124 protein-coding genes and 1 tRNA gene (2 of these 125 running past the window's edge) are annotated in these 110759 nt (G+C 54.4%); 52 read left to right on the plus strand and 73 right to left on the minus strand.

Features of this window, described 5'->3' with window-relative positions:
- Window positions 1-1193: the 3' portion of an MFS transporter gene (locus GRI39_RS01685; protein WP_246204824.1), read on the plus strand. Its footprint begins 232 nt before the window's first position; the window shows 1193 of its 1425 coding nt (coding positions 233-1425); the start codon falls outside the window, past its left edge; it ends in the stop codon at window positions 1191-1193.
- A gap of 36 nt (window positions 1194-1229) precedes the next feature.
- Here GRI39_RS01685 and GRI39_RS01690 read toward each other — a convergent pair whose 3' ends face one another.
- Genes GRI39_RS01690 through lepB form a run of 4 tightly spaced genes read right to left on the minus strand, consistent with a single transcriptional unit; the run spans window position 1230 to window position 4535 of the window.
- Window positions 1230-2123, minus strand: a complete 894-nt coding sequence (locus tag GRI39_RS01690) for an SGNH/GDSL hydrolase family protein (protein WP_160737957.1) — start codon at window positions 2121-2123, stop codon at window positions 1230-1232.
- On the minus strand, window positions 2120-3025 hold the full coding sequence (era, locus tag GRI39_RS01695; protein ID WP_160737958.1) for a GTPase Era: 906 nt from the start codon (window positions 3023-3025) through the stop codon (window positions 2120-2122). Before era ends, GRI39_RS01690 begins: the two co-directional genes overlap by 4 nt.
- The gene (gene rnc / locus GRI39_RS01700; protein WP_160737959.1) at window positions 3022-3741 is read right to left on the minus strand and encodes a ribonuclease III; all 720 of its coding nucleotides are present in this window, start codon (window positions 3739-3741) and stop codon (window positions 3022-3024) included. The genes era and rnc overlap by 4 nt, the downstream gene beginning before the upstream one ends.
- Window positions 3696-4535 carry a signal peptidase I gene (gene lepB / locus GRI39_RS01705; RefSeq protein WP_160737960.1) on the minus strand — a complete coding sequence of 280 codons (840 nt, stop codon included), beginning with the start codon at window positions 4533-4535 and terminating at the stop codon, window positions 3696-3698. Before lepB ends, rnc begins: the two co-directional genes overlap by 46 nt.
- 211 nt (window positions 4536-4746) lie before the next feature.
- Here lepB and pgi point away from each other — a divergent pair, with 211 nt between their 5' ends.
- Complete coding sequence (gene pgi, locus GRI39_RS01710; protein WP_211371398.1) at window positions 4747-6270, plus strand: glucose-6-phosphate isomerase; 1524 nt, start codon at window positions 4747-4749, stop codon at window positions 6268-6270.
- Window positions 6271-6318: 48 nt separating this feature from the next.
- On the opposite strand, the gene ygiD is transcribed toward pgi, so the two are convergent.
- The 3 genes from ygiD to rlmN all read right to left on the minus strand — a co-directional run bounded on the left by ygiD (window position 6319) and on the right by rlmN (window position 9376).
- Window positions 6319-7170, minus strand: coding sequence for a 4,5-DOPA-extradiol-dioxygenase (ygiD, locus tag GRI39_RS01715; RefSeq protein ID WP_160737962.1), 852 nt, complete (start codon window positions 7168-7170; stop codon window positions 6319-6321).
- Window positions 7171-7311: 141 nt separating this feature from the next.
- On the minus strand, window positions 7312-8025 hold the full coding sequence (locus tag GRI39_RS01720) for a DUF4136 domain-containing protein (RefSeq protein ID WP_160737963.1): 714 nt from the start codon (window positions 8023-8025) through the stop codon (window positions 7312-7314).
- Window positions 8026-8122: 97 nt separating this feature from the next.
- Complete coding sequence (gene rlmN / locus GRI39_RS01725) at window positions 8123-9376, minus strand: dual-specificity RNA methyltransferase RlmN (protein WP_160737964.1); 1254 nt, start codon at window positions 9374-9376, stop codon at window positions 8123-8125.
- A 235-nt stretch (window positions 9377-9611) separates the two neighbouring features.
- Here rlmN and GRI39_RS01730 point away from each other — a divergent pair, with 235 nt between their 5' ends.
- Window positions 9612-10265 (plus strand): outer membrane protein, encoded by a 654-nt coding sequence (locus GRI39_RS01730; RefSeq protein WP_160737965.1) that lies wholly within the window; start codon window positions 9612-9614, stop codon window positions 10263-10265.
- A 60-nt stretch (window positions 10266-10325) separates the two neighbouring features.
- Here the strand turns inward: GRI39_RS01730 and GRI39_RS01735 are convergent, their stop codons facing one another.
- From GRI39_RS01735 to GRI39_RS01745, 3 genes are all read right to left on the minus strand, one after another.
- Complete coding sequence (locus GRI39_RS01735) at window positions 10326-10826, minus strand: invasion associated locus B family protein (RefSeq protein WP_211371399.1); 501 nt, start codon at window positions 10824-10826, stop codon at window positions 10326-10328.
- Window positions 10826-11329 carry a GreA/GreB family elongation factor gene (locus GRI39_RS01740; protein WP_160737967.1) on the minus strand — a complete coding sequence of 168 codons (504 nt, stop codon included), beginning with the start codon at window positions 11327-11329 and terminating at the stop codon, window positions 10826-10828. Before GRI39_RS01740 ends, GRI39_RS01735 begins: the two co-directional genes overlap by 1 nt.
- A gap of 67 nt (window positions 11330-11396) precedes the next feature.
- Window positions 11397-12158 (minus strand): class I SAM-dependent methyltransferase, encoded by a 762-nt coding sequence (locus GRI39_RS01745; protein WP_160737968.1) that lies wholly within the window; start codon window positions 12156-12158, stop codon window positions 11397-11399.
- An 80-nt stretch (window positions 12159-12238) separates the two neighbouring features.
- Between GRI39_RS01745 and GRI39_RS01750 the strand changes: the two genes are divergently transcribed.
- A complete protein-coding gene (locus GRI39_RS01750; protein ID WP_160737969.1) occupies window positions 12239-13009 on the plus strand; it encodes a helix-turn-helix transcriptional regulator in 771 nt (256 codons plus the stop codon).
- A gap of 12 nt (window positions 13010-13021) precedes the next feature.
- Here the strand turns inward: GRI39_RS01750 and GRI39_RS01755 are convergent, their stop codons facing one another.
- Entirely contained in the window at window positions 13022-14962 is a 1941-nt protein-coding gene (locus tag GRI39_RS01755) for a lytic transglycosylase domain-containing protein (RefSeq protein WP_160737970.1), read from the minus strand.
- Window positions 14963-15065: 103 nt separating this feature from the next.
- Between GRI39_RS01755 and dapA the strand changes: the two genes are divergently transcribed.
- Entirely contained in the window at window positions 15066-15947 is an 882-nt protein-coding gene (gene dapA / locus GRI39_RS01760; protein ID WP_160737971.1) for a 4-hydroxy-tetrahydrodipicolinate synthase, read from the plus strand.
- A 77-nt stretch (window positions 15948-16024) separates the two neighbouring features.
- Here dapA and GRI39_RS01765 read toward each other — a convergent pair whose 3' ends face one another.
- Window positions 16025-17992, minus strand: coding sequence for an alpha/beta hydrolase family protein (locus GRI39_RS01765; RefSeq protein ID WP_246204826.1), 1968 nt, complete (start codon window positions 17990-17992; stop codon window positions 16025-16027).
- Between the two features lie 102 nt (window positions 17993-18094).
- The gene (locus GRI39_RS01770; protein WP_246204827.1) at window positions 18095-19819 is read right to left on the minus strand and encodes an alpha/beta hydrolase family protein; all 1725 of its coding nucleotides are present in this window, start codon (window positions 19817-19819) and stop codon (window positions 18095-18097) included.
- A gap of 439 nt (window positions 19820-20258) precedes the next feature.
- Here GRI39_RS01770 and smpB point away from each other — a divergent pair, with 439 nt between their 5' ends.
- The 5 genes from smpB to alaS all read left to right on the plus strand — a co-directional run bounded on the left by smpB (window position 20259) and on the right by alaS (window position 27921).
- A complete protein-coding gene (gene smpB / locus GRI39_RS01775; protein ID WP_160737972.1) occupies window positions 20259-20741 on the plus strand; it encodes an SsrA-binding protein SmpB in 483 nt (160 codons plus the stop codon).
- Window positions 20742-20834: 93 nt separating this feature from the next.
- Entirely contained in the window at window positions 20835-21392 is a 558-nt protein-coding gene (locus GRI39_RS01780; protein ID WP_160737973.1) for a DUF2062 domain-containing protein, read from the plus strand.
- On the plus strand, window positions 21392-23845 hold the full coding sequence (locus GRI39_RS01785) for a hybrid sensor histidine kinase/response regulator (protein WP_160737974.1): 2454 nt from the start codon (window positions 21392-21394) through the stop codon (window positions 23843-23845). The genes GRI39_RS01780 and GRI39_RS01785 overlap by 1 nt, the downstream gene beginning before the upstream one ends.
- 119 nt (window positions 23846-23964) lie before the next feature.
- A complete protein-coding gene (gene recA, locus GRI39_RS01790) occupies window positions 23965-25035 on the plus strand; it encodes a recombinase RecA (RefSeq protein ID WP_160737975.1) in 1071 nt (356 codons plus the stop codon).
- A gap of 225 nt (window positions 25036-25260) precedes the next feature.
- The gene (alaS, locus tag GRI39_RS01795) at window positions 25261-27921 is read left to right on the plus strand and encodes an alanine--tRNA ligase (RefSeq protein ID WP_160737976.1); all 2661 of its coding nucleotides are present in this window, start codon (window positions 25261-25263) and stop codon (window positions 27919-27921) included.
- A gap of 75 nt (window positions 27922-27996) precedes the next feature.
- Here alaS and GRI39_RS01800 read toward each other — a convergent pair whose 3' ends face one another.
- Window positions 27997-29763, minus strand: coding sequence for a cation:proton antiporter domain-containing protein (locus GRI39_RS01800; RefSeq protein WP_160737977.1), 1767 nt, complete (start codon window positions 29761-29763; stop codon window positions 27997-27999).
- 352 nt (window positions 29764-30115) lie between these two features.
- Here GRI39_RS01800 and GRI39_RS01805 point away from each other — a divergent pair, with 352 nt between their 5' ends.
- The gene (locus GRI39_RS01805; protein WP_160737978.1) at window positions 30116-31204 is read left to right on the plus strand and encodes an AI-2E family transporter; all 1089 of its coding nucleotides are present in this window, start codon (window positions 30116-30118) and stop codon (window positions 31202-31204) included.
- An 87-nt stretch (window positions 31205-31291) separates the two neighbouring features.
- Here GRI39_RS01805 and GRI39_RS01810 read toward each other — a convergent pair whose 3' ends face one another.
- Window positions 31292-32515, minus strand: a complete 1224-nt coding sequence (locus GRI39_RS01810; protein ID WP_160737979.1) for an NADP-dependent isocitrate dehydrogenase — start codon at window positions 32513-32515, stop codon at window positions 31292-31294.
- A gap of 240 nt (window positions 32516-32755) precedes the next feature.
- Here GRI39_RS01810 and GRI39_RS01815 point away from each other — a divergent pair, with 240 nt between their 5' ends.
- Window positions 32756-33781, plus strand: a complete 1026-nt coding sequence (locus GRI39_RS01815) for an alpha/beta hydrolase (RefSeq protein ID WP_160737980.1) — start codon at window positions 32756-32758, stop codon at window positions 33779-33781.
- A gap of 69 nt (window positions 33782-33850) precedes the next feature.
- Here GRI39_RS01815 and GRI39_RS01820 read toward each other — a convergent pair whose 3' ends face one another.
- Entirely contained in the window at window positions 33851-34441 is a 591-nt protein-coding gene (locus tag GRI39_RS01820; protein WP_160737981.1) for a DUF2239 family protein, read from the minus strand.
- Window positions 34442-34529: 88 nt separating this feature from the next.
- Here GRI39_RS01820 and GRI39_RS01825 point away from each other — a divergent pair, with 88 nt between their 5' ends.
- The 15 genes from GRI39_RS01825 to GRI39_RS01880 all read left to right on the plus strand — a co-directional run bounded on the left by GRI39_RS01825 (window position 34530) and on the right by GRI39_RS01880 (window position 45771).
- A complete protein-coding gene (locus tag GRI39_RS01825; RefSeq protein ID WP_160737982.1) occupies window positions 34530-34865 on the plus strand; it encodes a GIY-YIG nuclease family protein in 336 nt (111 codons plus the stop codon).
- A 260-nt stretch (window positions 34866-35125) separates the two neighbouring features.
- Window positions 35126-35785: a BCCT family transporter gene (locus tag GRI39_RS14670; RefSeq protein WP_343033271.1), complete on the plus strand. Its 660-nt coding sequence runs from the start codon at window positions 35126-35128 to the stop codon at window positions 35783-35785.
- Complete coding sequence (locus GRI39_RS14735) at window positions 35766-36239, plus strand: BCCT family transporter (RefSeq protein WP_343033272.1); 474 nt, start codon at window positions 35766-35768, stop codon at window positions 36237-36239. The genes GRI39_RS14670 and GRI39_RS14735 overlap by 20 nt, the downstream gene beginning before the upstream one ends.
- 5 nt (window positions 36240-36244) lie before the next feature.
- Window positions 36245-36448 carry a BCCT family transporter gene (locus GRI39_RS14740; protein WP_343033273.1) on the plus strand — a complete coding sequence of 68 codons (204 nt, stop codon included), beginning with the start codon at window positions 36245-36247 and terminating at the stop codon, window positions 36446-36448.
- Window positions 36445-36576, plus strand: a complete 132-nt coding sequence (locus GRI39_RS14680; protein ID WP_281351808.1) for a hypothetical protein — start codon at window positions 36445-36447, stop codon at window positions 36574-36576. Before GRI39_RS14740 ends, GRI39_RS14680 begins: the two co-directional genes overlap by 4 nt.
- Before the next feature lie 95 nt (window positions 36577-36671).
- Window positions 36672-37892: an MFS transporter gene (locus GRI39_RS01835; protein ID WP_160737983.1), complete on the plus strand. Its 1221-nt coding sequence runs from the start codon at window positions 36672-36674 to the stop codon at window positions 37890-37892.
- Between the two features lie 764 nt (window positions 37893-38656).
- Window positions 38657-40312, plus strand: coding sequence for an SNF2-related protein (locus tag GRI39_RS01840; RefSeq protein WP_160737984.1), 1656 nt, complete (start codon window positions 38657-38659; stop codon window positions 40310-40312).
- Window positions 40305-40598 carry a hypothetical protein gene (locus GRI39_RS01845; protein WP_160737985.1) on the plus strand — a complete coding sequence of 98 codons (294 nt, stop codon included), beginning with the start codon at window positions 40305-40307 and terminating at the stop codon, window positions 40596-40598. Before GRI39_RS01840 ends, GRI39_RS01845 begins: the two co-directional genes overlap by 8 nt.
- Window position 40599: 1 nt before the next feature.
- Window positions 40600-41670, plus strand: coding sequence for a DNA cytosine methyltransferase (locus tag GRI39_RS01850; protein ID WP_160737986.1), 1071 nt, complete (start codon window positions 40600-40602; stop codon window positions 41668-41670).
- A 644-nt stretch (window positions 41671-42314) separates the two neighbouring features.
- The gene (locus GRI39_RS01855; protein WP_160737987.1) at window positions 42315-42950 is read left to right on the plus strand and encodes a hypothetical protein; all 636 of its coding nucleotides are present in this window, start codon (window positions 42315-42317) and stop codon (window positions 42948-42950) included.
- Window positions 42951-43078: 128 nt separating this feature from the next.
- Window positions 43079-43279, plus strand: a complete 201-nt coding sequence (locus tag GRI39_RS01860) for a hypothetical protein (RefSeq protein ID WP_160737988.1) — start codon at window positions 43079-43081, stop codon at window positions 43277-43279.
- Entirely contained in the window at window positions 43276-43593 is a 318-nt protein-coding gene (locus GRI39_RS01865) for a hypothetical protein (RefSeq protein ID WP_160737989.1), read from the plus strand. Before GRI39_RS01860 ends, GRI39_RS01865 begins: the two co-directional genes overlap by 4 nt.
- Window positions 43594-43681: 88 nt before the next feature.
- Window positions 43682-44518: a hypothetical protein gene (locus tag GRI39_RS01870; protein ID WP_160737990.1), complete on the plus strand. Its 837-nt coding sequence runs from the start codon at window positions 43682-43684 to the stop codon at window positions 44516-44518.
- The gene (locus GRI39_RS01875) at window positions 44515-45165 is read left to right on the plus strand and encodes an ATP-dependent DNA ligase (RefSeq protein ID WP_160737991.1); all 651 of its coding nucleotides are present in this window, start codon (window positions 44515-44517) and stop codon (window positions 45163-45165) included. The genes GRI39_RS01870 and GRI39_RS01875 overlap by 4 nt, the downstream gene beginning before the upstream one ends.
- A gap of 105 nt (window positions 45166-45270) precedes the next feature.
- Complete coding sequence (locus GRI39_RS01880) at window positions 45271-45771, plus strand: hypothetical protein (RefSeq protein WP_160737992.1); 501 nt, start codon at window positions 45271-45273, stop codon at window positions 45769-45771.
- A 220-nt stretch (window positions 45772-45991) separates the two neighbouring features.
- On the opposite strand, the gene GRI39_RS01885 is transcribed toward GRI39_RS01880, so the two are convergent.
- The 42 genes from GRI39_RS01885 to GRI39_RS02090 form a co-directional block, all read right to left on the minus strand.
- Window positions 45992-46789 (minus strand): hypothetical protein, encoded by a 798-nt coding sequence (locus tag GRI39_RS01885; protein ID WP_160737993.1) that lies wholly within the window; start codon window positions 46787-46789, stop codon window positions 45992-45994.
- A gap of 3 nt (window positions 46790-46792) precedes the next feature.
- The gene (locus GRI39_RS01890) at window positions 46793-47167 is read right to left on the minus strand and encodes a hypothetical protein (RefSeq protein WP_160737994.1); all 375 of its coding nucleotides are present in this window, start codon (window positions 47165-47167) and stop codon (window positions 46793-46795) included.
- A 349-nt stretch (window positions 47168-47516) separates the two neighbouring features.
- Entirely contained in the window at window positions 47517-47870 is a 354-nt protein-coding gene (locus GRI39_RS01895; RefSeq protein WP_160737995.1) for a hypothetical protein, read from the minus strand.
- A 2-nt stretch (window positions 47871-47872) separates the two neighbouring features.
- Window positions 47873-48106, minus strand: a complete 234-nt coding sequence (locus GRI39_RS01900; RefSeq protein WP_160737996.1) for a hypothetical protein — start codon at window positions 48104-48106, stop codon at window positions 47873-47875.
- Window positions 48103-48699 carry a lysozyme gene (locus GRI39_RS01905; protein WP_160738572.1) on the minus strand — a complete coding sequence of 199 codons (597 nt, stop codon included), beginning with the start codon at window positions 48697-48699 and terminating at the stop codon, window positions 48103-48105. The genes GRI39_RS01900 and GRI39_RS01905 overlap by 4 nt, the downstream gene beginning before the upstream one ends.
- Before the next feature lie 89 nt (window positions 48700-48788).
- Window positions 48789-49106 carry a hypothetical protein gene (locus GRI39_RS01910; RefSeq protein WP_160737997.1) on the minus strand — a complete coding sequence of 106 codons (318 nt, stop codon included), beginning with the start codon at window positions 49104-49106 and terminating at the stop codon, window positions 48789-48791.
- The gene (locus tag GRI39_RS01915; RefSeq protein WP_160737998.1) at window positions 49107-49556 is read right to left on the minus strand and encodes a hypothetical protein; all 450 of its coding nucleotides are present in this window, start codon (window positions 49554-49556) and stop codon (window positions 49107-49109) included.
- A gap of 4 nt (window positions 49557-49560) precedes the next feature.
- Window positions 49561-49764, minus strand: coding sequence for a hypothetical protein (locus GRI39_RS01920; protein WP_160737999.1), 204 nt, complete (start codon window positions 49762-49764; stop codon window positions 49561-49563).
- 3 nt (window positions 49765-49767) lie between these two features.
- Window positions 49768-51981, minus strand: coding sequence for a hypothetical protein (locus tag GRI39_RS01925; RefSeq protein WP_160738000.1), 2214 nt, complete (start codon window positions 51979-51981; stop codon window positions 49768-49770).
- Entirely contained in the window at window positions 51981-52388 is a 408-nt protein-coding gene (locus tag GRI39_RS01930) for a hypothetical protein (RefSeq protein WP_160738001.1), read from the minus strand. The genes GRI39_RS01925 and GRI39_RS01930 overlap by 1 nt, the downstream gene beginning before the upstream one ends.
- 2 nt (window positions 52389-52390) lie before the next feature.
- Window positions 52391-52873 (minus strand): hypothetical protein, encoded by a 483-nt coding sequence (locus tag GRI39_RS01935; protein WP_160738002.1) that lies wholly within the window; start codon window positions 52871-52873, stop codon window positions 52391-52393.
- Entirely contained in the window at window positions 52870-54912 is a 2043-nt protein-coding gene (locus GRI39_RS01940; RefSeq protein WP_160738003.1) for a hypothetical protein, read from the minus strand. The genes GRI39_RS01935 and GRI39_RS01940 overlap by 4 nt, the downstream gene beginning before the upstream one ends.
- Window positions 54912-59189: a hypothetical protein gene (locus GRI39_RS01945; protein WP_160738004.1), complete on the minus strand. Its 4278-nt coding sequence runs from the start codon at window positions 59187-59189 to the stop codon at window positions 54912-54914. The genes GRI39_RS01940 and GRI39_RS01945 overlap by 1 nt, the downstream gene beginning before the upstream one ends.
- 2 nt (window positions 59190-59191) lie before the next feature.
- Window positions 59192-59911, minus strand: a complete 720-nt coding sequence (locus GRI39_RS01950) for a hypothetical protein (protein WP_160738005.1) — start codon at window positions 59909-59911, stop codon at window positions 59192-59194.
- A 159-nt stretch (window positions 59912-60070) separates the two neighbouring features.
- Window positions 60071-60844: a hypothetical protein gene (locus GRI39_RS01955; protein ID WP_160738006.1), complete on the minus strand. Its 774-nt coding sequence runs from the start codon at window positions 60842-60844 to the stop codon at window positions 60071-60073.
- Window positions 60845-60878: 34 nt separating this feature from the next.
- Window positions 60879-62078, minus strand: coding sequence for a hypothetical protein (locus GRI39_RS01960; RefSeq protein WP_160738007.1), 1200 nt, complete (start codon window positions 62076-62078; stop codon window positions 60879-60881).
- Between the two features lie 20 nt (window positions 62079-62098).
- Window positions 62099-62428, minus strand: a complete 330-nt coding sequence (locus GRI39_RS01965; RefSeq protein ID WP_160738008.1) for a hypothetical protein — start codon at window positions 62426-62428, stop codon at window positions 62099-62101.
- Between the two features lie 28 nt (window positions 62429-62456).
- Window positions 62457-62924: a hypothetical protein gene (locus GRI39_RS01970; RefSeq protein WP_160738009.1), complete on the minus strand. Its 468-nt coding sequence runs from the start codon at window positions 62922-62924 to the stop codon at window positions 62457-62459.
- Window positions 62917-63252, minus strand: coding sequence for an alanyl-tRNA editing protein (locus tag GRI39_RS01975; RefSeq protein ID WP_160738010.1), 336 nt, complete (start codon window positions 63250-63252; stop codon window positions 62917-62919). Before GRI39_RS01975 ends, GRI39_RS01970 begins: the two co-directional genes overlap by 8 nt.
- The gene (locus GRI39_RS01980) at window positions 63252-63854 is read right to left on the minus strand and encodes a hypothetical protein (RefSeq protein WP_160738011.1); all 603 of its coding nucleotides are present in this window, start codon (window positions 63852-63854) and stop codon (window positions 63252-63254) included. The genes GRI39_RS01975 and GRI39_RS01980 overlap by 1 nt, the downstream gene beginning before the upstream one ends.
- Window positions 63854-64864 (minus strand): major capsid protein, encoded by a 1011-nt coding sequence (locus GRI39_RS01985; RefSeq protein ID WP_160738012.1) that lies wholly within the window; start codon window positions 64862-64864, stop codon window positions 63854-63856. The genes GRI39_RS01980 and GRI39_RS01985 overlap by 1 nt, the downstream gene beginning before the upstream one ends.
- A gap of 35 nt (window positions 64865-64899) precedes the next feature.
- Window positions 64900-65565: a head decoration protein gene (locus tag GRI39_RS01990; RefSeq protein ID WP_160738013.1), complete on the minus strand. Its 666-nt coding sequence runs from the start codon at window positions 65563-65565 to the stop codon at window positions 64900-64902.
- A gap of 36 nt (window positions 65566-65601) precedes the next feature.
- Window positions 65602-66180 carry a hypothetical protein gene (locus GRI39_RS01995; RefSeq protein WP_160738014.1) on the minus strand — a complete coding sequence of 193 codons (579 nt, stop codon included), beginning with the start codon at window positions 66178-66180 and terminating at the stop codon, window positions 65602-65604.
- Between the two features lie 19 nt (window positions 66181-66199).
- Window positions 66200-67117, minus strand: a complete 918-nt coding sequence (locus GRI39_RS02000) for a S49 family peptidase (protein WP_160738015.1) — start codon at window positions 67115-67117, stop codon at window positions 66200-66202.
- On the minus strand, window positions 67114-68766 hold the full coding sequence (locus tag GRI39_RS02005; protein WP_160738016.1) for a phage portal protein: 1653 nt from the start codon (window positions 68764-68766) through the stop codon (window positions 67114-67116). The genes GRI39_RS02000 and GRI39_RS02005 overlap by 4 nt, the downstream gene beginning before the upstream one ends.
- Entirely contained in the window at window positions 68766-69005 is a 240-nt protein-coding gene (gene gpW / locus GRI39_RS02010; RefSeq protein WP_160738017.1) for a gpW family head-tail joining protein, read from the minus strand. The genes GRI39_RS02005 and gpW overlap by 1 nt, the downstream gene beginning before the upstream one ends.
- A gap of 8 nt (window positions 69006-69013) precedes the next feature.
- On the minus strand, window positions 69014-71182 hold the full coding sequence (locus GRI39_RS02015) for a terminase gpA endonuclease subunit (RefSeq protein WP_160738018.1): 2169 nt from the start codon (window positions 71180-71182) through the stop codon (window positions 69014-69016).
- Complete coding sequence (locus GRI39_RS02020; protein WP_160738019.1) at window positions 71163-71819, minus strand: hypothetical protein; 657 nt, start codon at window positions 71817-71819, stop codon at window positions 71163-71165. Before GRI39_RS02020 ends, GRI39_RS02015 begins: the two co-directional genes overlap by 20 nt.
- Window positions 71820-71952: 133 nt before the next feature.
- Window positions 71953-72648, minus strand: coding sequence for a hypothetical protein (locus tag GRI39_RS02025; RefSeq protein ID WP_160738020.1), 696 nt, complete (start codon window positions 72646-72648; stop codon window positions 71953-71955).
- A complete protein-coding gene (locus GRI39_RS02030; RefSeq protein WP_160738021.1) occupies window positions 72648-72869 on the minus strand; it encodes a hypothetical protein in 222 nt (73 codons plus the stop codon). Before GRI39_RS02030 ends, GRI39_RS02025 begins: the two co-directional genes overlap by 1 nt.
- Window positions 72866-73048 (minus strand): hypothetical protein, encoded by a 183-nt coding sequence (locus GRI39_RS02035; RefSeq protein WP_160738022.1) that lies wholly within the window; start codon window positions 73046-73048, stop codon window positions 72866-72868. The genes GRI39_RS02030 and GRI39_RS02035 overlap by 4 nt, the downstream gene beginning before the upstream one ends.
- The gene (locus GRI39_RS02040; protein WP_160738023.1) at window positions 73045-73539 is read right to left on the minus strand and encodes a DNA N-6-adenine-methyltransferase; all 495 of its coding nucleotides are present in this window, start codon (window positions 73537-73539) and stop codon (window positions 73045-73047) included. Before GRI39_RS02040 ends, GRI39_RS02035 begins: the two co-directional genes overlap by 4 nt.
- The gene (locus GRI39_RS02045; protein ID WP_160738024.1) at window positions 73536-74147 is read right to left on the minus strand and encodes a hypothetical protein; all 612 of its coding nucleotides are present in this window, start codon (window positions 74145-74147) and stop codon (window positions 73536-73538) included. Before GRI39_RS02045 ends, GRI39_RS02040 begins: the two co-directional genes overlap by 4 nt.
- Entirely contained in the window at window positions 74140-75078 is a 939-nt protein-coding gene (locus tag GRI39_RS02050; RefSeq protein WP_160738025.1) for a hypothetical protein, read from the minus strand. The genes GRI39_RS02045 and GRI39_RS02050 overlap by 8 nt, the downstream gene beginning before the upstream one ends.
- The gene (locus GRI39_RS02055; protein WP_160738026.1) at window positions 75075-75494 is read right to left on the minus strand and encodes a hypothetical protein; all 420 of its coding nucleotides are present in this window, start codon (window positions 75492-75494) and stop codon (window positions 75075-75077) included. The genes GRI39_RS02050 and GRI39_RS02055 overlap by 4 nt, the downstream gene beginning before the upstream one ends.
- On the minus strand, window positions 75491-75814 hold the full coding sequence (locus tag GRI39_RS02060) for a hypothetical protein (RefSeq protein WP_160738027.1): 324 nt from the start codon (window positions 75812-75814) through the stop codon (window positions 75491-75493). Before GRI39_RS02060 ends, GRI39_RS02055 begins: the two co-directional genes overlap by 4 nt.
- Window positions 75811-76362 (minus strand): hypothetical protein, encoded by a 552-nt coding sequence (locus GRI39_RS02065; RefSeq protein WP_160738028.1) that lies wholly within the window; start codon window positions 76360-76362, stop codon window positions 75811-75813. Before GRI39_RS02065 ends, GRI39_RS02060 begins: the two co-directional genes overlap by 4 nt.
- Window positions 76363-76418: 56 nt before the next feature.
- Window positions 76419-76646, minus strand: coding sequence for an Acb2/Tad1 domain-containing protein (locus GRI39_RS02070; RefSeq protein ID WP_160738029.1), 228 nt, complete (start codon window positions 76644-76646; stop codon window positions 76419-76421).
- Window positions 76646-77395, minus strand: a complete 750-nt coding sequence (locus GRI39_RS02075; RefSeq protein WP_160738030.1) for a hypothetical protein — start codon at window positions 77393-77395, stop codon at window positions 76646-76648. Before GRI39_RS02075 ends, GRI39_RS02070 begins: the two co-directional genes overlap by 1 nt.
- A gap of 141 nt (window positions 77396-77536) precedes the next feature.
- Entirely contained in the window at window positions 77537-77842 is a 306-nt protein-coding gene (locus GRI39_RS02080; RefSeq protein ID WP_160738031.1) for a hypothetical protein, read from the minus strand.
- 31 nt (window positions 77843-77873) lie between these two features.
- Complete coding sequence (locus GRI39_RS02085; RefSeq protein WP_160738032.1) at window positions 77874-78389, minus strand: hypothetical protein; 516 nt, start codon at window positions 78387-78389, stop codon at window positions 77874-77876.
- A complete protein-coding gene (locus tag GRI39_RS02090) occupies window positions 78382-78573 on the minus strand; it encodes a hypothetical protein (protein ID WP_160738033.1) in 192 nt (63 codons plus the stop codon). Before GRI39_RS02090 ends, GRI39_RS02085 begins: the two co-directional genes overlap by 8 nt.
- Window positions 78574-78773: 200 nt before the next feature.
- Between GRI39_RS02090 and GRI39_RS02100 the strand changes: the two genes are divergently transcribed.
- From GRI39_RS02100 to GRI39_RS02180, 17 genes are all read left to right on the plus strand, one after another.
- Entirely contained in the window at window positions 78774-79526 is a 753-nt protein-coding gene (locus GRI39_RS02100) for a LexA family transcriptional regulator (RefSeq protein ID WP_246204828.1), read from the plus strand.
- A gap of 9 nt (window positions 79527-79535) precedes the next feature.
- On the plus strand, window positions 79536-80048 hold the full coding sequence (locus GRI39_RS02105; RefSeq protein ID WP_160738036.1) for a hypothetical protein: 513 nt from the start codon (window positions 79536-79538) through the stop codon (window positions 80046-80048).
- A 128-nt stretch (window positions 80049-80176) separates the two neighbouring features.
- Window positions 80177-80833 carry a hypothetical protein gene (locus GRI39_RS02110; RefSeq protein ID WP_160738037.1) on the plus strand — a complete coding sequence of 219 codons (657 nt, stop codon included), beginning with the start codon at window positions 80177-80179 and terminating at the stop codon, window positions 80831-80833.
- On the plus strand, window positions 80830-81213 hold the full coding sequence (locus tag GRI39_RS02115) for a hypothetical protein (protein ID WP_160738038.1): 384 nt from the start codon (window positions 80830-80832) through the stop codon (window positions 81211-81213). The genes GRI39_RS02110 and GRI39_RS02115 overlap by 4 nt, the downstream gene beginning before the upstream one ends.
- The gene (locus tag GRI39_RS02120; protein WP_160738039.1) at window positions 81213-81368 is read left to right on the plus strand and encodes a hypothetical protein; all 156 of its coding nucleotides are present in this window, start codon (window positions 81213-81215) and stop codon (window positions 81366-81368) included. Before GRI39_RS02115 ends, GRI39_RS02120 begins: the two co-directional genes overlap by 1 nt.
- Complete coding sequence (locus tag GRI39_RS02125; protein ID WP_160738040.1) at window positions 81365-81757, plus strand: hypothetical protein; 393 nt, start codon at window positions 81365-81367, stop codon at window positions 81755-81757. Before GRI39_RS02120 ends, GRI39_RS02125 begins: the two co-directional genes overlap by 4 nt.
- Window positions 81758-81774: 17 nt before the next feature.
- Window positions 81775-82581, plus strand: a complete 807-nt coding sequence (locus GRI39_RS02130) for a hypothetical protein (protein WP_160738041.1) — start codon at window positions 81775-81777, stop codon at window positions 82579-82581.
- An 11-nt stretch (window positions 82582-82592) separates the two neighbouring features.
- On the plus strand, window positions 82593-83168 hold the full coding sequence (locus GRI39_RS02135; RefSeq protein ID WP_160738042.1) for a 3'-5' exonuclease: 576 nt from the start codon (window positions 82593-82595) through the stop codon (window positions 83166-83168).
- Window position 83169: 1 nt separating this feature from the next.
- Window positions 83170-84189, plus strand: coding sequence for a recombinase RecT (locus tag GRI39_RS02140; protein ID WP_211371401.1), 1020 nt, complete (start codon window positions 83170-83172; stop codon window positions 84187-84189).
- Window positions 84186-84440, plus strand: coding sequence for a hypothetical protein (locus GRI39_RS02145; RefSeq protein WP_160738043.1), 255 nt, complete (start codon window positions 84186-84188; stop codon window positions 84438-84440). The genes GRI39_RS02140 and GRI39_RS02145 overlap by 4 nt, the downstream gene beginning before the upstream one ends.
- Window positions 84437-84634, plus strand: a complete 198-nt coding sequence (locus GRI39_RS02150; protein WP_160738044.1) for a hypothetical protein — start codon at window positions 84437-84439, stop codon at window positions 84632-84634. Before GRI39_RS02145 ends, GRI39_RS02150 begins: the two co-directional genes overlap by 4 nt.
- A complete protein-coding gene (locus tag GRI39_RS02155; RefSeq protein ID WP_211371402.1) occupies window positions 84634-85194 on the plus strand; it encodes a zinc-finger-containing protein in 561 nt (186 codons plus the stop codon). Before GRI39_RS02150 ends, GRI39_RS02155 begins: the two co-directional genes overlap by 1 nt.
- Window positions 85191-85568 carry a hypothetical protein gene (locus GRI39_RS02160; RefSeq protein WP_160738045.1) on the plus strand — a complete coding sequence of 126 codons (378 nt, stop codon included), beginning with the start codon at window positions 85191-85193 and terminating at the stop codon, window positions 85566-85568. Before GRI39_RS02155 ends, GRI39_RS02160 begins: the two co-directional genes overlap by 4 nt.
- Window positions 85569-85803: 235 nt before the next feature.
- A complete protein-coding gene (locus GRI39_RS02165; RefSeq protein ID WP_160738046.1) occupies window positions 85804-85944 on the plus strand; it encodes a hypothetical protein in 141 nt (46 codons plus the stop codon).
- A 191-nt stretch (window positions 85945-86135) separates the two neighbouring features.
- Complete coding sequence (locus tag GRI39_RS02170; protein ID WP_160738047.1) at window positions 86136-86483, plus strand: hypothetical protein; 348 nt, start codon at window positions 86136-86138, stop codon at window positions 86481-86483.
- Window positions 86484-86667: 184 nt separating this feature from the next.
- Complete coding sequence (locus GRI39_RS02175; protein ID WP_160738048.1) at window positions 86668-87417, plus strand: DNA methyltransferase; 750 nt, start codon at window positions 86668-86670, stop codon at window positions 87415-87417.
- 387 nt (window positions 87418-87804) lie between these two features.
- Window positions 87805-88818 carry a hypothetical protein gene (locus GRI39_RS02180; RefSeq protein ID WP_211371403.1) on the plus strand — a complete coding sequence of 338 codons (1014 nt, stop codon included), beginning with the start codon at window positions 87805-87807 and terminating at the stop codon, window positions 88816-88818.
- Between the two features lie 47 nt (window positions 88819-88865).
- On the opposite strand, the gene GRI39_RS02185 is transcribed toward GRI39_RS02180, so the two are convergent.
- Both GRI39_RS02185 and GRI39_RS02190 read right to left on the minus strand, forming a co-directional pair.
- Window positions 88866-88940 (minus strand) — tRNA-Val (locus GRI39_RS02185).
- Between the two features lie 68 nt (window positions 88941-89008).
- Window positions 89009-89383: a response regulator gene (locus GRI39_RS02190; RefSeq protein WP_160738049.1), complete on the minus strand. Its 375-nt coding sequence runs from the start codon at window positions 89381-89383 to the stop codon at window positions 89009-89011.
- A gap of 188 nt (window positions 89384-89571) precedes the next feature.
- Here GRI39_RS02190 and GRI39_RS02195 point away from each other — a divergent pair, with 188 nt between their 5' ends.
- Window positions 89572-90486, plus strand: a complete 915-nt coding sequence (locus GRI39_RS02195; RefSeq protein ID WP_160738575.1) for an N-formylglutamate amidohydrolase — start codon at window positions 89572-89574, stop codon at window positions 90484-90486.
- A 270-nt stretch (window positions 90487-90756) separates the two neighbouring features.
- Here the strand turns inward: GRI39_RS02195 and GRI39_RS02200 are convergent, their stop codons facing one another.
- A complete protein-coding gene (locus GRI39_RS02200; protein WP_160738050.1) occupies window positions 90757-91551 on the minus strand; it encodes a SapC family protein in 795 nt (264 codons plus the stop codon).
- A 72-nt stretch (window positions 91552-91623) separates the two neighbouring features.
- Window positions 91624-93063 (minus strand): FAD-binding oxidoreductase, encoded by a 1440-nt coding sequence (locus GRI39_RS02205; protein ID WP_160738051.1) that lies wholly within the window; start codon window positions 93061-93063, stop codon window positions 91624-91626.
- A 187-nt stretch (window positions 93064-93250) separates the two neighbouring features.
- Here GRI39_RS02205 and GRI39_RS02210 point away from each other — a divergent pair, with 187 nt between their 5' ends.
- A complete protein-coding gene (locus GRI39_RS02210) occupies window positions 93251-93853 on the plus strand; it encodes a hypothetical protein (protein ID WP_160738052.1) in 603 nt (200 codons plus the stop codon).
- Window positions 93854-93982: 129 nt separating this feature from the next.
- Window positions 93983-95386 carry a DEAD/DEAH box helicase gene (locus tag GRI39_RS02215; RefSeq protein ID WP_160738576.1) on the plus strand — a complete coding sequence of 468 codons (1404 nt, stop codon included), beginning with the start codon at window positions 93983-93985 and terminating at the stop codon, window positions 95384-95386.
- An 84-nt stretch (window positions 95387-95470) separates the two neighbouring features.
- Here GRI39_RS02215 and GRI39_RS02220 read toward each other — a convergent pair whose 3' ends face one another.
- Window positions 95471-97810, minus strand: a complete 2340-nt coding sequence (locus tag GRI39_RS02220) for an ATP-dependent helicase (RefSeq protein WP_160738053.1) — start codon at window positions 97808-97810, stop codon at window positions 95471-95473.
- 82 nt (window positions 97811-97892) lie between these two features.
- Here GRI39_RS02220 and GRI39_RS02225 point away from each other — a divergent pair, with 82 nt between their 5' ends.
- Together GRI39_RS02225 and GRI39_RS02230 are read left to right on the plus strand one after the other, a co-directional pair.
- Window positions 97893-98240, plus strand: a complete 348-nt coding sequence (locus GRI39_RS02225; protein WP_160738054.1) for a hypothetical protein — start codon at window positions 97893-97895, stop codon at window positions 98238-98240.
- Window positions 98241-98437: 197 nt separating this feature from the next.
- On the plus strand, window positions 98438-99736 hold the full coding sequence (locus tag GRI39_RS02230; RefSeq protein WP_160738055.1) for an MFS transporter: 1299 nt from the start codon (window positions 98438-98440) through the stop codon (window positions 99734-99736).
- On the opposite strand, the gene rsmD is transcribed toward GRI39_RS02230, so the two are convergent.
- Window positions 99708-100259, minus strand: coding sequence for a 16S rRNA (guanine(966)-N(2))-methyltransferase RsmD (rsmD, locus tag GRI39_RS02235; protein ID WP_160738056.1), 552 nt, complete (start codon window positions 100257-100259; stop codon window positions 99708-99710). The two genes, GRI39_RS02230 and rsmD, sit on opposite strands and share 29 nt — an antisense overlap.
- Entirely contained in the window at window positions 100256-101035 is a 780-nt protein-coding gene (locus GRI39_RS02240; RefSeq protein WP_160738577.1) for a pseudouridine synthase, read from the minus strand. Before GRI39_RS02240 ends, rsmD begins: the two co-directional genes overlap by 4 nt.
- 82 nt (window positions 101036-101117) lie before the next feature.
- Here GRI39_RS02240 and GRI39_RS02245 point away from each other — a divergent pair, with 82 nt between their 5' ends.
- The 3 genes from GRI39_RS02245 (at window position 101118) to GRI39_RS02255 (ending at window position 104084) form a co-directional block, all read left to right on the plus strand.
- Window positions 101118-102068 (plus strand): bifunctional helix-turn-helix transcriptional regulator/GNAT family N-acetyltransferase, encoded by a 951-nt coding sequence (locus GRI39_RS02245; RefSeq protein ID WP_160738057.1) that lies wholly within the window; start codon window positions 101118-101120, stop codon window positions 102066-102068.
- Entirely contained in the window at window positions 102065-102625 is a 561-nt protein-coding gene (locus GRI39_RS02250; protein ID WP_160738058.1) for a GNAT family N-acetyltransferase, read from the plus strand. Before GRI39_RS02245 ends, GRI39_RS02250 begins: the two co-directional genes overlap by 4 nt.
- A 127-nt stretch (window positions 102626-102752) precedes the next feature.
- Window positions 102753-104084, plus strand: coding sequence for an AmpG family muropeptide MFS transporter (locus tag GRI39_RS02255; RefSeq protein WP_160738059.1), 1332 nt, complete (start codon window positions 102753-102755; stop codon window positions 104082-104084).
- 51 nt (window positions 104085-104135) lie between these two features.
- Here GRI39_RS02255 and GRI39_RS02260 read toward each other — a convergent pair whose 3' ends face one another.
- From GRI39_RS02260 to purB, 8 genes are all read right to left on the minus strand, one after another.
- Window positions 104136-105434, minus strand: a complete 1299-nt coding sequence (locus GRI39_RS02260) for a folylpolyglutamate synthase/dihydrofolate synthase family protein (RefSeq protein WP_160738060.1) — start codon at window positions 105432-105434, stop codon at window positions 104136-104138.
- Window positions 105435-105452: 18 nt separating this feature from the next.
- Complete coding sequence (accD, locus tag GRI39_RS02265) at window positions 105453-106301, minus strand: acetyl-CoA carboxylase, carboxyltransferase subunit beta (protein WP_160738061.1); 849 nt, start codon at window positions 106299-106301, stop codon at window positions 105453-105455.
- Window positions 106298-107092, minus strand: a complete 795-nt coding sequence (gene trpA, locus GRI39_RS02270; protein ID WP_160738062.1) for a tryptophan synthase subunit alpha — start codon at window positions 107090-107092, stop codon at window positions 106298-106300. The genes accD and trpA overlap by 4 nt, the downstream gene beginning before the upstream one ends.
- The gene (trpB, locus tag GRI39_RS02275; protein WP_160738063.1) at window positions 107089-108321 is read right to left on the minus strand and encodes a tryptophan synthase subunit beta; all 1233 of its coding nucleotides are present in this window, start codon (window positions 108319-108321) and stop codon (window positions 107089-107091) included. Before trpB ends, trpA begins: the two co-directional genes overlap by 4 nt.
- Window positions 108318-108956: a phosphoribosylanthranilate isomerase gene (locus GRI39_RS02280; protein ID WP_160738064.1), complete on the minus strand. Its 639-nt coding sequence runs from the start codon at window positions 108954-108956 to the stop codon at window positions 108318-108320. The genes trpB and GRI39_RS02280 overlap by 4 nt, the downstream gene beginning before the upstream one ends.
- 84 nt (window positions 108957-109040) lie before the next feature.
- On the minus strand, window positions 109041-109715 hold the full coding sequence (pyrF, locus tag GRI39_RS02285) for an orotidine-5'-phosphate decarboxylase (protein ID WP_160738065.1): 675 nt from the start codon (window positions 109713-109715) through the stop codon (window positions 109041-109043).
- On the minus strand, window positions 109712-110110 hold the full coding sequence (locus GRI39_RS02290; RefSeq protein WP_160738066.1) for a LapA family protein: 399 nt from the start codon (window positions 110108-110110) through the stop codon (window positions 109712-109714). The genes pyrF and GRI39_RS02290 overlap by 4 nt, the downstream gene beginning before the upstream one ends.
- 98 nt (window positions 110111-110208) lie before the next feature.
- Window positions 110209-110759, minus strand: the 3' end of a protein-coding gene (gene purB, locus GRI39_RS02295; protein WP_160738067.1) for an adenylosuccinate lyase. The gene runs 760 nt beyond the window's last position; the window shows 551 of its 1311 coding nt (coding positions 761-1311); the start codon falls outside the window, past its right edge — the gene reads right to left on this strand; its stop codon occupies window positions 110209-110211.

A 110759-nucleotide genomic window follows, 5' to 3' on the forward strand; every position in this document is an offset into this window, starting at 1 on the left:
TGGTGCTGGTAATGGTGCTGCTGCCCTTTGCCAGTGTGGGCGATCGGATAGGTCATCGGCGGCTTTACCAGATAGGGCAAGCGCTGTTTCTGGTCACTTCGGGCTTGTGCTTTTTTGCCAGCAACTTGCCCATATTGCTTGTGCTGCGCGCCGGTCAGGCTCTCGGCGCTGGTATGGCGCTGAGTGTCTCGTCCGCGATGTTACGCCAGATTTACCCAGCCAAGAGCCTTGGTAGCGGGCTGGGAATTAATAGCGTTATTGTTGCCTCATCTTCGGCTTTGGCACCGACGCTTGGCGGTTATATTGTGGCCAATATGTCTTGGGAGTGGGTGTTTATGGCTGCTGCTCCCCTAGCTGTCATTTCGCTGATTCTTGGCCGGGCCTTGCCTGATCCGGTGCGCCGCCCGCTCAATCCTGAATGGCTCAGCGGTGTATGGAGCGCGGTAACCATGCTGCTTGTCATTGGCGGGCTGCAAGTGGCCACCCATGGCGCCAGCCATTGGCCGGGCACTGCGCTTTGCTTGCTGGGGGTGGCATCAGCGGTGATGCTCGTGCACCGTGAAAGCAGGCGGAGTAATCCAGTTGTACCCGTGGATTTGATCCGGCAGCCGGTAATCGGTCTTTCGGCACTGGCAGCGGTGACATGCTTTATCTCATCCGGGGCGTTGATGCTGGCGCTGCCTTTCCGGCTGGAACAGACGATGGGCTATAGCCCGGATCAGGTCGGCTTGTTGCTGCTGCCTTTTCCACTTACCATGCTGATTATTGCCCCCTTTGCAGGATGGCTTTCCGACAGGATCGCACCGACAAAACTGGGGGTCACGGGCATGGGTATCGCAATAGTCGCGCTGTTTTTAATGGTCATCATGCCAGCTCAGCCCGGTGCTTTCGGAATAGGTTGGAGATTGAGCCTTGCGGCACTTGGTTTCGGCCTGTTTTTTGCACCCAATTCACGACTTCTGATTGGCCGGGCACCCAAGGATCGGGCAGCAGCGGCTGGCGGTCTCTTATCCACGTCGCGCCTGTTGGGACAAACGATGGCTGCTGTGGTGGTGGGGATTTTGCTGAGTGCCGGAATGGGTGTGGGGTCAACGCCACTCATCATTGCAGCGGTGCTAGCGATTGTGGCGGCTGGTTGCAGCCTGGCACGCTTCCGCAATGCGCGGTTTGCCAGAGCAACTGGGCCTCAATAAAAGGGCGGGAATGCCAGGCAATCCCGCCCTTTAAGATCAACGTTTGAGCCTGCTTGCCAGAGCGTCCGCGATATCTTGCATAGCAAGACGGGTTGGGTGCCACGGAGCGCCTTGGCTATCGTCAAAATCCTGATTCATTCCGTGTGCCCAGGGGGCTGGATCACAAGGGTCATGGTCCTTTGACATCGCACCAGCATCAACAAACATCGCGCCGCTTTCCTTCGCGACCTTGGCGGTGATGGCTGCAAGCCGTTTGCCCATTTGGGTGAGCGGTGCCTGGTCTTCCGGCAAGATGGGCGCGGCTGCGCAACTCTTGGATGGAACAACACTCACATAATCCACAAAGACGAGTTTAGCCTTCGGAGCTTTCTGATGAACTGTGTTCGCAATGGCCAACATGCTCTTTTCGAGAGCGGCATATTGCTCTTCGGAAGCAAGGGGCTTGCGTGGGGCACATTTCGAAGTGTCGCCATCTCCCAATGCACCAGCACGGCAACTTGCCGCAAACAATTCGCCCACGAAGTTAATGTCGTTACCGCCTACCGTGACAGTGACTAGCCGCGTGCCTGCCGTCACCGCATCAAGCTGTGCAGGCAGCTCCTTCCATGGATGCAGCAGGTCTTTCGTCTGTGCCCCGCCGCAACTTGCATCGACCAGTTTAAGGTTAAGCTTTTGTGCCAGAAGTGTGGCGTAATTGGCCTGGGTGCGGCCACAGCGTTTAGGGGATCCGGGCTGAGCCGGGCCAAGATTTGGTCCGGCTGCATAGGAGCTTCCAAGCGCAACATAGCGGTCGCCAGCGTGGAGCGCGCTATCGGGTGAGGTCGTGGAAGGATGGATACAGCCCGTAACCATTAACCCACCCGCAAGAGCCAGGAATGGTGCCTTTAAGTCCCATTTCTTTTGTGAGCCTGCTTTGGTGTGCATCGTCATTTCACCCAATCAAGACCCATTTCTTCGTAAATCTCACGGCTGTCGATCCAGTTTTCTTCAACTTTTACATGGAGGAACAGATGCACCTTTACACCCAGAAGTTCACTCAATTCGGCGCGGGCTGCTTCCCCGATCGCCTTGATCTTCTGGCCACCTTTGCCAAGGACAATGGGGCGCTGCGTTTCGCGTGTGACGATGATCTGTTGATGGATTTCGACCGAGCCATCTTTGCGCTGGATATATTTTTCCGGACGTACGGCGCTGTCATAAGGCAGTTCTTCGTGAAGCTGACGGTAAAGTTGCTCACGGGTAATTTCTGTCGCCAGTGACCGTTCGCTGGCATTGGACACCTGATCTTCCGGGTAATGCCAGGGGCTTTCCGGCATTAGTGAAGCCAGATGCGCTTTAAGCTCATCAACGCCATCACCGGTTTCTGCCGAGATAAAGAATACCTCGGCAAAATCGACCTTGCCGGTCAGTTCCTGCACCAGCTCAAGAAGAGGCTCCTTCTTGCTGATGTCGGTCTTGTTGAGGATCAGAATTTTGCGCTCAGGCCTGGTTTTGAGAGCCTCCAGCAGTGGTTCCAGCTCGTGACGGCGCTTCTTCACGCTATCGACCATCAGCGCAATGGCATCCGCCTCCTGCGCGCCTTCCCATGCGGCGTTGACCATCGCGCGATCAAGCCGGTTTTTCGGAGCGAAAATACCGGGCGTATCGGCAAGAATGATCTGTGTTTCATTGTGCAGCGCAATGCCCAGCATCCGTGCGCGCGTGGTTTGCGCTTTCGCACTGGTGATGGCGACTTTCTGGCCGACCAGACGGTTCACCAGTGTGGATTTGCCCGCATTCGGCGCACCGATAATGGCAACGACGCCGCAGTGCGGGGTGGGGGTATCACTCAAGAAAACTTCTCCATAAATTTGCGTGCAGCAGCCGTTTCAGCTTCCTGCTTGCTGTTCGCTTCGGCATCGACTGTGCCGACGTTTTTCACGGAAACGCGCACAGTGAACCGGGCAGCATGATCTGGTCCGGAACGGTCAATCAGTTCATATTCGGGCGGCTTACGGCGATTGCCGGCCGCCCATTCCTGCAGTGCAGATTTAGGGTGCTTCTGGCGACCCGCATATCCGGAAACCTCTTTGCTCCACAATTCGCGAACCATATTGCGGCTGGGGTCAAAGCCACGCGATACGAAGCTTGCGCCCAGCAGTGCCTCCATCACATCACCGAGAATATTGGCACTATCTGCCCCGCCATCATCACGGGCCTGTTTGCCCAGTCGAACATGGACAGGAAGGCCGATCTCTCGGGCAATTTTGGCGCACATTTCACGGCTGACCAAAGCGTTGAGGCGTTGGGAAAGCTTACCTTCTGCATCATCATTGCGTTCATAGAGCCATTCGGCAATGGAAAGGCCTAAAACACGGTCTCCAAGGAATTCAAGCCGTTCATAATTACGCTTCTCCCCGGTGCTGCCGTGGGTAAGTGCTTCCAACCAAAGGCCCTCCTGACCTTCAGGTTCAACCCCTAGGCCGCGTAAAAAATCGGCGCTTTCATTCAATTGCACCTTACTCAAAATCCGTGTCCTATTCTGTTCCAGCGCGTTGCGGTGAACCATGTCCAGGGCTTGATCCATTCAGCAGAGCCGTCAGTGGACCAGATGGTGATGGTGGCACGGCCAATCAGATTGGCCTGTGGGACCAGCCCCACGCCGCCGCCAGGAACGGCCGGGAAGCGGCTATCCATCGAATTGTCGCGATTATCACCCATCAGGAACAGTTTGCCTTCAGGCACGATAACAGGTTGCGTATCATCTTGTGGATAGAGCCCAAAGTCGAGCGTATTGAAGCTGACGCCATTGGGCAGCGTTTCACGGAATTGCGGATATTGGCAAACAAGTGAACCGTCATCCTTACGAACCGTGAAGCGCGCTTCCTTGCAAGATGTATTGACGCTCACCGGAATTTCGAAATCCTCGATCCGCTTGCGCTGAACGGGCTGGCCATTGATGTTCACCACGCCGCCAATCACCTGAATCTGATCGCCGGGCAGGCCGATAACCCGCTTGATGTAATCTTCCTGATCAAGAGGGGGGGCCTTGAAAATTACCACATCACCGCGTTCCGGTTGGCTTGCGAATATCCGTCCGGGGATCAGCGGGGCAGAGAAAGGCAGGGAATATTTGCTGTAGCCATAAGGCCATTTTGCAGCGAGCAGATAGTCACCTGTTTCCAGCCTCGGCAGCATGGATTCACTGGGAATCGAAAAAGGTGAAAAGATAAAACTACGGAAGATCAGCACGAATAAAACGAGTTTTATAACGAAGACGAGAAAGCTACCTTCCTCTTTCTTCGGCTTTTCCCGTGTTTCAGGGGTATTGGTTCCGGCATCGCCGGGGACGGTATCATTCATGGTCGCGGTCCATGTTGGTCAGCTTGGCTGGCGTCAAGCCTGTTGGAAGCCTGCACCATAGGCAGCAAAAACGCTGTTGCCCATGCGCTGTAACCGGTTTTTTGGTCATTTTGATGGAGTCTTTACCGCTAATCGCCATCGAGACGTAACTTGCCGGTTCCAAAATGCTGCATGAGCGATTAGCCGTATCCCATCAGCTTAATATTGGAGAATGCCTGTGAGCGAAGCCCGCGAAGCCGCCTGGAAGTCCCTCGGTCTGCATGAAGACACGACTTTGGAGGCTTTGTTTGCTGCCGACCCGGATCGTCTCGGCAAGATGTCCGCCCGTTTGGAACTGGGCGAAGGAGGCATTTTGTTCGATTGGTCCAAGACTCACTTGACCGATGCACTGATCGCAGATTTCCAAGAGCTCGCTGAAGCGAGCGGTTTTGACGAAATGCGCCGCAAGCTGTTTGCTGGTGAAGTCGTTAACCCAACAGAAAACCGCGCAGCAGAACATTCGGCTTTGCGCGGTGTCGGCAAGGAAAGCAGCGTTGAAGAAGCTGCGGCGCTGCTTGAACGGATGCGGTTGCTGGTGGAAGCAATCCATGAAGGCGCGTTAGGTGAAGTCAAACACCTGATCCACATTGGCATTGGTGGTTCGGCGCTTGGCCCAGCCTTGGCAGTGGATGCGCTCAACCGCGATCTGGCGCTGGTGGACGTGCACGTGGTGTCCAACATTGATGGTTGCGCTCTGGAACAGGCCTTTGCTGCCTGCGATCCTGCAACCACGCTGATTGCGGTTGCATCCAAGACCTTCACCACCATCGAAACTATGACCAATGCGGATAGCGCCCTGAAGTGGCTGGCTGAAAATGGTGTGGACGACCCCTCTGGCCGGGTGATCGCGCTGACAGCAAACCCTGAGGCGGCAGTGAAATGGGGCGTTGATGAAACACGCATTCTGCCTTTTGCTGAAAGCGTAGGCGGCCGGTATTCGCTGTGGTCCTCTATTGGTTTCCCTGTGGCATTGGGGATCGGCTGGGAAGATTTTTCTGCCATGCTGGCCGGCGCTGCCGCCGTCGACGAACATTTCCGCGATGCTGCCATGGCGGACAATCTGCCCCTGCGCGCAGCCTTTGCAGATCTGTATTATTCCAGATTGCGCGGTTGTGAGACACGGGCGGTGTTTGCTTATGATGAACGTCTCGCGCTGTTCCCGGACTATCTCCAGCAGCTCGAAATGGAATCAAACGGCAAGAGCGTGACGGCTGAAGGTAAGCCGGTCAAAGGTCCCACTGCTCCGATCACATGGGGTGGGGTTGGCACCGATGCACAGCACGCGGTGTTCCAGCTTCTCCATCAGGGTACGCGTCTGGTCCCGATCGACTTTATCGCCAGTATCGCACCCGGTGATGCGTTGGACCCGGCTCATCACCGCATCTTGCTGATGAACTGCTTTGCGCAAGGCGCAGCTCTCATGGCAGGTAGTGCGAATGACGATCTGGCTCGTGCCTATCCGGGGAATCGCCCATCAACGACAATCCTGTGCGATGATTTTGATGCCGCTGCGCTTGGTGCGTTGATCGCGTTCCATGAACACCGCACTTTTGCCAATGCAGTCTTGATGGGCATTAACCCGTTTGATCAGTTCGGTGTTGAACTGGGCAAGTCCATGGCCAAAAAGATCGAAAAGGGTGGAGAAAGCTTCGATGCCAGTACGGAAGCACTGCTGAAGCTTGCCGGATTGAACTGATATATTAAGCGCCGCCTTGGCCCAATGCGCAAGGCGGCGCTTTTGGATTTAACAGGCCAGTTCCATTGCCTCTTCCAGAGAGCCTGCCTGGGCGGCCTGTTCCAGAATTTGTGCTAAGGCCGGATCTGTCCCGAGGCCGAAAGTGGTCATGGAAATTGCGCCATACATGCAGCCGTCAATCAGACAGTCGAGAGGTTCGTTCTCCGCTGCGGCCAACCCAGCGATATAGAGCAATGGAATAAAGTGATCGGGCGTAGGAACCGCGATGTCAAAATCGGGGTGATCCAGTAGTTTGAGCATCTGGCCTGGATCTTTTGCTGCCTGATCAATGGTGGCTTGTTCAAACCGTTTGGCCCAATCCTCCCCATGATTGGCCATGCGGCGGTTCATCAGGCTGAGGTTATGCACGACATTGCCGGTGGCCAGAATAAGCACACCCTCATCACGCAAGGCAGCAAGTTTGGCGCCGAGTTCAACATGATATTCAAGCGGCTTCACCCCGTTGAGAGAGAGCTGCGCCACTGGAACATCCGCTTCCGGATACATATGGGCCAGCACCGACCATGTGCCATGGTCGAGACCCCATTGATCCTGATCCGCACCTGCCCAGAAGGGAGCGGCCAGCTCTACAACACGGCGTGCGAGGTCCGGCGCACCGGGTGCTGGATATTGGAAGGTGCTGAGCCTTTCAGGAAATCCGTAAAAATCATGGATGGTTCGTGGGTGCTCCATGGCCGTAACGGCTGACGTCCCGAAATACCAATGAGCGGAAATGGCCAGAATAGCCTTCGGGCGCGGTAATGCCTTGCCCAGAGCGCGCCAGCATCGCGTATAAGAGATATTGTCGAAAGTGTTCGTCGGGCTACCGTGTCCGATGAACAGGGCGGGCATACGGGTCATGGCAATCTACCTCTGGCCAACGCGCGATCATTCCAGTGCGCGCATAATCACAAGAGGCAATAGATATGATCGCACAAGGCTTTGAGAAAGGTCTATCCTGCACGTAAGCGCCACGGAGCAAGGATTTGCGCGCTGTACTGTTTACTTCTCAACCACTTCATCATCCGGGCCGACCGGAAATTGCGAGAATAAAGCCGTTGCCAACCGGGTTGCGATGGCTTGTTCGGAATAATCATCATCCCCTTCACGGGTGTAGATTGTAGCGCGGCCTTCCCACAGGACATCTCCGCTTTTGGCATCCAGGATGCGGGCCATCAGGCGGGTTGAGAGCAAGGCTGTGCGTGGCTTGCTGAGGTCCACATTCACCGCCATGCCCATGAAAGAGCCATGATTGGAAACTCCAACAGTCGTTTCCCCACTGACAGGATTGCGCTTTTGTTCCGCAGGTTCTGCAACCGCGCGATCGACCTGTACTTCAGCGATCTGCCCCTGATTGGTCTCTTGGCGCATCGTATCATAGCCAAGGTTCACCATCTGGTTTTCAACCGCAGCGGCATAAGTGGAGGTGCTGCGAGAATCGTTGAACCCATCCACAGATGCATTCACCGTAATGTGACCATGCTGAAGCTGGTCCACTGCGTCTTTGCTGACGAAGCGGGACACTTCCACATGGCCTTCACGATAGGGGCTGCTGGTACCTTGTGTCCGATCAGGCCAATTACTTCGCATCGGGCTATCCCATGCAGAACGGCCCCACATACCGCCGCCCCATGGCCCATATTGTGCGATGGCCGGAGTCGGCGCGAGCGCAACAGCGAGAAGGGCAAAAGCTATGGGACGGAATTTCAAACGCATGCTGGCTCACTTCAAATGATTATAGCCCCGACTTGCCCAAGGCTAGGCGGGGCGTTCTTTCCGCAGGATGAATGGCAGATGCGTGATATGCAGGCGATCAGCCTACAAGCATTTCATTTTCCGCCGCCGCCGCCGCTTCACGATCACGCTGCGCGCGGCTTTTCTTTTCCGCCGTTGTTTTGAGCTGGCCGCAAGCCGCATCAATGTCACGGCCTCTGGGTGTGCGGACAGGGGCACTGATCCCTGCTTCAAAAACGATGTTGGAAAAGCTGCGGATACGATCAGGTTCAGAACATTCATATGTCGCACCCGGCCATGGGTTGAACGGAATAAGGTTCACCTTGGCAGGAAGGTCATACTTTTTGAGCAGGCGGACAAGTTCATGCGCATCGGCATCGCTGTCGTTCTTGTCTTTGAGCATCACATACTCAAAAGTGATACGGCGCGAATTGGAAGCGCGCGGATAGGCTGCGCAGGCTTCAAGCAATTCTTCAATGCCATATTTCTTGTTGAGTGGAACAATCTCGTCACGCACTTCCTTGCGTACTGCATGAAGGCTGACCGCCAGATTGACGCCGATTTCTGCGCCACAGCGTTCCATTGCGGGAATAACGCCACTGGTGGACAGGGTGATCCGGCGGCGAGACAGGCCAAGGCCTTCGCCATCCATCACCAACTTCATTGCATCACGGACATTATCGAAGTTATAGAGCGGTTCGCCCATACCCATCAGCACAATATTGGTGAGCAAGCGGCCATCCGCCCGGTATTCGGCTTCGTCCTCTTCCTCAGCAATATCCATCCGGCCTTTGGGCCATTCGCCCAGAGCATCCCGCGCGAGCATCACCTGGCCAACGATTTCACCCGGTGTCAGATTGCGCACCAGGCGCATGGTTCCCGTGTGGCAGAAGGTGCAGTTCAGCGTGCAGCCGACCTGACTGGAAATACACAGCGTTCCACGATCTGCATCGGGGATGAAAACCATTTCATAATCATGCCCATCCGGCGTTCGTAGCAACCACTTGCGGGTTCCGTCAGTCGAATGTTGGGCTTCGACAATATCTGGCCGCCCGACAATGAAACGTTCTTCCATCCAAGGGCGCATGGTTTTGGCAATGTCAGTCATTGCGGAAAATTCAGTCACGCCGCGATGATAGAGCCAGTGATACACTTGTTTGGCTCGCAGTTTGGCCTGTCTGGTATCGAGCCCGGCCGCCGCAAAGATTTCCATGATCCGTTTTTTGGGCAAACCGAGCAGGTCCACGCGTCCATCAGGACGTGGTGTTATGTCACGTGCGACGGGAACCGGGTCCACTTGCCCCGGTATGCTCATTAAAGATGTGTCGGCCATGGACACTATATACGGGCACTTGTGAAGGATTGAAAGCGTGGCTGTACAGCGGTTCCCACGGTCGTTCCTGAATGTGACCACGGTTTGACGTTCGTATCAAACGGTTGAGCGTAATAGTGTTGCGCGAAAGCATCACAAATTTCGTTGTGTTATATTAATGAAACTCAATTGTGCGCGACACATTCTCCTCCCTGAACGACACATCGTCGTCACAACAAGGAAATGGAGTATCGTTATGAAAAAGGGTTTTGCACTTCTCGGCGTGGTTACGCTTGCGGCCCTGTCCACCCCAGTGATGGCTCAGACAGCGCAGGAAAACTTCAGTGGTCCGCGCGTCGAAGGTCTTCTGGGCTGGGATGAGTCCAAGCCAGGTAGTTCAGTCGATGGCGATTCTGACGCCTCGATCGACGGCCTCGCATATGGTGGCGGCATTGGTTACGACTATGCAACGCCAAGCGGTTTCGTGATTGGTGTTGAAGGTGAAATCACCGGTTCAACTGCTGACAACAAGGGCGATACGTATAACAACGACATCTTCGGGCTTGGCAGCGTTGAAACGGGCCGTGACCTCTATGCCGGTATCCGTGCAGGTTACGCCGTAACGCCGAACACGCTGGTTTATGCGAAGGGTGGTTACACCAACGCTCGCTACAACCTCGTTGGCACTGATGGCACCAATGATTTCAACGACCATCTTGATCTTGATGGCTGGCGCGTAGGTGCCGGTGTTGAACAGGCACTGTCACCAAACACTTTCGCCAAGGTCGAATATCGTTATTCGAACTACGAAAAGGGTGAATTTGACGCCAATGATCTGCCAGAAAGCAACCGCTTTGATGTCGATTCCGATCGTCATCAGGTTATGGTTGGCTTCGGTTATCGCTTCTAAGCGATTGACCTGATTTCAATTGCAAAGGCCGGGGGGAAACCTCCGGCCTTTTCTTTTGTCTCAGCGGATTTTGGCACAGGCTAAGGTCGCAGCGTCCATCGCACTGGCAGCGCCTTCCAGCCGGTAGCGGTCGGTGAAGCTTTTCTTATCGCTTCCTATTGCCCTGACCGACATTCCCTCGGCAGAGCGCATGGCGGATATAATCGCCGCATCCATGGCCTTGTCTCGTGCCCAGGCATTGTTCCCACTTCCCATCAGGCTGAACCTACGCTTCCCAATAGAAAGGGTGATGGCAGAGCCAGTTGCCAGTTCACGAGACAGCCGCAGGTATAATTGGCCGTGTACTTGTTTCTTCGGCCATGTTCCCACGCTTGCGGAACCTAGAGGCGCATCGGGCTTGCCGCGCGGTTTTTCGCTGATCGCGATGGCATAACAGCGCGGAATGCTGGGATCTTTGAAGCTTCCCCAATGATCATACACGCCAAGGCTGTCTCTTGCTGCAAGTGCAGAACCGGGCAGGGCGCACGCGAGCACCAGCGATATAGCAACGCAGCGCCGCATCAGTCTGCGTGTATGCTGCGGGTTTCGGGATAAGAAATGGCGATGACTTCCCATTCTTTTTCGCCGCCAGGCAGCCTTACCTTACGTAAGTCACCAAGAGCGGCCCCGCGCAGGGCACGGGCAATAGGTGCGCTCCAGCCGACTTTACCCGCGCTCGCGTCCTGTTCATCATCGCCCACCAAAGTGAGAACGCGCTCTTCATCATCTTCATCTGCGATGGTGACAGTTGCGCCAAACCACGCACGGGATTTGTCGGCTTGGTCTGCCGGGTTGATAATTCTTGCAGCCTTCATCCGGCGCGCGAGCCAGCCTAGCTCCCGATCAATCTCGCGCATTCTTTTGCGCCCATAGAGATAGTCGCCATTTTCCGAACGGTCCCCATTGCCTGCCGCCCAACTGACGATTTCGACAATCTCAGGGCGTTCCTTGCTGAGCAAGTGGTCGTAACGGGCCTTCAATGCGGCAAGGCCTTCAGGGGTGATGGGGTTGGAAGCAGGTTTCATTGCTGCCCTCGCTAGCCGATTGCTCCGACTGATGCGAGAGGTGAGGAATACCTGCCCCCATAATGGCTCAAGCAGCTTCGATCATAGCCACATCGACGGTGAAGGAGCCATTGTCTTCAATCTCCAATGCAGTCACCACGTCTTCGCTGCATGATTGTTGAACGGTGCGAATTGCCGCTATCTGAGCGGCAGGGGTTTGCATACGCGCGGTCCAACTGGTGAAGTCCATCCGCAACCGTATCACATCGCAACTGCGGATATGAAAACCGGCGCGGTCGAGCATCGAAGTCCATTCGCGCAGAGCATAGTCGCGGACATGAGACGGATCGCGCAACAGTTCCAACGTTTGGAGATGTGTATCGGCAGCAGCGGACCCTTGTGGCGCGATCACGTCGATGAACAGGGCTGGCGAGCCTTTTGCCAATACCCGCCTTGCTTCACACAGGCCAGCTTGCGCATTTTGCCAATGATGGGTGGAAAAGCGACAGGTGAGAAAGTTAAAATGCGCATCAGGGAATGGCAAATCTTCTGCAGCGGCAATTTGTGTTTCCAGATTTTCAATACCGCGTCTTGCCGCTTCGCATGAGACAGCCTCCAGCATGTCTGGCAAGAGGTCGCTTGCTGTTACGGTCTTTGCATAAGCGGCTGCGGTATAGGCTGTGTGGCCACCACCTGTGCCCATATCAAGCGCGCGGGCAGGGGCTGTCTCCTGAGCGCGTTTGGCTACCCATTCCAGATCTTTGCCGCTCGCATGGACAGTGCTTGCGACATAAGCTTGTGCCGTGCTGCCAAACTGCCGATTGACCAATTGCTCATATTTTTCACTCATCAAATGTTCCTTTCGAAACCACTCTTGCGATAATAATTTCCTGTTACCAGAGATATAATTATCCTAGTATAAGCGCTGATATGATGACGGAAGATCAGCGCAAATTACTTGGCAGTTTTGTTCGTGCCCGGCGGGAGAGTGTGGCCGTGGATCGGCCGGGGCGGCGCAGGACACCGGGCTTGCGACGCGAAGAATTGGCAGATCGTGCCAATATCAGCGCGACATGGGTGACCTGGATCGAACAGGGGCGTGACGTTCGTCCGTCCGCACATACGCTCGATCATCTGGCACAAGGCCTGTGCCTGAGCCGGGCAGAACGACAATATCTCTTCTCTCTGGCGGGGCGAGAAGACCCGGCGGACCCCTTCGCTATATTGCCGCAAGATGCGTCTGCATCGATAGATGCGCTGGTGGATTGCCTGCCATGGCCAGCATATGGGCTTAACCCCATCTGGAATGTCACTTGCGCCAATGGCTATGCGAGAGAGCTGTTCACAGGATTGTTTGATGAAACGGAAGCGCCCAATCTTTTGCGCTACTTCTTCACCCATCCATCTGCGCGTATTCTACTGCCGGACTGGGATCAGCGGGCCTTGCGGATTTTGGCGGAGTTCCGCCGTGATTACGGTAGAACAGTTTCTGACCCGAGAACCCAAAGTGTGGTTGATTGGCTCAAAGCCAATAGCGAAACCTTTGCTGCAGGATGGGAGAAACAGGCAGTGTCTGAGCGTGAAGGCGGACGGCGCAGCTTCAACCACGCAGCAAAGGGCTTGCTTCATTATACGCAGCACACACTGGCCAATCCTGAACGGCCCGACTTTAAACTGGTGACCCTCCAGCCCGAAGGCTGAAGGGTCAATTCATTATTTCAGAAAATCGCTGAGCTTGCGAGGTTGCCCATAAGTGGCCTTATCAGGATAAATCGCTTCATAGACTACGGCATTTTCCAGCACACGCTGTACATAATTTTTGGTCTCGAAAATCGGGATCTCTTCAATCCAGCGGACCCAATCGACAGAAGGTGTGCGTGGGTCGCCATTGGCGCGGAGCCATTTATTCACATTTCCGGGGCCGGCATTATAAGCCGCCACAGCAAGCGGGTAGGACCCGTTGTAATAGTTGAGCATTCGCTGGAAATACCCGTTGCCAAGGCGGATATTGTAGCTTGGGTCATCAATCAAAGACGCTGACATATATTGGATGCCGGTTTTGCCCGCTTGTTCGCGTGCGGTACCGGGCATCAATTGCATCAATCCGCGCGCGCCTGCATGGCTGATGGCATTATCGGCAAACTGGCTCTCCTGTCTGGCAATGGCATGAACCATAGTCCAATCCGTGCCGGGAGGTGTGTTAAGCGTCGGAAAGGCCAGACGGGTAAAGCCCTTCAAGCCATCTGCTCCAGCGGCTTCACCCACATTCACTGCAAGATCGCGGCGGCCAATTTGCTGCGCGAGCTGTGCGACAAGAAGATGCTCATCTTCCGTATGCGCTTGTGATGCAATTTCACGATAGAAGCGAATGCCGGTGCTCCATGGCGCATCACGGGCTACTTCAGCTACCGCCTGTGTTAAAGGCTGAGCATAAAAAGCCGCCCGCTCCGCACTGGTTGGCTGAGTGGTAGGCATGTCACTGAAATCAGGGACTTTGCGGCCGAGAGCTTCAAGCGCCATCAAGCCATAAAAGCGATCCGGATAGTCAGCGGCCATTTCGAAATAGCCGCGCGCTTCTCCTGTTTTGCCAGCACGCTGTTCAGCAAGGCCCGCCCAAAAGAAGCCCTTGGAACGGGTCTGGGGTGTTTGTGCTGCTGCGCCATAGCGAAAGAACAGCGGTGCAGCGGCGACGGCATCACCCAATTCCCAAAGCGCTTTAGTTCCACCCAGCCACATTAGGCTGGTGTAATCGTCACGTAATTTATACCCCCGTGTGCTGACGTCGGCACCGGCTGCAAAGGCGTCGTCCACCGAAGCCGCGATACGCTGAGCACTGCGCGCATCGGCGATCCGCGCGACATTGAGCAGTTCTTCAACCCAAGCCGTTTGATCAAATGGGATGGAAGAAAGCTGGGGGCGATTGGCCAGCATGGAAACTGCATCCGAAGGGCGCCCCTCCAGCCGCAATTCACGCGAACGGTTAAACAGGTATCCCGGATCGCTCAATGCGCCAGGTGCATTAGTGGCCCCGTCACCGCCTTGCAAAATAGAGAGGCGTGCGGTGAAGAGCGCGCGTTTTTCTGGTGGGGCAAAGGCTATTTGCCGTTCGGCAGCCTCCCGGTCACGTTGCCACAATAAGGCATCGAGCCGTGCCTCTTGATCGGCTGGCGTGAATTGCCGGCCAAACATAGCGTAAATGCTTGCCTCCGCTGTCTCGTCCATGCCGCCGCCGCGCCATGCCTCACGCGCCATAGCAAACGCATCGTTCGGACGCTGACCGGACAGTGCCAGAGCATATTGGGCTTTCGCCTCATTGGTCACTGGCGGATAGCGATCAAAAAATGCCACGAGTCTGGCGGGGTCAACGAATTCGGAACCCAGCCGGCCTTCGGCATATTTCTGCAATGTACCAGCATCGGGAAATCCCGGGTAGGTAATCAAAAAATTCGCATAATCATCGAATGACAGGCGGCTATTTGATTTCAATTGCTGCCAGCGATCAACCGCCTGAGCCATCCGGCCAGGCTCGCGAGCGACCAGGTTTTGCCGAGCATTATCCCACCGATCTGCGTCTTGCGCAGCAGCTGGTGCAGAGGCGCTGACGGTTGAAGCGAGGAGGGCGGCAAGAAGAGATGTACGGACCATGCTGGACATTATGGCCTTAGGTTCCTTATCAGGCGCTGAACGGAATATCCGTGGAATTCATGCAAACGGTATGAGTTCTTGTTTTTATGACTGAATTACGGGAGCGGCGCAAATGTTCTCAGGTTCCATTCCGGCCCTGGCGACTCCTTTTCGCGATGGAGCGTTTGATGAAAACGCATTCCGTTGCCTTGTGGATTGGCAGATCGAAAACGGATCTAAAGCTTTGGTGCCTTGTGGCACGACCGGGGAGGCGTCCACGCTTTCCAATGCAGAGCACCATCGGGTCATTGAAGTATGTGTTGAGCAGGCTGCAGGCCGTGTGCCAGTGATCGCAGGTTGTGGCAGTAACGACACGATGAACGCGCTGCTCCATATGACCTTCTCCAAAAAATGCGGAGCCAGCGCCGCCCTGGTGGTTGCGCCATATTACAACAAACCGAGCCAGGCTGGGATCAAAGCCCATTTTTCCTATCTTGCTGAACATATCGATCTGCCGATCATTCTTTATAACGTGCCTGGCCGGACGGTGACCGATATTTCTCCTGAAACCGTGTGCGAACTGGCCAAGACCTATCCAGACCGGATCATCGGGATCAAGGATGCCAGCGGTGACCTGTCTCGCGTAGTCGATCACCGGATGGGAATTTCAAAGGATTTCTGTCAGCTTTCAGGTGATGATGAACTGGCGCTTCCGGCCAATTCAGCAGGTGCTGTGGGATGTATTTCCGTGACGGCCAATGTTGCCCCTAAGCTGTGTGCTGAATTCCAACAGGCATGTGTGGATAATGACATCGTGCGTGCGCGGGAACTCAACGATCTGCTTTACCCGCTGCATTACGCCATGTTTGAAGATGCCAGCCCCGGCCCTGTGAAATATGCGCTCAGCCGGGTGCATGATTGGTTTACTGATGAAGTCCGTCTGCCGCTGGTGCCATGCAATGAAGAGGCGCGCAAAGCCGTCGATTCCGCATTAGAGCGTGCAGGTCTTATCTAAGGTCTTGATATTGTAAAAAGGGGAGTGAGGCCATTGCTGCTTCGCTCCCCTTTTGGCTCCTGATGAATTGTTGGCGTTCAGTTAGGAGGGTTGTTTTTCTTCACAAAAGCGATTGCGTCTGTGAGCATTTGCTTGCGCGTTTCAGCACGAGAGAGCCAGTGATCTTCGCCTTTCAGCTCGATAAATTCATAAGGCTTATGAGCATCTTTCAGCGCATCGGCCATTTTAGAGCTTTGCACATAAGGAACAACCGTATCATCGCGCCCGTGCATCAGCAGGATAGGGGCGTCAGCGTTTTGTGCAAAACGCCTTGGTGAAATGTCGCGATAAGCGTCTTTGGGGCCAAGGGAACGTTGCAAATTATTCCTCAGCACTTTGCTGTTGCCGCTTTCCTTGTAATCGGTCTGATACATCAGTTCGACGTCCGACACCGGCGCAACCGCGACAGCGCATTGGTAAAACCCTTTCTGCATGGTCACGCCAGCAAGCGCAGCATATCCGCCATAACTTGCACCCATTATGCAAACCCGCTCTGGGTCAATAATGCCCTTTTCAGCGAGCGCTTGAAGACCGTCTGAAATGTCAGACTGCATTTTCCGGCCCCACTGACCATCACCGGCGCGAATAAATGCCAGATCGCGATTGGTTGAGCCCCTGAAATTCGGCTGAAATACGGCATAGCCTTGTGCTGCCAAAGCCTGTGCCCACCAATCAAAACTCTCATCATCATGGGCGCGTGGGCCGCCATGAGGCAGCATTATAGCAGGAAGGTTTTTCGCCTCACGGTTGACCGGCAGGGTCAGAATGCCGTCAAGGTCGAGCCCATCAGACGCTTTGTAGGCAAACACTTCAATTTTACCGACGGCTTCATCAGGGATTGCTGGGCGTTCAAGAGCGATCTGCTCCGCGCGAAGCTGTTGTGTATCAACGAAGAACCACGATCCGCTATCATGGTTGCCGCTCGTTCGAACAAGAACATATTGAAAGTCGGGTGTCCAATCGACCAATCGCATCTTGCGTGATTTGAAGGCTTTGAAGATCTTGGCGACAACCTTCTGGTGATCGGCATCGAAGAAAACCGGCTCAACACCGCCTGTTTCACGCAAATATCCGGTCAGGCGACCATTTTCCGGATCAGTGTAGATCCGTTCAATATCTTCATTTGCAAACACTTCATGGGTTTCACCATTACCGGACAGTGGCAGTTCATACCACGACACACGTTCATCATCATTATCGAAGGCGGAGTAAATGACGGTATCGCCTTTGTTACCAAGCGTAACAAGTGAGACGGTGCCATGCGGATCAACACCTTCGGCAATGACAGTGCGTGCGGCATTCTTGATTTGCCATTTGCCATCGCTTTTGTTGATCTCCAGCTCGGCCGCGATTTTGCCGTCTGTTCCGATCAGCCAGTCATTGTATTTATCGGCTGAACTGGGCGCATCGACCCGCTTCGAATGATTGTCAGCAAGGTCAATTTCGTAAAGGCCCTGCTTGCCGCCAACAAATACATACCCTTGTGCGCTATGATCGGACTGCATTTCTATGCCGCCGTAATAGGCCTTCCACTTTCCATCGATCTTGCGAACGCCATAGTTGCCAAAAACAGCATTCGCGACATTGCGTTTATCCTGGAAAACTGACTGGATTTTCTTTTTGTTGTTCGTGTCGATCAGTAGGGCGCTGTAGAGTTCAAACTGATCGACATTGTAATTCATATTCAGCTTTTGAGTCTGGCTGGCTTCAACCAAAAGCGTGTTTTCATTGGCCCATTGCAACCGACGAATCTTAACATTCTCGACCGGTACAGAAGAGATGTAATGCAATTCATTATCCATGGTGAAGATTTGCCGCTGACCGTTCCACGTGCCGAGCGCTGCCAATTTGTCGCCATCAGGTGATAGAGCAATGTCTTCAATTGCAGGTAATTCACCATAAGCCTCAATTGGGGGAGGGCTTTGGTTGTCATTGCCTTGCGCAGTTGCCGCGAACGGCATTGCAAGTATGAGGCAAGCATACCCTGCAAAAAAAAGATTCTTCATGAATTTTCCCGAATAAAATTCAGCGCGATCAAATGATATAGTGGAGCGAGTTAAGAAATTTGTATTGATTGAGTCAAGTGATTTACGAACTACAATCATATTTCAATTAGCGGGATTATATTTTTCTACAAATGCAATGGCTTCTTTGAGCATTTGGTTGCGTGTCTCGGCACGGGATAGCCAGTGATCTTCGCTCTTTAGTTCAACCAATTTATAGGGCTTGCCCGCATTCTTCAGCGCATCCGCCATTCGTTTAGAGTGTTCAAATGGCACTACGGTGTCATCTAGACCGTGTATCAACAGCACCGGGGCGTCAGCTTTAGATGCCTGTTCTTCGGGAGAGTAGGTTTTCAAGCTTTCGCGCGGGCCTAATTCCTCAAGCAGTCTTTTCTGCGTGAGTTTTGAGCGCCCGGACATTTCAATGTAGCCGGTACGATAGAGCGTGTCCAAATTGCTGACGCCGCCTACTGAGACGGCGCATTTATATTTGCCTTGCTCGATCGTGACGCCTGCCAGAGCAGCATATCCGCCATAGCTTGCACCCATGATGCAGGCGCGGTCAGGATTGACGATGCCTTGTTTGACAAGCTCGGCTACGCCGTCAGAAATATCGGTCTGCATCTTCCGGCCCCATTCCCCGTAGCCAGCGCGCATGAACGTGACATCCTGATCGGTCGAACCCCGAAAGTTTGGCTGAAATACGGCGTAACCTCTTGATGCGAAAGCTTGTGCCCACCAGTCAAACACAGCGGAATCGTGCGAATGTGGCCCTCCATGTGGCAGTACCACCAAGGGAAGATTCTTGGCGTCGCGCGCTGGTGGAAGCGTAAGAATGCCATCCATTTCAAGCCCGTCTGCCGCCGTATAATCGACGGTGCGAATTTCCCCGATCATGTCAGCCGGGAGGTCGGGGCGCTCAGAGCCAAGCTTCAAAAGTCCGCTTGTCGGAATCTCGACAATATACCAGTCCCCGGCTACACCTTCGCCGCTGCGCCGGACAATGACTTTGCTAACATCGTCTGACCAATCGACCATGTTTGTTCCGCCGCTCCCGAAGGAGCCCCAGATCTTCTGGGCGGCCATCTGATCTTCTTTGGCGAAAAAAACGGGTAATCCGCTTTCTCGATAATAACCGTCCATCAATCCGGTCATTGAGTTATATGATATTGCAGTGGCGTTTTTACCTTCCAAAATCTCTTTAGGTTCACCGCCAGTCAGTGCAACTTCATAGAAATGCCGCGCACCGCCTTCTTCATCACTTGTGCTGTATATTGCTGTCGTTCCGTCTGTTCCCAGCGATATAAGGCTAATCCTGCCGTCCGGCTTTTGTCCTTTGGCGATCGTGTTTCCCTTGGAGTTTTCTATTCTCCAGGAACCATCACGATCATAAAAATCGAGTTGAGCAGCGATTTCTCCATCTGGGCCAACAACCCAGTCACGATAAGCGCCTTCACTGGCGGGGTATGAGGCTATCTTGGGTTCGTTACGCTCAAGGTCCACTGCCATAAGGGCGGGGCGACCATGGTCAAATTTGTAGGTGCCACTGCCTTCCTGTTTGAACAGGATACCGCCGTAGTAACCGGTCCATTTTCCATCAACTTTGCGGACGCCATAAGATCCGAAAGTCGCATTTGCTATACCGCGTTTGTTGAGAAAAATAGTTTCAGGCTTCTTTTTACTATCTACCGATACAATCATCACTCGGTAGACTTCAATCAAATCGCCAGTGAAGCCAAAGGGTAACTCTTCAGTCTGGCTGTAACTTAGCAACAGCAGCTCATCGCCTGCCCAGGCAATGCTACGTAACTTTGTGTCGCCTGCTGCCATGGACATGATGGGTTGCATGGCTGAATCGAAAATGACGATTTGCCTTTTGTCCCCTTCCGTCAAAATTAAAGCGACATGTTCGCCACTTGGTGAAATTGCCGCATCATCGAATGTGGGCAAATTGCCGTAAATTTCGAGCGGTGGAGCATCTGTCGCTAAAACGGGCGCAGTAAACGCCATCAAAGTTGCGCCGCAAAGCGCTGCCACAGATTTAACAAATACAGCCAAAATAACCCCCCGGTTTTAATAGTCATTTATTTGTGCATTTAATGCCCCCTTCGAGCAAGAGGTTTTGGTCATAGGTACAAGTAAAATCAGAAGGCCGATCTTTGGAGGGGTGAGGGCAGTCTGAGAGTGCGATATTCTTTTGCAGTTTACCCGTAGATTCTCGCTTAACGCCTTTCGCTTTTGGTGTGCACACACTACATGCTGCACAATTATGGCACGTCCCAAACCCACCACTTTCGACAAGCACAAGATCGTCGCCGAGAATCGGCGTGCGCGATTTGATTATTTTATCGAGGAAACTTTCGAGGCTGGCATTGCCCTGACAGGGACTGAGGTGAAAAGCTTGCGCTTTGGCCAAGGCTCAATCGCAGAAAGTTATGCCGAGGTAAAAGGCGGGCAAGCTTGGCTGGTCAATTCCAATGTTCCGGAATTCAGCCATGGCAATCGCTTCAACCATGAGCCTAAGCGTCCCCGCAAGTTGCTGCTCCATGAGCGTGAAATCAATCGGATGCACGGTGCAGTAGAGCGTAAAGGTATGACTTTGGTACCGCTCTCGGTCTATTTTAATGCCAAGGGTCGGGCCAAGGTCGAACTGGCGCTTGCTAAGGGTAAACAGGCCCATGACAAGCGCTCTACGATCAAGGATCGTGACTGGCAGCGCGACAAGGCAAGGATCATGCGCGAAAAAGGATAAAAATCGCGCTTGGTTGCTGCATTTAAACGAACCATTCAGCCGGTTCATGGCAGGACCCTTCCGCCAGTTCCGCTTTGGTGTATTGAGAGGTTTATGAAACGTCGCCTCAACCGTTGGGCACGCAGCCAGATGCCAACGCGCGAACAGCTTGCTCGCAACCGTTACGCGCGTCATTTGGCACATCGTGCTGAATTATGGCGCCTGACCCGGCGCTCGGTCCCGCGCGGCGTTGCGATTGGTTTGTTTGTGGGCATTTTTGCTCTCATACCCGGTGTTCAGATGGTGGGGGCAGCATTGATGTGTGTGCCCTTCCGGGGCAACATTCCGCTGTCGGCTGGCATGACGTTTCTTTCCAATCCTGCAACAACGCCGTTGATCGTTGCGGCAGCGCTCTATATCGGAAGTGCTCTTGGCTTTCATTCTGACCTCTCCTCATTCCGCGCCTTGATGAGTGAAGGGGCCACTCTGGGGCAGTGGACCCACTGGCTGTTGTCTGACGCGGCGCCTGCTTTGGTGACGGGGCTCTTTGTGATTTCCCTGGTGGCAGCGGTGATTGGCTATTTCATCGCCATCTTCGTGTGGCGCGGCATTGTGATGCGTCGGCGCCAGCGGCGGCTCGGCGAAAATGCGGCCATCAGCGCAGCGGAATAATGAGCATCCTTGCCGATAGTGGTCAGCCCCGCATGACCGACGCCGTTATTGTAATTCTGGCGGTTTTAGTAAGTGTCATACTCGTCTTTATTGTGACCGATAGCACCTTGGTTACGGTGACTTTCACAGGTGGTTTAGCCGTCCTGGGTGTGGGAGGTGCCGCTATTCTGCGCCGCATATCACCGCAAAAACATGCTGCGGCTGAGCTTATAGATTGGTCTGTGACGCTTGAAGCCATGCAGCAGGATGATCGCGCCGTTGTGATTACCGACCGTTGCGGGCGCATGGTTTGCGCGAATGCGCTTTATGAAAGCTGGTTTGGGTCAAACTATACTCCTCCATACCTTCCCATCGCTGACGAACGTCAGGAAGAGTTGGCGCGGCTTGCCCGTATCGCATGGCGCGATGGAGCTGATGGCGGTCTCGTGATTTCTGCTGATAAGGGGGAGTGGCAGGTAGAAGCTCAGCGCGCTGGCCGTGGGGATGAATATCTCGTTTGGCGCTTCGTTTCGACCGCTAAAGATGATCCGGTGGCGGTCATTTCCGCTCGATTGAACGATTCTTTTGGCGAGATGATGTCTTACGCCGGAATAGAACTGGCAGTCGTAGATACAGAGGGTTTCATTCAGGCGGTTAGCCCGGGATTCGCGAGGCGGGCTTGTGGTGGCAATGCCGCAAGTCTGATTGGGAGGGATTTCGTCTCCTTGCTGCGGACTGATGAGCGTGACCGAATCTATTATAGCCGGGAGGGGCGTGAGGGCAGCCCGCAAACATTGGTGCAGGTGCCCCTCTTTGACCCTGCCGATTCGTCTGTTGATCCGGTTAAAGCTCCTTCTTTGATGCTCATGCTGGATTCCGGTGTTGGGCTTGGCGGTTGGGGCGGCGGAAATACTGGACAGGCCCCTCAGTTGGAGTCTTTGCTGGAGCATCTGCCTCTTGGTCTTGCACTGACAGATCGGGATGGACATTTTCTGTTCGCCAATCCTGCCTTCCACCGGGCGGCAGGAATCGAAAAAATGGACTTGCCGCTTTACCCTTCAGATCTCGTGATTCAGGAAGATAAAGCTGCCATTTCGGATGCTGTGCGTCGCTATGGTCAAGGGGTTGTGAATAGTGGCGACATGGCTATTCGCCTGCGATCACAACCGGATGAGCCTGTTTCACTGCGCTTGGCTGGTATTCGCGGATTGGGCGAACCTGCTGTCCTTCTCAGCCTGGCAGATACGACCGTTGAAAACCGTCTGCGCCGTCAGGTCGCTCAGGCCACCAAAATGCAGGCGGTGGGGCAACTGGCAGGTGGGGTGGCTCATGATTTCAATAATGTGCTTACCGCTATTATTGGATATTGCGACCTGATGTTGCTGCGCCATATTCCGGGCGATAGTGACTATGATGATATCCAGCAGATCAAGGCCAATTCTAACCGTGCAGCGTCGCTGACGAGGCAACTTCTCGCCTTTTCCCGGCAGCAGACATTGCAGCCAGAAGTGCTACAATTGCCCGATGTGATTTCGGAAGTGTCGCAATTACTGAAGCGTTTGCTAGGGGCCAAGATTACTCTTGAAACCCACCACGATCGTGATCTTGGTCCAGTTCGTGCCGACCCTCGACAGCTTGAACAGGTGATTATCAATCTGGCGGTTAATGCGCGTGATGCCATCCAGTCGCGTGACGGGGGAAGCGAGCACGGAACTGGGACTCTGAGTTTTTCCACCCGGTGTGTGAGCGCTGCCGATATCCGGCGAATGCGAAGCGATATTATTCCAATTGGTGATTATACCGTTCTGATTGCTGAGGATACGGGCGGCGGAATTCCAGCAGAATATCTACCGAAAATCTTTGAGCCCTTTTTTACCACAAAGGAATTGGGAAAAGGCACAGGGCTCGGACTGTCGACCGTTTACGGGATCGTTAAGCAGTCGGGTGGTTTCATCTTTGTAGATAATTTTACTTCAAAAGATGGCCGTTCCCAAGGCGCACGCTTTTCAATCTACTTGCCGGTTTATCGTGGTGAGAGTGGTGGAGAAGTGCTTGCTTCAGGACCAGAGGTAGAACCCACGTCAAGCTGGTCGGGGGGTGGACGCATTCTTCTTGTCGAAGATGAAGATATGGTCCGAGCTGTGGCAGAACGTTCTTTGACCAGGCAGGGCTATACCGTTGTCTCAGCTGAAGATGGCGACCAAGGGTTGGAGCTTGTCAGATCAGACGGTCCATTTGATCTCGTTGTCAGCGACGTGGTGATGCCAACAATGGATGGGCCGGCCATGGCACGTGAAATCCGCAAGATTGCCTCGGATTTACCGGTGCTGTTCATGTCCGGATATGCTGAGGAACAACTCCGTCGCGAAATCAAAATTGATGGTATGTATTTCATCCCCAAACCTTTTTCGGTCAAGCAAATAGCCGCTAAAGTGACTCAGATACTGCGCTCATCGCACAATCAGGCCGATTGATTTCTGTTCTGACATGGGACAGGTATGTTCCACTCTTGTTCTTTTAGAACAAAGCAGGTACACAGGTTTCCAGTTGATGAATCGGGGGTCCCCCCTAGGAAACCGGTGGAGGTCATGTCATGGCTGCTAATCTTAAAGTGGTTGAAGCTAAGGAAAGCAAAGTGGATCGTCAGAAAGCGCTCGACGCCGCACTTGCCCAGATCGACAGGGCCTTCGGTAAAGGTTCTGCAATGAAATTGGGCAGTCGCGAAGCCATGCAGGTCGAATCGGTTTCATCCGGTTCACTTGGGTTAGACATCGCGCTTGGCATAGGCGGACTTCCGCGCGGCCGGATCATCGAGATTTATGGCCCGGAAAGTTCCGGCAAGACCACGCTTGCTCTCCATGCCATCGCGGAAGCTCAGAAAATCGGTGGTACGGCTGCGTTTGTAGATGCGGAGCATGCGCTTGATCCGGTCTATGCCAAGGCTCTTGGTGTTAATATTGATGATCTCATTGTCTCTCAGCCTGATACTGGTGAGCAGGCGTTGGAAATCACCGACACACTGGTGCGCTCTAACGCTGTTGATGTTCTTGTGGTTGATTCTGTAGCTGCTCTGGTGCCGCGCGCTGAAATTGAAGGCGAAATGGGTGATAGCCATGTTGGCCTGCAGGCCCGCTTGATGAGCCAGGCGTTGCGCAAGCTTACAGGGTCCATCAACCGTTCGCGTTGTATGGTAATTTTCATCAATCAGGTCCGAATGAAAATCGGCGTGATGTATGGTAATCCCGAAACCACAACAGGCGGTAACGCACTGAAATTCTACGCTTCAGTTCGTTTGGATATCCGTCGTACTGGCCAGATCAAGGATCGGGACGAAATCGTCGGTAATGCTACCCGCGTGAAGGTGGTGAAGAACAAAGTCGCGCCGCCTTTCAAGCAGGTTGAATTCGACATCATGTATGGCGAAGGGATTTCCAAAATCGGGGAAATTCTCGATCTCGGTGTGAAAGCTGGCTTAGTGGAAAAATCAGGTAGCTGGTTTTCTTATGATTCGATTCGGATTGGGCAGGGTCGTGAAAATGCCAAGACCTATCTAAAGGAACATCCAGAGCTTCGCGACCAGTTGGAAAAAGCTATTCGCAGCAAGACGGATAAGGTTGCTGAAGAAATGATGACTGGCCCTGAACCTGCTGGTGATAATGAATGATTGATGGGGCGGGGCAAATTTGCCCCGCTTTTTCTTTTACAGTGTCTGGTTGTACTCAAGCTTTGAATGGGGTCAGCTACGCTTCAGTGATTATTGGCGTTAAAGTCTGACTGAGTGGCACTTTGGCAAGGAATTATGCGCTTACACGGCCTGATCGCAACAATTGCTCAGAGAAAGCAGTCAAATCCGCTTGTCCTGCGGCATTTCAAGCCCTAATTCCGCCCCATGTATTCGACAAATGACATCCGCAGCACCTTTCTCAACTATTTTGCCGATCGCGGCCATGAGAAAGTGCCCTCCGCGCCGCTGGTTCCATATAACGATCCATCTTTGATGTTCGTGAATGCGGGCATGGTTCCGTTCAAGAATGTCTTTACCGGACTTGAAACGCCACCAGCGCCACGTGCCACATCTTCGCAGAAGTGTGTTCGCGCGGGCGGGAAGCATAATGATCTCGACAATGTCGGCTACACAGCGCGCCACCTGACTTTTTTTGAAATGCTCGGCAATTTCAGCTTTGGCGATTATTTTAAAGAGCAGGCAATTACGCAGGCATGGGAGGTTGTCACCAAAGAGTTCGCCCTCGACCCCAAACGCTTGCTGGTGACTGTGTATCATACGGATGATGAGGCTTTCGATCTCTGGCGCAAAATAGCTGGTCTGCCTGAAGAGCGGATCATTCGTATTGCTACAAAGGATAATTTCTGGGCAATGGGCTCCGATGGTCCTTGTGGCCCATGTTCTGAAATCTTCTGGGATTATGGCCCAGATGTGGCTGGTGGCCCTCCTGGTTCACCGGATGAAGACGGTGACCGGTTTGTTGAGATCTGGAATCTTGTTTTCATGCAGCATTTGCAGGCGAATGATGAGATCGTTAGCAATCTGCCGCATCCAAGCATTGATACGGGGATGGGGCTGGAACGTATCGCGTCTGTATTGCAGGGCCGGCAAAACGTATTTGAAACAGATACTTTTCGCCACCTGATTGCAGCCAGCGAAGATTTGACATCGACCAAGGCGCAGGGTGAGCAGCGTGCCAGCCATCAGGTTATCGCTGATCATTTGCGTTCAACCAGCTTCCTGATTTCTGATGGTGTTTTGCCTTCCAATGAGGGACGTGGCTATGTTCTGCGCCGCATCATGCGCCGCGCTATGCGGCATGCGCACCTTCTTGGAGCGAAAGAACCCTTGATGCACCGTTTGGTGCCAGCGTTGATTACCGAAATGGGGCAGGCCTATCCCGACCTCACCCGCGCGCAGCCGCTGATCGAAGAAGTGCTGGAACGTGAGGAATCACGCTTCCGCCAGACCTTGGAAAAAGGCCTGCGTTTGCTTGATGAGGCAACGCAGGATATGCAAGAAGGTCAGTCACTTTCAGGTGAAACCGCTTTCAAGCTCTATGACACTTTCGGATTTCCATATGATCTGACCGTCGATGCGTTGCGCGCTCGTGGTTTAGGTGTGGAACGGGAAGGCTTTGATACGGCTATGGCGCAGCAGAAGGCCGCTGCACGTGCCGCCTGGAAGGGGTCCGGCGCTGCCGCTGATAGTGAAGTCTGGTTCGATATTGTCGATCGTGAAGATGCTACCGAATTCACTGGCTATTCTGCAACGTCTGGCGATGGCCATGTGGTGGCGCTTATCGTTGATGGCAAGGAAGTCGATAGTGCTGAAGTTGGCCAGGAAGTGACTTTGCTGACCAATCAAACCCCTTTCTATGGCGAAAGTGGTGGCCAGATGGGCGATACTGGCGTCGTCACTGGCAATAATGGCCTGCATATTCGAATCACCGACACGGCCAAACCGCTTGGCCGGTTGCATGCGCATAATGGTGTGATTGAAGCAGGAAGCATCGCCAAGGGGGATACGGTTCACCTCGAAGTGGATCAGGACCGCCGAGATCGCATCCGTGCTAATCATTCGGCAACGCATCTTGTTCATGCTGCTCTGCGCAATCGTTTGGGTGGGCATGTAACGCAGAAGGGGTCTTTGGTTGCTGAAGACCGTTTGCGGTTCGACTTCTCGCACCCCAAAGCTCTGACAGCGGAAGATATTGCTGCAATCGAAGCGGATGTGAACGCTGAGATCCGTCATAATGACCAGGTCACAACACGGCTGATGAGTCCGGATGACGCGATAGAAGCCGGAGCAATGGCACTATTCGGCGAAAAATATGGAGAAGAAGTGCGTGTCCTCTCCATGGGGCGTGGCAATTGGAATGGTTCGGGTAAGAGTTATTCCGTCGAATTGTGTGGTGGCATTCATGTGCATGCGACAGGCGATATCGGCGTGTTTCGTATTATATCGGACAGTGCTGTGTCATCGGGTGTCCGCCGGATTGAGGCATTGACCGGTGAAGCTGCACGCCAATGGCTTGTTCAGCGTGAAGATGCGTTGAAAGCGGTAGCTGGCGTTCTGAAGTCCACGCCTGAAGAAGCAGAAGCGCGTGTGAGTGCGTTGATGGATGAGCGTAAGCGTCTCGAGCGTGAGTTAGCTGAAGCTAAAAAGCAGCTCGCACTGGGTGGCGGTGGAGCTTCTGCTGCTAAGGCAGATGAAGAAGTGGGCGGTGTTAAGTTTTCAGGCCAGGTTTTAGATGGACTGAATCCGAAAGAGCTTCGCGGTCTGCTGGATGATGCGAAGAAGCGCATGGGTTCAGGCATCGCCGCCATCGTTGCTGTCAATGAAGGCCGGGCCGCTTTCGCAGCGGCTGTCACCGATGATTTGACAGATCGGTTTGACGCAGTGGCCCTGGTGCGTACTGGCGTTGAAGCGCTGGGTGGCAAAGGCGGTGGCGGTAGGCCCGATATGGCGCAAGGTGGTGGGCCGGATGGCACTAAGGCGGCGGAGGCTTTGGCGGCTGTTAAAGAGCAGATCGCAGCGACCTGATTGGTCACTCAAAATCTGAATAAAAGCCCGGCTGTAACGCCGGGCTTTTTATTTCACGGCTTAATTCTTGAAAATTCAGGCATTTTCTGCGGAACTTGTTCGCAGCTTGGGAATGTAATCTAGCTCGCCGCCTTCCTTGATGCTTTTACGGAATTCATCGCGTTTTTCGTGGATCGAAGCAATGACTGGACCAACGGCCACACCCAGATCCACCAGTACGGCTTCGGATAGCTGTAGAGACGCCTCAAGCGTTTCAGGAACGGCATGGGTTGCGCCATTGCGATACAGCTCACTCGCGTGGGTACCATCCCTGGCACGGGCTATGATGGGAAGCTCAGGGTAATTACTGCGGAGCTTGCGTGTCAGCTGCTGTGCCAGAACAGGCTCATCCATCGTCAGAATAACTGCGGGTGCGACGTCGATCTCAAGTTTACTCAAAACGTCCACGCGAGCAGCGTTACCGAACACTGCATTATAGCCCTGTCTTTTGGCTTGCCCGACTGTGTCTGAATCGAAGTCTATGGCGACATATGGCTTGTCATGTTTGGTGAGCATGTCGGCTACCAATCTGCCGACACGGCCGAAGCCGATGATGATCACGCCCTGGCCATCTCGTGTTTCGCTGAAACTGGAAAGGTCTGGGGCCGGTTCAACCCGCTTTGCCATCAGTCTCCCGAGCAAAGCCAGAAGGGGTGTGATTGTGAGGCCAATGGCAGTGACAATTTGCCAGAACTGCGCTGTCCCAGGCTGGATGAGCATAGCCTGTGTTGCGGCAGTCAGCACAATCAGCGTAGTCTCTGAAGGGCTTGACATCAAAATGCCGGTTTCTGTCGCCGTACCGCGCCGTGCCCCCATCAAACGAAGAAGAACACCCGTGACAACCGCTTTCAGTGTGAGGACAGAGACAACGGCAATCGCGATAGGGGCGAGGTTGTTCCAAATCATCGCAAGATCGATGCCCATCCCCACGGTGAGGAGGAAAACACCCAGCGCCAGACCTTTGAAGGGCTCCATAATCCCTTCCACTTCAGTGTGATATTCGGTTTCAGCAATGAGTAATCCCGCGATCAAAGCGCCAACGATGGGGGATAGGCCGACAGCAGCTGTAACTAGGCTGGCCCCGATCACCACAAGCAGTGAAGCGGCGAGAAAAACTTCCGGGCTCTTCGTGCGAGCGGCTTGTGCGAAGAGATGGGGCAGGGCGAAACGGCCGATTACCATCATAGCGCCGAGCACAACAATGCCCATCCAGAGGGTGTCCATCAGCCCCTCCATCCCACCGGAATCGGCAAAGGGCGCTAATGCACCCAACAGGAAAATGATCGGGACAATGGCGATATCTTCGAACAACAACATGGAAAGTGCTGCGCGGCCGACTGGATTGTTCGTTCCCGACATGGGTAAAACCAGTGCCGTTGAGGACAAGGCGAGGGCCAAGCCTAAACCAAGTGCGCCGGTCCAATATTGGCCCAGCATACACAGTGCTGCAGTGATCAGCATGGATATGAAGACAAGTTCGAGTGCTCCCAGTCCAAATACGAGCTTGCGCATGGCCCACAGCCGATTGAACGACAGCTCTAACCCGATAGTGAACAGCAGCAGAATGATGCCAAATTCTGCGAAAGGACCGAGGGCTTCAGGATCGCTGATCGTCACGTGGACGAGCATGGGATAGTCTAGAACCATTCTGCCGAGCCCATATGGGCCGACCAGCAAACCCACCAGGATGAAACCGATAATAGGAGTAATGCGAAAGCGAGCGAACAGCGGAATAACTATCCCCGCGGCGCCGAGAATAACGAGCGCATCTGAGAGGACTGAGGAATTGAGATCGCCGTGCATGAACTTCCTTGTTCGGTTGCCGATAGATGTTTTCGAGCAGATTGGCATCGCAGCCAACTTTGTGGCTACACATCTGAATGGGTTACAAAATGTCCGTCGATCCGGTGCGAGGCAAGCCTTCTTTGCATATTTCGCAACATTTGTTCACGAATTTAAACGCATAGCATTTTTAAAGCCTAATCGTCTCTGTCCAAACGGGCTGATGTGCTGAAGAAGGGTGATATTTTCCTATACAGAAATTTCGCAGTCATCTGATGATGGATGATTAGGATAATTTGCCACTTTACTGCGCTCGAAGATGTGCCAGACAGGGCGCCATTACGTTACTGGCGGTGGGTTAAGCGGGGAAAATATGACAGAAAGCACACAAGTGCCATCAGGGCAGAGTTGGACGATGGGGCGTGTCGCTGCCGCAGGTGTTATGCTGCTGGCGATACTAGGGGTGGCGCTGATCATGATCGATCTGACCCGCTTTTTGATGCTGATCTTTGCCGCAACTGTTCTGGCGGTAATTTTCGATGCGCTTACTGATAAAATCAGCAAATGGACGCGTTTACCGCGCGGAATAAGCTTGCTGTTGGCGGTTGTCCTGTTGATCGCAATATTTAGCGGCGCTTTCATCCTGTTTGGATCGCAAATGGTGAGCCAGTTTGACACCATTAAAGACAGCCTTCCAGGCGCCCTGAACGCTGTCGAATCTATGCTGGACAAGTTTGGCCTAGGTGAAAGCGCTCGAGATATTGTTTCGCAAGGTAGCAGTGATCTATCCGGCCTGATGTCGGCCGCAGGCGGTTATCTTTTGGCTGCTGGCAACGGCTTAGCGGATTTTGTGATGGTTTTTGTCGCTGCGATTTTTATCGCCAGTGATCCCTCCGTCTACCGCAGAGGCCTCGTTTTGCTGGTGCCACAAAGGGCGGAGAAAGTGACACAAGAGGTACTAAACGATGCTTCAACAGGCCTTAGAGGCTGGATGCTCGGCCAATTCTGCTCCTCCATTCTGGTAGGCGTTTTGACATGGGCTGGCCTTGCATTGTTGGGTGTTCCGGCTGCGGGTGGCTTAGGTCTGATTGCTGGCTTGCTGGATGTCATTCCAATGGTGGGGCCGATTATCGCAGGTGTTCCTGCCGTGCTGCTGGCCTTCACTGTTTCTCCGATGACAGCGCTTTGGACGGTTGTGCTGTTTCTTGGTGTTCAGCAACTTCAGGGGAACTTCCTGCAACCGATGATTCAGAAACATGCGGTCAATGTTCCACCTGCAGTGTTGCTATTTGCTGTGCTGGGGGCAGGGATGCTGTTTGGCTCTCTCGGCGTGCTGCTGGCAGCGCCGTTGACGATTGTGATTTTCGTCGTGATCCAGCGGGTTTATGTGCGGACTTTGCTGGGGAAGGACATTTCCATCGCCGCTGACAAAAAGGAAGGTGGGGCCAGCACATCGGATTGAGTGCGCTTCATTCCGGCTGAGCCATAAAAAACGGGCCTTGCGACAAAGTCACAAGGCCCGTTCTCTATTCCAAATGGACGGTTCAGCTTATGCCCAGTTTGCCATTTCAGCTTCGAGGCCGTCGACGATGGCTTCAAAGAACTGTTCTGTAGTCATCCAGTTCTGATCTGGTCCGATAAGCAGCGCGAGATCCTTGGTCATCTTACCGCTTTCAACGCAGTTAATGCAGACCTTTTCAAGCGTTTCAGCAAAACGGACCACATCAGGTGTTTCGTCAAACAGTCCGCGATACTTAAGACCGCGCGTCCATGCGAAGATCGATGCGATCGGGTTGGTGCTGGTGGCCTTGCCCTGCTGATGCTGGCGATAATGGCGCGTAACCGTGCCATGTGCCGCTTCTGCTTCAACCGTTTTGCCGTCTGGTGACATCAGAACCGAAGTCATCAGGCCGAGTGAGCCGAAGCCCTGCGCCACGATGTCTGACTGCACGTCGCCATCGTAGTTCTTGCAGGCCCAGACGAACTTGCCGCTCCACTTGAGGGCTGATGCGACCATGTCGTCGATCAGGCGGTGTTCGTACCAGATCTTCTTTTCTTCAAACTTCTGCTTGAAGCCTTCGCTTTCGAAGACTTCTTCGAACAGATCCTTGAAACGGCCGTCATAGGCCTTGATGATCGTGTTCTTGGTGGACAGGTAAACCGGCCAGCCGCGATCAAGGCCATAGTTGAAGGATGCGCGTGCAAAATCGCGAATCGAATCGTCGAGGTTGTACATCGACATGGCGACGCCAGCGCTTGGGAACTGGAACACTTCGCGGTCGATGACTTCGCCATCATCACCTTCGAACACCAGACGCAGCTTGCCGGGGCCGGGAACGAGGAAATCGGTGGCGCGATACTGATCACCAAAAGCGTGACGGCCGACCACGATAGGGTCTGTCCAGCCGGGAACCAGACGGGGCACATTGTCGATCACGATCGGTTCGCGGAACACCACACCGCCAAGGATGTTGCGGATCGTGCCGTTGGGCGAACGATACATGTGCTTGAGGCTGAATTCCTCAACGCGGGCTTCATCAGGAGTGATGGTCGCGCATTTTACGCCAACACCATGTTCCTTGATCGCATTAGCGGCATCAACGGTGATCTGGTCATCCGTTTCGTCACGCTTCTGGATCGAAAGATCGAAATATTTCAGATCAACATCAAGATAGGGGAGGATCAACCGTTCACGGATCCATTCCCAGATGATCCTTGTCATCTCATCGCCATCGATTTCAACGATGGGGTTAGTGACCTTAATCTTATCCATATGCGGATTCCTGTCTGCCGTGGTTTTTAAGATTTTCCGCGCTCTTACGGTTGCAGGCGATGGAGCGCAAGGGAAGGACAGGCAACAAAAAAGCCACCGCCTGAAATGATGGTTTGGTCAATTGCTTCACGAGGTAATTTAACCAATGGTAGGTGAAGGAAAAGCTGGACTTCCGAACCCGGCAATCCCTCTCATGACGGCTTGGGTCATTAAAACAAACTAAACTAGGAGGAATTGCTCATGATACGGTGCCTGGCCCTTTTCCCCTCGCTCCTGCTCTCACTAGGCATTGCTGGTGCGGCTTACGGCCAGTCAGGGGAGGGCCCATCCGCAAGGACCGTGGTTCCGAAGGTGGAACAGGAGGGCGTCTGGCAACCGACAGATGGTGGCACCCAGATTCCTCTCTGGCCTGCGGATGTTTCCCTGAAGAAACCGGATAGTGGCGATCATCCCGAATTTACCGGCAATGGCTCTCCGCTTGTTGCGGGGCGCAAATGGCATTGGGCAACATATATCACCCGGCCGACCATGACGATCTATCGTCCGAAAGGTCACAATACCGGTGCCGCGATGCTAGTAATCCCTGGCGGCGGATTCTACGCAGTGGCGACCGATCTTGAAGGAACTGAGATTTGCGATTGGGTGATCCGCCAGGGGATGACCTGCGCCATGCTGAAATACCGAACGCCGCAAGTCTGGCCGCGTGAAAATGGAAAGCAGGAGCGTCCGGAAGTCCTGCTGGGGTTGGAGGATGCTCAGCGCGCTATCAGCCTGTTACGGGAAAGAGCATCTACCTATGGCATCGATCCGCATAAGGTCGGCGTGATCGGATTTTCGGCTGGCGCCTATCTCGTCATTAACATGAGCAACACGATCGAGCGCACCTATCCGCTGACCGATGCGGCTGACCAGCAATCCCCGCGCCCGGACTTCGCCATCGTCGCCTACACTGCGCGCATTTTGGATAACAGTAAGGGCAAGAACAATCTCGAACTACAGCCTTGGGTGAAGATCAGCCCTGAGGCGCCGCCCACACTTATCATCCACGCGATGAACGATCCGGTCGACGATATTCGACAGCCGATGGCCTACGCTCTCGCTCTGAACGATGCAGGCGTGCCGGTTGACATGCGCCTTTACGCCAAAGGTGGTCACGCTTTTGGAATGCGACCGACGGCCGATCCGATCACGAAAGAATGGCCGGGAGAGGTCAAGCAGTGGATGCAGAATATCGGCATTCTATCACCACCACATCACAGCAAGTGATGATAAGCCCGCAGAGTGGCGCGTTACTCGGTGAGTGACCCAAAGCATTATTGGTGGACTTCGCCTTCCTCAGTCGTCAGAATCTGGGCGAGCAAGATATAGAGCATAATGTCGCACGTCTTGTGGCCATGACTGCGTAGCCTCTTCCATGGCCGCAAGATCATCTGCAAAAAGCGCGCGCGTTGCTGCCTCGAAGCCGGGATAGTCACCCGCCAGCGCCGCCATGAAGCGATAGGCCCGTTCATGCGCCAGGCGTATTGCGGTGCAACCCTCATCTCCCTTGCGAGCCTGATCGACCAGACGCCGTAGTGCTTGCGAGGCACCGCCGGGTTGTTGCGCCAGCCATTCCCAATGGCGCGGTAGCAGCGTGACCTCGCGTCCGATCACCCCAAGCTTGGGCCGGCCACGTTTGCGTTCCTCAGGTTGAGCGCCCTGATAATCGGCCAGTCTGGCAATGATTTGCGCGGTCGTCCCACGCAGGTCGATGTCAATCTGCTCGCCTGTCTCATCGTAGAAGATCAGGATTGCGTCTGAGGCAGCTTTAGCCTGTGCATGTACAGCCAAGGCGACATCGGCCAGATCGCCTTCTGCCAGCTTTTGCCCGCCCAGAAAGGCGGTGCAGGCAGCCGAGAGGGGATGCTTTGATGAATCTTTAATCATTTAACCCAGATGATTTGATTTAGAATGTGAGTCAATATACCCGGATAATATAATGCGAATCGCCCTATACCGACCATGGAGACACGAGATGAAACACAGCGACCGGCGCGAAGCCTTGGCTGCTTACAAGGAACGCAAGGTGCAGGCCGGTATCTACGCGGTGTGTTGCGCCACCACCGGTGAACGATGGTTTGGAAAGGCTCCCGATCTGGCCACGATACAGAACCGATTGTGGTTTACGCTGCGTCAGGGAAGCAATCCTCACCGTAGTTTGCAGGAGGCGTGGGCCAAGCATGGGGCGGATGTCTTCAGCTTTGAAGTCGTCGAACGCTTTGAGGAGAAGGACCTGAAATTGGGACGCGAGAGGATTCTGAAACGCCAGCTTGATCACTGGGTAGAGTCCTCCGGCGGCAGAGCCATTTGAAGGTGATCACTGGCGCGCTGCTTTGAGCCAGATGTTGTAAACTTGGCGGATTTCCGAGCTGTATGATCGAAAAGCGAGCATCAGCGCCAACCTTGCTATCTAACTCGTGTCCGTTATGAAGCCCCTTCATCCATCATTGAGATCATTCCACAGCCATTCGCCGAAAGATAGGCTTTTCCTCTCATGTCGTCCGGACTGAATGCGCCGATTGCTATGGCCGACAGCGGGTTCTACGATGGTTTCAGTCGGAAGGTCGGCAGGTGGCAATCCCTGCAAAGATCATCGTCACTCTGTTGATCATATGGGCGATTTTCTTTCCTGTGAATGCGGCAGAAACGCTCGCTGAGGTGAACCGTTCGATCATCCGTGAATTCGCAGGCTGGTATATCTATCTCGTCGCAGCAATCATGGCGACGTGTCTTGCTCTTGCTATCTTCCCGATGACCGGAAGGCTGAAAATCGGACTTGAGGATGACGAGCCCGAGTTTTCGAGAGTTTCATGGTTTTCCATGCTGTTCGGTGCCGGTATCGGGGTTGGTATGCTCACTTACGCGGTGGGCGAGCCAATGGCACATTTCTCTAATAATCCGGCGATCATCGAAGGCCATGTCGCGGCGCGTTCGGCCGATGCAGTGCCTTCTGCATATCTCTACGCGTTTCTGCATTGGGGCATCGCCGCATGGGCGACCTATGCGCTCGTTGGCCTGGCGATCGGTTACGTTGCATATCGCCGCAGTCTGCCACTGACGATCCGTTTGGCGCTGGCGCCGATTTTCGGCAAGGCGATGTCAGGTTTTGCAGGTCATGTTGTGGAGGTGGTCCCTGTGGTCGCAACGCTTTTGGGCATCGCGGTAACGATGGGCCTCGGGGTCGAACAGTTCATCGCAGGGGCTGCGCGGCTTGGGCTTCAAGCTGGCTGACGGCACCTCGTCCGTTTTTGCCATCGTCATCTCACTGGTTTTGCTCGTTGGGGCATCCACACTCAGTGCGCTTTCCGGAGTAGGCAAGGGTATCAAGTGGCTGTCGAATATCAATCTTGCGCTCTCTTTCGGGCTGTTGGCCCTGTTCCTTTTTGCAGGTTCTGGCCTTTTCGGTCTCGACCTGCTCGTCCGAGGTATTGGTAATTATGTCGTCGAAGTCATTCCGGCGACACTCGTGCATTTCAGGACAGATGGCAGCGCGATGGGAGAAGCATTGTCGCATTGGCAGCTCAACTGGACCATCTTCTACTGGGCATGGTGGATCGCCTTCGCTCCCTTTGTGGGGATGTTCGTCGCCTGCATTTCGCGCGGACGTACGATCCGCGAATATGTGCTGGGCGTGATTATCGTGCCCTCGCTACCCTTTCAGTTATGTTCGGGCCTCTTAGTATGATGGTGGTGACCGGATTCGTGGTTATCCTGCTGATGACCTATCTCATCACTTCGGCTGATAGCGCGATTCTTATCGTCAATACGATTAACGGAGCGGGAGAGACCGACGGGCGCAGACGTCGGCATATCATCTTCTGGGGCGTGGCGCTGGCACTGATCGTGGGGAGTATGCTCATCCTTGGCGGCATGATGCTATTCGGGTCACAATGATCATCGGTGCGTTGCCATTCTCTTTCGTGACTGCGCTGATGCTGGTATCGATCGTCAAAGCAGTGGTGTTCGATCTTATCCGTATGCACCACGGTGTTGCCTCAACCTTGGACGCTATAGATCCGTAGCCTGTCGCATATGGCCGGTCGCAGATGATGGGCGGCGAACGCCGTCACATCGATCGGGACTGTCGGATAGCGTGTGTTGCTGCTAAGCGCGCGGCATGTTCGCCTCGCTTATTTCCGTCCGAACGCTTCTCGTCGCGATTTTTGTCATCATGGCGGGCAGCGGGTTCCTATCGACCTTGATATCGGTCAGGCTTGAGGCTGAGGGGACGAATGCGTTCGTGATCGGCCTTGTTGCAGCGGCCTATTTCGCCGGACTTACCATCGGATCGGTGCGGGTGCCGCAGCTGATCGCGAGGGTCGGACATATCCGTTCCTTCGCCGCCTTTGTCTCACTATATTCGGCGAGCAGCCTTGCCTATTCGATCACCATGAGTGCTCCGATCTGGGGTGTCCTGCGATTGATCGACGGTTTTATGATGGCTGGCGTTTTCGTATGTCTGGAAAGCTGGCTTAATCGATTGGCGAGTGCGAAGACCCGCAGTTCGATCCTCGCTGCCTATATGATCGCGCTTTATGGTGGGCAGGCGTTGGGGCAGTTCCTGCTGAATCTTGGTGCGCAGCGGCCTAGCCTGCCCTTCGTGATCGCTGCTATTCTACTGTCGCTGTCCGTTGTGCCGGTGGTGCTGACCAGGATTGATCAGCCGCAACTGGAACATGTTGCTCCGTTTTCGCTCAGACGTCTGTATGCGGCCTCACCACTCGGGGTGATTGGCGTGCTAACCACCGGTGCGATACTCGGCGCTTTTTATGCGCTGGGGGCCGTCTTTATCCAGCGTCTCGGGATGGGATTGTCAGAAGTAGCCTTCTTCACGTCCTGCGTGATTGGGGGAGGGGTCGTACTCCAATGGCCGCTGGGCCTCCTTTCCGACCGCTTCGATCGGCGGACGGTCATCATTGGCTGTATGGCCATCGTGCTTGCAGTGAGCATCTTGCTTGCTCTCTTTGCGGAACCGGACACGCGGTTGTTTGCGCTCGGTGCGCTGTTCGGTGGGTTTGCTTTCGCGCTTTACCCATTATGTGTTGCTCACTCGAACGATCACCTGACCGAAGAGCAACGCGTTGGTGCCAGCAGTGGCCTCGTTCTCACCTATTCAGCTGGTGCGGTGGCCGGCCCGATGATCGGTTCAGCCGGGATGCAAATGCTCGGTGCTTCAGGTTTGTTCGCAACCATTTCTGTTTTTGCCCTGATCGGCACAATTTTCGGATTATGGCGGGCGATCGTTGGCAAGCCAGTCAACGCAGAGGACCAGGGGGCATTCCAGTCTCTGCCCAGAACCACGCCCATGGTGGCAGTGTTGGAAGCAGAAGAAAAATAGGCGGTTGGTAAGACACGGCTATTCTTGCGCCTCAGAAAGCTTGCTGAGCGGCAGGGGAGTCTGGTCAGATCTTCGACATCAATTGCGCTTTGGATTGCACCAAACCCGGTGAGACGGGCCATGGCGGCATCATTTTGCCAGAACGGCTCCGAAGTGCGCGCAGAGATTAATCCGCCGATACAATCATGGTGAATTTACGGTGCGCAAAGAAAAGCCCGCGATCACCGCGGGCTGTCATAAAATATCGAATGGTGGGCGTAGGAAGAGTTGAACTTCCGACCCCTGCGATGTCAACACACAGCTTACGGACAAAAAGCGCAGAAACTCGACGTTCTGGATTCGTGATGCGCGGAACAGCGAGGGAACAAGCGCGCAATCGAATCGGGATTCACCGGAGCAACACCGGAGGGTTTTGTCATGCTTGATGCTGCAAAACTTGCGGGGCTCATCAGGCGAGGCCGGTATCGGCAAGGGAATGAGTTCCAGATCCACGACGATCTTGAGGCGCATCTTACGCAACACTCGGTCCCATTTGAGCGAGAGGTGCGCCTTAGTGACCGAAACAGAATTGATTTCCTGTGTGGCGATGTTGGCATTGAGTGCAAGGCCCGCGCGAAACGCCGCGAATTGTTCCGACAGTTAGAGCGGTATGCCCAGGAAGATCAAATATCTGCCCTAATTCTTTTGACAGGAACGGCAACGGGGCTTCCGCCTGAAATAAATGGTAAGCCCGTCTATCTCGTGTCGCTCGGCAGGACTTCGCTATGAACGGACGCCTCGCATTCGAAACCGGGCGCCCCGGACGATGGGTAGTTGCGGATCTACAGCCTCACGTAGCTATCATGTTCAAGCGTCTATTTCCTCGCGTCGAGCAGGCTAAAACCGAACTGACACTGGTTGATAACGATGAGATACGAGCTGACCTTGAATGGTTTACCTCTCGCTATCCACTCAAAACTGAACACGCAGGCCTTCTAGCTGAAGGGCGCGAAAGAATAGAACGCCAGCGAGCCGACCGAGAGCGCATCCTGCTCCCTGATTGGGAGCCAACTGATCTTATTGGCTTTCGCTCCGGCATGAAGCCTTACAGATACCAGGCGCAGGCTGCGCAGATTGCGGTCAATAATGGCGGCCTGCTGCTGGGCGATGATGTTGGTTTGGGTAAAACCATCACAACGTTTGCCACTGCTGTATTCGGCGCACCGCTCCCTATGGCCATCGTTGTTCAGCCCCATTTGGCCGATCAGTGGAAGAAGAGAGCTGAAGAATTTACCCACATGCGCGTTCACATTATAAATGGCAGAGCGCCCTACAATCTCCCTGAGGCCGATCTCTACATCTTCCGTTATTCCAATATCGCCGGATGGGTTGATGTGTTCGCACAGGGCGTATTCAAAAGCGTTGTCTGGGATGAAATCCAAGAGTTGCGGCATGGGGCGGCAACAGCAAAGGGAGCGGCGTCTCTTACGCTGCGCGACAACGCCCGCTTCCGCCTCGGCTTGACTGCCACTCCTATCTACAATTTCGGTGATGAAATGCACGCTGTGGCCGATTTCATCAGGCCGGGACTGCTTGGAGATATATACGAATTTCGTAGGGAATGGTGCTCTTGGGGTAAGGCAGTCAAAGACCCCGATGCGCTGGGTGCCTATTTACGATCTACCGGATATTTCCTGCGCCGCCGCGAAGATGACAAGGCGGTTGATGCAGCGCTGCCCCCGCCGAACGTCTTAGACTATCCCGTTGCGTTCGATCAGCAAGACGTCGAGCGTGAGGAAGAGATTATAAAATCTCTCGCCATGACCGTGCTAAAGGGAGCCTTCACAGAAGCGGGAGCAGCAGCAAGGCAGCTTGACCTCCGAATGCGCCAACTGACCGGCATTGGTAAGGCCCGCTCGGTTGCGGCCTACGTCAAGATGTTATTGCGTGACAGCGAGCGAGTGCTGCTGACCGGGTGGCATCGTGAAGTCTATTCAATCTGGCAGAAAGCCTTGTCAGAGTTCAATCCAGTCTTGTTCACTGGCACTGAAAGCACCGCAGGCAAAAAGCGCAGTATGGACGCCTTCACGAATGGCGATTCTCGGGTGATGATGATTTCGCTGCGCTCCGGGGCGGGGCTTGATGGTCTCCAACATCATTGCAACGATATAGTGTTTGGCGAGCTGGATTGGTCGCCACAGGTGCATCACCAGCTTATCGGTCGCCTGCGCAGGCCGGGCCAGAAGCGGCAAGTAAATGCTTATTACCTCCATGCAGACGGCGGTAGCGATCCAGTGCTTATGGAAATGTTGGGAATGAAGGCCGATCAATCGCGCGGTATTAATGATCCCGGCATGGCGATGGTCGCCCGGCACTCTGATGATAGCCGGATAAAGAAGCTAGCTGAGTATATTATGAAAGGAGAGGTCGCACATGCTTGACCGCAATTGGCAAACCGCACCCGCAACCGATCTGGAAGCTGCAATAGCTGAGTTCAAAACCACATTGCCGGGATGGTGGTTCTCAGTGTGTGAGTGCCAAGTGTCGTGTGACGCATCATGCGCCCCGACAAGCGAGAGCGATCACATTAAGCTGATACCTTTCGATGACCGGTTCGATAGTGGCTTTCACATTGATTTTGCGCAGCCGGCGACATTGGCTGAGGTCTTACGCGAGGTAATGCGGCAAGGGGTTGCTGCGGTGGCCGCGTGTGGGGGTGGGGAATGACATGGCTATACGTACCCGGAATATCCTCTCCTGCTGCGCAGGCGTCGGAGGACTCGAACTCGGAATTATCCTCGCCCTCCGCCACCGGGGAGAGGATGGGCGCGGTGTATGTTACTTGGAGGGGGAAGCCGCAGCCGCCGCAAGCCTGGTCGCGTCGATGGAAGCAGGGTGGTTTCATCCGGCTCCTGTCTGGTCTGACATGCGATCCTTTAACGCTCGACCGTGGCGTGGCCTCGTTCATATCCTCGCTTCGGGAGACCCCTGCCAGGACAACAGCGTTGCCGGAAAGCGAGCCGGAGCAGGTGGAGAGCGGTTCCTTGCTTCCGAAGTTACCCGCCTTGCCGAAGAGTGCCGGCCTGATCTTATCTTCAGAGAGAACGTGCCGGGGAACGCCCACGAACAGCTTGCCGCCATCACTCCACCACTGGAAGGGATGGGCTACCGCGTTGCGGCAGGAATATTCAGCTCGGCCGGAACTGGCAACACCATGCGGCGCGAGCGACTGTTCATCATGGCCCAGCGCGCGGACCTCGGACACGAATGGGCCGGGGCAACACGGGGAAGGAGGGCTGGACCTCAGGACAGCGGCTGCGGAATGGATGGCTCCGCAGGTGCCGAACGGTGGTCGATCAACGACACATGCGGAAAAGATAGGAAACACCCTCTATCACAAGGGCAAGAAGGTCCAAATGGCTCTGGAAGAGCAACCGCGGAAATGGGCTGGACCCTGCGCGATGAACCACAAGGGCAGCAGCGAGGGCAGCATTATCCGGCAGGACGGGAAGTCAAGGGCGGATCTTCTGCACTATCAGGCAGAACAACTATTCAACCCGCCGTCATCCCGGGACCAACCGATAGCCGGTGGATCGATGTCCTCGACCGTTTCCCCGAACTCCAACCAGCCCTCAGTGAAGAGGAAGCTCAATCCCATCTTCGTCGAGGCATTGATGCGGTGGCCCACCGGATTGAGCGGCTTCGAGCGACCGGCAATGGCGTGGACCCTGTGGCTGCAGCGACAGCTTTCCTTTCTCTCAGCGCTCTACTCGACGCCGATGCAAGAGAGACAGCTTGATATGTTTGGAGAGAAATGATGCGAGAGATACTAAAAACCGCAATGGATTTAGGAATGAATATCCTGCCGCCGAGCCAATTTGACACTTTACGGGCTCCACCGGTTCTCAGGGAAGTCGATAGAGACGGCCCAGTTGTCAAAGGTGAGATAGATGAGGTCTTGGTGCTCCCGCATCCGCGATTGGCGTGGGATCGGGCACGTATTGAGCTGCATCGAGATCGAAGTAGTGGACTATGGATGTGGTCAGCATCTTATATGACTTCAGATGAAGGGCACGCTTATAAGGTTGGTCCGAAATGGGGCAAGTTTGCAGAGAGCCGAGTAAGCAGGGAATGGGATCAGGCAAGACGCAAACGAAGTAAATCAAAATGACGCATTAGCCCGGCAGCAGCAGCGAGCCGGGCTTTTTTGCATCTCAAGAAGACACAATCTAAACTTCAATCTGAACCAATAAGTAAAACCTGTGTCAGAGGAAGAAAAAGGGGTCCCTATGCGCTTAACCTTTTCTTCGACGATGCCTAGGACCCGCGTTTTTCGTGCTTTTTTATTTCATTTTCTCTTGCAATCGAGCGAACAAATCATATTATCAGCGCATCGGACGACGCCCGAACCGATCAAGCTAAGGGCATTGGAGGAAGATAACCATGCAAGACTACATGATTCAAAATAGCGGCCGAACAGACGCGGATGAGCTAGTATATAATGTAAAGGCTCTTGCTGAGGACATCGCTAAAGCGATGACTGCGGCTCATGTATGCGTTGCACCATTTTACGATGAGCCGGATGCTCAGCTATCGGATCCTTATTGCATTAAAATGCGCGGCGAGTGGGAAGTTAGCGTGCGTGTCAAATCGCTTGCTGCTGATCAGTCTGTTCAAGTGATGATTTATTCTCACTACGAACGAGCGAGAGAGCTTTTTTTGTGCTCACCGGCGACCGCAATGCCTGCGTTCACTTGCTCGATTGAATTAGGGCCTGAGGCTATCGCAGCTTATCTTGACGCGCATTTTTTAGCGGAAGCGGAGAAGATTGTCGCACTGATAGACGAGCAGTTAGCGATAGAGGCCACAGAAGTACGCAGTTTTAAAGACCTCATCAATGACATTAAAGATTCTTATCCTCGCGTTAAATTTGATGAGGCTAAGATTAGTGAACCGTGGGTTCCTGTGAGCTGCGGCTCATCGAGTGGCCGGCTGAAGAGAGATGGGACGCTCTATATTGATCGCATGTCTCTAGACAGCAAGGCAGCTAAGGCCTTTTTCGCGCTGACTGCCAATTAAAAACACTACCACTAACAGGAGTTTACTAATGCCATATGTTTCAGAAAGCACCTACAGCGAAGTCATCGAATCCCGGTAATACAGTCATCTAATTATTTTCTGCAAACACATCAAAAAGGACCTGGAAAATGCTTAAAGTATCTAAAGAAACCTTTGAAAACATTATCGCAACTGCAACCGGTATCGAAAGCGATCCAACTGAAGAACGCGATTTAGAATACAGCTACGACATATTCAATTCTAATGAAGATGGCAGGCAATTAGCCTTCATATCTTACAAAGATGGAGAAGTTGCAGGCTACTACATTGATGAAAGTCTAGCGCAATGAGCCGCCTTAGTTTGAAATTGTTCCACAATTCAGGCGCAGGCGCCGACCGCAGGGCTGGAGTTGCATGGGCCTTTTTTGGCCCAAGCTTGAAGCCGCTCGGGCCTCGAATTGAAGGCGACCCGCTCGATCTGGCGCTGAAGCAAACACAGCTTGGGCAGGAGGTCAGCTTATTCATTTATAAAACTGACGCTTCGTTCAAACAGTCTCAAGCATATCGTGACGGCCTGTCACGCAAAGAACATAGCGCTCTTGTTAGAAGGGTCGCAAAAACCCTCCGAAAAAATGGAAGAATTGTAAAGCTCGACCGTGTTTAAAATTTAAGCCGAAACGGGGCGCTTGCCCCGTCGCGCGGATCACGCCCGACCCGCGCCTGAGAATGGCAGGGCATTAAGGAATAGCGACATGATTCAGCAAGACATTCAGGCAGCAGACATTCCAGCGCAAGACAGTGTGATGGCGGAAGCGGCTGAAATTGAACCTGCTCCAGCAGAGCTAGAAAACGACACGCCAGAGACCGCCACGCAGCAGGAATCGGCAACGGATCGCATGGTTAAGGTACTGGCAAGGCTGGACGCGCTTGAAAGCCAGCTAGCCACCCTATCGAGGGAATCGAGTCCCACCCCTACCAGTGAAGCCGAGCGGCGCGAAAAGGCACCACCTGAACGCGCCAGGCAAATGCGGATAATCAAGCGCTATCTGGCAATTCGCAAAGAGCGTGAGCGACTAAAATGCATTGCAGATGCACATCGGGAAATGCGCAATGCCGTGCAAGGCGAACTGCGAGCCACAAGTGAGAAGCTGCAACGCATGACAGAGAAGCGGGCAAGAGCCGTTTTAAATGCGCGGCGCTATAGCTGGAAACTCAGAACACAAGCGCTTTACTCGGAAATCAATTTCGCGCGGTCTGATGACAAGCGCCGCAATAGCGCCATGCGTGCCCGGCGCATGATCGATGCGGCGAGGCAAGACGCCAAAGGCAAGGCTCAGGCACTACAGGTTTCAAGAGATGAATTAAATCGCCTAAAACGCAACTTGAAAGATCCGTCTCAGCCTGAACGTGCAAGCGATGTAGCCAGGTTAATCAAAGAGCGAGATCAGGCGCGCAATGCGAATGCTGCACTGGAAGCACGATGCGACAGGCTGCAGGCCACGGTAAATCAAGGCTCCGATATTATCGAAAGTATGGGAACGCGCCTCGCAAATGCCGAAGCTGCAGTGCGTAGGCTGGCAGCATCATGAACTCCCTGTGCCAACTCGCAGCCGATTGGCGGGGCGATTGCCCCCCTGCCGGTATCCTTGCGGAAGAGAAAATAGACGGGTGGAGAGCGCTCTATTTGCGCGACCATACAGGCACGGCGCGGCTCTATACGCGCAATGGCCACCGCATCGAAGGCACCGGCCACATTCTCCACCAGCTTGCAGAAATGGAACGAGCTGCGGGTGAACTGATGGTTTTCGATGGCGAATTTCAGATCGATGGCGCCTTATCGGCAACAAAAAAATGGTGCGAAAGCGGCTGGAAGGCGGGGGGCGAGGCTGGCCAATTCTTCGGCTTTGACTGCCTAACGCTATCCGAATGGCGGTCCGGGGGCACGGATCGCAGCGCCATAGACCGAAAGGCCATCCTGAAGGACCTCGCAGAGACGGCGCAAAGCGATGCTTGGGAATGGCGCCCCGGAAGCCGAGGCAGGGACGATTTACTACCCCCGGTAGTCATCCTGCCTGACCTATGGTGCTTCGACGCTGGCGACGTGCTGACAGAGGCGCGGCGCGTGTGGGCGCAGGGCGGGGAAGGGCTCATGCTCAAGGACGCCGAGGCGGGCTATCAGCGCGCCCGTGTCAAAGCATGGCAGAAAGTGAAGCAAGGAGGCCCATGGAGCCGCTGACCCCTACCAGTGAAGCCGAGCGAAGACCCTACCTGCGACATCAGCGCCCCTATCAGGGGAATCGAGTTCTGACCCTACCTGACACACCAAACAGAGAGTGAAACAATGACAGAGAAAAAAACAGAGAAGCCGACGCAAAGAGAGCGTGTGGATGCCGTGATAGACCGCATCAACGCGCTCGCCCACGAACATGCTGCAATCAATTTCAGCGCGGCAATGCGTGGCCTGGTCAAAATGGAGAAGAGCCTGGCCAAGTCTATCAGGGCCGCAAAAGTGAATGATAGCTTCGATATTGTGCAGCAGCGCGGTCCAAGGCTGAAATTCAACGGGCGGCTCATCGCTGAAGTTGAGCATGAAACCGGAACTTCTGGCGTCCACTATTTGCATCTTGAGATATTCGAGACGAACGCCGGGGCGCTCATAGCGGTCAGCACGTTCTTTCGAGAATTTGACACGGAAGACCGTAGCGTTAGCGCGCTCGTCGTTCATCCAATGGATGACGTGCAAGCAATGCACTTCGCGGTCATGGAGCACTTTCGCTGGTCGCACTATGCGCGGAAGATGGCCGGCAAACTCGGCTGGGATCTATCGCTTGAGGTGGAGTAGCTACCCCTACCCCGGTTTAGAGGTGTGCAGCCCGGCACCCTACCGGTGAAGTCTGGTCGCTATCTATCAGATTGAAACAATTGCACGCAGCAATAAAAAAGGCCGGCCCAGGCGCTAACCCGGACCGGCCCAAAAGTTTCGCTGACAGGGGTGACGCACATGCCCATACGTCACCCCCGCCTTAGCCGCCCGAGAGAGGAAAGGCGGCTAAGCTCTCAATTCAAATCACAGATTGCAGGCTAAATTCCTGAAGAAACACACCCGGCTTGCGTATGCCGCGCGCAAAGCCGGGCTTTTGCAGGTTGCCGAGGAAGGTTTTCGCTTGCCGGTAGGCGTGTGGTTCAGGGTCAAAGCAAAGATAGACAAATTCACTTGTGGCCACGCGCTGCAACATCGGCATAAACCGTTCAAACACTTCCGTTTCGCTCTGCCAACCCAATGCGAAGTCAATAGTGCGCAGATTGATGCCAGGTTGGCTATCGACCACACCATTGACCGTAATCTTGGAATCGCCAGTAGCTTTCACGCCATATTCGAAGTTGTAATTGTAAAAGCGCGAAGGCTCGATCTTCTCACCCAGGATCAAGGCAGCAGCTTCAAATTGGCCAACGTGATCGCTTATGTCGAGACGGTAATATGTCGCGGTCTGGACGGCCTCCAATTCGAGATGCGAGTGATACAAACCATCGGTGCTGGTGATAGCCGGAGAGATGAAGTCTACTATTCCGCTGTCAAATGCCGCCTCATCACCATCAACTTCTTCTAGCGACGATCCCAGCCGAAGGCGCATTTTCGTTTCTGGCAGGGCGTTTGCCGCCACTATGGAGCAAAAATTAATGCGCGAGGGAGATGATAATTGCCCTCGCACCCATATGTCGGCGTTGTCTAACGTTTTCCACGTCATGCCGATGGCGTCAAAATAGCCGAGGTTGGCCGCTGAATGGCCAGTGAGGGCATTGCCCGTAGACATTGCGCTCAAAGCTGATGGAACCACAAAGAAGGGCTTGCGAACTGCCATACCTTACCCCCAGACGATAAAAGTGGCTTGTTGAGTTTCAAAATCGAAACCGATTTCAGCGGCCAGCATGTCACGATCCGCAGATCGCCCTTCATCCACATAGCGGGCGAGTGGTGCATTATCCGCAGGCCCAGCCAAGCTTATTGCTTCTGACAACCCTCGAACATCTGCCTTGAAGCGCCTGCGTTCTGGTGAAAGTAGCGCGAGGCGCTGCTCAGCCATGGCCTGTGCATCGGCTGGATTGTCAAAAAATGTCTCTATCGGGTCGGCGCTCTCCCTTGCGACGGTGCCGTGTCGGCTCTTGACCTCAGCGTTGGTTGCAGTTGACCGGCGCCATTCTTCGAGAATGAAGCCAATCCGGGCTGGCGTTGCAGGCATGAGGGATTCCTTTTTTCTTTAAGGCCCGCTATGAAATGCGCGCTGCGGGCGGCGCTGAAAGTGGAAGCGCTCTCAATGTGTCTGACGGCAATGCTTAGGCAACCGTGAAGGTTGGGCGAGACCCCTGCTAGCCCAGTTTACCTGGGGCGAAAGACGCGAAGTCTGAAATGACGGGCCACATTGTAACTTCGCCGGAGTAACGACCGGCCCCGCAGCAATCATTTATTGAGACGCCGACGCTTTCTCGCATTGCGCGTAATAGACCGCATTATGTGCAAAGACTTCCATGACGGTCGCAAGCGTGTCGAATTTATTACCGGGATCGTCCTCGACCGAGGGAGGCGCAACATTAACGCTGATCGGTTTCGCGTTCAGGCAAAAATCGCTGACAGTTTTCGGACGATCCTCGATTGGCCCGCAGGCACTGGTCATAAATAGCACTGCCAGCACCGCGCTGGCCTTCACGCTCGATATTGTTACGAACCGCATCACCTTCCTCCACACGTTTCATGGTTTCGCGCAAATCTCCTTCGCGCTGTTCACTCGCCCCAGCTTGTTTTGATGTATCGACCACATCATCAAGGGCGTTATCGACGACACTGACAGCCACGAACGCGCAAGCAACCAACGCGGCAATGACGGCTATCCATATCCAGTTTTTCAGGCCCAAGAGGCCCTTGGCTGCGGAAAATGCACCAATCATGATTATTCTTCCTCATCATTCCGATGGTGGTCGCGTTCCTTCGCTGTGAAATAGAACGCCATGGCCAAGCCAATCAGGCCTTGAACAACGATGGCTTGGGAGATTGTTTTGAACAGATCACTTTCAGCCAGATCAGGCTTGAAAAAGATCATTAAAAGAATTTCCTGTGAGAGCAGGAACACGCCCCCGCCAGCGACTGCTCGGGCGCGCAAGCGGTCAAAATTGAAGCCCTTCATGATCCAGCCTCATACAATTCGCGCTCTGCAGCGCGGCGGCGCACAAGGCCGTTCATCACACGCCCGCCCGCATTGACCCAGCGCCCGAACTCTTTGGCCGCCCCGGCATAGTCACCCGCAATGTGCTTCTTGGTGAGTGTGGCCGAAGCGATGGCCCCCGTATTATAATGGAAGCTCACCAGCGCATCGAACTGCGCTTGCGTGGTGGCCGCATTGCCGATTGCGGCCGATACTTCATCAGCATATTTAACTAGGTCAGATGTCAGCCGTTCATCGCACTGCTCTTTGGTCCATACGGTGCCGGGGCCGATTCCCTTTCCCGTTGCACCCCAGCCAATTGTCCATGGATCGCCACCCGTTCCGGGGTCGGGATATGCCTCAAAACGGCCATCTGGCCGCTTCTTTGCGCACCCTTCAAATTGCTGAATAAGGCCGATTCCTTTCGGTCCGATCTTGCGCGCTTGCTCAGGGCGGACAACGCCAAAGGCATCCAGCAGATTATCCAGTGCCAGCACATTGCCCTCATCGTTGAACAATCCGGGCCGTGCAGCAGATCGCACGGCATCGAATATATTTTTCCGTGGGTCGGTCATTGTCTCACCTTTCATGCACGCAAGCGCCTCGCCCGGAACCAGGTTGGTAGCCGGCGAGTGCATGCTGATTTTTTAGAATGGTTGCTTTTTTACTTCGCCAGCAGGCGTTCAAGCCACGCCCTGAAGTTGAAACTATCGACTGCCTTCAGCATACCTTCCGCAAAGGATATCCCGAGAAGGCCCAACAACGCGCCAACAGCCCCCACATATTCCACGTCAACGCCGAGCCACGCCATAGCCGGGAATGTGCCGTAGAAGCCGCAAGTTACGCAGGCGAAGAGCAGCCATAGAGATTTCAGAAATGATGAGGCGGGTCGTAAAAGCAAACGGACCATGCCCCCACATAGAGAAGCCCCGGCTAGTTTCGCGTGAACCAGCCACGCAGGGTCGAAATTATGCTGGTCCATTTACCCGCCCCAATCACGGAAAAAATGAGCAGGGCGAATCCTGCGGATGAAACGAGAGATGCTATTGCCCAGCCCATCCATCCACCCCCTTACGATCAGGCATTGAATTATAAATATGGCATTCAAAAAGCCCGCATATAAATTCCAGTCGAAGCTCCCACCAGAAACCGACTGGACCCAATGTGCAGGCATACAGAACAGAGAAAGCATACCTACGCACCTTGCATCCATTCGCGACGGATCGTGGGTAGCAATTCTCAAAGCTACCCCGGCGATGATTAGGTCAATGATCGCTAGCAATGCTACAATTGAACTCATCCGCAAATGAGAAAGGCTGGCGAAAAATACCGCCAGCCATCCTATCACGAGAATAGACCGAAGCCTTTTCCCTCGCCCGGATTTAGCAATAAGAGCCGCCATCAAGCCTGTTATGAGAATCCCCATATCCATTGGCTTACTCCGGGTTGGGAGGCTCATTCTTAGGCGCAGCGGCGCGCATAATTACATCAGAAAAACCAAGCTCTTTGCCGTGTTCCGCTGCGGCTGCAGAAAGAGCTTCATGGTGCGCTTTGATTGCGGCCTCAATGCCCAGCAAAGTCTTGTAAATACGCTCAGCATGTTCTGACTTTTCCATTTTTCGTCCTTTGTTCAGCTTCACTTATCATTGAGTGAATTGATCAATCACCCCATCGCCGGTAGTGTAATTGCTCGAAGCACCCTCAAAAATGCAGTCCATATGATAGATGCGACCACCATCATCGGCACGCATCCAATAATGGCTTGCGTCAGCCACAACTGTGACACCGACAAGGTAAATCTCACAAATTTCGCCAGCTTCATCGCGGCCAGCACGTACTGCGGCACCGCCAGCTTCACCATTGGCGTCAATTTCAATGCGCCCGCCAAAAACAATGCACTTTGTGTTTCCAACGTTGCGCAAGGTAGAACCGTTGATCACCGGCCCAAAGTCTGGGCCAACGACTATCGCGGAAATGGTTTTATCATGCAGCGTAAATGCATTGTTCGAAGTGCTGCCCGCAGAACCAATTTTGCGTGTTTTAGGGCGAATGGCGAGCGTATACATCTGATGTGTAGCGGGCGGATCGACATGATCGTTCTCCGCATCCTGCAGCGACCCGACATGCTCATCATCGATTGAGATATTCAGACCAGCAAGGTTCCGAATGCGCCTGGTCGATTTCTCGCTGCCGATCATCGCGGGGTAGCCGAGTTTAGTGCGGGAGGTCGCCAAATTCGCCACGCCACCAGCGTTAAAATGCAGCGTTCCGGGTAGCCCGCCTTGCAACTCAAGGTCTTCAAGATAGCCGTTTACGGTCGCACCAGAATTGTCGATTGAAGACTCGAAGTTCTTGACGGCGAGAAACACACGAGTATTCGCATTGGTCACAGGCGCACCATCTGCACGCCGCGCGTAAAGATCAGAACCAACCTGCGCGAAGCCATCCACCGCGCCTGCAGTATCGAGCGCGTCCGCATCTGCATATTTGGTGAGGTCAGGAAAGACACCGTCGCTGTCTGCATCCGTGAGGTTGATGACGCGGGCAACCGATGATCGAGCTACCTTATAACAATTGGTGTAGGTCGCATCTGTTGTTGCAGGCCAGCTAAGATCATCATGCGTGCCGATTACTGGACGGCTCTCACCTAGGCCGATGATTGCAAAATCCTGCGTAGGCTGGTTCGCCGCCGTGTCATGCAAAAACCCAAAAGCCCGTGTCAGAGTTTGGCCAGATTTGACGTAGACGCGGAAGCCCGAACCTGTGAGGTTGCCAGCTTTGAAAGCTTCACTGATTTTGCGTTTGGCGTTGGAAAAGTCACCTTCCTCCGCGTAGCCGGAGCGCGCATCGTTCCCATCGACAATATCCACATGGATACCCTGCCCGGACCACACAGAAGGATCGACTACGGATCTTGCCAGGGCATCCTCTCCCCGCACTTTCCATTCACCATTGAGCTTATAAACTTGTGTTTCGTATGCCCATGCCAACGCGGTTGGCAGGTCAAACGCGATGTTGCTATACAACAAGTCAATCAGTTCGGCATTGATGCCAAGCGCATCGTACTCATCCAGTCTAGCCAGCGCAGACTGCACATCAACGCTGTTGGCCGCGACGGCGCGCGGGGAAACAGCCGGCGCCTTGTAGTAAGGATTCGGCCCATTACGCAAAGCCATATGGGAAAACGTCATTTGCGCATCTGTCTCTATGCGCAGTTCCGGGCGGATTTCCACCACGCCTTCCGGCCAGGGCACGTCTTCGGCCACGACCACAACCGTTGGCTCAGTAATTTCAGCTTCGGGAATGTAGCGTGAATACCGCGGACGAGACATACTGGTGTCATCATTTCCATCCGTGGTCCACCCGGTAACAATCGCACCTTCAGCGTCATAGCCGATCCACCGCCACCGGATCGCGCCGACTGCTGTAGCTGGCTTGGAAGCGATCATGATTGAATGAGAAAATTTGCCACTGGGAAAGTTGGCCACGCTGAAGCGGTCTATCGGACTAATGGAGATTGCCGAAAGGCTGGCGGGCGTCTGGTATCGCAACGCCCCCTGATCCGTCACTACTTCGAGATAAGACGAGGACCATGTTATCTGATCCCCTTCACTGCGATATTCCAGCGTTGGGTCAGGATAAATGTTGGCGTTATAGTCGGCAGAAGCAGCTTCTGCGTTATCGCGCGCGGTGGCGGCCTCATCGGAAAACGCGCTGGCTAATCCGGCCAGCCGCTTAGCTTCAGCGGCATAGAGCAATGCGTTTGTCTCGCTCTCGCCTTGATAGACTACCAACTGGCCTTCTCCATTCATCACAGCAGAAACGCTCTGACTTCCGTTTTCGACTACTTCGGCCATTACTGTGTTACTCCCGTTTTAATGGTTAGGGTGCCTTCGGCCACGGTGCGCTTGACTTCAGAAACAGGCGTCACGTGCATGTCGTAATAAAGGACAAGATCTGTGGTGCCTGAATAGCTCAGGCCTTCGATTGTCGCTTCCGTCATGAAGGGGGCGAGAATTGTACCTCCCACCTGCTCGCGTGATTGTGGGTGAATTATTTCCGGGTAATACATTCGGTAAATACCCTCATCCCCCCAATCGGCTTCGGTCAGGGTTGCAACTGCAGATGAGCTTAGATCAGTCTTTAGCTGCATCTTGATCGCGGCATCAGCCCAGTTGTAGCCAATGAAGACGAAACTGGCTTGGGACATATCGCCGCCCCACGGCACATACCGGCCGAGCGTAAAATTTCTAACAATAGCCATCATCATTCCTTCGGGAATTGAGCCTTTACGGCCATCACACGGGCTTGCATTTCTTCCAGAGCCTCCCCGCCCTTCCACAGTGCATCCAACTGGTCACCTATGGATGGATAGGCATTCTTGCGCTGACCGGCATAATCACGCACCTCAACCACAAAGTTGCCATGGCAACTGCCGCGAATATCCACCGGCACAGAGCCGATCTGATCAGTTGGGATCACCAAAATCCCACGCTGCCGGACACCTGCCACAATTGCGATTGCGCCAGCGGGCAGAGTGATGGGGTCAATTGACGCCCCCAACTCAACGACTTGAGGAATATCGAGCGTGCAAGGCTCAGGAGACTGCACAGCCTCTCCATCCCACCAAATTGCATTTGGTTTCGTGCCATCGGGCACTTCAGCTTTTGCGCCGCCAATCGGTTGCCTTTGAGGTGTATGGGAAACCGACACGCACAAGCCGTCTTTATCGAATATAGCAACGCTCATCTCTTCGCTCCAAAAACGACAATTTGAGGATTCCTGATTGTGAAAGCACGCGCTGAGCTTTGCAGCGGCATGGCAAAACTTAGCACTCGCATTCGAACGCGAATTTGTTGCACACCAGAAACGGTTTCACCTGCGAGCAAAGGTATCTTGCACAGCGTATTGCCATCTGTAGAAAGAACCCCGCCTCGCGTTGTGGCCGCCTGCACAAAGCCGCTCCCTGTATCAATATCGAGGAACATCTGGCCCCCGATGTCGATCTGTGTGCCGCCATCCATTTCAGCAAAAATCAGAATGTAGGCACTGCCATAGGTGGCATCGCCTATCGTGATTAAGCTGGTTTCCATAATTGTGGTGGTTGCACCAGCAGCCACATAAGTATCACTGCCCGCCGTAGTGCTGGGAGCACTAATCGCGCCGCCGACCACTGATGACGTGTCAACTTTCCCGTCTTCAACATCACCATTGTTTTTCAGCCCGTCATAGACGCGCTTATCGATGTTGATCGAATAGGGTGTTTGCCAAACATATTGCGTGGCCCCGGCCTGCTTTAAGCCATAGCACGCCCATACCGGCGTACTGCCAGCAGGTAGATCGCCAACATCATCATACCATCCCGAAGGTATACCGCTGCTATCAGCAGGCCGGGAGGGCTGCGACGAAGATTTGCGATAGATGACATTGCTTGTATCACCTGTGACGACACCGCCAATTTGTTCCCAATATGTCGCGTCCGGCGGCTCATTGCCCGTACTTGGTGTTTCCGCAATATACAGGAACCGGCGACCATCAGGCAGGGTGACAATCTCACCTTCCCTATATTGAGTGGTCGGGTTGAAGTCGCCTCTGTCAACGATAGGGCTATTGAAGGCTATTTCATCCGAACTCTGGACACGCCAACAGCGGGCGGCTCCCATGATAATCTTCCAATACGGTGCGCTCACCGTCATTTCATCGGGCCTGCCAATGACTTGAGGTAAGCTCCTGCCCTGCGCATCAAGCGTAATGCTCGGGTCGCCATCCATCGTAATCACGCGGGCAAACAATTGGCCGGTTAAGGATATCCCGGCCTGCACATTGCAGGGCAGGGCAAGGCGGCGCACCAGATCAACGAAACTGGTTTGTTCGTTCAATGCCAGATTGATGGGGTAGGGTGCAGCAGTGTTGATCCCGCTGAGTGCGCTACTCTCGATCCGGTCGCGGGGAACTCCGGCAATATCGGCAATTGCAGCGATAGCATCACCGGTCAATCGGGGCGTTACGCCATCAACCGCATGGCCTTTCACGTCCCCGGTTATAAGCCCGGCCGCAGGAGCCCCCAGCCGCACAAGCCCTTCCGCAAGACACGTGGCAAACTGGCCCTTGGGCACATCAGCATTCACCAGTGAAATGTAATCAGGATAGTCAGCCACCGCAGAACCGAAGCTTGAACCTCGCTCGAAAAGCTCGCTGACCTCTTCAATCGCTCCATAGCCGTGGAATTGATAAACATAGTCCGTCGAATTGATCAGCACCGGCACCACATTGCGCACATGGCCTATAATGAGCGGCTTAAGTTGCCCTTTTAGATCCGCGCCACCTTCCGCCTCTGATGTGCCCGCATAAGTCTTATTCAGAACATCAGCGTCAAACGGCTCACTATCCGCCTCACAGGCGAAGGTGATCACATCACCTTCGCGGCTATACGTCTTCACTCGGCCTATGAAATGCGCGCCCCATGGCCATGCCTGGGACAGCCTGCCAGCGAATATTTCCACTTTCGCACCCGCCCAGCGATAGCGATCTGCTACTGTGTAGACCTTGCGCAACTGGTTCATATTCAGTGGCAGGCTGGCGCCACTCACCTGCACAGCATTGGAAAAATCGCCATCGAACAGCTTTATGGCCGTGCTTGGCCCTTTCGTGAGTGCAGGAACCCATTGAGCCCCGCCAAGGCCCGTACAGCGGCGATCATTAGCCTGTGCGGCATGGATCAGCACGCGGGCGCCAGTCACCGGGTCCAGAGGCGTAATCCGGACAAGCGTCAAAATTGGTTCCTGCATCAGAAATTGCTCACCTGGGCAGCGGTGTAGACCTGCCGGCTATTGCCCGATTTCAAAAGGCTGATCATCGTGCCCATGTTCGTGTTCAGGGCATCCAACTTGCTGTTGCTATCAGCAATCGCATCCACAACCGCCTGATTGTCGTTCACCGCAATGAAGTCTGACGATGTTGGATCATCTTGATTGGCAATAGAACTTGAGATTTGGCTTTGGGTCGCGCTCAATGCCGATTTTGTCAGGCTCGTGACTTCATTCAACGTATCGAAATAGCCTTGCTGAGAGCCATAAAGCTCACGCTCAATGCTGAGCAGTGTTTGGGCTGCCTCTGAAAAATCATCATAGGCGGTAGTGTCGCCAGCTCGTACCCTTGCGGCTAGCGCGTCATATTCAGCCCTCGCCAACTGCTCTCGCTCGCGCAATGGCAGAGCGCTATTGCCCACAGTCAGCGTGTCATAGAGGCTTTGCAGCGACCCCGTGATTTGGTCTGTAGCCTGCTGAATGGCATCGCTACGCTCGATCTGGTAGAGCTTTTCAAGGTCTGCCCACTCTGATGCGCTGGCATTCGCTTCCTCGAATATACTGCGCAGCTCGTCAAATTCATCGTTTACGCTGGCTATTGCTGCACCCACAGGATCTTCATATTGCCGCAGGCGATCAAATACGTCTTCAAACTGGCGCGCTTTCTCAACCGCATCATCCAGATTGTCGGTAGCCTTCAGCAAATTCAGCGTGCTTTGCCTCAGTCCGGTCAGGCCGCCATCCTCGATGGCATTCTTGATCGCAAAGGCAATCGCCTCTTCCTGCGTGTCAAAGTCGTAAAGCCCATATTTGGCTTCATTTTCCGCAGCGCTGCCGGAATATCCGCCAACCTTGTCGCTGCCTGTGGTGTTGACGCGGAAGCGGTCTTTATAAGTGCCGATGGTGACGCTGAAATTACCGACTTCGCCGCCTAGCTCATCGATGACGTTCTGCAAGCCTTCAAGCACACTGGTTCCAAGTGTGCTCGCGCCTTCACGCCTGCCGCTGTTGCTACCGGAAAGGCTGACTGAATCGCTGCCGGTCAAAACAGCAGAGCCATATTTGCTGCTGCCAAAGATGCTGCTGATCAACCCGCCTGCGATGGACCCGATAATGTCACCCCCAGGGATCGGGATAAAGGAACCAATTGCGCCGCCAATCTGCGCCCCTGTACCGCTCATCTTGATACCGAGGGCGTTGGAAAGGCCGGAAATGAGGCTCCCGGTCTGTGTTCCGGAGAGTGCTTTGCTGAAGGTTTTTGAAAGCGCTTCAGACATCTCGGTGCCAATCGTTTCGGCACCGAAATCTTCGACTAAACCGCCAAGCCCGCCAAGCACAGCACCAGGCACACCGCCTGTGACATATCCGCGCGCCGCACCAGACAAAGTGCCCTGAAGCAGCGAGAAGAATTTAACCCCGAAAAGATCATTCAAGTGGGTAATGACAGGATCGGTAAGACCTTTGGCCAACAGCCTTGCGTATTCGTCTGGCGTCAGGTTCAAGGCGGTGCCGCGCATCGCTTCCTTGTTCGCTTGAACGACGATATCGCCATAGGCAGAATAATCGGTGTTATCGTTTGCCGCATCCGTCACGGCCATATAACCGGTGCCGAATGCGTCATTGAATGTGTTGCTCGCGGACGTGGAAGGAACACTTCCGGCATAAGCAGCACCAAGGCGATTCATACCCTTGCTTGCCATGTCTGCGAAGTCACCAAAGACATTCCCGGCACGCTTGGCCTCATTGCCAAGAAAATCGATATTATCGCTAACCCCGGCGCGGCCTTTTACGAGATCATCCATCTGGCGCAGCGCATCGCCAAAGATGGATTCCACCGTGATGCGCGCTTGCAGATCCTTAAAAACCTGCTTGAAATTGGCGCTCTTGCCAGAAAACAAGTTTTCCAGCTCACTGCGCACCTGCCGGGTGGCCCCAAGGTAATCGTTAATTTGATCACCGATGATGCGTTGCGCTTCAACCTGATCATATTGATACCTTACGATATCAAGAATATCCTGCTTTTCCTGAGCACGCAGCGGACCAAATTGCCGTTCGATATTCCAGATCGTTTGAAGAGTCTGCGCTTCAGCCTCACGCCCTGAAAGTGTCAAACTTTGTAGCCTGATATTCCGCTCAGTTTCTTCATTGAAATCAGCCATGTAACGTTCAAGGCCAAGTGTCGGGATAATAGCCTTAAGCTCTTCCGCTTCTTCGATCATATCCTTGAACCCGGCAGGTTTACGCCTCGCCAGATCAGAAATGATATCGTCAAGTTCGCGTGTCGCGCGGTTGGCTTTGGCTACTTCGGGCGGGATATCGATAAACCGATCACGGATATTGGCGATCTTTTTTGCTGCATCTTCGCCAAACTCTGCAAGGCGCTCATATTCCTTGGTTCTGTCTTTCTCTTTTTTCTTTAGGGCGTCGAGGGATGCAGCCTCTTGTTTATTTAGCTCCGTTAAGCGCTTTGTCAGATCTTCACCGATCAAACTATCCATTGCGCGCTGACGCAACACTTCGAACCCTGTTTTTATTCTGGCAGAAGCGTCAGAGTTAATGCGCGCTATTTCAACCGAAATTTCTTTCGAGGCATTTATTGCCGCATCGCCAAGACTCTCAATTTGCGCCTGCTGCCGCGCAAGCTCACCTTCATTTATGCTCGCCAGAGCCGATAAGCCGCCACGCGCACCTGTCCCGCCCGCATTGTCGCCGGTAGACCGCGCTGCTTGCTCAAGGTTATCTTCAATCCGTGCCTTGATTATTTCACGGATTGAAACAGCTTCACGGTAATTTTCTGCGATTTGCCTGGCTTGGGCTTCCAGAGACAAGAGCGTAACTTCACGAGACTTTTCTTGCTCCCGGTTATATTCGCGCAGCGCCTTTGTAACCTCTTCATACGATGAAGTCTGATCGTTCAAGACTTCTGTCAGATTGCGTTGCGCGCGCGCTGACTTGTCCGCCTCATCGCCTGAAGCAATCAGATCATAGATAAAAGGCCCCAATACTGCTGTGGCAGCAAATATAGCTGCACCCCAAGGGCCTGAAAGGAAGGTGGCAAACTGCCCTATGCGCGATTTGGTTTTATCAGCGCTATCAGCAAGCCCAGATAATGCAAAAGCTGCCTGAGGTGCCTGTTGAGCAAAGATCAGGAATGCGTTTGTGCCAAGCTGCGCCTGCACCGTGACATCCTGCATTTGCTGGCCAAGCTGAATAAAGGCGGTGCGCTCGGCACGAATGGAATTGATTACATTACCGCGAGCTGTAGTCCCCTTCAGCATCACTGCATTAGAAGCAGTGGTTGCCTGATTAGCAGCAGTAGCGGCCTGAGCGGACTCCCGCAGACTATTCCGAGCCAATTGCTGAGCTTGAGCATATTCCCGCGCAGAAATCGCACCGGCATTCATAAGGTCATCAGCGCGTGACATCTCATTGTCAAAACGCTGCTGCGCCAAATACATGGGATCGAGCTGAGCACGCAAAGCGGCTGCAGAATTTGCCAACGCTTCCTCGGCCTGCCTCGCCTTCTCTTGTGCGACAAACATCTCCTCAAAAGCGCGAGCGCTTTCACGAGCTGATTTTGTTTGGGCATCAATGCCAAGTGCAGTGTTAAAAAAGTTTTGGGCCGCTGCTGAACTGCGCGCATCCTGAGCCTGAAAAAGCAGATCGAAAGCTTGAGCGCTTTCACGAGCCGATTTTATATTACGTTCAAGGCCGGCACCGGTTTCACGCTGAATAGCAGCAAGCATAGCAGAGCCATTGGCACTTGCCGCTTCAGCCTGCGCCAAGCGAAGATATTCCCCCTGCAGCGAACTGACTGCCGAACGGGTCTGATTAAGCGCAGCCTGCACTTGAGCAGCCGCTGCTACGTGGGAACGCGCACTCGCCGCAGCCCGCTCTTCTTCTTTGGCCAAAGCTTGAGTGGCCGCTACAGCATTTCGGGCTTCGCGGCTATAATCACCTTCAGTACGCGCGGCTAATTCCGTCGCCTGGGCGACCTCTCTCGCCGCCACGGCACGCGCTTCCTGCGCTGCTGCTGCGGCACGCAATTGATCAACGCCAAGGTCGAGCGACCCAAAATTGTTCCGCTTGACTGATAGCGCCGCATCCACCTGACGGCGAGCTTCCGCACTGAAGCTTTCAAACTGGCGTTCGCCCGCATCGAGCGTGCTGCTCAGTTCAGACAGAAATGCACTGCGCGCACTGCCATTCGGCTCGTGCTCAAGGCGGATATAGGACGGGAAAATCGTCTGTGCCGTCATGTTTAACGCCTCCCGGCGCCAAGGCGCGCAAGCTCATTGTGAAAATTTGCCGGGAGCTGCTGCAACACGGCGCGGATAATCGCTTCTGGGTCCACACGCGCCGCACGAGATGTGCGAGGGATGCCAACAAAAGCCACCAAATTCTGGCGAAGGCGCTGCCCTTTGCGGGGCTGGCCGTTCTTCTTAAGACTGCGGGCGCTGCGGCGTTTACCAACTTCACTCACACCAGCTTGCGGCACGACAAGCAGCGGATTGCCGTTGACGGATCGAATTAAAACCAGCGGACCGATCTTCTGTTCAAATCCGTTCTTGCGATATAACTCTGGCGTCATACGCTCGCGCCCGGTTACGCGCGGCAATTGGTCGGTGGCGATCCACAACCAGCGCCCTCGCTTCGGCCTGATGTCGGCACCTTCAGTGTATGCAGAGATAGCACCCACGGTGCGCTCCGAGCGTGTGCGTAAATAGAGCGCGCCAGATGCTGAAAAGCCCGCGCCCCGCCGATAGACGCCACGGCCTTCTTTCAGGTCAGACGTGGAGCCTATGGCATTGCCTAACCGGCCAAGGCCAGCGCCGCGCATCCGTCCACGTATTTCGCGCACGGCTCTGCTCGCTGCCCGGTCAGTCACGATCAGAGCAGCCTTTTCCTGCATCTGCTCGGCATGGCGGTAATAAATATCAAACGCTGGACGCGGATCGCGGCTGTCTAATCTAGCTCTCATCGCCATCTCTCAGCTTGTGCCGTGTATCGCCAATGATGGCGAAGGCATCGAGCAGCAGCAAAGGCTGATCGAGCACAGCGCCACCATCAGGATAGACACGCCCAGCCATACCCCGATCACATTGATCGTAGATCCGCAGGAGCGCCCAAACGTCATCACTTACGAGTCCTTTTGGGTTTTCTTCGAACGAGCCCGCACCGGGGATTTCCCACTTTTCGTGTCCCCATCCTTCGCCGTCGAAAAGTCCGGGGTTATGTCGGACCGCGACGGCGATGCGGAGTTTTTTGCCGTACTCTCGTCAAGCATCCATTGACGGGCGCATTCGGCCAGAACTTCACCCAGCGATGTGCCGGGTTTAATGCCCTGTTTAAAATCAATGCGGGTCAACTCTTCCTGAATTGTATCGACGCAATCAAGCGTCAGAAAGCCACGGTCAATGTCAGGCGTTGCCTTCATGTTGCCCCAGCTCTTCAAGGTGACAGCCATCTGCGAAAGGGCAGATATTTCCCCATGCTCCAGATTATCAGCCCGCATTCTGGAAAGTGGTGGCCAGTTTTGGGAAACGTCCCGCTCAAGCTTATGGACTGCGGCCTCGATGTCAGAGTCATAAGACCATTCAACATCATCGTCCGACATGGCTTGTGTGGTGAAATCGTCCAACGCCTGCCAATAAGTACGCAGCCTTTCTTCTGCGGCATCAACTTCGTCAGGGCTCCATTGTGCTTTCAGGCCGTTGACCAATTCGTTGCGGATCGCATCCTGCGTGTGAAAGATGCAGCCAGCCTCCGTAACCAAGCGGCGGCGGAATCGCTTTTCCCGGCTTGTGATGGTGCGAAGAATAAAGTGGGGCGCATTTTCGCCCATCTTATCGCGGAGTTTGGAAGGAGTGAAGGCAAGCGTTTCGCTTGCCTCCAAGGGAATATCCTGGGGCATGTCAGGGTCTTTCATTTATGGGTGAGAATTGGCGTCAGGCAACGACGCCGGGGAAGACAATCGCAATTCCGCGATCAATAGCATCAACCAGCAAGTCCCCGCTTTCATTGATCAGACCGCCACCAAGATCAGGGCTAGCGTAGTTGAACCGGACATCTGGTGCAGCAAACTGGACCATCGCGCCGGGGCCGGAGCCGTACTGCCCCCAAAGTGGGTGACGTTGCTGCGCATCGGCAAGAGCCATGCTGTCAAACACCGCCTTTGTGTAGCTCTGCCGCGTCATCGAAATAGAAGCTGTACTGGCCGTTACTTCCGGTGCATCGCTGCCGTCTTGTTGATTGGGATTCGGCGGGTTTTCGCTCTGAAGCCCAAGATCAATTGTAAGATCAGAACCGCCCACACGCTTGTTATCAAGCCACAGATCGCCATCGCGGAAAAGCGGAATAGCGCCAAGTGCGGGAATGACAGGCGTTGCCTCATCGGCATAGTCGTCCAGAATCCCTTCGTACGTCACCTGCAATTCAGGGAATCGAGCTTGTTCGCGGGTGCTGGTCGGGAACGTAATCTGTGCCGAAGTAGGGCGGCAATCACGCAGATCATAACGAACGCCATCAAGCCAGAACTTCATTGAGAGAATAATCGGATCATCTGAAGTTACTGACCGCATATAGCCGATGAATGGCGGGATTTGATAGTTTGCAGCAGGCGCAGACGAAAGCACCTCCATCAATTGAGCTGTCTTGTCGGCCGCATAGCTCCGGATCATGGTCAGTTGGTTTTTGAAACCGGTATCATTATCCGACAGGATGAGCGGCCACGCCTTGTAAAGCCCTGCGGTTGCTGCGGCTGATGCGCCAAGGACAGCATTGTTTGTGTCGCTTCCGCTCCCCAAAGCCTCCGGTGAAACCGGAATAGCAGAGGTATTGCGTACCTCTGTCATCTTCATGGATTGGAATAGACGCCCGAGTAAGAAATCATTCTCATCGGGTATCGCGGTGCCACCGGGAGGGCGGATTTTCACATTGAACGCAAAGCTCAATCGCTTTCCGGCCACCACATCAGCGTTGTTTACAATCGATCCGGTGTATTCATCGTTACTGATCGTCACGCCATTAATTTGTGGACGTAGCTGAGAAACGGGCAACAGATCAGCGTCGCTGATGCCGCTTTCGAAGGTGCCGACAACGCTCTGAATGGCAAGCGCAACGGCAGAATTATTAGTCTTACGGGCCATTTCGGGTCCTTTCTTTAAGCTTAGGAATCGCTATCGGCGCCAGCAGCCTCGACCAGCTCTTCAAGACGGGCTGTGGCACTGTCTTCGCCATGCAATTTTTCGGAGAGGTCATTAGGGCCGGTGATCAGAAACCAGCCATTGCCGCGATCCGTCAGCGTGAAGTCATCCACCTCGGCAACCACAACATTGACGCCTTCCTGCGCATCATCGCTCAGTGTGATGGAAACGGCCTTGCGCGTCGTTGCACTGGCAACAGCTTCTGTCAGGTTCTCGCCTTTGCAGGCCGCTTCGTGCAGCGCACGCGCGTCAACGCTTCCGCTCCCAAGGGGCGGGCAAATATTCTCAGCCATGTGGTTTATCCTCTAAATAAGGAGAGTGTCAGAACTTCAGGCCGCCATGGCCCAGAATGGTGAAATGGTCGGTGCGGCTCGTGAAGAACTGCGCCTGCCATTGAAGGGAGATGGAGCCGGCATCCGCTTTCAGAATTGGAGCCTGGTCAATTTCTTCCAATGTTTGCAGCATCCCGCCCAAAGTGCGGTCGGCGGCTAGGGCAGCTACCACATGGGCCAATGCAGTACGTCCAGCGCGCATAAGATCAGGAGTGATTTCGTCATCCTGATTGCGCGTGATGACTTCTGTTTCGATGGCCATTTCATGCATGGTTTGCGAATTGGGTTCAGGCCCGTTGAAGAAACGATAATCGACGGCGGCGACCACAATCACCCGATCTCCATCAATCGGAACATCACCAACCGACAATTGCACTGTATAATCGTTCAGATCAGCATAAGCGGCCAACGTGGCCACCAAACGATCTTCGACCTTGGAGCTTGCAGCGTCAGCCATTAACTTTCACCAGACGAAACAGCCAGTGCGTACCGGGCTGGTTAAGCCCAACGCCTACAGGCTTCCAAACGCCATCAATTTCCGGCAGCTTGATCCGGTCGGCATCAGTTGGCTTTGCGTTCAGCAAAGTGCGGTGGATGCTAACCATCATCCCCTGCTCGATAGTCTGCGCATTGGCGAAATTAACCTCTTCGGTCGAATAATCCATGCGTGCCGCTACAGGGCCATAAGCACCGCCTGCGGGCTTGTACTGGATTTCAGGGCGCAAATAGGCATCACACGCATTGTGCAACTTCGCGCGCAGACTATTGAATGAAGGGATAGGCATCAGACGCTGGTCGGAGCCTGATCGTCGATAGCGGCATCTGCAACACCGTCATCGTCATCGGCATTTTCGCCTTTGGCTTCAGAGATGCGTTTAAGCAGCTCTTCGGTGTCCCAGCCATTGAAAGGCCTGCTACCAGTCACTTCCTTGTACTGGGCACGCAGCGCAGAAATGTCTTCAGCCTCGCCGCTTACGTCTTCGGCCTTTCCAGTTTCGCCTTCGCCCTTGGCTTCAGAGATGCGTTTAAGCAGCTCTTCGGTGTCCCAGCCATTGAAAGGCCTGCTACCAGTCACTTCCTTGTACTGGGCACGCAGCGCAGAAATGTCTTCAGCCTCGCCGCTTACGTCTTCGGCCTTTCCAGTTTCGCCTTCGCCCTTGGCTTCAGATGCACGGTCGGGGGGAGACGATGGGGCAGGAGCGTTTGCGGCCTGTCCGTCTATGTCGTCTGACACATAGCCCAACTCCACCATGCGCGGGATAGCCGATACTGGTACGCGGGGAAGGCGCACCGCTTCGTTTTTGCTGTCAGGGTTGAAATGCACCTGGCCGAAGCCAGGTACAAATTCAGTCTTGGCGCGCAATGCGCGAACGCGACGGGTTTCCATCACTTATTCCCGCTCAGCAGCACTTCTGGACGGGTGCAGATGGGTAGGCGGTGGCTTTCGATTTCCACATCAGCCCATTCTTGACGTTTATCGTCAAGCAACATGCGGCTATACCATTCCTGGCCTAGCGTGTTCACATGGTCAAACGTGGGCGCCGGGGCAAACGCTTCCTGGAACAATCCACGCACGCCCATGGGGAAGAACTTCACCTTGTCCACACCTACGGCGACCTTGGAGTTATCGTCTGTCCCGCGATAGTTTATCCAGGTCACGCCCCACGCATCGATTGCATCGAACACGGTGTCTTCCACCAGCTTACTGGCATTAGCGGTGTTCTTATACTGATCCTTGTATTCGGAGTTTTCCTGCAGATCGTCGTAGAAGTCATCGCCGCACAGCGCAATGATGCGCATGGATGGCGGGGCAGAGCCACCGATAGCCCGGATCATCGGGCGCTTGACATTGTTTGCAACGAATTTCTTTACTTTCGTTGCATTAGCCCAATCGAAATCAATTTCTGCGGGCTTGGTGTAACCGAACGTCTGGTAATAATCATAGATCACGCTGTCATCGGCATCGCGCAGAATGCCGTCGATGCATGAGAGATAAAGCCGCTCGCGTGTCGCGGAAAGGTCATCAATGCATCCCTGCTGACGTTCAGCAATTTCGGACTGAAGCTGCTTTAGCTCGGTTTCGGAACCAAAGGCACGAATGCCCTGGATTTCTTCTGCCGTAACCATGCTGGATTCTTCGATCCGGCGAACGCGCAGATCCACGACTGATGCCTTGTCGTTGGAGCGGCGAGTGCGCGGTGCGCCTGGCTCGCTCGTCTGAATGATGTTGAGCTGTTGGCCTTTCATCTCAACAGCTACGCGCCGACTACGCACGCGCTTAGGTGTGAAGAGATTCATACGCCCCAGCAGTCCAGGGATGGTCTGGGAACGACGGACGGCTTCAGTCATCGAAATAGCTGAAAAAGCGTCCTGCTTGAATACGTCCATGGTAAGCATGGCGTTGTGTCCTTATGCTAAGAAGGTTTCGCGCTTCAGCGCAGAATGATGCCGACTTCGGCCAGGTCGCGGGTGGCCCGCACCTTCTGGTCGGTAGTGGTGCCAGTCGGCCAGACAACGATTGCGGCGTTGTGCTCGCAGTCGCGGACATAGGCGACGCCGGGGACTTCACCGTCCGTTCCGTCATAATCGCCATATGAAATAGCAGAGCCAACATTCATGCCATTGGAGGCATCAAAATCGATTGGGCCAAAGGTCTGCGTATTGGGCACTGTGATATCGAAACCATCGCCAACCGCGAAGTCGGTCGAACCGTCCGTGATCACGCCCTTGACCTGCTCGGCAAAAGCAGCCGTCCCGCCAGCGCCGCCACTGATCGTGAAATCGCCCAGAACGGTGCCGTCAGGATCTTCAAGGCGGAATGTGCCGCCATTCGTAGCTGCCTCAATGCAGCGCAATGTATAAACACCGGGCTTCGCATGGGCCAGGGTGGGGTTCGTGGCATCCATAGTGACGGTGCCATTGCCGGTATTGCCACCAGACTTGGCCGCGCTGGTGGCGTCGCCATAGGCGGCACCAAGAACGGCACAAGCTTTCAGAACAGCGCCACTGGCAACCGTAATAGATTCGCGCGAACGATCCCCATTTGCCTCACTGACAAGGCTTTCATTGGGATGCACCGGTTCGGTAAGCATAGTCATGTCTCTGGTTCCTCTTTAGGGAAGGGGAGTTGGATGTCAGAACCCGCCGTTTTCGCGGCGCGCCCGAATTTCGTCGTGGATCTTCTGCCAGCCGTGGTTTTCTTCGGCTTGGGTTTCGCCACCTTCATTGCCGAGGTCGATCTGGCCGTTCTCGCGCATATGTTGCAGCATTTCAGAGCCTTCATCGGCTGATGCTGATGGCGTCAGTTTGGGCAGCATTCCCACAATCGCGTCAGCGCTCATGTCAGAATTAGCGAGCAGTTCAGCAGCGGCCATTTCACGGCCTTTAACGTCATCACTTGCAAAGACCGCAGCGATCCGCTGGCGCTCTCCGGTAATAGCTGCCGCCACTGCGTTGCTGTCACCGTGCTGCTGTCCGTCGTTCATCTGAGATTCCGCGCCAGGGGCGGCGGCCTGCTGTTCTTTGTCTTTCGACATAGGCTTGTCCTTTTTTTTGCCGTCGCCGGCTTCTTCGTCATCGGGTTGGTCATCATCTTCCGGATTTTCCGGATCGGTTTCCGGCTTGCCTTCAGGCATATCTTTCATGGAGGCGTGCGGCGTTTCGACCTGGCCGCGCATAACGCCGCCAAGCCCGCCAAAGCGCGGCTTGCTCATCGCATTTTCCTTTGGTGGCTTAGGCCCTGCGGCCCAATTCGAGTTGGAGAAGCTCCCAGGCTTCCGTTTCGGACATGATGTCATCCACCAGTCCGGTCTTAACGGCATCCGCGCCGCTATAGATTTCCGCTTCAGTGTTCAGCACGGTATCCACTGAAAGGCCGCGCCCCATGGCAACCATATTGGCAAAGATGTCGCGGGTTTCATCAACCATCGCCTGCAGTTTGGCGAGCGCTGGATCATCAAGCGGCTCTGTCCCGGTCATGCGGCCTTTGCGTTTACCTGAGCGGATGATTTCCGGCGTCATCCCATTTTTATCGAGTGCGCGGGAAAAATCGATATACATGATATAGGCACCGATAGATCCGGTAATCATTGTGCGGGGGCCGTAAACGCGGTCACAAACGCTTGCGACGGCATAAGCGGCGCTGGTCGCCTGCTCGTTAATATAAGCCCAAACCGGTTTTGGCCCGCCTTCGCTCAGCGTACTTTTGGCAATTTCCTCGCACATGGCAAAGCATCCAGCGACTTCACCGCCCGGACTATCTATGTCGAACCATATTGCCCTGATCGTGCTGTCCATCAACGCAGCGCGGAACTTGCGAATAATGCCGTCATAGCCAGTCATGCCGGAGACAGGATCGAGCCAACCAAATTTGTGAACCAGCGTCCCGCTCACAGGGATGACGGCAATATCATCATCCTGTGCAAACGGCTTCCAGTTATCGCGGTCGCGCCGTGCATCGCCTGAAAGGGACAGCATGTCGGTCGCGCCAAGTGCCGTACTATCGATACGGTCGAAATTGCCAACGCCAAGACGGTGCTGCAGCGCTGCGACGATGATTTCAGCTTTATGCTCGTGGATCATCAGCGGCGTGTTGAATATCCGCTGCGCCAACATGGGCAACTGGCGGTTAGGTTCACTGCGGCCCTTCATGCGCTTTGCCCTTCGCTTTCGACAGGATCAACTTGAGCATTGCCCTCCGGATAAGCTTCCGGGGCAGAGGTATGCCCAGCGCCAGCCTTCAGCGGCATGTAGGGCTCAAGCCCCATCTGCTCGCGGTACTTTTTCTCACGCGCCTGATTGCGCAGCGTTTTGCGATAATCCTTGCCGCTCTCATTGCTCATTGTGGTGAGGTCGGTTGCCCCTTGGTTTAGGCGGAAGTCGTCAGCCTGACCTTCCTTCAACGGATCAACACTGCCCCGGCCTGGGCCTATCCATTCGCAAAGCGAAAGCGCGTTGCGGTACTTGTAAAAATTCGTCTTGCGACCGGGCACCTGAATGATGCCCTTTGCCACAGCCTCTTCGAGCCATGCGAGATAGATCGGCGTGCAGAAGCCCTGCGTGAACAACCAGCGGTCATGCAGCAATCCGCGCCATATCTCATTGAGCATTGCGCGTGCTGATGAATAGTTGATGTCGGCCCAATTCTGAGAAATCTGTGCGTAGGACAGCCCCAGAGATGCTGCCATGCTCCGCAGCCCGGTTGCCTGAAATTCCGGATAATTCTGTGATGGATGTTCACTCCTTTTGAACTCCATCTTTTCCCCTGGAAGGCCGTGAAACACCCGCACACCCTGCATCCGCACAGGATGATCCATGCGGTAACGGAAATGCTCGGGGAGTTGAGTTTCTTGCTTGCCGGAGGTCGGAGCCATGGCCGCAGCAACTTCTGCAGTTGGAGCGGCGCTTTCAATTGAAACCGCCATGATGGCATTCAGCAATGCCGCTTCCAGCTCTGCATCATCGAACCTATCAAACATCTTGATACGCTTGATGGCTGAAACAAACCGGCTAATTCCGCGCCTCTGGTCCGCACGGTTGCGCTTGAATGCGTGAACAAAGATAGGCCTGCCGGTCGGTCCGTAAAACGGAACCCTCGTCCAGCGGAAAGAATCGAGCGTGCCGCCATTGTTGCTGGATGGATGCGCTACTCGGACATGCGCAGCCAGGGGGGCTCCATTGCGATCATATTCGATACCGCCGATGAGCGTTCGCCCATTCGAAAGCTTGTGGTGGTCAGGTAATCCATTCGGGTTGCTCACCCGGTCAGGATCGACCACTTCAAGGCATGTTTCCCACTGCGCCAACACGCGCGGGCCAACAGGGGGAAGCATCTTGATAACCGCAGCCGCTTCGCCATCGTTCCACCAGTGACGATAGGCCAGCTCGACCATCCCGCCAAACTGCAAATGCATCTGCGCATCGCATAGCTTGCGCGGATCGCGCGCCCATAGCTCAAAATGCTGCTCGGTATTCTGCGACCATTCATCCGCCCAATCAGGCGATTGCCCCATACTCTCAAAGGCAGGCTGGGTTTCAAGTCGGATATTCGAACCAACCACGGATTCCGCACGGCGATCCGTGGCGCCAGAAATGATAGGGTGATTGCGAACCAAATCGCGCGCACGGCGCGTTACAGCGTCGCGCGCATCAAGATTTTCATCGGTCCCGGATGTAAGGCTCGGCGTCCATCCCGCCATTTCACGGCTGTCATAGCGCTGCGCTTCATAGGGCTGAGTGCCGAAAAACATGCGTTGGCGCAGGCCGGAAAAAGCCTCGCCTAATGTCTGCATGAAACTCATTACCAGTAAATCCCGATTGCGCTACGCACCGGCCGACCAGCTTCAAGGGCTTCAGCCTGTGCATATTCCCGGCGCAGGCTCTCAATGCTTGCTTCAATGTCCTTGATGGACATTTTGGAAAAACTCACGCGGCTTCCGTCTTCCGAGATATCTTCCACCCGATCACCCCGGACAAGCGCTGAACGCGCGGCGCGATAATCCGCCAGATCGGCGGCTATTTCTGTCGTCGTTCTTTGCATCAAATGTCCTACTCGTCGCTTTGGTTCAGGGTTTGATCAAACAGCGCATAAGCGCTTTTTGCTAAGTCGCCGGCTCCGCTGACCGGGGCAGCTTGATCACCTCCTTCCGGATAGAGAGGGATAGGCTGCGCCCAGATCGGTCTGCGCTCAGGATCATCCCAGATATTGTTTGCGTGATCAGGTGAAAGCATGAGCCGCCCAGCTTCATTGTATCCGTATATGTCGAGCGATTCATTGCGCCGGGAAATGCGCTTCCACTTCCCATCAATAAAGATTTCACCAAAGAACTCGTCAATGTAATGGCCCTCCACCTCATCATAGAAATGGCACTGGCCAGGCTTCTCATCAGTGATGGCAAGGCGCTCAGTGGTCAGGTGCTTGAGCCGATCAACGCCAAGGTCATATTCAACCAGCACAGGCATAACAGCCCGGCCCATTTCGTCCTTATCCACCTTGCGTGGTACGTTAGGCAAAATGGGTTTCTTGCCATCAGCGCCCTTGATCAGCTTGACCTTTGACCACGTGCCCCATGCATATCCTGAATTGATAGCCCGCCTGGCAAATTCACGCGCCTTCCACGTCACATTACCATCGCCGCTATCAATGCACGTCACCGCCACCGGCAACGCCCAGCCAGGCCGAGCCTCCAGCTCAAAGCGGCGATCAACGACTTGAGGCAGCAGCAACAGCCAATCATCAATCTGCTCGGACAGGTTTATATCGCGCCACTGCCCATCAGCGTGCATCCGCTGGCGGATCGTCTGGCGATCTAAAATCCAGCTCCTTCCCTCCAGGTCCCAGCCGATCCACATCACGTCAAAATATTTAGACCCGGTATCGACTGCGGCAGTCACGAACAGAACGGGCGCAGGGGCAACGCCGCGCGCATAACCGTAATCGGCGTCACGCAACCGCTTCTTCAGAAGCTTTGAGCTAATCCCCCCCGTTGTGGCCGTGCCTTCATAAATCTCACCCAGAGCCTTTGAGAGAAATTCCTTGAGATCCGAAGGGTCTTGCGTGCGCTCAAACTTGATCAGCGCTGCCTCATAGCGTCTCGCCAACTTAGCCAGCGTGTCGCTTTTCAGCATTAACCCATGAACCCAATAGCCATGGGCTTCATTGGGCTCCATTTCGCCTGCGATGCCCGCCTCTGCATCAAGCGATTGTCCCCGGTGCATCCAACCGTAAGTGCCGGTTTTCTCGCCTTCGCGTAGCGCTTCATCAACCATCGCACGGCGCTGTTTATCATTCAGCTTTGATCCGCAGTGAGGGCAGATCATTGCCGCGCTCCTTTCAGCAAGCGCTATGCGTGCATCATTGGCCAACTGGTCATTACGGACCCAATGAAGCTTAAATTCGGGAACATCTTCCCAAAATTTTGTCGCATAGGCTGAAGCATATTTTCGGCATTTCCTATGCGCACAGCGCATGATGAAAATGCCCCGGCTTGTGTCCTCATAACACGCTGCAACACCACTCGAATAACCAAGATCAGGGTGCGATAGGATAGCGCCCTTCCGCCTGCTACCGAGTAGCTTCTGTCTGCCATCAAGCTGAGTGCGTGGACTTGCGGCAAACTTCTTGAGCCAGGCATCTGTTTCGTCCATCGTCATGAAAATCGGTTGACGGTCCCGAAACGTACTGTCTTTAGCACTCAAATATTCCAGCGGGTGCCCCGATACACGCTTGAAATAATCCGTGTTATCCCCGCGCGCACCACCAACTTTGGCAAGCAAGTCAGGGTTAAGATCAAACATCGGGTGCATTACTGCGCGGCAGTAAGCTGTAACTGCTTCCTCACTGTTCAGAACCCATGTGCAACGGCCCATCGGACCGAAGCGCATCAGCTTATAAAGATAATTCTCACATATCGCCGTGCCACCAGAGCGAGACGGTTTTACCAGCACCAGAACATTGCAGTCCGGCTTATCCAGCGATGACATCGGACCAACATTGTAAGGCGTTTTCCAACGGTCATACCGGACTGTGCCATTGCCTTCCGATGCAGGCATAATCCGGTATTTTTCAGCACATTCGACGGTACTGATCCGCTCAGGTGGCTGATAAAGCTCTAATGCGTCTTCCAGCAAGTCGAGCGGGTCTTGTAAATATTCCCCCGCAGCAAGGGCCTCAACCTGTCTTTGCAGGCTGACCGGGCTAAGCAACGCCTCCAGCATCACTCAGGCCAACTGCACGCAAATTACCCAGCACGTCTTGCGCTGCCCGTCTCTGGGCAAGCATGACAGAACTGATAGCATCTTCGAAAGCACTCCTGACTTTTGGCTCCCATTGGCCATCCGGGTCGGCCTGTTGGGCTGCCTGCATCGCAGACGCCTGCATCGCACTGAATATTTCACGCATGGCCGCACTGGCTTTGCGCGCATCGGTCAATTCACCTTGCCGCTCACGCATGTCCTGCACGGCATTCGATGTGCGAACCAACTCTTGCACCTGTTTCAGATCAAAATCGTCCGGCACTGATTGCAACGAGCTGCCGCCCGCCATTTCTTTCATCCGTCGATTTTCAGCCGCTGCCTTCGCCTGCTCTGCCTCCAGATGGCGAATAACCATCAAGATCGTTGATCTCGGTTCGTACTGATACCCGATCCCATGGCCCCCGCGACCGAAGCATCCCGCTTCGGCCAGATCTGGAATATTGTTTGTCCAGTCTCGCAGTGTGACGTGATTGGTGCCTATGAACTCGTAAAGCTCTTTCGCCGTCAAAAGCGTGCCCGGCTCGAAACCTTTTGCCCGCTCTAAAGCGCGCTCAAGACTGTTTATCCTGGCCTGATGAGATGTTTTTGACCGGGCCATGGCTCACAAAATCCCGGAAAATTCAGCGCGGAGCAGAAACACAAAACCCCGCTCATGGCGGGGCATCTTTGCGATAAACGCAATAAGAGATGTGTCCAAATCGCTCATTTTTAGGTTCCCGTCAAGCCTCACTTCAAAGATTATTCATCGGAATATCTATCTCAATGTCATTTTGCTCAATAAAATCAACAAGTTGCTGAGCGCATTGCCTAAATCTCGCTGCTACCCGGCTATTACGACACCTCGCATAGCGGGCCGCGATTTTCATAGATGCGTCATCCAGTACAACCACATCGAAGAACCGAATATAGAAACTGGTGATCTGCTCTCTTAAGAGCCTGAAGGTGCGCCGCGCATCAGCTTCGTCCATCGTTGTTGGCATATAGCCGTAGCTATCGCCTTGCCGCGCCCTGGCGGAAAGGGACGGATCTTTCATCTTGCTTGATGAGTAGCGGCCACCCAGGCAAGCCTTGTCGTAAAGCAGTCGATACCACAAGCAAACGCGGGCCTGATCTTCGGTTATTCTTCCGCTCCGATAAAGCCTGACAGGCATCGGTGTTACCACCCGACGCACCGTACTGATCGAACGCACGGTGCCATCGGGCTGGCGTGGGGTGTAGGGTCGAACATCGCCCTTCGCAGTCCATTCCGGGGTTGGCTCTGTCACCGTGTCAGCGAGGTTCACGAATTTGCCCTCAGCCACTTCCAGTTCGGAAGCTTTACGGTCGTGCTCCCTGATCCGGTCAGCTCTGTCACGCTCCAGCAAATTCTTCACACGGCGCCGCTCGTCACGCTGATGCTCTGCCAAGCTTTTGCGTACATCGCTCATCACACCTTACCTTTCGAAATTCCAAATGCTTTGCAGGCCAGCAGGTCAAGTTGCTTCTGATCTGGCCAGTTTGTCAGCCACTCACGATTGATGAGAACGATAGCCCCGCCTGAAGCGTCGTAAGCCTCACGTGCAGCCTTGCGCGCCATGGCCGGGTCAGGATCGCGCATGGAGGCGGCGTAGTTGCCAAGAGAGCTGCGATAGTCGTTGCGCCCACTCACAGCAGGCCACCCTTGCCAGACCGGAAATCAAGCTTGCTCTGCGTATTTTCCACATTCACCAGATAGATCGAGCCATCTGGGCGAGCGCGCCATTGAATGTCCGTTCGCCCCTGTGTGGATAAGCGACGATTAGCGAATTGAACCAGGCTTTCGCCGGGAAAGCGCGTGATGTCTGTCATGCCGCCTCTCCGCAGAATGGCTTTACAAAAACACCAAGGCCATTTGATTGCCCATTACTCAAGGCCTCCATCGCGGTGGCACCAACTGCCCAAAGGGCTGTCCCGTTTGATGGGCTTTTGCCAACACTCCCGTCTGCCCTTATGAATTTCACTTTAGGCATGAACAGGATTCCATCAGTCATTTGACAAGCCTCCTGAAACCAAGGTGAGCTAGTCCGGTCTGGTGTAAGTGCTATACCGTTCCCATGCGCAAAGAAGCGATCTAGCCATGGCACAAGAGAATTTCGGGCACCGAACGGCGCGTTCATCCAAACCAATCCGAACCAATCTTTTGAAAGTGCATTTTCGTAAAACCAATTCCGGCAAGGAACGTGAAGCGGGCCGCTTTTGGGTGCGGCAACATCAAGATCAAAGATAACCCCCAGAGCATCAAAAATATATTTAGGGGTGTACCATTCGTCTGATTTGCCTTGTTTTTCCCAATAGCTCATGCCACCTCTCTCCTGCTGGGAAAGGCTTTAGCCATCCGTTCCAGAACGCCGCCAATACCCTCTTCGCTCTCCGTTGGATTTGGCTTGTGCTGCGGGCGAGCGGTATAGCAATCTCGATCTTTGCGCAGCAGGCCTTGGGTTTCAAAAATCACCCTCCAGCGGTCAGGCAAGGCGTCGATAGAAGCTTGGTCGAGCGTGCCAGCGAGCAACGAGCGGCGAGCCTCTTCGAAGCGGGCTTCGCGTTCTCTGCGAGCCAGAGCCTCAGCCTTGCGCTTAACCACAACAGCTTCATCGTTCCGCTCAAATTCCTCTGCGAAGGACAGCAACTCAGCGATTGTCGGAAACCAGCGGCAACGCTCCAGCGCGGTGTCAGCGATGTGGCTCACAATGGCTTGCGGAAGGTGGCCCAGCTTGCGGCGATAGGCCCCGATGCGCAACTTGGCGGTGTCATCGTCCACCTCGCGTCGAGGCAGATTGGCGTCCAAAAACGACCAGCAGCGGGCAAAATGCTCTTTGCTACTCGGCGGGAGCGCTGGCAGTTCAGCCTTAGCCACTTCATCGAGCTTCGCTAGTTCCTGATTGCTCAGCCTCGCAGGCAGCTTAGCCAAATCCATCAATCCCGGCCTGTTCGTGAAGGATGCGGGTGAAGCCGTCCCGGTTATCGCGGTTGCCGTTTCCGTAATTTGCCTTTGCTCGGTCATCGTACTTGCCCTCGAAAATTTTGGTCACACTGTCGGGTTGCAGGAGGAAATCTATCGTGGCACCGCCCCAGCTCCCGCTGTCGCCACGCAGGAAACGGCTTCGGGGAATCTTCTCAATCGCTGCCATCAAGGCATCCATGCCGGTGTCTTTCAAGCGAGCCTTGAAAGCTGGCATCCGCTTTGGCGTAATCGCTCTGCAAGTGCTCAGCGAAAGAGGTTCGGCCATCGCGTTCCATGCATCGACGAGCAGTCTCGCATCGCGCGCGCTGTCTGAAGATACGTTAGTATCTTCTATTATTAACTTGTTTACTTGTTCTTTTATGTCCCGCTGCTGTCCCGCTGCTGTCCCGCTGCTGTCCCGGCTTGGGAAATCGAACTCATCAAAATCGTAGGAATTATGCGGGTTAGAGGTGTCCCGCTGCTGTCCCGGTTTTTGATCGGGTTGCGTTCGGGTTGCGTTCGGGTCTATTTTTTTAGCATCATTTTGTGACCCGCCTTCTGTCCCGGCACGCCCTTCCGAAGACTGATATTTATCGTAATTACAGATAGTTATGATTAGCTTTCCCGTCCCGCTATCTGTCCCGATCATGGATTCACTTTTCAACCGGCCCAAAAACCGGTCCACGGATGACTTCGACCATCCCCACGTGTCGGCTAGCTGCCTTACAGACGCGCAAATTTCCCCTCGCTGAAGCGTGACGATCTTGCCGGAAACATCGTATGGTGTTGGCTTCCATGCAGCATGAGCGACTAACCAGAACCATGCTCGAAACCGCGCAGGGTCCTTGAGCAAAGCATGGCTGAACGCATCGCGGTGGAGGGCCACAAAGCCACTCATCCCATTGCCCTCCAGCGCCTGCAACCAAGCTCATCGTGCTTGTGAAATGGTATACCGCAGGCAAAGCATGGATCACGCTTAACCTTCCGATTTTCTGCCTCAGCGTATTTCTCAAAAGGGTTGTTTGACGCATCATCTAACCCTGCTTGCGCACCTACGCCGCCAGAGGTATCAAGCCACGGATCGGCGGTTTTCTGCCCTGTTTCAACAATGGTGATGATGCGCTTACCACCCCTATGTTTGACGGTGATCCACCCCGCCGCGCGCATTCTCGGTAACAAGTTGCCAACATCAGGGATGGGTTCTGGTGTACACAAATCACCCAATTCTCTGTTGGTTGGGCATACGTCCCCAGCCTCTGCAATTTTCTCGATGGCATCCATTATGGCGCGCATCCTGAACTCAACGTAGCTCATCGCTCCATCTCCTTGAGGGCATGATGGACCGCAACGCCGAGGTCGGTCAGTAAGCCGCCACGAGGGCCTACAAGCCCCATAGCGCGCAATTCAGGAGCTGAACTACCTTGGACACAGTACGCGCCAGAAAGAGCCTCATGCTTGCTTCTGACGGCATTCAGCAGCGCATCGGCATGGGTAGCCGACAGGCCGTAGGCGATTGCGATGGGTGTACCCAGATCATCAATGTAGTGGCGCAGAAATGCTTCTCTTGCGGGCTCCAGATCAAACGGCCTGCTGATACTCTCGTTTAGGGCAGGCGAGGCGGCTTGTAACATCATGCCCCTCCAAGAGCCGGGCGCAGCACTTCATTGGCACGCCATGGCGGTGTGATATGCTCATGAAAATCGAGCGCGAAGTCGAGTATGCCTATCGCATCTGCTTCATCGTCGTATCTGGGGTTGAAGCCGAGTTGTCGGCAGCGCTCCATGGTCAAAGCCTTAAGCGTTACTTTCTTGGTTCCCCGCTTTTGAGGGCCAATGAAATCACGCCGCCAGGATGAAACATTGATTTCAGTTACAGAGCGAAATCCCATCGCTGCGCCGAAGCTGTGAACATGGGCTGCGATGCCGGACAGAATGCGCAAAGTATCGATATTCGTGTGCCCGGTCAGGTTGACTGGATGAATAGGCTTTTCGAGATAGACGTGCTCGATTGGGCAGAGCTGATGCATATCCATCAGATGCTGATGCAGTTTCAAATAAGTCTGCCCATCGGTCGTGTATTCACTGCCTAGTACCCATGTCCCGGAACGCAGACGCTCATCGCCTTTTCGGTATATGGCCCAGCCGGAACGCCGCTTGCTGAGATCGAGGGATAGATAACTCATGTGCCTGCCAATCGGTCATGTCAGGCGGGGACGGCAGAAACCGCTCCCCGCATGGATTATGCTGTGATGTGCTTGACTGCCCACATCACGGACTCTTCGGTTTTGGTTTTTGCAATCGACAATTCGCGGCTGCTTCCGGTCTGGTCGATCAGGTTCAGAAGCTCGGCACCCTTGTCTTTAATCGCCGTCATCGCTGCTTTCTCATCGTCGGATAGAACGCGATATTTGTGCCGGACCGCATTGTTGGCGGTGCGGTCTTGGGAGGTGCTATCAACCCGCTCCATCACGCATCCTCCGTTTCATCGAGAGGTTCCGAATCCGCTTGATCAGCGTCTTCAGCCTCAGCTTTGGCGGCATCGGCAGCGGCCTTTTCTTCCGCCTTCTGGAGCCACTTCTGCCGTCCGATTTCTCCATCATCAGGCTTGTCAGGCGCGCCATCAACCGTCACCAGCCGGGGGCGTTCTCGTTCGTTGGTGGGGATCGGGGATTCACCGTCCTTGCCTTCTGCAATGCTGACCAGATCGCGCGGAACCGAAAGATTCAGTTCCTCGCAGCCAAGCCTAAATGCAAGCATCCAGTGATCGCGTTTCGCATCTTCCATATCGTAGAGCTGGAACAGCAGGTCGAGGATCTTGCGCGGGAAATTGCAGTCATCTTTGATCCGCTTATACGGGTCCGAAAGATCCCCGGTAATCGTGGAGATATGCTCCTTCTTGGGCGCGATTTCGGATTTATATATCTTGATCGCGGACTTCGCATCGGGGCGATTATATTCGCCGCTGATGCCGGAGCCTTCACCGTCCTCTTTTCTCTGCGCATTTGCCATTATGGCGTCCTTTCTGCATGTGGCCGTAAGTGTGGCCGGGTCGTAAAGAAGCTGAAAAGCTTCGGCTGGAGGCGGGTTTTTCAGGTAATCTGCGTGATGCAGCCTTGCTTCCGCCAGCGACATTCCGGCTTGCTCGGCAGCGTTCTTGATGGACAAACCGTCGCGGATAGCGCGTCGTAAAAGTCTCAACTGTTGCGAACCGTACATTCCGAAACCTTCTGAAAATTGGACGGGTGGGGATTAAGCCGGCAGGTTACGGGTGGAGTTTTGCCCCCTGATCCGGTCCGGCCCATCTAGGTCTACCCTAACCTCATCCCCACTCTTTCGCGGCCGCCCACCGCGCCGGTATCAATTGACGCTGCGCCGCTTTTTCATGGCGCGTGCCTTGTTTGCGGCTACGGCCTTGGCGAGTGCATTTTGACGTTGAGTGAGAACGCTTTCCTTGAAGCCTTCAAGCTGGTCAGCCTTTTCGGCCATTTGCCTCAGCCTAGTTTTTGTCGCCAAAAGCTGAACGTGAAGATCCCCATTGCGCAAACCCAAATCTAGAATTTGGTCAGCATGTTTTTTGAAAATGAGTCGCGCATAGGAGTGGTAGACTACGGCACCGACTGCCGCACCGCCCGCTGTTGAAAAGGCAATATCAAGCAATAACATCGTTACTCTCCTTTGATTTTCCGGGCGGCGCTCATGCGGCTTCGCTTTGGTGAACCGTGAAATGTGGGGGCTTTCCTTCACGGTAAGCGTCCAGCTTCTCCAGCAGACCGGCAAACCGGTTGACCACGATCCGCATGGTGCGCAGTTCACTCTTGTCGAGGCCGAGCAATTCAGCCGTGGTTATTTCACTGCCACCATCGCTGCCCGGGTGCTCCATCTCGATCAGCTTGGAGAGCATGACGGCGACTTTGCTGGAAAACGGGTCGGTTGAGCATGTCGCTTCACGCGGGACACGCCGCTGGCCGAATGCGCGATCAATTGGATCGAGCGCATCAGTATCCAGCGCGAGCAAGCTCCACAGGCGATCCGGGCGCGGGAAACTGCCATGGCTCAAATTATCCAACTGCCGCTTGGAAAGGCTCATTGTTCGGGCAACGGTGTCTTTGCCGTGACGGCGTATCTGCCGGATTACAGCTTCCATCATGCAAGCATGGAACTGTTCTTCGCTGCACTGCGAAATTTGCTGAACGACATTGCTCTCAGCCATGGGGTACTCCGGTGGAATGGAAAGAAAGAGAAATTGCCGCAACCGGGGAAAGCAGGCTGTGCGAACCGAAGGGCTCGCCCCGGCTGCGGCTTTCAGACAGGCCCTGAGCGTCAGGGAAGCGGGGGACATTGCTCAGGTTTTTTGCCTGCCTGAAATAATGGAGCAGTTTGAAGGTGCCCCTCATGCGACAGCTTCTGCTTCCGCAGATTGGGCAGCAGCGCCTACGGCAAGCTCATCCAGAGAGGCCCAGCCGTCATCTCGAAAAGCAAGCCAATGCTCTTGTGGAACACTGTTGCGCCTGATCCATGAGCGAACAGTATGGACTGAGACATTACGCCTCGTTGCTACATCAGCAGGCTTTCCTGCTTCGCGGACGATTTGTGCATGAGTTCTCATAGTCCGACCATGATGCATTATGCATCACATAAAGACAAGTGCCTTTTGCATTATCAATCGTCTTATGGCGAATTTGATATGACCGATTCGTCAAAACGCCTAAAGGCCGCCCGCGAAAAAGCTGGATACGCTTCTGCAAAGGAGGCGGCGGAAGCTATGGGCATATCTGTGCCGACCTACATTCAGCACGAAAATGGAATTAGGAACTACCCCGCCTCTCGCGCTCAGCGCTATGCAAAATTTTTCCGCACCACTCCGGAATTTTTGCTTTACAATAGACTTCCTAAACAAGCCTCTAGCGTTGAACTTGGTCCACAGTTGCTTGTTATAGGTAAAGTTGAGGCGGGGGTGTGGCAGTTGCAAGCTGATATCAATAAGGGATTTGGTCAAACATTTACTGGAAGACCTGATATTAATGCTCCAATGAAGGAGAGATTTGGCCTTAAGGTCGTTGGTTCTGGAATGGATTTAGTATTCCCTGAAGGCACCATCCTTGAATGTCTGACTTATACTCAAGGTCAAAGCTTAAAGCAGGGTCAGCCGGTAATTATCAGAAGATCTATGGCTGATGGCACCTGTGAGCAAACGGTCAAGGAATACTTTAAAGATGGCGAAGGCATAGAGTGGCTTCTGGCCAAGTCTTCTCATCCAGCCTTTCAGGCACCTTTGCGCTTAGGCAGAGAGCATGGAGAGGAAATTGAGATCACGGCCATAGTGGTCGCATCCACAAGATTTTGGTGAGGCTAAAGAATGATCCCAGCAATTTACGCCCTCGCGGTATTCTCATCTTCGGTGATTGCTGATCCAATCACTCAAGATAAGCTTGCAGTGTTTATTGCCGGAGAAAATGGCTCTTCTCTTGCTTTGAAATGCACCCCAGGCGAGGGCGACTTGGAAATCGTGTTTATGCCACGGCGGTATTACTCAAACGATCTGTGGCTTTTGCAGCGCCGTGCGGAAAGTCGTTTTAGCATCCAAAGCAAACCTGATCGCGGCCAATGGCAATATTCTAAAACCTATATCATTTGGGCCGGTATGCCATTCAATCAAAGAAAAGCAGAGTTTTTGGATAATTTAGCCAGGAGCAATGCTTTCCATATCCGGTATGAGCCGAGTCGCTATGAGAACGAGACGTTTTCAATGTCGTACCATATCGATACAGGTGAACTGCAAAACTTTATCAGCAAATGCAATCCAGCGCGGGTAATCGAATATCTGCAAAAAATGGGCTCTCCAGCGGCACCCAAAGGTAGTGCCGAATAATTCAGCAAATACCTAATTTGTAACGCATTTACATTGCAATAAACGTCATTCGCCAAAGAATGATGCAAAATGCACTTGCATTAATGTGATGCAATGTGCATCATGCCTCCACAACCAATGGAGGCACCATGGCGCAGGCCAGCACAAACCCGGAAACCAACTACGCTCAATTTGAGCGCGTGGATGACAAGCTTCGCAAGCCGGTGGACGCTGCGGAAAGAAAGCAGTTTGCGTCTGCCGAGCGTCTGCCTGTTTCCATCCGTAATGCAGAACATGCGAGCGAGATTGCCGAATATCGAGGCTTTACGCTGTGGTTCAACACTTGCCGGGATGATGATGGTTTTCTGTACAAGGAATGGCTCGCATGGGGGCCTTATGGACGGCTTTTGCCTGTCTCGCGGTTTTGGTTTGAGCCTACGCAAGATCGGTTCAATTGGCTTATTGATCATGTTGTCATGGGCGAGGGGCATCACGGCTCCGGCCCGCTTAGCGATACTGAGATCGACGCGAATATTGAAGTCACGCAGAAGCTTAAAGAGATGGGGCCGGGCGGCGGATTTTCGCACAAACTGCCAAAGAAAAGCACTGGTCTAAGGCAGGCTGTTTCCGCAGCTCTTCACGCCGATAATGCGCTAGCTGTCGCAAGACGCGACCCGGCAGCGACAGAGGCATCGATTAATGCCGCAGAGCGACGCCGTGAAAAACGGGTGGCTGACTTGCTCAACGCTTGCCGCAATGCAGGAGTTGCTGGCTGCGCCGGATTGATGACGGGGGTGAAGTCATGAGTTCCGTTTTCATCACCAATGCGCGAATTTCGGGTGCGGATATCGTGTTCGAGAAGGGATTTATCCTCTCGGCTTGGGTGCACCTTGACTTTGACCATTCTGGGCAGGGCTTTGGCGGTTTTGCGCTCGGTGGTTCGCCTTTCGACAAGGTCGCTATGGTCGCTAGTCATCACGAACAGCCCAACCTTGCCGCTGACTTCATTGGCGGCGTGATGGTGGTTGCTGGCGTCAATAAATGGTCTGACCTTAAAGATAAAATCGTGCGTGTTCGCAAAACTGACGAATGGGCCGCCGTGGATGCAATAGGTCATCCCGTGAAGGACATTTGGTATAATCCGAATGAGCGCTTCGCCCAGCTTAAAAATGAGCGAGAAGCGTAATGGCCCAGCTCTTCGCCAGCACTTTGTTCGCTGTGGCTTCTGCCCTTTCGATTACGGTTTGCGCTCACTCGCTTTACCGGATTGTCCGCCACGCAATCGCTCTTTTTGGCGAGATCGCAGAGATGGAAGCCAGTGAGTGGGGCTCCGACAAATGAGCCGCGCAGCCCTCACTTATGGCGAGCGTCAGCAGCGCAAGATTGTAGTTGAAGGCGCGATAGACGTGTCGAAGCCGGTTGAAGGCTTCTACCGCATCAAGCTGCGCTCTAACGGCGTCTATGTCGGCATTCGCCTCTGGTACGGACCGCCACATGATCCGGTGACAGGCGAAGAGATGGATCGATCATGGCGCTGGCAGGCCTTGGCCAATGGCGAGGAAATCGACCTGGACCGTGTTTGGCCAGTCTGTGCGCGACACCCGATCACCGAAGAGGAATACCATAATTACGAACGGCGGCAGCGCTGGGCGCGGGAAAGCGCGCCTGAAACTGCCTTTGCTGATCCGTCGCGTCGTCACGATCCGCTGACCGCGATGCTCCCATTTTAATCCCGAAAGGAAAGCACATGCCCATTACCAAAACAGCACCCAAGCCGCAGGATAGTGCTTTGCCGGGGGAAAACCCGGACCATAACCCGCGCGCAAAAATTGGAGGTAACAACCCGCCACCAGAAGAACAGATCGCCATCGATTTCCGCGAAGCCATGCTGGAAAAGCATCCTAGCTACGAGCAGCGAATTGAAGACCTGAAATCGGCTTCAGACCGAGCAGTCGTCGATAGCGCCGAGGCGGCCGGAAAAGCGGCCGATCTTGTGCGCTCAATACGCGCCATGATGGGTGCTATCAATGATAGCCACCGGGAAACGAAGCAGCCTTTCCTTAATGCAACTCGTGCTGTTGACGGTCTTAAGCGTCAGCTTGTCAGCCCGCTTGATGAAGCTCTCTCTACTATCAATCGCAAGCAAACCGAGTTCTTGCGCCAGGAAGAAGCGCGGCGCGAGAAACTACGCAAGGAAGAAGAGGCACGCGCACGCGCAGAAGCCCTGAAGGCAGAAGAAGCCGAGCGAGCCCGCCGCGAAGCGGAAGGCCAGGGCGATATGGAGGCGATGGAGGCTGTTGAGGCAGCACCTGCCCCAGCATTCGTGAAGAAAGAGCCTGAACCGATACGAAGCGCCGATACTGGGGCATCGGTTTCCGGCCGCAAGGTGTGGGAATCGCAAATCACTGATTACGAAGTCGCTGCCATTCAGGTGCTCGACGACGACAAAGTGCGCGAGGCGGTTGAGAAGGCTGTCGCTCGCCGCGTGAAAGCTGGCGTTCGCTCCATGGAGGGGGTTCGTATTTATCAGTCCCTCCAAGCGGTTTCACGGTGAGGGAGGGCGCTATGTTTCTTGTATTCGATACCGAGACTACAGGCCTGCCGATTTGGAAAGATCCGAGCGATCACCCGGATCAGCCGCATGTCGTCGATATCGCGTGCAGCCTGTTTGATCAGACTGGCCTCGAAACTGATCGCTATGATGCGATTATCAATTGCGGTGTGCCAATCCCTGAAGAGGCCGCTTCCATTCACGGCATCACTACCGAAATCGCCGAGGCTGAGGGGGTGAAGCCTGATGAAGCTTTGGACTCTTTTCTTGCCATGGTCGCGCGTTGTGAAGTGATGATTGGTCATAATGTCAGTTTTGACATTCGCATGATGCGTATCATGGCGGCGCGCTTGCGTGGTGAGAAGTGGGATAACCCAAAACCGATCTTCTGCACCATGCGTCGCGCGACCAAACACTGCAAGATTCTCAGCCCGAAGGCTCGCCACCCGCAAGACTGGAAATGGCCGACACTTGCCGAGGCCACTCGCCATTTCTTCAATGAAGATCACCAAGGCGCCCACCGCGCCCGGCCCGATTGCGATGCCAGTGCGCGCATCTTCTTCCACTTCCGCGAACAAGGAATTTCATAATATGGGTAGTGCCCGAAACGTCGCTATTGCGAATGAAGCAAACGAGATCGACCAAAGTCAGAAGCGCGCTATTGCTGCGCGGCAAAGCAAACCTCGAAATGCGCTGGAGGCTATGGCCTATCGGCTCGAAATTTCACCAACAGCGCTGAAAAATACACTGGCCAACACGGTGTTTGCGGGTTGCCGCTCTGAAGAAGAGTTCATGGCGCTAATCGTGGTCGCCAATGAATATGGCCTCAATCCACTCCTGAAGGAAATGTACGCATTCCCCGGCAAGGGTGGCGGCATTGTGCCTATGGTTTCAGTTGATGGCTGGATCAGGATCATGAACAGCCACCCGGATTTTGACGGAATCGAGTTTGATTATCACGCCAACGATAATGGCAATATCGAAGCAATCGAGGCCATCATTTATCACAAGGGGCGCTCGCATCCGATCAAGGTTATTGAGTACCTGGATGAGTGCAAGCGGAACACCGATCCTTGGAAAATATCGCCACGGCGGATGCTTCGCCATCGCGCACTAATCCAATGCGCGCGCGTCGCGTTTGGGTTCTCTGGCATTTATGCTGATGGAGATGAAGGCGAAGTCATCGACATGACGCCACAGCAGGCTGAGCCTAAGAGTTTGCCATCACACCAGTCGATTGCCGAGCAGATCGATGACGAAGTGCCAAACTTCGACAAAGAAACCGGCGAGATTGGGGGTGATCAGAAACCCAAGCGCGACGCCAAAACCGGAATGACGGAAGTGGATGAGGAAACCGCCCGCCGTCTTGATGCTGAACAAACTGCCGAAGATATAGATGGCCGGACGGAAGATGACGACGATGCCAAAGAGGAAAGCCCCTCGGATGCGAAGCTACGCCAAATCCGCGAAAGCATCGACGCCGCCAAGAACATCAAGGGCCTGAAGGCGGTTGACGCCGAATGGGTGAATGCCCGCGCCGCCTACGATGACGACACCGCGAAGAAGGTTGACGCCCTCATTGCGATCAAGCGGAAGGAGCTGGGCGAATGAGCAGCTTTATCCGCCGTATCCAGCGCCAGGTTATGCCGTCGCTGGCTGTCCACTACCGTAAGGATTTGGATGGCAAGCCAACCGGTGACGCATACGCCAACCAGCCCCGAGCCAAGTTCTATCAGGGGCGCGGCAACCGCCTCGGGACTAAGAACCCGAAGGATAAGGCTCTGCTTGCTCGGCAGAGGCGGGAAAAGCGCGGGGGTGAGCCTCAAGAGGAGGCAGGCGCGAAGCCTAAGCGCGACCAATGAATCAAAACCCCGGCCACCTACCGCCCGAATGCAACACTGATGATGGCAAGATCATCCGCGTCCATGTCCAGCTTATCAACGGCTACCGGACAAAGGGAAAAGAGCCTGCAGGCTGGGCGGCAAATGGCCGGGGAGGGTGTCGCTGGTCGCTTACCGGCAATGCCCACGATATCGAATTTTACGAGGTGATTTGATGAAGCCCAAGCCATTCAAATGCAAGATCTGCGAGCGCGCATTTAGCACCGAAATTGGTATGCATGATCACGCGCTTCAGCAGCATCAAACCCCGCACCCATTCGGGTGCAAAGAATGTGGGCGCACATTTTCCGACCAGCGCGGCCTTGACCGCCACCAGGCGGGCCGGCACCAAAATGCGCCGGTCTGTTTGGAGTGCGGGCAGGAGACAAAACTGGTCGGTGGGCGTGAGATTTACCCGCATCGCGCCGATCTATATAAGCTGAACTTCTATCGCTGTGCCTGCGGGGCTTATTGTGGCTGCCACAAAGGCACGACTTCGCCGCTTGGAAAGCCATGCGGCCAGGAAACCCGCAAGGCACGTAGCGAGGCGCATGTTGCGTTTGACCCACTCTGGAAGACTGGGCGGATGGAACGAAAGCAAGCCTATGCGTGGCTGTCTGAAGTAACCGGCATTCCGAGCGAGCGCTGTCATATCGGCATGATGGATGCTGATGAGGCGCGCGACGTAGTTGCAGCGGTTCAGCAATTCACAAAAGAAGAAAGGGTGCAGGCATGAACATCACACCCAATTTCGCAGACGGCACGCTGAAAGATGCAATCTGGTGGTTTTACGGCTTTGAGGCGGCGCAACCATATTCCGAGGCGGCGCTGGATACTCATACGAAATCGCGTGATCTTGCCGAAAAACTCAACAGCGTTTGTCGTTGGCTCTCACGTTTAGCTGAGGGCAAGCAGCGCGTCATCGGTGTCGATGAGCGGACCATGGCTCTCGCCATAACTGAGCACGAAATGGAGGCTCTGTTGGACGGACTTAAGGGTAAGCCTTCAGAAGATGATCGGGCGCTCGCCCTTAAAACAATAGAGAAGATATTCAAACAATACCGAGACGAATTGACCGCGATCAGGTTTGATGCGGGAGGTTTGATCTGATGGCCCAACCAAACTGGCATGAGATATCCCTCGAAATGCAGGCGCATCCGCACATCACGCAGAGCGTTGCAATCAATCGGATCAAACAGCGCAAGGCTTTGGCTGCTAGAAACGCACGAGAGCCAGACTCTTTGCTTGATCTAAAGTCTAGCCAAGACACTGAAGCGCTCGCCCGTGTCCTAAACGACATTCGCACCTTCGGACGAGCACACGCAAAACCGAAAGGCGGTGAAGCATGATCGGAAACGGACCTACGCCAGATCCCTATTGGGACGCAAAGGAAACCCGCGCAGCCCGCCGCTGGGCTATCGCCACCGCCCTGCTGGTGCTGATCATCATCGCCGTGGGTGCCCACGCTTTTTGGAGGTCGATGTAATGGCTGACAAAACCATGCGCGAATGTGCGGATACATTAAGGATGCTTCTTGCACTACCTCGACCTATCGATACGACATTGCAGCCCACCCGATCACCCACGCACCGATGCAAAACATGCGGCGCTTTCTGGATAGCATACAAGGATAGCTGGTCGCTATGCTCGAGGGAATGCGGGAAGTGCTGCGACAACGTGGCCATGGGTGATCAGATCGAAGAACTCCAATTATCTGACACACTCATTAAAGCACCAGAGCCGCCCGCTGACGTGGTGGAGACTGCCGTTGAACGCATGTGGTGGATACTTGGCACCGATCTGACCGTGGAAGAGGCAAAGCAAGGAAACGACGCCTCATATGCATGGATGGCCGACCTTGCGCGCGCCGCGATCGAAGCAGCCGAACCCCACATAACTGCCCGCGTGCAGAAGGCGCGTGAGGAAGAGCGGGAGGCTTGTGCGAAGGTGGCAGAAAATTGGCCGGATAGAATTGAGGGCTCCGGAATAGCCTATTCCATCCGCAACCGGGAGGGTGGCGAGTGAGCGCCGTAAGCCGGAAATGGCAATATTCTACCATGCTGCATTGCAGGCGTGGCAAGCTGCCCATTTACCCGAAGACAGCACATGCGTCTTGTGGCGCGCCATTTGCAATTAGGTTCGCTGCTTGGGGCTATGGGCTGCGAGTCAGTAAACGGGCCGTTCGCAGAAAGTTACGGAAGATTGCCGCATGACTTCACCCGTCACTATAGGACCGGCAACGCTCTATTTGGGCGACGCCTACAAAATCCGCCCGAAGCTAGGCTTCATGGATGCAGACGTGATGGACCCGCCATACCGTTTCAACAATTCAGGCGGTGGCGCTTATCGTAAAGCGCGCGGTGCAAGTGACCAGATCGTCGCAGAAGGCCTTGATCGTGGCTTTGACCATTCGATTATAGACCCGGCGCTTTCCGGCGCCGTGGTGGTATTCTGCCACAACGACCAGATAGGCGAGCTGGTTGGTGATATGGTCCAAGGTGAGGATGATGCGCTTCTTGTGGCCGATATGTTCGCCAGGCTTCGCCCGCGCTTCCATCGAGCGGCTTTGTGCGTCTGGCTGAAGACCAATCCGCCCCCACACCGGAACAAGCACTATATCGCTGACATGGAGCCGTATATCCATGCGTGGAACAAAGGGTATCATCCGGTTGGTGAGCATCATGACATGCACCGCCACATCGCTGCTTCTTCCATGCCATCGAAAGTGTTTGGCCACCCAACCGTGAAGCCTCTGCCCGTGATGAATAAGATCGTAACGAACGTGCAAGGGAAGCGGATCTGCGATCCCTTCATGGGAACGGGGAGCACCGGAATTTCAGCGATCCGGGCGGGCAAGCAATTCTGGGGTATCGAGAAGAACCCGAAACACTTTGAAACCGCATGTGCGCGGATCACCGCTGCCGTGCAGGAAATGGAGGCAGTCTGTGGGTGCGCTTGAACTGGATAGGCGTCTATCTCGCGCTATTGAGAAGGGCAGAGGGATTCGGCTTTCCGATGAAGAACTGGATATGCTCACGCATTCCGGCGCGATCGATGCCGTTCGAAAATTGGCTAGTGCGGAACTGAAGGAGCAAGCGGAGTGTCGAAACGTCCAGCGTCGAAGGGGGTCTATCAGAGAGGCCAATATTGGCTCGATTGGGATCGCAAGCGAGACGGATCGCTTAGAACCCCGTACCTCACAATCTTCTGGTATGACAACGACCGCGGACGGACGCGAAGCACTTCAACGCGTACAAGAGATGTTGCCGAGGCGAAAGGCGCGCTAGACCGCCATTATCTCCAGCATAGCGAGGGCGCTGACATTTGCCCGACTTGCGGCCAGAGAATGAATAGCGGGAGCCGGTTTCTGCTCCTGCAATCCATCCAGGATTACCTTGCGATAAAGGCCGATGGTGACGAGGCGATTGGGTATCGGCTTGCGCATGTTACCGAATACATCGCGGAGCGGGGCGACCTTACCATTTCATGCGAGCGCATCACTGAAGAGTGGGTGAAGGGCTTCCGCGAATGGCTCGCCAAGAGGCCCATTGTCTCCAAATACGGCAAGGAGCGTGAGCGCGCCCTTTCGACGATCGAGAACAGCGTCATTCAATTGGCCGCAGCTATCAACTTTTCACATTCCAGAGGCGACACCGCGCGGCCGACATTGTTCAAGCCTGTGCCCACGAAGTCGATCAACCGCACGCCGCACCACAGAAGCGACGTGAAGGAACTGGCTTCCATGTTCCGGTTCGCAGCGGACCCTCGCTTTCCCAAGAAGCGCGGTGCGCTCCACCGTTTTCTGATCGCCGCCGTTGCCACAATGGCAAGGCCCGACGCGGTGCATGACATTCATTTGGGCAAGACAAAGCGCCAGTGGAACAGCGACGCCCGCATTCTCGACCTTAATCCGGCAGGCAGGCGGCAGACGAAGAAGTACCGCCCCATATTGCCGATAGCCTGGCAGGCCGCGCTTCATTTCGATGCGGCGGAGGATGGCTATTACGTGGGCGTGCAGTCGGTGCGCTCAGCATGGGATACGATGGCAATTGAGATTGGGCTTCCCGGTGAGGGGCAGGGCGGCATGAAGCTGGTCCGCCGATCGATGGCAAAGCTGCTGCGCGACCGCATGGCAAAATCGGACTGGCAGGAAATCGAGATGTTCCTGGGGCATAGCCGATTCGATCAGATATCCGACATCTACGCCCCCTTCGATCCGGGCTATCTCTCAGCCGCGCGCACCGAGATAGAAGCAATCATTGACGAGATCGAAAAGCTGGCACCGGGAGCATTTCGCCGGAGCAGCACCGGAGACGACGCCGAAATCATCCCAATCGGAGGGGCTAAGAAATATGCTTGAAGCAAAGAAAAACCCACCATTTCAGCGGGTTATCTTAAAGTTCCGAATGGTGGGCGTAGGAAGAGTTGAACTTCCGACCCCTGCGATGTCAACACAGTGCTCTACCACTGAGCTATACGCCCACTTATTCGTCAGTTCCGGTTTGAACCGGTTGCGGCGATCTAGCGGGGAGCATTATGCTTGGCAAGAGCTAAACGCGCATTAATGCAGCTTCATGCAAAATTTTGCCGACCTGAGATGTTAAGTCTTTGAGGTGGAAGGGTTTTGATAAAATATTTGCATGAGGGGCTTCACGGCTCGCGCGGAGCGAAACAGCCGCGAAGCCGGTGATGAACATCACTTTGGTTCGTGGACTTACTTCTGAACAATATTGTGCAAGCTCGATTCCATCCATTTCCGGCATGACGATGTCGGATAAGAGAAGGTCGAAAAATTCATTTTCCAGCAAAGGAACCGCTTCAGTTCCTTTATCAACCGCCACCACCTCATAGCCGCCTCTCTCCAGCGCCTGCTGCAAATAGGGCCGCATGATATTATCATCTTCGGCGAGCAGAATGCGTTGCATGGGGGGTCCTTGGTTACTTTGATTTCCGAGCGTAATAGTGCCTATAATTGCTTGTTGCGAATTAATCTTGAGAGCTTGGAAGGTGCCCAGCTTTGAAACAGATTGTGCGCAACAGAGATTTTTTGACAGAACAGTCACATCGCGCCAGCTTCTATAAAATCAGGATACTGGGCCAGGAGAGCGATTCGATGCGGCATGATGGTGGACATGTTCCAGGAACGCTTAAATCTGCAGCCTTCAGTTGGAATGAGGGTGGTCAATCGGAAATCCCCGTTCTGATATCTGCGCCTCATGGCGGTAGGGCTTATTCCAGTTCCTTGCGTGATTCGATGCGTTATGCGGACAAGGCAGCTTTGAAGCTTGAAGACCGATATGTCGATCAATTGGCCGCAGCAGTTGCCAAGGTAACCGGAGCCTTGGTGCTGATCGCCCATGCACCACGTGCGATGATTGACCTCAACCGGTCGATCGACGATCTCGATAGTACGATGCTGTCTGATGCAACGCCTAATGTTCTGCGCCGAATCCGTCAGAGCCACCGGGCGCGGAGCGGCTTGGGGCTTATTCCCCGCCGTTTGGGAGAGATAGGCGAAATTTGGAATAGGCCATTGTCCTTCTCAGAGGTGACGGACAGGATCGAAATGATCCACCGGCCATATCATGGTCAGTTGGAAACAATGTTGCGTAAGATACGAGATCGTTGGGGCGCTGCTCTGCTGCTTGACTTGCATTCCATGCCTCCGCTTGGAGTTAAGCATGGTGCATATGCTGCACCTGACTTCGTCATTGGAGACCGATTCGGATCATCTTGTGATCCGCAGTTAAGTGCGAGAGCTTTGTCCCACCTCAGCTCTGAAGGCTGGTTGGTGGCGCATAATCGACCCTATTCTGGCGGTTATGTTCTGGATCGCCATACAGCGCCGCGCGGAGGACTGCATGGATTGCAGCTTGAAATATGCCGCGCGACTTATCTTGATGACGAGTTGAAAGAACTTTCACCACAAGCTGAAACTGTGATTGCAAGTGTCGCCAGCCTTGTGCGGGCGCTGGTGGATGAAGTGATTGTGCTGGGTGGTGGGCATATTCGTCAGGCAGCTGAGTAAATTGACCGACTGAGCCAGATTGCGTGATGCAATGCTTTTGGCTTTCCCCATGAAAAAACCACCTCGTGTAAATACACGAGGTGGCCAAGGTTCAGGGAGGAGGTGCTAGGGTGCACCTATCCGGTAACGCCATGAGGGGAGCGGCGACCGGACAAATCCAAAATAATCATTCGGATTAACACTTCAAGACAGTTCACCAGAAAGTTGCATAAAAGATTTTGTGCAATCAATCTGGTAAACTGTGTGAAATATGTAACTACATGATATTGCTTAGTTTACTTGGGTCTTCGGCAAGTCTGCAGCAGGCTGTGCAGAGGGGCCTTTGCCTTGTTCAACCTGCTTGGCAAAGATGATGCGCATCTGATCAAGCGAGAACAGGTGGGCAAAAATGAGTGGCAGCAGGCCGTTCTGATTCCATGTGCGCAGTTGATCACCACGAACATCACGCAGCTTGTCCTGATTGACCATCTTGAAGCCGCGATAGATGAAGGGCTGTTCTTCCCCATTGCGCTGGATGGCCACTTCGCCGTCCATCAGGAGGTCAGCCTTCTGAAGTTCTTCAACGAAGGACTGCGTGCGCTGACCAGCTTCTTCAAAGCGCTGGCAAAACTGCAGGAGTTCCTGCGTATGTTCTGTCGGCTTTTCTTCAGCGAAAAGCTCTGCGCCTTCCTTGAACTTCCCGACAAGCTTGCTCGATGGGTCGAAGCAAAGTGACATATTGTCAGAATTGCTGTCGAGCTTGGCGAGCAGGAAGGGGTAGCGGCGGGCATAGGCCGGAACGTAGAAGTCGCCGATTGCTTTGCCATCGTCTTCAAAGAAGACATTCACACCTTCATGGAGCCCCAAAAGCGCCAAAGGAACAGGCTTTTCACTGTTCGAGAAAACGATTGGGAAATTGCGCTGTGCGCGGGCGAATTCGTCCACTGTCAGCGGAATCGCGTGTTGACCGGCGATCCATGGTGCCTTGTCGACCGACTTCGCTTTCCATTCCGCGTGGTCGCGGCTGTTGAGCGGCATAAGGTCGTGGTAAAAAAGAGGCAGATTTGATTGCGGCGCACTGGCCATTTTAACTCTCCGCAGATGCTAAAGACTATCGGATTACGCTATACCGATTGGGTAAAGGCCTCACTAGATTGCTTACACTTTGTCCGCAAGCCATACGAGTTTTCCCGGATTCAGCCTCTCCTGTGGATCAAGCGCGCGCTTGATAGAGCGCATCATTTTCAGCGCAACCGGGTCGGCCAATTGTGCCAATTCATCGATCTTGAGCTGACCTATGCCATGTTCGGCGCTGATTGATCCACCCCATTCGGTGACAAGATTGTAAACGAAGGAGCTGATTTTCTTGCCTTCTTTTCTTTCCCATACACCGCGCTCTGCCCCTTTGGGTGCCAACACATGGTAATGCACATTGCCGTCACCAAGGTGCCCAAAAGCGACGCCAACAGTACCGGGGAACTGAGCCTCAACTTGGGGAACGGCTTCAGAAACAAACTGAGCCATTTTGGACACCGGAACGGATATATCATGCTGAACAGCCGGACCAATGGCCCGTTCAGCCGGAGAAATATCTTCGCGAATAGCCCAGAAATCCGCAGCTTGTGTCTCATTTGCAGCGATTGTGGCGTCTTCGACCAGACCCTCTTCAAAAGCTGATTCGAGCAGCTTCGTCGCCAGATCCTGTAATCTGTCAGCAGTGGACGCATCGGCGGTCAGTTCGATGAGGCAATGCCATTCATGCTCTCCTTGAAGTGGGGAGCGGGACTGAGGGGCGTAGTCCAGCACCGCATCGAGGCTGTGTTTGGGCAAAACCTCAAAGCCCTCCAGCGCATCTCCTGCCAGATTATCGGCATGAAGCAGCAGTTTGCGGGCATCGAGAATCGAGGCAACACCAGCCCAGAGCACGGCCCGATCTGCCAGTGCCGGGATGAGCTTGAGCGTGGCCGCTGTCACTATGCCCAGTGTGCCTTCCGAGCCGATCAGCACTTGTTTCAGGTCAAACCCGCGATTGTCTTTCTTTAGTGGAGTGAGGCTGTCAAAAATGCTGCCATCGGCCAGAACAGCTTGCAGGCCAAGAACCTGAGCGCCCATTGAACCGTGGCGTAAAACCTGCGTTCCACCCGCATTGGTTGAAACCAATCCACCGATGGTTGCAGAACCTTTGCCGCCCAAACTCAACGGGAAGCGGAGGTTTTTGCTCTCTGCCATTTCATGCAGGGTCTGCAAAATAACTCCTGCTTCACATGTAACTTCCTTGGCATCTTCATCGAAACGCGTGATCGCGTTCATGCGGCGCAATGAAAGAATAATGGCCGTGCCTGATGTGTCAGGCGTCGCTCCGCCTGACATGCCGCTGTTGCCGCCTTGCGGAACAATGGGAATATCATGCTGCGCGCATAATTTGACAAGTTCCGATACTTCTTGCGTTGAGGCGGGTGATGCCAGGCCCAAAGCCTTGCCGGTAAAGCGGCCGCGCCAATCCGTCAGCCAGGGTTCCATCAGATCAGCATCCTGCGTGAACCCACGGGAGCCAAGAAGCGCATCGGCGGCGCTGAGAAATTCATGATTGTCGTTCATATGGTGCTTTTGCCCGATCCTGAGATACCATGCCAGAGTGGGTATTCGGTTAAATCTGACGCGGTGCGTCATGGTTGGGTGAAGCGTTCTCTTGTCAAGATGAATGGAATTAAGGCATCATTCAATTGAAGAGTTCTAGAAGGGGGCTTGATCGCTTCGATGCGCTGTAATGTGATTTTATCGCTGGATGAATAGTCTTACTGCTCTTCTTGCCTCTGTTGCTATTCTTGCACCTGTTTCAGTTGCGGAACTAGCTTCAGATGATGCTGTTATGGTTGCGCCGCAAGCGCCGCCCTTGAACGATTCGAGCAATCTGACACAGCGTGAACAAAAGCGGCTTTCCCCTGACAGTGATGCTTTCAAACGGTCCGCTCCGCTGGTGGCGGCCTATTCCGAACCGGTCTATCATGACGTGCGGATTGAGCGACGAGTTATCATTCGTATTACACCGACTTCCCCTTCGACGCGTCAGCAAATGCTCGCCCAATTGCCGCGGCGTGAAATGCCTACTCGATTTGAGGAAAAGAAGATCAAGGGCTGTATCCCGATCAAGGATATTGCTGGAACGCAGCCCGCGCATCCCAATCGCTTGCTTCTGTTCATGCACGACCGCCGTGTGTTGAGCGTGGCACTGGAGCGTAACTGCAGTGCGCGCGATTTTTATTCCGGTTTCTATGTCGAGAAAAACAAGGACGGCATGATCTGTTCGGGTCGTGACAGGCTGCAGTCTCGTACTGGGTCGAGTTGCGGTGTGGCCAAGCTCAGCCGTTTGGTTGCGTGGCAGCAATAGTCATTAGTCCCAAGATTTCTTGACTTTTTCGCAGATCAGTTCATAGGCGGCGCATATTGCAGGTGGCGTTTGTGCCACTGATTTCCTTGGTGAATGAACGCCAAAACCGACCCGGACATTACGACGCTTATGAAATTTGCCGATCTCGGCCTGTCTGACAAATTGCTGCAAGCGGTTGAATCCGCTGGCTACACTGAGCCGACACCTATTCAGGCGCAGGCCATCCCTCAGGTCCAGATGATGAAGGACCTCATCGCTATTGCGCAGACGGGCACCGGGAAAACGGCCAGCTTCGTTTTGCCGATGATCGATATCCTTGCCCAGGGCCGTAAGCGTGCGAGAATGCCGCGTTCCCTGATCCTCGCACCGACGCGTGAGCTGGCGATGCAAGTTGCTGATAATTTCGTCCAATATGGCAAGAATCACTCGCTTTCTATGGTGTTGCTGATTGGCGGTGTTCAGATGGGCGATCAGGTCAAGGCGCTGGATGAAGGCGTTGATGTTCTCATCGCCACTCCAGGTCGGCTGATGGATTTGTTCGAACGCGGCAAGATCTTGCTGACCGGTTGTGAATTGCTGGTGATCGATGAAGCGGACCGGATGCTTGACATGGGCTTCATCCCGGACATCGAAAAGATCTGCGAAAAGCTCCCCGCTAACCGTCAGACCTTGCTCTTTTCTGCGACGATGCCTCCGCCGATCAAAAAGCTTGCTGATCGCTTCCTCACCAATCCGAAATATATTGAAATGGCTCGCCCAGCGACGGCTAATATCAATATCGTTCAGCATAAGGTGAAGGTGACACCGCGCAAAAAGCGTGAAGTGCTCCGGCATCTGCTGCGTAATGATGATGTGCAAAATGCGATCATCTTTGCCAATCGCAAAACGACGGTGCGTGAGCTTGCTAAGAGCCTCAAGGGTTCAGGTTTCGCCGTTGGTGAGATCCACGGCGATATGGACCAGTCCAGCCGTATGGCTGAATTGGCTTTGTTCAAAGCCGGTGAAATCAATGTGCTGGTGGCTTCAGATGTCGCAGCACGCGGAATTGACGTCAAAGGTGTGAGCCATGTCTTCAATTTCGATACACCCTGGCATCCGGATGACTATGTGCACCGTATTGGCAGGACAGGCCGTGCGGGGGCAAAGGGCAGGGCATTTACCTTCGTCACTGATTCGGACGAGGAAGCCATTGCCAATGTCGAAAAGCTGACTGGCCTTCCCATCGCAGTTTGGGAATTCGAAGATGGCACCGCGAAGAATGCGGAAAAGCCAGTTGAAGAAAAGCCTAAGCGCAGCTCATCAAGGCGTAAGGCTGCCCCTCAGAAAACTGAGGAAACGGCATCTGATCCGGTGGAGGCTAAGGCCGCTGCTACCCCCAAGCGTGCTGCTGCACGGTCAGCCCCTGCGTCTAAAGAGCCACAATCGTCCAAGCGTCGCCCGCGTGAACAGGCAATCCCTCAGGAAATGGGCGTCCATGGTGATTGGTGTGGGCCAATCCCTGAATTCCTGCATGTTTCGGCAATTGTCGTCTGACGCAAATATTTTGATATTCATAAAAAGGGGCAGCTCCGATGGATCTGCCCCTTTTTGCTGTGTCGAGTTCACCCGTTCGGGCCGTCATGCCAGTTTGACAAAACTGTCCAGCAGCCGTTTGCGTCCAGTATTATCGAATTCGATTTCCAATCTGTTACCTTCTTGGCCCATCACTTCACCATAGCCAAACTTGTCGTGAAACACGCGGTCTCCGATCTTGATATCGGTGCGCGGCTTGGCAGCGAAGCTGGCAGCGCTACGGCCACTTTCCTTCAGGCGTTTGGGGGCTGAATCGTAACCACTTGTCAAAGCGCGTTGCCAGCCGGGGCCGCGGTTTCCGGCTCTGTCCGGCCTGTTCTGCGCGACATTGGCGAAAGGGTCTTCCTGTTCGCTCCAATTCGCGCGCCATAGTGAAGCCCCGCCGGTTAATGTGGTCTCCTGCTGAATATGGACTTCTGGCAATTCCTGGATGAAGCGGGATGGAATGGAACTCGTCCATTGCCCATAGATCCTGCGGTTGGAAGCGTGAAGAATAGTGCAACGTCGCTTTGCGCGGGTGATTGCGACATAGGCCAGACGGCGCTCTTCTTCGAGGCTGGCAAGTCCGCCTTCATCCAGTGCACGCTGCGATGGAAAAACGCCTTCTTCCCAGCCAGGAAGAAAGACGTGGTTAAATTCCAGACCCTTGGCTGCGTGCATGGTCATGATTGTGATTTTTTCCTCGTCGCCAGTTGCATCATTGTCCATCACAAGGCTGACATGCTCGAGGAATTCACCCAGGTTCTGATATTCTTCCATTGCCCGGGCAAGTTCGGTCAGGTTTTCGATCCGCCCGGCACTTTCGCTGGAGCGGTCCGCCTGAAGCATCTGACTATAGCCGGATTCTTCCAGTACGGTTCGCAGAAGCTCTGACGGAGGTATCGTTTCCGACATTTCACGCCAGCGCAGGAAATCACCCATCAGGGCAATGACGGTGTTTTTTGCGCGTGCCGGAAGCTCATCCGTATCCGCCAGATCAAGCGCGGCGGCGGCCAGCGGTTGTCCTACACGGCGCGAATGCTGGTGCATTTTCTCGAGCGTTTTAGCACCAAGGCCCCGCTTGGGCTGATTGTAAATGCGCTCAAACGCCAGATCATCCTGTGGCTGGGCTATGACACGCAGATAGGCGAGGGCATCACGGATTTCTGCACGCTCATAAAAACGAAAACCACCAATAATCCGATAGTTAAGGCCGATTTGTATGAAACGATCTTCGAATTCACGTGTTTGATACTGGGCGCGAACGAGGATCGCGATTTCATCCAGTGGAGCGCCTTCACGCTCAAGCCTTTCAATTTCTTCACCCAGGCGCCGGGCCTCTTCAGGTGCATCCCACACACCGATCACTCGCACCTGATCCCCGCCGTCAAATTCGGTCCAGAGTGTTTTGCCAAGGCGCTGGCTATTCTCAGCGATCAGCCCAGAGGCCGCGCCCAGAATATGCGGGGTGGAACGGTAATTTTGTTCAAGCCGGATAACTTTGGCACCCGGAAAATCCTTTTCAAACCGCAGGATATTGGCAACTTCTGCGCCGCGCCATGAATAGATTGACTGGTCATCATCGCCCACTACGCAGATGTTTTTACGGCTCTGCGCTAAGAGGCGCAGCCATAAATACTGGACGCCATTGGTGTCCTGATACTCGTCCACCATGACATATTTGAATCTCTCCTGATATTGTTCAAGAACATCCCGGCTATTTCGAAAAATATTCAGAACATGCAGAAGTAAGTCACCGAAATCACAGGCATTCAGTGCGATCAGACGATCCTGATATTGCCGATACATCCTGAGGCCTTGCCCATTGGCATAGGCTTCGTTTTCGATAGCATCGAGATCCCCAGGATTGAGGCCACGGTTCTTCCAACGGTCAATCAGCCGAGCCAATTCGCGCGCGGGGAAACGCTTTTCGTCAATCCCGTTCTCGGCGATCAATTGTTTCAGCAGGCGCTGCTGATCATCCATGTCGATAATTGTATAATTGGCTTCCAGACCAACCAGTTCTGCATGGCGGCGCAACATTTTGGCACAAATGGAATGGAAGGTGCCAAGCCAGGGCATTCCTTCCACTGCATCCCCAATCAATTCGCCAACCCGGTGGCGCATTTCTTTTGCAGCACGATTGGTGAAGGTCACGCATAATATCTGGCTGGGCCATGCCAGCCCTTCACGGATCATATAGGCAAGCCGCGCGGTGAGCGCCGCTGTTTTGCCGGTCCCGGCTCCTGCCAGCATCAGGACAGGGCCTTCAGTGGTCATCACAGCTTCGCGTTGCGGATCGTTCAAGCCGGCAAGCCAAGCAGGTGGAGAGTCTGCGGGCGAAAGGGCTGAGGGCGTGTCGTTTTTGGGCAGGTGCTTATTCACATGCGAACAGTTAGGGAACATCGCCAATGGACGCAAGAGTGCTCGGGGAACCGGCCATGTCTAATCTCGTTGTGATGGTGAAATCAGTTCGAGAGGAGTTTTTATGCGTAATCTCATACTCGCCGCCGCCGGGGCCATGGTCCTCAGTGCAACTCCAGCAATGGCTCAACAAGCCCAGCCGGATGGCGCCAGCCAGCCAGTTGAAGAAACTGTTATCACCGAAACCACTTACGAAACTGAGCCAGCCGCCAGAATGGTATCTGAACCTGTTATTCAGGCAGTTCCGGCACCTGTTCAACCCGCTTCGGGTCAGTATCCGATATGCGGTAAGAATCAGACCGATGGATGTATTCAGCCCCGCGCAGCAGGTAAGAATTATGGCAATCGTCCGCTTGATTATTGGCCGGGGGAACCTGCCAGCAGCATGAAGAACAAGCCTCCTCAACAGTAAATGAGCGGCTTGCGGGGCGCTTAGCTGGCCGGGCTTTCTTGTGTCCGGCCAGATATTCCGTTCAAGTTAATGAGTGAGAAGGGGCGTTCAGCTTTAGCTGGCGCCCTTTTTCCGTAAAGCGGCATCCCTTGTCACCGCACAACTTGACAAGTTTCCCTGTGCGGCGCAGCCGAGCTTCCCAAAGAGGGGGAAGTCTTGTGTCACCAATCAAGCAACATCGTCGCATTTTAGCCGCATCCCTGGTGGGAACGGCGGTCGAATTTTATGACTTTTATGTCTATGCAACGGCTGCCGCTTTGGTGCTTGGCCCGCTTTTCTTTCCTGCCGAAAGCGCATCCGCGCAATTATTGCTGAGTTTGATGAGCTTTGGCCTGGCATTCGTTGCCAGACCTGTAGGCGCGATCGCTTTTGGTCATTTCGGTGACAGAATCGGCCGCAAATCAACTTTGGTGGTTTCGCTGATGCTGATGGGCATATCGACTTTGCTCATCGCTTTTCTGCCCACGTATCATATGACTTTGCCTAACGGACAACAGGTTTGTTGGGTTGCGCCCTTTCTTTTGTGTATTCTGCGCTTTGGCCAAGGTTTCGGACTTGGTGGCGAATGGGGCGGGGCGGCGCTTCTGGCGGTAGAGAACGCACCCAAAGGCTGGGAGGCGCGCTTTGGCGCTGCGCCACAGCTTGGTGCACCAGTCGGCTTTCTGGCCGCCAATGGTCTGTATCTTTTGCTCGGCTTATGGCTGAGTGAGGCTGATTTCTTTGCCTGGGGGTGGCGAGTCCCATTCTTGCTAAGCGCTATTTTGGTAGGCCTTGGGCTTTGGGTCCGCTTGCGGATTGGTGAAACGCAGGCCTTTGCTCAAGCATTGGATGACGCCCCACCGCCATCGCTGCCTATCAGTGATATTTTGCGTGGGCATGGTGTGCGGCTGATTGCAGGTGGCGCAGGCGTGATCGCCTGCTTTGCAATCTTCTACCTCTCAACAGCCTTTGCGCTGGGTCACATGACCACGGCTCGCGGTGTGGATCGTGAGACAATGCTGGCGTTGCAATTAGGGGCTAATCTGTTTCTTGCGCTGGGGATTGTGGTGGCCGCGATCCGAGGGGATTTTACGAGCAGCAAAGCCGTTTTGATGTGGGGTGCGCTAGGCACGGTTGCGCTTGGTTTCATCTTCGGCCCAGCGATTGCCGAAGGTTCCTTACCGGTTGTTTTTGTAACCTTGTGTGTCGCGCTCTTCATAATGGGGCTGGTGTATGGTCCGCTTGGCTCCTGGCTGCCGACATTGTTCCCGGTCACCCTGCGTTATACCGGCATCTCCATCGCCTTTAATGGCGGCGGGATTATTGGTGGGGCAGTGGCCCCCATCGCCGCTCAGATGCTGAGCGGCGCGGGCGGCACTTCAATGGTCGGACTTTTCCTGAGCGCTGCCGGAGCGGTAACGCTGCTGGGCGTATTCCTCGGAAAAGAAACTAAACCGAAGCCTTACGCAGCAGTGTGATCTTGGCTTTGCCGACTTTACGCTCTGCTTCCAGTTCGAGCGTTTTGACTTTCACATCTTCATTATGTGCAGTTTCGAGCGCGATCCAGCAGGACGGTGCAATCCATCCCAGCCGATCGAGTTTCTCAAGTGCGACAATGCCCGCTCCTGTATGATAGGGTGGGTCGAGCAGTATCAGGTCTGGCACAGCGCCTTTTGCTGGACCCAAGGCCATCACGGAAGATGCACGAACATCACATGCCTGCTGGGCCCGCATGGATGCGATATTTTCGCGTAAGGTGCGAATAGCTGCAGCGTCATTTTCAACAAAAAGGCAATGTGCTGCCCCGCGTGATAAAGCTTCAAGGCCGAGTGCACCCGATCCGGCGAACAGATCTGCCACTCTCAGATCTTCAAAAGTTCCAAGGCGGCTAAGGAGCATGGAAAAGAGCGTTTCCCGCGTGCGGTCGGCCGTGGGCCGGGTCGATTCCCCTGCAGGTGCGCGCAGGGGGCGTTTCCGCCATTCGCCAGCAATAATTCTCATATCGCTTCACCGCGCTTCAATTGTTTGCGCAACCGCTCAACATCAGCCTGTTTGACTTCTACCGCTGACCCACGGCGCAAATCGGCCAGCTCAAAGGGACCGTAAGACGTGCGGAGCAGGCGGGAGACCTGAAGGCCGAGATGTTCAAGCACGCGGCGGACTTCACGGTTTTTACCTTCCGTCAGTGTGAGTTCTATCCACTGGTTGCGCCCGGTGCTGCGCTCCATATTCGCATCGATACGGCTATAATGCATGCCGTCGATAGTGACGCCATCCATCAACTCTTCAAGCTGGGCCTGCGTCACATCGCCAAAGGCACGGGCGCGATAGGTGCGCGGAATACCCGAGGAAGGCAATTCAAGTGCACGTTTCAACTCTCCATCATTGGTGAGCAGCAACAGGCCTTCGGTGTTGATATCAAGGCGGCCGACAGGCATCACGCGTGGCGTCCCCTTGGGCAAGGCATTTATCAGGGCCGAATAAATTGTCGGGCGCCCGGCAGGGTCACGCTCAGCCGTGATCAGGCCCGATGGCTTATGGAAGCAAAAAAGCCTTGCAGGTTCTGCCCTGGCAACAGGTTTGCCATCCACCGTTACACCGCGCAGGTCGGGCAGAATCGTTGCCGGAGTTTCCAGCACGGCCCCATTCAACGCAACGCGCCGTGCTTCAATCATACGCTCCACTTCACGCCGACTGGCGACACCAGCACGTGCGAGGAGCTTGGCGATGCGTTCGCCTTCTGGACGGTCACCGCCCTTTTTACCATTAACAGCCATAGGCTGCCCATAGCGCCGGTTTGGCAATGGTGGAAGCAGTGGATAGTTGACTCCGTCAAGTTTTAGCGAGATGGGGTGCATCATGAACCATGATCTTGACGTATCGATTGCGCAAATTCGCAATTTCAACCGCTATTACACCCAATTGATTGGTGCGTTGAATGCAGACTTCCTAGGCTCGGAACTGACAATGCCCGAAGCGCGTCTGTTGTATGAAATTGTCAGCAGCGAGCCGGTCAGTGCAACGGTTCTGCAAGATCGTTTGGGAATGGACGCTGGATATCTCAGCCGGATCATCGCCCGATTTGAAAAACGTGGCTGGATTGTCAGAGGGCGAGGTGAGGATGCTCGCGCTCGTCCTATTAGCCTGACACAAGATGGGGCTGAACTTTTTGCGCGTGTCGATGTCCGGCAGCGCGATGCTCTGGCGCAGCTTGTCAGCGAGTTGGATCGCGGGGAACGAGAAGACCTGGTCCGCTCCATGGCACGCGTACGCTTGTATTTGTCACCTGATTTGGCCCCCGGGGACGTGAGGATTCGTAATTTTCGCAGTGGTGATCTTGGCTGGATGATACAGCGTCAGGCGCAGTTTTATGATGCCCATTATGGCTGGGGCTTGCAGCTTGAGGCAACGGCGGCAGAAATTGTGACCAACTTTGTACGGCAATATGATCCGGCCCGTTCCCATTGCTGGATTGCCGAACTTGATGGTGTGATGGCCGGCTCTCTTATGTTGTCTGATGAAGGGGAAGATTTAGCGCGCCTGCGCCTCGTATTTGTTGAGCCGTTTGCGCGAAAGCGCGGGATTGCAGACCAATTGCTGGCTGAGGCGACCAGCTTTGCGCAAAATGCCGGGCACCGGGGGATCAGGCTTTGGACCCATACCGTGCTCGACGCTGCACGCCGTCTTTATGCAAGACATGAGTTTGTGCAGGTCAACACCGCGACACATTATGAATTTGGTGAGCCGGTGGAGGGCGAGACATGGGAATTGCGCTTTTCCGATTGTGGCAGCAAGGGGCAGAGCAAATGAGCCAAGCATTATTGACATCCCGAATGGCCACGATGGCGGATGTGCCCGCTCTTTCCGAGTTAATGCAGCTTTCCATAGCAACGCTGCAAAAAGGCTTTCTGACGGAAGAGCAAATTGGCGCTAGCCGCGCGGTGATGGGGCTGGATACCCAGCTTGTCCGTGACGGGACATATTTCATGATTGAAGAACAAGGGCGACTGGCTGGTTGTGGCGGGTGGAGCCGTCGGGCAACACTCTATGGCGGTGATCACAGTACCAGCCTGCGCGATCCGGAGTTGCTCGATCCAGCCAAGGATGCCGCAAGAGTGCGCGCGATGTATACCCACCCCAATTTCGCGAGACGGGGCGTGGGGAGGCTGATTCTATCCCTGTGCGAAGCTGCTGCGATACAGGATGGTTTTGCCCGTGCGGAGATGATGGCAACCCTGAGCGGGAAACCCCTTTACGTGGCATGTGGGTACACACCGATTGAGACCATCGAAGCGGACGTAGATGGTATCAAAGTCCCTTTGGTACGGATGGGCAAGGTTCTGGAAGCCACAAAGGCTTCGGTCTGAACGCATGTATTTTCAGAGAGAGAGGCGATACATCCGGGCATAATCCGGATGGCTGAGTAACCAAGACCTTCCCATTATGCGCCGATAAGCTAGGTTCGCGCGAAAATACGTTAAATAAGGTTGCTTTATGGTCGATACGACAGTCGAGAATGAACGCGCACGAAATGGGCTGCAGCCCTATCTGGAGAAGGAATCGCTCGCGTCGTTTTTTCTTGGTATTTCATCGGGCTTCCCGTTTGCTCTGATCGCTGCGACGCTGACAACGCGTCTGGCGCAGGACGGGATCGAAAAATCGACGATCACAGCGTTTAGTTTGGCCTTTCTGGTCTATAATCTGAAATTCCTGTGGGCCTGGATTGTGGACGGCGTGAAGCTGCCCATCATCGGCAGATTGGGGCAGCGTGTCTCGTGGATGCTGGTGCTTGGACTGTTTGTCATTGCAGCCGTTGTCAATCTCGCCCTGGCAGATCCCAAGAGCGATATCATCTGGACTGCCACTTGCGCTGTGTTGGTCGGCGTGGCCGGGGCGAGTTTTGACATCGTTATCGACGCCTATCGTATTGAAACGCTGAAGCCCTATCAACTCGGAACGGGTTCTGGGATGAGTCAATATGGATGGCGAATTGGTGCAGCCGCAGCCGGCGGAGTAGCCCTTGTGGTGGCTAGCCGCTTTGGTTGGGAAGCTGCCTATATTGCCTGCGCTGGCTTTGCTCTTCCAGCGATGCTGACTGCCCTTATTCTGGGTGAACCGGAACGGCGGAAAGTGGTTATTGAAAAGCGCAGTCTGATTGACAGCTGGCGCGCTATCACCGGCCCGTTTGCTGAGTTTTTCAAGCGGAAGGGGGCATTCCTCGTTCTGCTTTTCATTCTCGTCCATAAAATTGGCGATACGCTGGCCAATTTGACCTTTCGCCTGCTGTTTGATGATCTAGGATTTTCGAACGATGAAATTGCGATCTACGATATCGGTGTAGGTTTCTGGGCTTTGATTGTGGGTGTATTCGTGGGCGGGGTGGTTTATTCCAAGCTTGGCCTCAAACGGTCCGTCCTGATTGCCCTGATCTTGATGGGTATTTCGAACCTCAGCTTCGCTTTGCTCGCCGCAGCAGGGCATAGCAATATTGGTATGGCAAGCGCGATTGGGTTTGAGAATTTCGCCAGTGGCTATGGCGGTGTTGTTGTCGTCGCCTATTTCTCGGCTCTGTGTGACCTACGGTTCACCGCCGCACAATATGCGCTGATCAGCGCTGGTGCGAGTGTGGTGGGAAGGTTTCTGACCGGGACGACCGCAGGAGCGCTGATCGAGCATTTCGGTTATACTAACTTTTATATTCTCACCACCATACTCGCCTTGCCGGGCATTGTGTTGTTCTGGTGGATGATGCGCAGCGGGCTTGTGGATGCCGCTATGGGAACTGCCGGTGAAATAGGCGAAGGAGACGCGCGCTCTGATCCCTAAGGTGAGAGAACATGAACCGCAGAGCGTTTAGCTCTGCGGTTTTGTAGCGCGTTAGTCCGGCAATTCGCCATTTGCCTTGAGGACTTTGCCTGCCAGGTAGAGCGAACCACCGATCAATACGGGCACTCCATCTGCCGGCAAATTTGCCAGTGCAGTGGCAATATCAGGAGCACTTCTGGCTGTGTCGCCAAAGGCTTCGGCCGGGTGATGAGGGCTGCCTTCGATGGGAACCGCAGTGAGGCTCAATAATGACCCGGCAAGTGGTTCGATAAGGGCTTGCGGGTCTTTGTTGTCCAGCATCCCAATAACGAGATGGAGAGGCCGGGCTTTGAAATGTCGGGCTATCGCCTGACCTGCATCCGGGTTGTGGCCACCATCAAGCCACACTTCCCGTGCGCCTGCATATTGGGTGAGCGGGCCGGAACTGAGCTTTTGCAAGCGCGCTGGCCACCGCGCAGCACGAATGCCTTCTGCGATGGAAGTCGCGTTGACGCTCACCCTATCCTGATGACGAAGCATGGACACGGCAAGCGCTGCATTATCTGCTTGATGAACGCCCGGCATATGGGGCGGTAAGGGAAGGGTGAGCGTCCCAAATCGATCACGATATTCGATTGTCTCACCGATATTCGCCCACCAGTCTTCACCTCGAACATGCAAGGGAGCCCCAGCCAGGCCTGCAATACGCTCAACCTCCAGTCGTGCTGCTTCCGGGTAACTCTGTGTCACCAAGGGAACACCGGGCCTTGCAATCCCTGCTTTTTCAAAAGCGATGCGAGCCAGCGGGCTTTCCGGAGTGCCTTCTTCCGGGCGAAGAAGAAATGCTTCGTGATCGATTCCCAGCGTGGCGATGCCACAAGCTGCGGGATGTTCCAGAACATTGGTGGCGTCAAACCGGCCACCAAGGCCCACTTCAATCACGCAGACATCGGCTGGAACGCGAGAGAAGGCCAGAAAAATCGCAGCGGTGGTGACTTCGAAAAAGCTGGGATGCAGATCCTCTGCAGTGTCGAGCACTTCTTTCAGAAGATCTGCCAGCATTTGATCTTCGATCAGGTGACCGGCCAGCCGGATACGCTCATTATATCGTACCAGATGCGGTTTTGTCGCGCTGTGGACGGTAAGCCCTTCGGCTTCCAGAATCATCCGCAGATAGGTGCAAGTCGAGCCTTTGCCATTCGTGCCAGCGACGTGGAAGACGGGCGGCAATCGCTTTTGCGGATTGTCCAGTCGCTCCAGTATCTCGGTGATCGTTTCCAGCCCAAATCGGCCTTGCGGCAGAGTGAGCGCAGCCAGGCGGTCAAGCTGAGCCTGAACCGCCGGGCTTTCCGAAGTGGCGAAGTCTTTCACTGATGGTTGACCTGCCGTTCAGGCGGCGTGAGCAGGCTGAAGGTAGTCAAGAATAGTGGCCAGTTCAGAGCGCAAATCCTTACGATGAACAACGCGATCAACCATGCCGTGTTTATGCAGATATTCAGCACGCTGGAAGCCATCGGGAAGCTGTTCCCGGATCGTTTCCTGTATCACCCGTTGCCCTGCAAAACCGATCAATGCACCCGGTTCAGCAATCTGAACATCGCCGAGCATTGCATAGCTGGCGGTAACGCCACCAGTTGTGGGGTCACTCAGCACTACGATATAGGGCAGGCCTGCTTCGCGCAAACGGCGGGTCATCACCGTGGCTTTGGGCATCTGCATCAGGCTCAAAATGCCCTCTTGCATACGTGCTCCACCAGCAGCCGTGACCACTATATATGCAGAGCGATCCCGTAGCGCGCGTTCTGCGCCTTGGCAGAAGGCTTCACCCACTGCCATGCCCATGGACCCAGCCATGAACATGAAATCCTGCACACCCACCACAGCCTTGCGGCCTTCAATGGTGCCTGCGCCGACTGAGAAAGCATCGTTATGTGCGCTCTTTGCGCGAGCCTGCTTCAGACGATCCGTATAGCGCTTGCTGTCACGGAACTTGAGCGGATCTTCTTTCACAACCGGTTGGGCAAGAAGATCATAGCCAGCATCGAGAAGCTGGTTCAGGCGAGCGTCTGCACCAATCCGGCCATGGTAATCACAGCGCGGGCAGACATAGAGATTCTCTTCATATTCCTTGGAGAAAATCATCTGCGAACAATTGGGACATTTGGTCCAAAGATGATCGGAGGTTTCTCGCTTGGAGCCAAAGGGGAGCGAATTGCGGACGCGGTTTAACCAGCTCATGCCGCTGTTTCCTTTCGCGCATTATGGACTGCTTCGGCGAGCGAAGCTGTCAGTTCACGGATCGCATCGGGGGCATTGGCCCCGTGCTCTCCAACAAGTTTTACCAAGGCAGAACCAACCACCACACCATCTGCCACTCTCGCAATAGCAGCGGCTTGTTCCGGAGTACGTACTCCAAAACCCACCGCAATGGGAAGATCGCTGGCAGCTTTCAGCGCGGCAACGGCTTCATCGATAGAGCCGGTGGCAGCTTGCTGCACCCCGGTGATCCCGGCAACGGAGACGTAATAGAGGAAACCGCCTGAGCCATTCAGCACGGCTGGAAGCCTCTTTGCATCAGTGGTTGGCGTGGCGAGCCGAATCGGTGCGATGCCGGCATTGCGCAATGCTGGTCCAAGGGCAGCATCTTCTTCTGGCGGAATGTCCACGCAGATCACGCCATCGACACCTGCCTTGGCAGCTTCTGCAGCAAACCATTCAGGCCCGCGGCGGACCATCGGATTGGCATAGCCCATCAAAACCAGTGGAATGTCTGGATGGCGCGCACGGAAGTCTGCCGCGATTTGCATCACATCGGCGGTTGTGGTGCCATTGGCGAGGGAGCGAAGGTCGGCCGCCTGAATGTCAGGGCCGTCAGCCATGGGGTCAGTGAAGGGCATACCTAATTCGATGACATCGGCGCCGCCCTCCACCAAAGCATCAAGGTTAGCGGCAGTGTCGCCATCGCCAGCGGTCAGAAAGCAGACGAGGGCCGGGTGGCCCTTGGCAAAGGCCTTGGCGATGCGCGTCATATCTTGGCCCCCAAGGCTTCTGCCACAGTGAAGATATCTTTGTCTCCGCGTCCGCAAAGATTGGCGAGGATGATCTGATCCCGGTCCATTTCCTTGGCGCGTTTGGCGACTTCGGCAATGGCATGGGAAGGTTCCAGCGCGGGAATGATCCCTTCCGTGCGGCAGAGAAGCTGGAAAGCGTCCAGCGCTTCATCATCGGTGATCGATGTGTAATCGACCCGGCCCGATTCCTTGAGCCATGAATGTTCGGGGCCGATGCCAGGATAATCAAGCCCTGCGCTGATGGAATGCGCTTCAGCGATCTGGCCATCCTCATCCTGCAACAGATAGGTTTTGTTGCCGTGCAAAATACCGGGAAAGCCACCAGCAAGGCTGGCTGCATGTTGCTTGTCGAGGCCATGGCCTGCCGCTTCAACACCCAGCATCTTGACGCTTGGATCATCGAGGAAGGGGTGGAACAGGCCGATCGCATTCGAGCCACCACCAATTGCAGCCACCAGCAAATCGGGCAAACGGCCCGTCCGCTTTTGCATCTGTTCACGCGCTTCACGGCCAATCACCGATTGGAAGTCACGCACCAGTTCAGGATAGGGATGCGGGCCTGCGGCAGTGCCGATGATGTAGAATGTGTCATGCACATTGGCGACCCAGTCGCGCAGTGCTTCGTTCATTGCATCTTTCAGCGTGCGGGCACCGCTTTGCACCGGCACCACTTCGGCACCCAGCAGTTTCATGCGAAAGACGTTGGGTTGCTGACGCTCGACATCCGTTGCGCCCATATAGATGACGCAAGGCAGGCCAAAGCGCGCGCAGACAGTTGCTGTGGCGACACCATGCTGGCCAGCCCCTGTTTCGGCGATGATCCGGGTCTTGCCCATGCGGATCGCAAGCAGGATCTGCCCGATGCAATTGTTGATCTTATGAGCGCCAGTGTGGTTCAACTCGTCCCGCTTGAACCAAACCTGTGCCCCTTTGCCTTCAGGTGCGCTTTCGCGCAGCTTTTCGGTCAGCCGTTCGGCGTAATAAAGCGGGCTAGGGCGGCCGACATAATGTTCGAGCAGATCGTCGAACTCTTCATGAAAGGCCGGGTCAACCTTGGCCGCCCGATATTCGCGCTCCAGATCGAGAATCAGGGGCATGAGCGTTTCAGCGACATAGCGCCCACCAAAATCGCCAAAATGCCCGCTGTCATCGGGTTGATTGCGGAAGGAGTTGAGTTTTTCGGTCATATTAACCCAGCCGCTTTGCAGAAAGCTGCGATTCTGTCCACGTCCTTGATGCCGGGGGCACTTTCAACGCCGGACGATGTATCGACCAAAGGCGCACCGGTGAGCCTGATGGCGTCGGCAACATTGCCGGGGTTGAGCCCCCCGGCAAGGCCCCAGGGTGTTTGCCCGCGATAGGCGGACAGTAATGACCAGTCAAAGCTGAGCCCCATTCCGCCCGGAAGTGCGCCTTTGGGTGTTTTGGCATCGAACAGGAACAGATCAGCTGCCCCCTGATATTTGGCTGCACGGTTAACGTCGTCAGGGCTGGAAACTGGCAGAGCTTTCCACACTGGCAAGCCGAAAGCCGCTTTGACCTGAGCGGTGCGTTCCGGTGTTTCAGACCCGTGGAGCTGGATGGCATCCAGTTGGCCTGCTGTGACTGCTTCCCTCAACAGGTCGTCATTCGGATCTACGAACAGGCCGACCTTGGCAATATGGCCATGAGCGCGGCTGGCCAAGATTGCAACTTCGCGAATTGTGACATTACGGGGGGATTTCGAGAAAAACACGAACCCAACATAATTAGCGTGGGCTTGGATTGCAGCATCAAGCGCGAGAGCACTGGAAATACCGCAAATCTTGATTTCAGAAGGCATCTTTGCGCTTTCTACAGGCTATAGGCCGAGTATTTCAAGCAATCAGCACACGCCTTTTTGCGTTACCTTTGTCTGTGCGGAAGCTCAGAGCGTTGCTTCGATTTCACGAGCAGCGGCCGCCGGGTCTTCGGCACGGCTGATCGGGCGGCCTACCACCAATACGCTCGCGCCATTATCGCGCGCTTCACGTGGTGTGACAGTCCGCTTCTGATCTCCAGTGGCATGAGATGCAAGGCGCAGGCCCGGAACGACATGAAAGCCATGCTTCCACTGTTTGTGGACTGCGCTAATCTCCTGCCCTGAGCAAACAATGCCGTCGAGCCCAGACTTTTCTGCCAGTTCGGCGAGGCGCATCACGTGGTCATGCGGTGTGCCACCGATGCCTGTATTGATCAAATCGTTCTGATCGAGGCTGGTCAGCATGGTGACTGCGACCACTCTGCATTGTTCGCCAGCCGCGGCCTTGGCATCTTCCATCATGGCGCGCCCACCACTTGCGTGAACGGTGACGATGGCAGGTTTCAGCACGTTGATAGACTGCATGGCACTCGCCACAGTATTGGGAATATCGTGTAGTTTTAGGTCAAGAAAGATCGGCAGCCCAAGTTCGGCAATCTGATGAACGCCTTGCGGCCCGTGGGCACAGAAGAATTCCAGGCCAAGTTTCAACCCGCCAACATGCGGCCCCACACTTTGGGCAAGCGCTTTTGCAGCGTCAATCTGGGGAACATCAAGCGCGAGGAAAACAGGATTTGTCATGCGGGATCTTGCTTATCGTTGGTTGGATTGCCGGCAAGCACTGATTTGACCGAAGGGCTGGCATCTGCCGTTTGATAGCCGACCTTGGGAGCTACTTCTTCAGTTACAGTGGTAGAGCTTGTCGCTGGTAGTACTGGAGCGGAAGCGGCGGCTGCATTACGTGCTGCATTCTCAAGCGAGGAAATTCGGCGCTGATGCTGCCATTTGCTGCCACGATGTACCAGCCACATCGGGACAAGGCCGGTCAGGAAAGCGATGACAACAAGAGCAGGAGTGCGTGTCTCAAGGATGAGACCATCCCAGATTTTTACTTCAACCGGTTTCCAATTGAAGTAAGAGAAGAAGACGAGCGCGACCATGATCACAACCCAGATGATCGTGCGGATAATTCTCATGACGGTTGTCTCCTGATGTCCTCTCGCGCCGAAACTACCCGTCACGGCGCGAGAAAGAAAGCCTGAGTTCTAAACCAGGCTTTCCAGGCGGATATGGTTTAACCAAAAACGCGACTGAAAATCGTGTCCACTTCCTTGAAGTGATAATCGAGATCGAACTTTTCTTCGAGTTGCTCATCGCTCAGCGCAGCTTTCACTTCCTCATCCGCTTTGAGCAGTTCGAGGAGTGAGAGTGTGCCGTCGCTTTCCCAGACCTTCATCGCATTGCGCTGCACGAGACGATAAGCGTCTTCGCGGCTAACACCAGCCTGTGTTAGAGCCAGAAGCACACGCTGGGAGTGCACCAGACCACCCATCTTATCGAGGTTCTTGCGCATCCGTTCCGGGTAAACCAGCAGCTTATCGACCACATTGGTGAGGCGGCCCAGCGCGAAGTCGAGCGTGATACAGGCATCGGGACCGATATAGCGTTCGACCGAAGAGTGCGAAATATCACGCTCATGCCACAGCGCGACATTTTCCATTGCTGGCAGAGCGTAAGAACGGATCATGCGGGCAAGGCCAGTCAGATTTTCCGTCAGCACCGGGTTGCGCTTATGCGGCATGGCGCTGGAACCCTTCTGGCCGGGAGAGAAATATTCCTCTGCTT

It is taken from the genome of Altericroceibacterium indicum, assembly GCF_009828105.1.
Taxonomy (GTDB): Bacteria; Pseudomonadota; Alphaproteobacteria; order Sphingomonadales; family Sphingomonadaceae; genus Altericroceibacterium; species Altericroceibacterium indicum.

What these genes read in the sequence shown, in the direction of transcription:
- GRI39_RS02110 (WP_160738037.1), top strand. Translation starts at nt 80,177, where the DNA reads ATGGCGCAGGCCAGCACAAACCCGGAAACCAACTACGCTCAATTTGAG.
- GRI39_RS02060 (WP_160738027.1), bottom strand. Translation starts at nt 75,814, where the DNA reads ATGATGTTACAAGCCGCCTCGCCTGCCCTAAACGAGAGTATCAGCAGG.
- GRI39_RS02195 (WP_160738575.1), top strand. Translation starts at nt 89,572, where the DNA reads ATGCGGCATGATGGTGGACATGTTCCAGGAACGCTTAAATCTGCAGCC.
- GRI39_RS02225 (WP_160738054.1), top strand. Translation starts at nt 97,893, where the DNA reads ATGCGTAATCTCATACTCGCCGCCGCCGGGGCCATGGTCCTCAGTGCA.
- GRI39_RS02220 (WP_160738053.1), bottom strand. Translation starts at nt 97,810, where the DNA reads ATGTTCCCTAACTGTTCGCATGTGAATAAGCACCTGCCCAAAAACGAC.
- GRI39_RS02255 (WP_160738059.1), top strand. Translation starts at nt 102,753, where the DNA reads ATGGTCGATACGACAGTCGAGAATGAACGCGCACGAAATGGGCTGCAG.
- GRI39_RS01890 (WP_160737994.1), bottom strand. Translation starts at nt 47,167, where the DNA reads ATGCCTGCAACGCCAGCCCGGATTGGCTTCATTCTCGAAGAATGGCGC.
- GRI39_RS01840 (WP_160737984.1), top strand. Translation starts at nt 38,657, where the DNA reads ATGAACGGACGCCTCGCATTCGAAACCGGGCGCCCCGGACGATGGGTA.
- GRI39_RS02140 (WP_211371401.1), top strand. Translation starts at nt 83,170, where the DNA reads ATGGGTAGTGCCCGAAACGTCGCTATTGCGAATGAAGCAAACGAGATC.
- GRI39_RS01895 (WP_160737995.1), bottom strand. Translation starts at nt 47,870, where the DNA reads ATGATTGGTGCATTTTCCGCAGCCAAGGGCCTCTTGGGCCTGAAAAAC.
- GRI39_RS02050 (WP_160738025.1), bottom strand. Translation starts at nt 75,078, where the DNA reads ATGAGTGGCTTTGTGGCCCTCCACCGCGATGCGTTCAGCCATGCTTTG.
- GRI39_RS02145 (WP_160738043.1), top strand. Translation starts at nt 84,186, where the DNA reads ATGAGCAGCTTTATCCGCCGTATCCAGCGCCAGGTTATGCCGTCGCTG.
- GRI39_RS14680 (WP_281351808.1), top strand. Translation starts at nt 36,445, where the DNA reads ATGATCATCGGTGCGTTGCCATTCTCTTTCGTGACTGCGCTGATGCTG.
- rnc (WP_160737959.1), bottom strand. Translation starts at nt 3,741, where the DNA reads ATGGTTCACCGCAACGCGCTGGAACAGAATAGGACACGGATTTTGAGT.
- GRI39_RS01870 (WP_160737990.1), top strand. Translation starts at nt 43,682, where the DNA reads ATGATTCAGCAAGACATTCAGGCAGCAGACATTCCAGCGCAAGACAGT.
- GRI39_RS02215 (WP_160738576.1), top strand. Translation starts at nt 93,983, where the DNA reads ATGAAATTTGCCGATCTCGGCCTGTCTGACAAATTGCTGCAAGCGGTT.
- pgi (WP_211371398.1), top strand. Translation starts at nt 4,747, where the DNA reads ATGCCTGTGAGCGAAGCCCGCGAAGCCGCCTGGAAGTCCCTCGGTCTG.
- trpB (WP_160738063.1), bottom strand. Translation starts at nt 108,321, where the DNA reads ATGACCGAAAAACTCAACTCCTTCCGCAATCAACCCGATGACAGCGGG.
- GRI39_RS01985 (WP_160738012.1), bottom strand. Translation starts at nt 64,864, where the DNA reads ATGCTTACCATGGACGTATTCAAGCAGGACGCTTTTTCAGCTATTTCG.
- GRI39_RS02035 (WP_160738022.1), bottom strand. Translation starts at nt 73,048, where the DNA reads ATGACAGACATCACGCGCTTTCCCGGCGAAAGCCTGGTTCAATTCGCT.
- GRI39_RS01860 (WP_160737988.1), top strand. Translation starts at nt 43,079, where the DNA reads ATGCTTAAAGTATCTAAAGAAACCTTTGAAAACATTATCGCAACTGCA.
- GRI39_RS02075 (WP_160738030.1), bottom strand. Translation starts at nt 77,395, where the DNA reads ATGTACGGTTCGCAACAGTTGAGACTTTTACGACGCGCTATCCGCGAC.
- GRI39_RS01800 (WP_160737977.1), bottom strand. Translation starts at nt 29,763, where the DNA reads ATGCACGGCGATCTCAATTCCTCAGTCCTCTCAGATGCGCTCGTTATT.
- GRI39_RS01975 (WP_160738010.1), bottom strand. Translation starts at nt 63,252, where the DNA reads ATGCCTATCCCTTCATTCAATAGTCTGCGCGCGAAGTTGCACAATGCG.
- GRI39_RS01735 (WP_211371399.1), bottom strand. Translation starts at nt 10,826, where the DNA reads ATGCGGCGCTGCGTTGCTATATCGCTGGTGCTCGCGTGCGCCCTGCCC.
- pyrF (WP_160738065.1), bottom strand. Translation starts at nt 109,715, where the DNA reads ATGACAAATCCTGTTTTCCTCGCGCTTGATGTTCCCCAGATTGACGCT.
- GRI39_RS02070 (WP_160738029.1), bottom strand. Translation starts at nt 76,646, where the DNA reads ATGGAGCGGGTTGATAGCACCTCCCAAGACCGCACCGCCAACAATGCG.
- GRI39_RS02080 (WP_160738031.1), bottom strand. Translation starts at nt 77,842, where the DNA reads ATGTTATTGCTTGATATTGCCTTTTCAACAGCGGGCGGTGCGGCAGTC.
- GRI39_RS02180 (WP_211371403.1), top strand. Translation starts at nt 87,805, where the DNA reads ATGAATAGCGGGAGCCGGTTTCTGCTCCTGCAATCCATCCAGGATTAC.
- GRI39_RS01690 (WP_160737957.1), bottom strand. Translation starts at nt 2,123, where the DNA reads ATGACGATGCACACCAAAGCAGGCTCACAAAAGAAATGGGACTTAAAG.
- ygiD (WP_160737962.1), bottom strand. Translation starts at nt 7,170, where the DNA reads ATGACCCGTATGCCCGCCCTGTTCATCGGACACGGTAGCCCGACGAAC.
- GRI39_RS01995 (WP_160738014.1), bottom strand. Translation starts at nt 66,180, where the DNA reads ATGAGCAAGCCGCGCTTTGGCGGGCTTGGCGGCGTTATGCGCGGCCAG.
- GRI39_RS01910 (WP_160737997.1), bottom strand. Translation starts at nt 49,106, where the DNA reads ATGGACCAGCATAATTTCGACCCTGCGTGGCTGGTTCACGCGAAACTA.
- trpA (WP_160738062.1), bottom strand. Translation starts at nt 107,092, where the DNA reads ATGACGCGCATCGCCAAGGCCTTTGCCAAGGGCCACCCGGCCCTCGTC.
- GRI39_RS01940 (WP_160738003.1), bottom strand. Translation starts at nt 54,912, where the DNA reads ATGCAGGAACCAATTTTGACGCTTGTCCGGATTACGCCTCTGGACCCG.
- GRI39_RS01780 (WP_160737973.1), top strand. Translation starts at nt 20,835, where the DNA reads ATGAAACGTCGCCTCAACCGTTGGGCACGCAGCCAGATGCCAACGCGC.
- GRI39_RS02000 (WP_160738015.1), bottom strand. Translation starts at nt 67,117, where the DNA reads ATGAAGGGCCGCAGTGAACCTAACCGCCAGTTGCCCATGTTGGCGCAG.
- alaS (WP_160737976.1), top strand. Translation starts at nt 25,261, where the DNA reads ATGTATTCGACAAATGACATCCGCAGCACCTTTCTCAACTATTTTGCC.
- GRI39_RS02065 (WP_160738028.1), bottom strand. Translation starts at nt 76,362, where the DNA reads ATGAGTTATCTATCCCTCGATCTCAGCAAGCGGCGTTCCGGCTGGGCC.
- GRI39_RS01815 (WP_160737980.1), top strand. Translation starts at nt 32,756, where the DNA reads ATGATACGGTGCCTGGCCCTTTTCCCCTCGCTCCTGCTCTCACTAGGC.
- GRI39_RS02280 (WP_160738064.1), bottom strand. Translation starts at nt 108,956, where the DNA reads ATGCCTTCTGAAATCAAGATTTGCGGTATTTCCAGTGCTCTCGCGCTT.
- GRI39_RS01930 (WP_160738001.1), bottom strand. Translation starts at nt 52,388, where the DNA reads ATGGCTATTGTTAGAAATTTTACGCTCGGCCGGTATGTGCCGTGGGGC.
- gpW (WP_160738017.1), bottom strand. Translation starts at nt 69,005, where the DNA reads ATGCAAAGAACGACGACAGAAATAGCCGCCGATCTGGCGGATTATCGC.
- GRI39_RS02155 (WP_211371402.1), top strand. Translation starts at nt 84,634, where the DNA reads ATGAAGCCCAAGCCATTCAAATGCAAGATCTGCGAGCGCGCATTTAGC.
- GRI39_RS02115 (WP_160738038.1), top strand. Translation starts at nt 80,830, where the DNA reads ATGAGTTCCGTTTTCATCACCAATGCGCGAATTTCGGGTGCGGATATC.
- rlmN (WP_160737964.1), bottom strand. Translation starts at nt 9,376, where the DNA reads ATGGCCGACACATCTTTAATGAGCATACCGGGGCAAGTGGACCCGGTT.
- GRI39_RS01765 (WP_246204826.1), bottom strand. Translation starts at nt 17,992, where the DNA reads ATGAAGAATCTTTTTTTTGCAGGGTATGCTTGCCTCATACTTGCAATG.
- rsmD (WP_160738056.1), bottom strand. Translation starts at nt 100,259, where the DNA reads ATGAGAATTATTGCTGGCGAATGGCGGAAACGCCCCCTGCGCGCACCT.
- GRI39_RS01770 (WP_246204827.1), bottom strand. Translation starts at nt 19,819, where the DNA reads ATGGCAGCAGGCGACACAAAGTTACGTAGCATTGCCTGGGCAGGCGAT.
- GRI39_RS01955 (WP_160738006.1), bottom strand. Translation starts at nt 60,844, where the DNA reads ATGCCCCAGGATATTCCCTTGGAGGCAAGCGAAACGCTTGCCTTCACT.
- GRI39_RS02040 (WP_160738023.1), bottom strand. Translation starts at nt 73,539, where the DNA reads ATGAGCTATTGGGAAAAACAAGGCAAATCAGACGAATGGTACACCCCT.
- GRI39_RS01880 (WP_160737992.1), top strand. Translation starts at nt 45,271, where the DNA reads ATGACAGAGAAAAAAACAGAGAAGCCGACGCAAAGAGAGCGTGTGGAT.
- GRI39_RS02190 (WP_160738049.1), bottom strand. Translation starts at nt 89,383, where the DNA reads ATGCAACGCATTCTGCTCGCCGAAGATGATAATATCATGCGGCCCTAT.
- GRI39_RS01925 (WP_160738000.1), bottom strand. Translation starts at nt 51,981, where the DNA reads ATGGCCGAAGTAGTCGAAAACGGAAGTCAGAGCGTTTCTGCTGTGATG.
- GRI39_RS02250 (WP_160738058.1), top strand. Translation starts at nt 102,065, where the DNA reads ATGAGCCAAGCATTATTGACATCCCGAATGGCCACGATGGCGGATGTG.
- GRI39_RS02210 (WP_160738052.1), top strand. Translation starts at nt 93,251, where the DNA reads ATGAATAGTCTTACTGCTCTTCTTGCCTCTGTTGCTATTCTTGCACCT.
- GRI39_RS02150 (WP_160738044.1), top strand. Translation starts at nt 84,437, where the DNA reads ATGAATCAAAACCCCGGCCACCTACCGCCCGAATGCAACACTGATGAT.
- GRI39_RS01845 (WP_160737985.1), top strand. Translation starts at nt 40,305, where the DNA reads ATGCTTGACCGCAATTGGCAAACCGCACCCGCAACCGATCTGGAAGCT.
- GRI39_RS01730 (WP_160737965.1), top strand. Translation starts at nt 9,612, where the DNA reads ATGAAAAAGGGTTTTGCACTTCTCGGCGTGGTTACGCTTGCGGCCCTG.
- GRI39_RS01750 (WP_160737969.1), top strand. Translation starts at nt 12,239, where the DNA reads ATGATGACGGAAGATCAGCGCAAATTACTTGGCAGTTTTGTTCGTGCC.
- GRI39_RS02175 (WP_160738048.1), top strand. Translation starts at nt 86,668, where the DNA reads ATGACTTCACCCGTCACTATAGGACCGGCAACGCTCTATTTGGGCGAC.
- GRI39_RS01850 (WP_160737986.1), top strand. Translation starts at nt 40,600, where the DNA reads ATGGCTATACGTACCCGGAATATCCTCTCCTGCTGCGCAGGCGTCGGA.
- GRI39_RS02055 (WP_160738026.1), bottom strand. Translation starts at nt 75,494, where the DNA reads ATGAGCTACGTTGAGTTCAGGATGCGCGCCATAATGGATGCCATCGAG.
- GRI39_RS01865 (WP_160737989.1), top strand. Translation starts at nt 43,276, where the DNA reads ATGAGCCGCCTTAGTTTGAAATTGTTCCACAATTCAGGCGCAGGCGCC.
- GRI39_RS02100 (WP_246204828.1), top strand. Translation starts at nt 78,774, where the DNA reads ATGAGTTCTCATAGTCCGACCATGATGCATTATGCATCACATAAAGAC.
- GRI39_RS01945 (WP_160738004.1), bottom strand. Translation starts at nt 59,189, where the DNA reads ATGACGGCACAGACGATTTTCCCGTCCTATATCCGCCTTGAGCACGAG.
- GRI39_RS01745 (WP_160737968.1), bottom strand. Translation starts at nt 12,158, where the DNA reads ATGAGTGAAAAATATGAGCAATTGGTCAATCGGCAGTTTGGCAGCACG.
- GRI39_RS01980 (WP_160738011.1), bottom strand. Translation starts at nt 63,854, where the DNA reads ATGGAAACCCGTCGCGTTCGCGCATTGCGCGCCAAGACTGAATTTGTA.
- GRI39_RS01935 (WP_160738002.1), bottom strand. Translation starts at nt 52,873, where the DNA reads ATGAGCGTTGCTATATTCGATAAAGACGGCTTGTGCGTGTCGGTTTCC.
- GRI39_RS02085 (WP_160738032.1), bottom strand. Translation starts at nt 78,389, where the DNA reads ATGGCTGAGAGCAATGTCGTTCAGCAAATTTCGCAGTGCAGCGAAGAA.
- dapA (WP_160737971.1), top strand. Translation starts at nt 15,066, where the DNA reads ATGTTCTCAGGTTCCATTCCGGCCCTGGCGACTCCTTTTCGCGATGGA.
- GRI39_RS01855 (WP_160737987.1), top strand. Translation starts at nt 42,315, where the DNA reads ATGCAAGACTACATGATTCAAAATAGCGGCCGAACAGACGCGGATGAG.
- GRI39_RS01900 (WP_160737996.1), bottom strand. Translation starts at nt 48,106, where the DNA reads ATGAAGGGCTTCAATTTTGACCGCTTGCGCGCCCGAGCAGTCGCTGGC.
- GRI39_RS01965 (WP_160738008.1), bottom strand. Translation starts at nt 62,428, where the DNA reads ATGGCTGAGAATATTTGCCCGCCCCTTGGGAGCGGAAGCGTTGACGCG.
- GRI39_RS01825 (WP_160737982.1), top strand. Translation starts at nt 34,530, where the DNA reads ATGAAACACAGCGACCGGCGCGAAGCCTTGGCTGCTTACAAGGAACGC.
- GRI39_RS02125 (WP_160738040.1), top strand. Translation starts at nt 81,365, where the DNA reads ATGAGCCGCGCAGCCCTCACTTATGGCGAGCGTCAGCAGCGCAAGATT.
- GRI39_RS02015 (WP_160738018.1), bottom strand. Translation starts at nt 71,182, where the DNA reads ATGCTGGAGGCGTTGCTTAGCCCGGTCAGCCTGCAAAGACAGGTTGAG.
- GRI39_RS01740 (WP_160737967.1), bottom strand. Translation starts at nt 11,329, where the DNA reads ATGAAACCTGCTTCCAACCCCATCACCCCTGAAGGCCTTGCCGCATTG.
- GRI39_RS02200 (WP_160738050.1), bottom strand. Translation starts at nt 91,551, where the DNA reads ATGGCCAGTGCGCCGCAATCAAATCTGCCTCTTTTTTACCACGACCTT.
- GRI39_RS01720 (WP_160737963.1), bottom strand. Translation starts at nt 8,025, where the DNA reads ATGCGTTTGAAATTCCGTCCCATAGCTTTTGCCCTTCTCGCTGTTGCG.
- GRI39_RS01960 (WP_160738007.1), bottom strand. Translation starts at nt 62,078, where the DNA reads ATGGCCCGTAAGACTAATAATTCTGCCGTTGCGCTTGCCATTCAGAGC.
- GRI39_RS02025 (WP_160738020.1), bottom strand. Translation starts at nt 72,648, where the DNA reads ATGAGCGATGTACGCAAAAGCTTGGCAGAGCATCAGCGTGACGAGCGG.
- GRI39_RS01905 (WP_160738572.1), bottom strand. Translation starts at nt 48,699, where the DNA reads ATGACCGACCCACGGAAAAATATATTCGATGCCGTGCGATCTGCTGCA.
- GRI39_RS01820 (WP_160737981.1), bottom strand. Translation starts at nt 34,441, where the DNA reads ATGATTAAAGATTCATCAAAGCATCCCCTCTCGGCTGCCTGCACCGCC.
- GRI39_RS01755 (WP_160737970.1), bottom strand. Translation starts at nt 14,962, where the DNA reads ATGTCCAGCATGGTCCGTACATCTCTTCTTGCCGCCCTCCTCGCTTCA.
- GRI39_RS01835 (WP_160737983.1), top strand. Translation starts at nt 36,672, where the DNA reads ATGTTCGCCTCGCTTATTTCCGTCCGAACGCTTCTCGTCGCGATTTTT.
- GRI39_RS02120 (WP_160738039.1), top strand. Translation starts at nt 81,213, where the DNA reads ATGGCCCAGCTCTTCGCCAGCACTTTGTTCGCTGTGGCTTCTGCCCTT.
- GRI39_RS01950 (WP_160738005.1), bottom strand. Translation starts at nt 59,911, where the DNA reads ATGAGAGCTAGATTAGACAGCCGCGATCCGCGTCCAGCGTTTGATATT.
- GRI39_RS01970 (WP_160738009.1), bottom strand. Translation starts at nt 62,924, where the DNA reads ATGGCTGACGCTGCAAGCTCCAAGGTCGAAGATCGTTTGGTGGCCACG.
- GRI39_RS02165 (WP_160738046.1), top strand. Translation starts at nt 85,804, where the DNA reads ATGATCGGAAACGGACCTACGCCAGATCCCTATTGGGACGCAAAGGAA.
- recA (WP_160737975.1), top strand. Translation starts at nt 23,965, where the DNA reads ATGGCTGCTAATCTTAAAGTGGTTGAAGCTAAGGAAAGCAAAGTGGAT.
- GRI39_RS02205 (WP_160738051.1), bottom strand. Translation starts at nt 93,063, where the DNA reads ATGAACGACAATCATGAATTTCTCAGCGCCGCCGATGCGCTTCTTGGC.
- GRI39_RS02160 (WP_160738045.1), top strand. Translation starts at nt 85,191, where the DNA reads ATGAACATCACACCCAATTTCGCAGACGGCACGCTGAAAGATGCAATC.
- GRI39_RS01805 (WP_160737978.1), top strand. Translation starts at nt 30,116, where the DNA reads ATGACAGAAAGCACACAAGTGCCATCAGGGCAGAGTTGGACGATGGGG.
- GRI39_RS02090 (WP_160738033.1), bottom strand. Translation starts at nt 78,573, where the DNA reads ATGAGGGGCACCTTCAAACTGCTCCATTATTTCAGGCAGGCAAAAAAC.
- GRI39_RS02130 (WP_160738041.1), top strand. Translation starts at nt 81,775, where the DNA reads ATGCCCATTACCAAAACAGCACCCAAGCCGCAGGATAGTGCTTTGCCG.
- GRI39_RS02135 (WP_160738042.1), top strand. Translation starts at nt 82,593, where the DNA reads ATGTTTCTTGTATTCGATACCGAGACTACAGGCCTGCCGATTTGGAAA.
- GRI39_RS02290 (WP_160738066.1), bottom strand. Translation starts at nt 110,110, where the DNA reads ATGAGAATTATCCGCACGATCATCTGGGTTGTGATCATGGTCGCGCTC.
- GRI39_RS01885 (WP_160737993.1), bottom strand. Translation starts at nt 46,789, where the DNA reads ATGGCAGTTCGCAAGCCCTTCTTTGTGGTTCCATCAGCTTTGAGCGCA.
- accD (WP_160738061.1), bottom strand. Translation starts at nt 106,301, where the DNA reads ATGAGCTGGTTAAACCGCGTCCGCAATTCGCTCCCCTTTGGCTCCAAG.
- GRI39_RS01810 (WP_160737979.1), bottom strand. Translation starts at nt 32,515, where the DNA reads ATGGATAAGATTAAGGTCACTAACCCCATCGTTGAAATCGATGGCGAT.
- GRI39_RS01785 (WP_160737974.1), top strand. Translation starts at nt 21,392, where the DNA reads ATGAGCATCCTTGCCGATAGTGGTCAGCCCCGCATGACCGACGCCGTT.
- GRI39_RS01875 (WP_160737991.1), top strand. Translation starts at nt 44,515, where the DNA reads ATGAACTCCCTGTGCCAACTCGCAGCCGATTGGCGGGGCGATTGCCCC.
- GRI39_RS02105 (WP_160738036.1), top strand. Translation starts at nt 79,536, where the DNA reads ATGATCCCAGCAATTTACGCCCTCGCGGTATTCTCATCTTCGGTGATT.
- GRI39_RS02245 (WP_160738057.1), top strand. Translation starts at nt 101,118, where the DNA reads ATGAACCATGATCTTGACGTATCGATTGCGCAAATTCGCAATTTCAAC.
- GRI39_RS02020 (WP_160738019.1), bottom strand. Translation starts at nt 71,819, where the DNA reads ATGGCCCGGTCAAAAACATCTCATCAGGCCAGGATAAACAGTCTTGAG.
- GRI39_RS02240 (WP_160738577.1), bottom strand. Translation starts at nt 101,035, where the DNA reads ATGGCTGTTAATGGTAAAAAGGGCGGTGACCGTCCAGAAGGCGAACGC.
- lepB (WP_160737960.1), bottom strand. Translation starts at nt 4,535, where the DNA reads ATGAATGATACCGTCCCCGGCGATGCCGGAACCAATACCCCTGAAACA.
- GRI39_RS01915 (WP_160737998.1), bottom strand. Translation starts at nt 49,556, where the DNA reads ATGGATATGGGGATTCTCATAACAGGCTTGATGGCGGCTCTTATTGCT.
- GRI39_RS01990 (WP_160738013.1), bottom strand. Translation starts at nt 65,565, where the DNA reads ATGACTATGCTTACCGAACCGGTGCATCCCAATGAAAGCCTTGTCAGT.
- GRI39_RS02005 (WP_160738016.1), bottom strand. Translation starts at nt 68,766, where the DNA reads ATGAGTTTCATGCAGACATTAGGCGAGGCTTTTTCCGGCCTGCGCCAA.
- smpB (WP_160737972.1), top strand. Translation starts at nt 20,259, where the DNA reads ATGGCACGTCCCAAACCCACCACTTTCGACAAGCACAAGATCGTCGCC.